Raw genomic sequence first — 115,343 nt, 5'->3', positions numbered from 1 at the left:
AATGTTATGATTTTTTTGAGGAATTGACGACACCCAAAGAACTGCAGGCACTGTCCCAACGGTTGGAAGTCGCCAAATTGCTGTTGAACGGCAACACGTATATGGAAATCGAAGCGGAGACTGGCGCAAGCACGGCCATTATTTCGCGCGTCAAGCGGATCCTGCACAATGGCAACGGAAGTTACCGGCTCATGCTTAGCAGACTTGAGCAGCAATCGTAATAAAATTCGGTGCTTACAGTGTTACGGGCTCGTCAAAGCCGACACATGTTAAGCGGGGGGAGTTAGCACATGTCGGCCTCTCTACCCGTCTTGCTTGACTTTTCGAGCCAAATTGGCCGAAGTGCGGTGCAACTGTCGCGCCCCGCATTTTGTTTTCAGCGTATGGGAGACAAATGCTGAATAAGCAGTATGCTTATTTTCCGCATCAGTCAGAGAACAACATTTCATTTGCAAGCAGCATTACGCTGCTTAATTTCCCTCTAAAAACCTGAACAACATATTCATTAGCTATACACTCGAAAATATCATCATGAAAAGTAAAAATATAGTGTTTTCTCGCGTCCCATAACTCTTGCTTAAAATTAGAGTGTACTGAATTGATTTTCTTTTGTTCATTTATCCAGGAAGAATTTTTGATTTCGTGCATCTCATAACCTTCAAGCCCATGCTCATAGAGCGGATGTCCATGCAATACTTCATCATTAACTCCACCGAATCTAATGCTGTAACACCTTTCAAATTGGATAAGTGCAACATAATCTTTCGATTGCGGATCAAGTACGTGAATGATGTTTGTACTTTCATCCCAATCGGGGTTACTAGTGCCTATATAGTATAATAAATAGGTTTTGTATCCATTTGAAACAACATGAGGAAGCGGAGCTCCAACATCCTGCGGAAATGTTGTTTTAATGGGTATAGCTGTTTCTTCACCCTTCAGTAAGGATACTTTCCTGTTCAATATTCTGCGCTCATCAATTAGGTCATACATTTCTTGATCTATTTTGTTTCTCTTTTTATTTAAAATGCTTTTTATTTGCGAAAGCCTTTGCTCGATCTCCATGATGCTCGCCATTAGTTCCTTCACGCCTCCTAATTTATCTAAATAAGAGATTTCGCCGCCCTCCCCCCTACAATCTTCCTTCGCTGCATGTCTCCCTGTCTCCCCGCACAAAATGAATCAGGGCTGCCTCTGCGTTATGAACACAACGCAGAGGCAGCCCCTCTCCTCACAGCAATTATACCTGCGGACCGGCAAGCTTGATTGATTCCGCTACATCGCTGAATTTCTCGAAATTGCGAGCAAAGATCTCCGCCAGTTGCTTCGCCTTACGATCATAAGCCGATTTATCCGCCCACATATTCCTCGGATCAAGCAGTTCATGGGGAATGAATGGTACTGCATCAGGGATAAGCATGCCGAATACAGGATGAGAAGTGAAGGCTGCCTTCTCGATACTTCCATTCATAATCGCCTTGACCATCGCTCTTGTGTACGACAGATTCATCCGCTCGCCAATCCCGTAAGGACCGCCGCTCCATCCTGTATTGACCAAATAAACCTTCACACCGTATTTCGTGATTTTGTCGCCGAGCATTTCTGCGTATACATCCGGTCTCAAGGGGAGGAATGGAGCTCCAAAGCATGCCGAGAATGTCGCTTCTGGTTCGACTACGCCGCGTTCCGTACCTACCATTTTGGATGTATAGCCGGACAGGAAGTGATACATCGCCTGCTCCTTCGTCAGCTTGGATACGGGAGGCAGGACGCCAAAGGCATCGGCGGTCAAAAAGATAATGACATTCGGATGGCCTGCGGTACCGGGAATGATCGAGTTATGAATATAATCAATCGGATAAGCGGCCCGCGTGTTCTCCGTTAGTGTATTACTATGGTAATCTGCCTCACCGGTTACGGTGTCAATCCACACATTTTCCAGGACAGAGCCGAACCGGATTGCATTCCAGATTTGCGGCTCTTTCTCCTGCGACAGCCCAATGCATTTGGCATAGCAGCCGCCTTCGAAATTGAATACGCCCGCATCGGACCAGCCATGCTCATCATCGCCGACTAAGCCGCGATCCGGATCAGCCGACAAAGTCGTCTTCCCTGTTCCCGATAATCCAAAAAACAATGCCGTGTCTCCATCCTCCCCGACATTCGCCGAGCAGTGCATCGGCATGACGCCACGGAAGGGAAGCAAATAGTTCAGCACGCTGAAAATCGATTTCTTTATCTCGCCTGCGTAATGGGTACCGCCGATGAGCACAGTCTTTCTTTCGAATGAGATCGCAATGAACGTCTCGGAATTCGTCCCGTCGACAGCGGGATCCGCCTTCATGCCAGGCATTGCAATCACAGTAAAATCAGGTTCATGAGTTAACAGCTCATTCGTTGTTGGACGTATAAACAATTGCTGAACGAATAAATTTTGCCACGCGTATTCATTAATAAAGCGGACAGGCAAACGATAAGCCAGGTCTGCCCCTGCATAACCGTCGAATACAAAGAGCTTGCGGTTCTTCATATAGTTGATCGTTTTGTTATACAACGAGTCGAATTGCTCAGAGGTGATAGCCTGATTCACCTCGCCCCAAGCGACATGGTCTGCTGTGTCCGACTCTCTGACGATGAACTTATCCTTCGGGGAACGTCCCGTATATTTGCCCGTTGTGACTTGCAAAGCGCCAGTCGAAGTCAGATGACCTTCTCCGTTGCAGAGAGCGGATTCCACCAGCTTGGCAACCGCCAGGTTCCTCTGAGATTCATCTACATACAGACCAGCCAATTGAGTGCTTTCCTTATTTTTCGCGATCACGGTTATCCTCCCTATTCCACTGTTACCGAGTTCTTGTTTCATCCCGTCTCCAACAACTAAGAAAATGTATATTTTATCCTTTTTCATTTAATGTATACTATAAATAAATAATACGCAATATATAAAAGCGAATTGGGTGAATCCAATTATTTATTACGTCATTTTGAAAATGTTTTCACAATAGACAAATAAAAAAGGTGTCAATGCTTCTCTAAGAGATGAACTCTCTTTTAAAAAAGCATAACACCTTTTTCCCCATTTCTGGCTTACTTCCCTCAGCTTCCTTGACGCTATCTCTTCTATATATAAGTCAGAAAATAGGATTAACTCCTACTTCGCCCAAACGGATCGCACAACAATTCCTTCATCACTCAACCGTTGCCGCAAGCTTTGGGCAAAGGCAAGCGCATGTGTGCCATCACCATGAATGCATACCGTATCGGCTTGAATCGCCACATCAACACCCTGGACAGCGTGGACAACCCCTTCTTTTACCATGCGAATGACCTGCTGTACCGCTTCTTCTGTAACCGTGATCAGCGCATTGGACTCCCGACGCGGCGTCAAAGAACCATCCGCTTGGTACGTCCGGTCTGCGAATACTTCATGCACACAGCGAAGTCCAACGACTTGTCCCGCCTTTACGAGCTCACTTCCCGATAGTCCGAATAACACCAGCTCTGGATTCATATCATGGACAGCTCGGGCAATCGCCTCAGCCAGCGCGCAGTTGCTTGCAGCCATGTTGTACAAAGCGCCATGCGGCTTCACATGCTGCATCTTGCCGCCAGCCGCTGTAACAAATCCGTATAGCGCCCCCACCTGATAGACGACCAAATCATAGGCTTCCTCAGGAGTGATGTCGAGGTTGCGCCGTCCGAATCCAGCTAGATCTGGTAGTCCGGGATGAGCCCCAATTGCTGCCCCACGCTCAAGTGCTGCTGCTACAGTCCGCTTCATGACGGATGGATCGCCAGCATGGAAACCACAAGCAATATTCACGGATGTTACGAACGGCAAAATTGCTTCATCCGAGCCAAGCCGATATGCGCCAAAGCTCTCTCCCATATCACAGTTTATATCGATTTGATGCATAGTACTTTCCCTCCTAACGAATCCGCAGGGATAGTCCCTGCCGGAATTGGGCAATTTCTTGTTCCCGCTTCACATACAAATCCTGTGCTTCTTCTTGTGTAACCTCTGCAAATCGAATATACCCGCCTGGTCTCACTTGGGCGATGAGCGGCAAATCCACACTAATTACATGAGCGATTCGCGGATATCCACCGACCGTTTGTCGATCCGCCAACAACACGATCGGATTACCTTCCAGCGGTACTTGAATCGTGCCTGTGCTAACGGCAGACGAGATCATGTCAACAGGTTCTGCCACTGTCAACGGCACATCTGCGAGCCGGTAGCCCATTCTGTCCGACTGCGTCGTGACGCGGAATGGCTCCGTCCATAATCGATGCTTGCTTTCTTCACTGAATGTATCGAATTCAGGACCACGGACGACGCGAAGCACCGGATTTTCTTTGTAAGCAGGACGAATCGCAAAGCTGGCCCCCCATGGCATGACAATCGTTTCAAGAGAACATAACTTGAACGGTTCAGTAGCTTCTCCCATCTCCAGTACATCTCCAGCTTCAAGCGCTCGACCATGCAATCCACCTATTCCTGCCCGTAAATAAGTGCTGCGACTACCCATCACTTCCGGGACGGATATCCCGCCGCTTATTGCCAGATAGGTTCTGCAGCCCGATACAGTTCTCCCGAATTGTAATGTGCTTCCTGCAGGAACATACACGGGACGCCATAGCGGAATGCTCATTCCATCAATGCTAGGAGACAAGTTGCCCCCCGCTAGAGCGATTACGGCGCCCTTTTCAAATATAAGCTGCGGCCCAAGCAACGTAATCTCTAAAGCTGCCGCGCCCTCTTCATTGCCTGCCAGCAGGTTTGCCAGCCTGAGTGCGACCCCATCCATTGCGCCACTTGTTAGTACACCGTACTTTTGCAACCCAAAGCGGCCGAGATCCTGAACCGTTGTCAGCATGCCCGCCGATTTTACCCGGATACACATGACCCGCGCTCCTCCCATTTCGTGTATTCCTCTTCTGTAATTGGCAAAAAACGTATTCTATCCCCTGCTCTTAGCAAGGTTGGAGGATTCATATCCGGACGAAATAACGGCACGGGTGTCCGACCGATCAACTGCCAGCCGCCGGGCGTGACGATTGGATACACTCCCGTTTGCATGCCGGCAATCCCTACTGTCCCTGATGGAATCGCAAGCCGTGGAGTGGAACGCCTTGGTGCGGCAATCCGCGTCGACATTCCTCCCAGAAACGGAAATCCTGGCGCAAACCCAAGCAAATAGACCACATATTCCCCGCTACTATGAATGTGAACAACTTCATCCGGTGACAGCTGGTTAATCGCGGCGACTTCATTCAAATCAGGACCGAAGCTCCCACCATAGCATACCGGTATGTCGACAGTTCGAACATTGCATTCAAGCTTCATATGTAATGATTGAGCAACAGCAATTTCCAGCCGCGCTTGTGCCTCATCATACCGCAGCAGACCCGGATTATAAAATACGGTTACAGTCGTATATGAAGGGATATATTCAATCATCCCTTGCATCGGATGTTCGTCAAGGTAGAGTGACAACAACCGAACTTGCTCATGTGCAGCCTGCCCGATGAGGGTACTAAATTCCACGACAACCGCCGAATCTCCGAGCGGAAAATATCTCATGCAGCTCCCCCTTACGATATTGTTGAGTTCATGATAGCATGATTTCAATTCCTCTATCCATGCCAGGTTCGCATTACGCAAAATGATAGGCGTTAACGTTATTTGATAAGATGTACACCCCCGTTATTTCTGATCATCCATAGGAAAATCTGCATGAAAAGGAAAAAGAGCAAGCTGCAAGGCATCCGCCTGCATCCTGCTCTCCACTGAACCTAAATTTATTCCGTTACGATATCATGAACAAGTACTGGTGCCTCTGCATGGTCGCTAATCCGAATGTTCTCATAAATCTTCGCAATGACGTCATCCACGTTCTCACGATTTGCATGAATCGTTACCAAGGACTCGCCTGCCTTAACCGCATCCCCAATCTTCTTGTTCAGCATCAAGCCTACAGCAAGATCGATCTCGGACTCCTTCGTTGCGCGGCCAGCGCCAAGCAGCATCGCTGCTGTACCAATCTCGTCAGCGACGATTTCTGCCACTACGCCGTCTTCCTTAGCAGGAACTTCGATCTTGTAAGCAGCCTGCGGCAGCTTGTTCGGATCGTCGACGACCTCTGGATTGCCGCCTTGGTTCGCGATGAATTCCTTGAACTTCTCCAACGCTTTGCCGTTCGTGATGACTTCCTTCAGCTTCTCTTCCGCCTCTTCCAAGGAGGACGCCTTGCCAGCAAGGAATACCATCTGTCTGCCAAGCGCGAAGCACAGCTCTTCCAGATCCTCAGGGCCATGTCCACGCAGTGTATCAATCGCTTCCTGTACTTCAAGCGAGTTGCCGATTGCACGTCCGAGCGGTTGGCTCATATCGGATATAACAGCCATCGTCTTGCGACCGACATTGTTGCCGATGCTGACCATTGCATGCGCCAATTCCTTCGCATCCTCAGCCGTCTTCATGAAGGCCCCTGCTCCAGTCTTCACATCGAGCACGATGGCATCGGAACCTGCTGCAATCTTCTTGCTCATAATGGAGCTTGCAATAAGCGGAATGGAATTGACAGTTGCTGTAACGTCACGCAGGGCATACAACTTCTTGTCCGCAGGCGTTAAGTTGCCTGTCTGACCGATTACCGCAATTTTATGGTTGTTGACTAGGTTTACGAACTCGTCCTTCGTAATTTCCACATGGAAGCCTTCGATTGCCTCGAGCTTATCAATCGTACCGCCTGTATGACCAAGCCCACGGCCTGACATCTTGGCTACTGGAATATCCAATGCCGCAACTAGAGGGGCGAGTACAAGCGTCGTCGTATCGCCAACACCGCCAGTTGAATGCTTATCGACCTTAACGCCCTCAATTGCTGAGAGATCAATCGTTTCACCGGAGTTGACCATGGCCATCGTCAAATCAGCCCGCTCCCGCTCCGTCATATCTTGAAAATAAATGGCCATCGCAAATGCACTGACTTGATAATCCGGGATATCACCTTTGGTATAGCCATCAATAACAAAGTTAATTTCCTCTGTCGTCAGTTCCTTGCCGTCACGCTTCTTCGCAATCAGATCCACCATTCTCATCGTTGATTCTCCTCGCTCTCCATTGGATATGTGCTTGAACGCAGGTTCGTTCATCATTCTTAACCAAAAACGAATTCACTATAATGCCAACCCTATAAACGCCTTTGCTTGTTGCTAATGACAAAACTCCTTACAGCGAAATAGCTGTCTCCAATGCCACTTCCATCATGTCATTGAACGTTGTTTGACGCTCTTGCGATGTCGTTTCCTCACCTGTCAGCAAGTGGTCGCTAACTGTTAAGATTGTCAATGCATTCACACCATATTTCGCGGCCAGTGTGTACAGAGCCGTTGTTTCCATTTCCACGGCCAATACGCCATAATCCATCAGCTTCTGAACAACAGACTTGTCATCGCGGTAGAACATGTCGGAAGTGAAGATGTTCCCGACATGAACGTTCATTCCCTTCGCAACCGCATTCTCATAAGCCCCCTTCAGCAAGGAGAAGCTGGCGATTGGAGAGTAGTCATATCCGCCGAAGACATGACGGTTCATGCTGGAATCTGTACAAGTTGCTTGAGCAAGCACGACATCACGCACATGAACGTCCTTCTGCATCGCACCGCAAGTACCTACACGGAACAAGTTCTTCACACCGTACTCATTGATCAGCTCATTTACATAAATGCTTGTTGTTGGAACCCCCATGCCCGTACCTTGTACGGAGATGCGCTTGCCTTTGTAAGTTCCCGTGAAGCCGAGCATCCCGCGAACCTCGTTATAGCAAGTAATATCCTCCAAGTACGTTTCTGCGATATATTTCGCACGCAATGGATCTCCTGGCAACAATATCGTTTCTGCAACGTCGCCTTGTTTCGCTCCAATGTGTACACTCATAGTTATGTTCCTCCAGTATGATGAATTATTTCAAATCCGAATTATTTCAAATCAGATAAAAAGCTCTTGCCATACGCTGGTGCCGCAACTGCAAAGTTCTCGGCAACCGTTGCCGCGATATCTGCAAATGTTCCACGAAGTGGAAGCTCCTTGCCTCCATCTACAAAGCGCGGTGAATATGCAATCAGTGGAACGTACTCCCTCGTATGGTCAGTGCCTTTGTACGTTGGATCATTGCCATGGTCTGCTGTAATGAGGAGCAGATCCTCATCCGTCATCTTCGCAAATACTTCAGGCAGCCGAGCATCATATTCCTCTAGCGCACGTCCGTAACCCGCTGGATCGCGGCGATGTCCGTACAATGCATCGAAGTCAACGAGATTTATGAAACTTAATCCCTTGAATGGCTCATCCAGTGTCGCGATAAATTTATCCATGCCGTCCATATTAGACTTTGTTCGAATTGCTTGTGTAATTCCTTCGCCATCATAAATATCTGAAATTTTGCCTAATGCGATCACATCGTAGCCTTGATCCTGCAGCTCATTCATTGTTGTGCGGCCAAATGGCTTCAAGGCATAATCATGTCTGTTCGACGTACGCGTGAAGTTCCCAGGCTCCCCTACAAATGGACGAGCAATAATTCGTCCAAGCATGTAAGGGTCATCACGAGTAATTTCGCGACAGAACTCACAAATCTCGTACAGCTCCTTCAATGGAACTACCTCTTCATGCGCTGCAATTTGTAGTACAGAATCCGCAGAAGTATAAATAATGAGAGCGCCTGTCTTCACATGCTCTTCACCGAGCTCATCGATAATTTCGGTTCCGCTTGCCGGCTTGTTGCCGATTACCTTGCGTCCCGTCTTCGCCTCAATGCGTTCAATCAGTTCCGCTGGGAATCCATCCGGAAACACGCGGAATGGAGTATCAATATACAGCCCCATGATCTCCCAATGTCCAGTCATTGTATCTTTGCCGCGGGAGGTTTCTTGCATTTTGCCATAATAGCCTAGGGGACGTTCGGCCACCTCTATGCCAGGAATCGAACGAATATTGGACAAGCCGAGTGCAGCCATATTAGGCATGTTCAGCCCTCCGCATTCCTGTGCGATATGCCCGAGTGTATCTGAGCCTACATCATCGAATTGTGCCGCATCAGGTGCTTCACCGATGCCTACCGAGTCCATAACGATAAGATGAATCCTTTTGAATGTTGTCATCATGTCGTTCCCCTTTCCCAAGCTGATTTAGATGCTTACAACGTCCACTTAACCAGAAGTGGACGTTGTGAATATAGTTATAGGAAAATACCTGCAACAATCGCAGACAATACGCTTACCATCGTAGCGCCGTACAGCAAGCGAAGACCGAAGCGTGCCACTACGTTGCCCTGCTTCTCATGAAGTCCCTTCACTGCACCAGAAATGATGCCGATCGAGGAGAAGTTCGCGAACGATACCAAGAATACAGATACGATACCTGTAGTACGCTCAGACAGAGCTAGCTTGCCAAGATCCAGCATCGCGACGAATTCGTTCGCTACCATCTTCGTTGCCATAATGCTTCCCGCATCGACCGCTTCCTTCCAAGGTACCCCCATCAGGAACGCGAATGGTGCGAACACATAGCCAAGCACTTCTTGGAATGAAATTCCGAAGATACTGCCGAAGATACCGTTGATAAGTGCAATCAAGGCAACGAAACCGATCAGCATCGCAGCAACAGTAATCGCGACCTTGAAGCCGTCCATAATGTATTCGCCCAGCATTTCGAAGAACGATTGCTTATGCTCTTCCTGCACTTCCAGAATATCTTCTTCCTTCGATACCTTATATGGATTCAAAATCGAAGCGATAATAAATCCGCCAAATAGGTTCAATACAAGCGCAGTTACTACATATTTAGGCTGAATCATTGTCATATACGCACCGACAATGGACATCGATACTGTCGACATCGCAGAAGCACAAAGTGTATATAAGCGGCGCTCCGGCAGCAATCCAATTTGCTTTTTCACCGAAATAAATACTTCGGACTGACCCAGAATTGCAGATGCTACTGCGTTGTATGATTCCAGCTTCCCCATACCGTTAACCTTGCTCAATCCAAGACCGATGTACTTGATAATGAACGGCAAGATTTTCGTGTATTGCAAAATACCAATCAAGGCGGAAATAAATACAATCGGCAGCAAAACGTTTAAGAAAAATTGAGTTCCTTGAATATCATTCACGATTCCGCCAAACACAAAGTTAATGCCTTCGGCTGCATAACCGAGCAATGATTCAAAAACTTTAGCAAATTTGCCGATTATCACTTCCCCGACACTTGTATTCAACAACACAAATGCCAGAATTGCCTGCAACACGACCATTATGGCCAATGGACGATAGCGAATGTTGCGTCGATCCTTACTTGCGATATATGTGAGTCCGAATACAGCCAGCAGACCAATGATCGCAATTACAAATTTCATGTAAAGTTCCCCCCATGCTAGAGCATGCATCGATTTCTTAAAAATGATTTAGAGCACCTTGTTACCGCTTTCAAATCGAACGTGATTGCTATCTTTGTTTTACTCGCTATCCTTTTCCATATCGGCACCTGAAAACGCGCCAGGAAGCAGTTGGGACATTGTCCATTCCTCTGTGTCACCCTTGAGATTCGTCAAGTAAATCTTCGTATCACCATCGCAGAACTCTGCCAACACTTGGCGACAAGCTCCACACGGAGATACAGGCCCTTCCGTATCCGCAACTACAGCAACAGCTTCTACCTTACGTTTGCCTTCCGATACAGCCTTGAATACAGCCGTTCGTTCCGCACAGTTCGTCAAGCCATAGGATGCATTCTCTACGTTGCAGCCACGATAAATGGTTCCATCCGCTAAAATAGCCGCCCCAACCTGGAAATGAGAATATGGTGCGTAAGCCTGCTTGCGCGCCTCCAGCGCTTCTTGAATCAACTGTTCTTTCATGGGCTGATCCTCCTCATTGGACAGTGAATCATCCCTTCCATAAGCGACTCGCCTACCGAAGGAATGATTCACGTCTCTATTTTAATAAGAAGATGTCGATGTAATGCCATTCATGATGCTGACGCCAGAGCTTGCTCCAATTCGAGTTGCTCCCGCTTCAATCATGTTGTTCACATCTTCCAAGCTGCGAACACCGCCAGAAGCCTTCACACCTGTCTGCTGGCCAACCGTCTTGCGCATAAGTGCTACATCTTCACGAGTCGCACCGCCTGTCGAGAAGCCTGTAGATGTCTTCACGAAGTCAGCTCCTGCCTTCACAGCCAGTTCACAAGCGCGAACCTTCTGCTCATCAGTAAGCAGGCAAGTCTCAATAATGACCTTAACGAGCGCTTTGCCTGAAGCCGCTTTCACAACCGCCTCGATGTCCTTCAGTACGAATTCATCGTTGCCGGCCTTCAGCTCTCCAATATTAATAACCATATCAACTTCGGTTGCACCATTGGCAATTGCATCTTGCGTCTCCAATGCCTTCACGGCAGATGTAGATGCACCGAGTGGGAATCCAATAACCGTACATACCTTAACTTCTGTACCAGCAAGCTGCTCTGCACAGTAAGCCACCCAAGTCGGGTTAACGCACACTGAAGCGAATTGATACTGCTTCGCTTCCTCAACCAGCTTGGCAATATCCGCTTGAACAGCGTCTGCCTTCAACATCGTATGGTCAATCATACGTGCTATGCTCATGCTGCACACCCCTTATATTCTTGTGTCATATCCATTTAACAAATGTAATATTGATTTCATGGGTATCATATCATGCGGTCTGAACAGATGTAAAGCTTGCTCAGAAATTTTGTTCATTACAATATTATGAACAGTTTTCTTACAATATTTTGAACAAAAAGCGCATAAAAAATCCCTCAGAATAGAATATGGGGCTTCGCCTCCACGTACCTACTCTAAGGGCTTTCATTGTCGCTGCAAAGCGGTAATTATTGCAATAATGCTTGCGCCGTAAATTGATCGGTTACGAGTATATTGGCATATTTACCAACAAGCGCTGCACGGATCGCATCAATCTTGCGCTGTCCCCCTGCTACAAGTATCGACTTGTCCTTCTCTCGCAGATCCGACAAATCAATTCCTACGGTTCGATCATTAATTCCTTCACTGCAAATGCGGCCCTCCGCATCGAAGAATCGCGAGCATATATCACCAACACCTCTGCTCTGCAGCAGCTTCTTCTCTTCACTGCTGAAGTAGCCAAGCTGGAACAACAATGCATCATCATTCACCGTACCCACGGTGAACACCGCAATATTGGCCTGCTTGCCAAGCTGAATGATTCGGCGAATATGCCGATCCTCCTCCACCATTTGCTTCAAGGCGACGCTGTCAAATATAACGGGCAGCGGCAAATAACGGGCAATCGTATGAAAGGCTGATGCAAAAAGATTCACCGTCTCCGCCGCATAAGTATTCACATGCGAGTGGCTAATGCCTCCCTTGAGCTGTACGACCTCAACGCCTCGAACCTGCTTCTGTTGAAGCTGCTGTGCAACTGCATGCATCGTACGTCCCCATGTTACACCGATAATATCTGTATCTTGAACCGTTTCGGCTAAATACTCAGCTGCTCGCTTGCTAATATGTTTCTGAATTTCCTTGTATTCGTTCGCCGGCGAATAGCAGACGAGTGCCGTATCCAGTCCATACCGATGTCTAAGTCGTGCTCCCAATGCGTCCAGATCCTCAAGCGGATCGACAATATCGATCCGTACGAACCCTTGCTCCTTCGCATATTGCAGCAGCCGGGATACAGTCGGACGGGATACCCCTAACTTGGCTGCAATGTCCATCTGGCTATAATCCGATAAATAATATAATCTTGCCGCTTCAATACTCAATCGCTGTTTGTCATGATCCATGTCTACAACCCACTTTTGTGAAATGATTCTATGAATATGCCGTCAACACGCATAGGCAAGACAGCCGCAACCTTACTTCATTGAACCTATACTATCATAATCTGCAGATATGTAAACGCTCACGAACGAATCAGAGACTTCTGCCCAATTGTGAACAATCGTGAAACATTAGCTCCAAATCCTATATTTCCTTCACTTTATGAAGCCTTATTCTATTATTCAATAATTCAGTAATTACCAATCACAAGCGGGGAAATTACTTGAACATGCGAACAATCATATCACAATCAGGCATGCTGAAATATTCACCCGCTTCAATCTTCATAAGCGCCAGACCTTGAATCATGGACCAATATAGCGTAGCCAGCCGCTTGGCATCCCCGCCGTGAATCTCACCCCTGCGCTGACCTTCCTCTATTATCCCTACCATATGCTTCATTGGACTGGTTAATTGCTGCATCTGTGACTTCACGGAATCCGGCATCGATTGATACGTAGAGGCTTGCAGCATAATGTGATGATAATACACGGCCTCTTCGCGCTCCGCGAACGCACTTAAAATTTGCTGCGTCATCCATGCAATCTGCTCCAAGCTATTCCCTTGACTCGACACCGTCATCAGCATCAATTGATCGGACGATTGCAGTGCCCGTTCCACTAAGGTTGCGAATATCTCATCCTTCGACTCAAAATAATGATAGACAAGACCATGACTCAAAGAAGCTTCCTTTGCAATGTCGCTAATCTTGGTAGCTACGAATCCTCGATTGGAAAATACCTTTAAAGCGCTGCTTAAAATCTGTTCCTTACGCTCGTCCCGAATCAACTTATTTTGATCCGCATTTCTAGGTGACATATACATACAGCTCTGCACGAACAGCAGCTAATGGAACTAGCAACCGCATGGCTGAGCCCCCTCCTTTACACAATGAATCATTCTACGAATGCCTATACAGATGTATGATCCGAATGCTTCGACTGTACAGCATTTGACGCATGAAACCGCTCATTCCCCATCAAGACACCCATCGGCAGAACCAGGGCGGCGGCTATAACCAACAGCCAGAAGCCGGAATGAATGGAAGCAACGAGTGACGCTCTTAATGCTGCGGCTGCATGGTCTGGTAACAGCGATGTCGACCCAATCAGCATTTGCGCATTCCTCAACTTATCCAGTACTGCCGAATCCAGCTGCAAAACCGAAGCCTGACGCTGAATTTCTGTTGCCAGATGCTGATTTACAATGGCCGCCATAATGGATGCTCCAAGCACGCCGCCAATCGTACGAAAGAAGGTAACCATCGAGGTAGCGACTCCTCTGTATCGTTCAGGTGCAGTAAGTGTTGCAGCCGTCTGCGCATTCGGCATAAGGATTCCAATCCCGACACCTATTAAGGCTGTATTTCCCCTAACATACCACATATTTACGTCAAGCGGCAGAGTCGTAAATAAGAATGCACTCATTCCCATAAGACTTGACGCGAGCAGCACCGATCCCCTCCAACTGAGCCGCTTCATCAGCATTGTTCCCAGTACAGTACCAACCATAACCGAGAACATCATTGGCGTTAGCGCATTCCCCGCATCCTTCACGTTTCCCCCAAGCCCCGCCTGAATGAAAAATGGAATGTAGAGCAAAGCACCATACATAATCATCCCTTGAACAAAGGAAGCTAGCGAAACGCCAGCAATCGTCCGATTGCGGAATAAGTGAAGAGGTATAATGGCCTCAGATGCCCGCAGCTCGATCCCGATAAATAAAACCAGTGCCAGTGCCCCACTTAGCAGCATTAGCTGCACTTCCCACGATCCCCAAGCATAGTCCTCACCCGCCAGCTTGAATGCCAACAAGAGAATAACAGTTGTCACAATAAGAAGTAGCGCACCGGCATAATCTACCTTCGGCTTGCCTGTATTAGCGCGTGATTCAACCAATGACCAGCACATGATAAAGATTGCTGCGATACCAAACGGAATATTCACGAAGAAGTTCCAATGCCAGTTGAACTGTTCCGTAATAAAAGCGCCGATTGTCGGCCCAACGACAGAAGAGAGTGCATATACCCCCATGAAGAGAGCTTGGAATTTGCCTGCACGTTCCTGCGGAATAATCGTAAAAATAAGCGTGAACGTAATCGGCATAAGGAAACCAGCTCCTAGTCCCTGAATTCCTCGAAAGACGATAAGCTGGGTCATTGAAGTTGCGAGCCCACATAGCAGGGAGCCACCTGTAAAGAGGGCCAATCCTGCTATATAAAATCGCTTGCGCCCGTACATATCGGACAGCTTCCCCACTATCGGCATAATCGCTGTTGATGCAAGCATGTAAATCGTGAATACCCATGACACCACATCGAGCCCACCAATCTTCTGAACAATGGAGGGCAGTGCGGTAGATACAATTGTTTGATCCAAGGACGACAGGAAAATACTTAACAGCAGGGCTGCTATCGTCCAATTTCGTTTGCTTCGGTTCATTTCCATACGAATGTTCCTTTCTGCAATGCGGTAATTTGCGGCGGGTTTTTATATTGACTAATTATTCAATCAAAAAATATTGTAGAACCACCCTCACAAATAATCAAGTTAATATTCGGAATTCACCCTCTCTTTTTTGTATATTCATGAACAAGATCATCAAATAACCGCCTCAAAGGTGGTTTTTTGTTTCTCGCGTTTCACGCTCTCAACTGGCTAAAGCCTAAATAACAAAAACGAGAACCCGCTCCAATTCGCTTTGGAGGGGATTCCCGTTTTTGTTATTTACTATTTATAAGTTACAAATAGCTTTCAGCAATTTTCATCAAGCTTTCTTTGCTGATTTTATCGCTGTTTCCATGGACATTATAGGCGTATCTTTTCTTTTTGTCCGGGCTCTCGTATACCCATGTCAGATCGTGCACATGCGCAGGACCAAATTCTGTATGCAGCATTTCTACCCCCTTCACTTGAACCTTTTCCTGTTCAAACTCACTTTGCTCGTCAATATACATTCCTCCATTCTTTTTGTTCAGATTAGTGATCGTAACCTGGATTGTATCCTCTCCATTTCGATAATTAACCCAAATATTGGAAAATTGATCTGTCATTTTAATTGGCATCATGGCATATCCCTTTTTGGACTTTTCTGCCTGCTTTCTCAGCTTTTCCGCCATCGCCTTTTTTTCTTCCGGAGAAGGCGGATTTACTTCCTGAGCATTTTTAAAGAGCACTTCCGCTTCTTTGAATTTATAATTACCATTGACACTGTCTGCAATCTTAACGGATTTATCCGTAATCTTATCGCGCAATTGAGAGAGATTTTGGAATGGAGCCAGCTTCATTCCAAGATTTGTTTGATGATCCGGGTTATTGGAAACCATATAGAACAGCCCAGCTTCCCCGTTCTTTAGCACCTTCTCCTTAAGTTCAAAAAATGCATTGAACCGCTTTCTTTCATCTTCCGATTCTGTTTTTCCGGCCTCTAGCGTCTTCGTCGATTTCGTCTCATATACGACTTCGCCATCCTTGTTCTTCAAAGAATGATACTGTACGGCCGCGTAACTCGTAGAGGCCATCAACATCATCCCTACAACCGCAGTCAAAGCAACTTTATATTTCATGAAAAATCTCTCCTTTTCTTTTGGCTCAGCACGTAATATTTGCATAACCTTTCATGTCAAGTCGGCATCGGGAATGCACGGATTCATCAAATTAGCCCGTTTCAATCTGCAAGTCGACCTCGAATTTTGCCGTATTCCATCCGGCACCTCTGCGATGATTGACTTAACTCCGCGTCATTCAAGCCCTCCCCCCCTTTCACTCTATACAACGAACAGCTGGGCTAAAAATGTGACAACATAAAAAAATCATTCCGGGAACCATCGGATCTGACGAAAAAAACCTGGATCCGATTTTGCTCTTGAGCGTAATTCCTATGCGGCTCATGATGATTTGATCCGCCGCAATATGGCCGGCCTTGTTCTTGAACCGATTCAATCATAAGGCGTGCAGCCCGATCTGACCACCCCACAAAGTGACGTGTAGCCTTTGAAGCTTATTCCGCTTACTTTGCCGGGACCCCGGAAGTTTTTGACATGTAAAAGAAAACGGGAATCCGCTCCAATCCGCTTTGGAGCAGCTCCCATTTTTTAGTCGTTTATTATTCCAAATAGTTTACAGCAATTTTCATCAAGGCTTCTTTACTTACCTTATTTATATCTCCATCTATCATATAGACGTATTTCACCTTTTTGTCAGGGCTCTCGTATACCCATCTCAGCTCATGCCACTTTGAACGACCCCAATCTGTATACAGCATTTCTACTCCCTTCACTTGAACCTTCTCCTGCTTAAACTCACCTTTCTCGTCAATATACAATCCAGCGTTCATGCCCTTTCCACTCAGATTAGTGACATTAACCCCGATTTTATCCTCTCCATTTTGATACGTAGCATTGAGAATGAAAAACTGATTTGTCATTTCAACCGGCATCATGGCATATCCCTGATTGGATTCTTCCGCCTGCTTTCTCAGTTTTTCCGCCAGCGCCTTTTGTTCTTCCGGAGAAGGTGGATTTACTTCCTGAGCATTTCTAAAGAGCACATCCGCTTCTTTGAATTTATAATTTCCATTGACACTGTCTGGAATCTTGATAGATTTATCCGTAATTTTATCGCGTAATTGAGAGAGATTTTGGAATGGCATCGCCTTCGTTCCAAGATTTGTTTGATGATCCGGGTTATTGGCAACAAGATAGAACAGTCCAGCTTCACCGTTCTTTAACATCTTCTCCTTAAGTTCATGAAATGCCTTGAAATGCTCTTGAACATCTTTCGTTTCTGCTGGTCCCATCTCTTTCGCCGATTTAGTCTCATATACGACTTCGCCATCCTTATTCGACAATGAATTATACTGAACGGCCGCGTAACCCGTGGAAGCCATTAACATCGTCCCTACAATCACAGTCAAAGAAACTTTATATTTCACAAAAAACCTCTCTTTTTTTTTGGGTTCGGCATGCAAAATACTCATGACCTTTCCTGTCAAGTCAGCGTCGGGAATGCGCGGGTCATTAAATAATTTTTTCAAATCCCGATCCTTGTCCATATTCATACACTCCCAGCCCCTTTACATGAGCATAATGCTCTCGGAATTTTGCAGCCGTACGTTCGTATTTTTTACGCAGGCTTGCGCTGCTTTTACCCAAAATCAAACCGATCTCCTGGTAGCTCTTATCCTCGACGCAACGTAAAATTAATAAGTTCCGCTCTTCGGCCGTTAATTTTGACAAGGCTTGATGAACGGATTCATCAAAATAGTTGGCTTCAATCTGCAAATCGACATCTTTATTTTCCTTCTCGTCCCGGTAAAAAAACGGCAAATATTTCACCAGCTTCCGCTTGCGGATCATATCAATGCATTGATGATAAGCAATCTTGTACAACCAGGCTCGAAAGGGGACCTCACTCTGATATTTCCGCAAATTGCGAAATGTCTTTAAAAATACTTCCTGTGCGTTATCCTCCGCTTCGGTATAATTGCCGAGCATGTGATAACAATAGAGAAAAATCGGTTTTTGGTATTTCTCCATAATCATCTCAAATTTTGCTGTGTTCCCATCCAGAACCTCTGCGATGATCTGACTTAACTCCGCGTCATCCAAGCCCTACTCCCCCTTCCACTCTGTACAACGAACAACTGGGCTAAGAATGTGACAACATGAAAAAAAATTTCGGTAACTATAGGATATGACGACAATAAAACGACCTGCAGATTAAGGTAAATTGAGGATAAAAGGGGACGCAACGATCAATTCGTTACCAGCACTTATGAGGGGATGTAAATGGGGACGTAATCTGTCCATATGTAGGGTTTAACCTTTCCTTGTTCTAAAAAGGAAACTGAAGAATGGGAGGCCGCCAGCATTTCGAAAAAAACTATGCTACGCAAATTTCGATAGAAAAAGAGGCCGGGTTTCTCGTAGCGTTGAAGCGGCCCCTTTCCGACATTATTTGATTTTTTCCAATATCATTTTCCCAGACGAAGTCGTTACATCCAGAACAGGCGACTCCGATGTGGCCTGATTGACACTTGCCTCGAAATTTCTCTTGCTTTCCTTATGCTCGAGCGTTACCGGAATTTTCAAATCGGCACGTTCCAGCTTCGTATCGCCTACAATTCGGAATACCGCGTCCGGCTGGACTCGAATGGTCGCATTGCCCGAACTTGTATGAACGCGAACCGATTCATGGAATGGATCAATAGCCACATCTACGTTGCCAGAGGAGGCCTCTATACTTCCTTTTCCCGCCATTCTTCCGAGTTCAATGTTGCCCGAACTAGCTTCCACCTTATATTCCTTCCCTGCATATCCTTCAACAGATATGTTTCCGGACGAAGCTTCGACAGACAATTGGCCAGCCTCAATCTCACCTGTCGTAATATTACCGCTCGAAGCTTCTATCTTCAATTCCTCATAGACCTTCGCAGGAACTTCAACCTCTAGCGATAGAGACATGTTGGAATATATCTTACCATTTACTGGACCCACCTTGATCGCTAGCTGATCTTGATCCATTTCCGTGGCCAGGAGTTGTTCTTTCTCTTCTTCGCTGCCATCGAACGTGCCTTTTAATTGAACTTGAATCTGATCGCTAGTTCCAATCTTGTATTGGATGTTGGAACTCTTTGTCTGAATCGAGATGCGAGATACATCCCCAGCGTCTAAAGATCGCTCTACATGAACAGGGATATCTTTCGTAGAAAGCACATTTGATATTCCTTGCTTACATGCGCTTAGGCCGAGTAGAATAGGGATCATCAACATAGCTGTTATCCATCTTTTGTTATTCAATTTGATTAATCTCCTTTATGAAATTACATGATAATTTCATGATATTGGTAATGGGTTATCCGTATGACGCTGATTAGGATCACCGCTACTTCAACTTGTGGTATCCTCGAGTCCTCACATTTCCTCATCAATGAATCATCATTTATACTGCATCTCATCTACAATAACTTTGCCTGTCAGATCGAAGACACAGCATGGGCTTGCAGATCAACATATCGTTGTAAAAATTCTGAGGCTTTACTAACGGCACAGGTCTCTGGCAGCCGCTTATACGCCGAGCAAGCAGTCATCTTATAATCAGGATGAACGGAATAAGACTTCCAATAATACGGGATGTCGCTAGGTGACGCTAATTGCCATGCAGCTTCGCCAGTCAGACTAGGGGTGAATGAACACAAGTCAATAGGCATGGATAACCCTTTGCCATCAGCCTTCACATAACTTTCCTTATAGGTCCACAGCTCAATAAAGCGCTCTATCCGTTCGTTCACCGGTACAGAGTCAAGCACCCGCTTCTCATCGATTGACAAAATGCTTGCAAAGCTCCCTAGCTCCATATCTTCATCAATCTGTTCTATATCAATCCCTACTGGGTGATCCTGATCGTTCGCAATGCCGACAACCCATGTTCCTGAATGCGAGATATTGAATTGAATGTGATTGTAAGGCCCACTCATATAAGGCTTGCCGAACTGATCCGCTTGAATCGCAATTTGATCAGATGAACAGCCTGTCATCTCTATTATTAAGCTCTTGGCAACGAGCTCACTTAGCACACAACGAATAGAGTCCATCTCTCGATAGAAATGGCCTACCCTCTCTCTTCGCTCTGGCGATAGAAAAGGCAGCCAGTCGTTCAGCCTGATCATGCTGTCAATTCGAACGGCAATTACTTTCATGATGCCTCCTTCTGCCATACATTCCTGATATATGACAAAAATTATACACCCGCCCCAATCATACTACAATATTTTCCTTTATTCCCTCTACATACGCCCGTAATGGTAAAACAAATAAACACCCAACCACACGAGTTGGGTGCCTCACTGCAACATTCTATTTAGTACGATGTTTACTGATTCCACATATACATCAACAACCAATTCCCCACCAGAACAATGAGAAAGATAGCAGCCCACACATGCTTTCCTACCACGTACAGCGATAATGCAGCCAGACCAAAAAAAGCGGCCTCGAACAGCGCTCGGATCCAGCCTTCAAGCGGTATCGTTGCCTTGGGAGAGCCAAATGTCCCCCATATCAACATCGCCACGATAACGGAACCACCACCGAGCAATCCCCTCATCAGGGGATTCTTGCCCGTCTGTATTCCCCAATACGCAAATGTCGCTAATGCACACAGTTCCAACAGAAAGCGCAATCCTAAATTACACATTTGCAACACGAAGATAAACGAACCCATATCCTCTTCCCCCTCCATACGACTCGATTACACTGTAAAACAATTGGTATTATTGATATAGCTAATAACATTAGTTATAATAGATCATGGTAGGGGGTATTTGTCTACTGGACGATGGAAGTTTACATTTAATCTTAACAATGCACTACGAAATAAATGAAAAGCGATTAACCAATGACTTAAAAACAGAGGAGAAATGAACATGTCACCAAGAGTTGGTTTGACTCCCGCAATGATACTAGAAGCAGCTACCCTAATTGCGGACAAACAGGGGATCGAAGCAGTTACGCTGGCTTCATTAGCACAGCAGCTGAAGGTACGCCCCCCGTCCCTATATAATCACGTTGACGGTTTGCAGGGAATACGACTTTTGTTGTCTATTCATGGCCTGGAGCAATTAAACCACGCCTTGACACGTGCAGCTATTGGACGTTCAGGCGATGAGGCTGTTCGCTCGATAGGCAAAGCATATGTTGCCTTCGTCCGCATTCACCCTGGACTCTATGATGCAACACTCCTAGCCCCTGATCCACAAAACGCGGATGTGCAGCGTGTCAGTACGGAAATTGTTGAACTGGTCGTTCAAGTCCTGCATGCATATGAACTTACTGGCGATGCTGCGATTCATGCTGCACGCGGTCTTCGAAGCTTACTGCACGGGTTCGCATCATTGGAGCAAAAGGGAGGCTTCGGCATTCCCCTCGACCTCGATGTCAGCCTAGAACTGCTAATCAATGCTTTTATTGCCGGCATTCACACGATCAAGGAATCTGCAGGGCCGCAATAGACAGCAATCCCACTCGACCAAAATCAAGAATTGGAACATCGTTTAGACTAGCAACTTATTATTCGATACCAGTAGGACGCGTAAATGCCGATCAAATGATCGGCATTTGTTCATCCGTGTATGCTGCTGACGAAATTTTGACCATTCCCCCTACGCACATATCCGTCTGTTCCATTCTAATCCGAGCAGCGGGTGATTCATGTGAATGAAGAAATTCAACGATTGGAACAGGATCAGCAATCGGTATCTAAGTACGCAGAACAGTATCAGCGCTTTCCCGAGCAGATGAATCAGTCTAGAAATTCCGTCTCCCAGATTGTCGAGGAGCATCGCTTGAAGCTCGTGCGTATCGATCCATACGGCAAGATTGAAGAAGCACAGCAGAGTAATGAGCAGATGCTTGATCGCCTGAAGCTTGGAGATATTCCTGCCACGGCACAGCATGCCGAGCGCGCAAGCCTACTGCTCGCGGAAGCTGTCCAGATCACGCAGCGTCTAGCGGACTTGAAGTTGAAGAACGCTCGCGATATCCAATCCATTGAAACGAAGCTGTCCCAATATGCAGCCCAGGATAAGGAACTGTCTGCATTGACTGCCCGTGCACAGACGCAATATCGAGGCAAGCACTGGGAACAGGCTTGGAGGCAGTATCGTGATGAGCTTCAGGCTGTAGATACCGTACAATCCGCACTTCGTCGAGTGACTCAATGGTGCGATGAGGACGTGCAGGAATATGAACAAGCTAGGAGCGAACTCGATCACATCCTTACGATCCTTCAAAAGCTTAATCAAGCGGCTGAACAGTACAACGACTTAATCCACAAGCTCGATCGCAAGTTGGAGGAAGCGAAGCAGATGCAAGCATCTGCTGAAGACAGCTTCGCTCAAGGCTTGCATACGATCGATCGCCATCGTATCTACTCCAATTGGCAGCAGCAGGAGAAGACCTTGGCAGCCATGCAATCCAGCATACGCCAGCTCCTGGCACAGCAGCCGTATGATATGGATTTGCTTACAGATACGGGAACACGGTTCTTGAATGAAGCCAATCAATTCTTGAGTGCAGTCGAACGAGCCGCGATTCAGAAACAAAATGTGGAACAGGAACTGGCTAGAATGGAGCAGCGATATCGTTCATCCAGCGCCAAATATGGCAGCAGGCTGAATGTTCACCAATATGGCTCACAGTTCTCATCCATTAGCACTGACGTTAATCGGTTAATGCATAATGGTGCTTATGACGAGGCCGCACGCAAGGCAGCTGCCTTATCAGGCATCCTTACAGCAATGGAGCAAGCTTACGAATCGATCATAAGACAAGAACGACAGCAAGAGGAAGCTGCCGCACGGCAAGCAGCTAATCGCAATACGAGCAGCAACTCATCAGGGGGATTAAGCTGGGGCAACAACAATAATTCTAATTCCTCAGGCGGATCAAGCTGGTAAGCAACATGTTGAAGGGTAACACAATTGGATAACACAACTGTAGGTAACTTTGCTCATCTAGTTACCTTAGGTTATCTTAGGTTATAAAAGGGTAACCATTGCTACCTCGCAAGTGCTGCATAGCAAGAAGAGAGCTATCCCAGTCACAGTATTCCTGTGTAAGGATAGCTCTCTTTCGATTGTAGAAGCATTACGTAAAGGACATGCACATATAGCTGAGTGTCCCCATCTCATAGCTGCGATGAATGACCTTCGGATCATAGGCAGCTCCTGCACTTCCAAGCGCAATAAAGAATGGGACAAAATGTTCTGCCCGCGGTACTGCTAATGCAGCATGCGGAGCATGCTCCCGATAAGCTGCCAGCTCACTCCATTGCTTCTTCTCCAGCTTCTCAATGAGCCAGTCATCGAACTGAACGGCCCAAGCTTCCGGCTCTGTCTGCTCCCACTTCAACATCCGCAAATTATGCACGGTCGCTCCGCTGCCTATGAGAAGAATATCCTCATCCAATTCACTTAGCGCCTCACCGATTAGCAGCTGCTGCTCTGCAGGAAGGAATGGGTTTACCGAGATTTGTACGACCGGAATATTCGCATTCGGGTACAAATGCTTCAACAACGACCATGAACCATGATCTAGACCGCGAGATTCATCACGGTTTACGGCAATCCCACGTGCGGACAAGCAGCGTTCTACTTCAGTGGCAATTTCGATGGAACCTGTAGCCGGATACTTCACCTGAAACAGTTCATCTGGAAAACCATAGAAATCATAGATCGTCTCATACGTTCCAGTTTGGAACGATATTGTAGTCTCTTCGGTTTCCCAATGGGCACTGAACAGAACAATCGCCTTCGGCTGCATGCTTGCTCCGAGCTCAGTTAGAAAACGAGTATATTCATTATCCAATATGGCAATCATCGGCGAACCGTGACTAAGAAAGATTGATTTTGGCATCTCGATTCTCCTTTATTGTTCAACTATACTGTATGCTGGAGCCTAGCCGCAGCTAGGCATCCATTCATACGTTCGAATTGTAAATCGCAACGATTAATATGCTGCTGTGAAGCGACGGCCTGTAAATTGCGGGTTCTCCACTTCATCCAAGATGGCCACGGAGAAATCTTCTGCTGAGATGCGGCTGTTGCCTTCTGCGTCTACAACCAATTGGTCAGTACCAGTACGATATTGTCCAGTACGCTCTCCTGGCTCGATCAAGGCAGCAGGACTTACATTCGTCCATGCCAATGTGGATTCATGACGATATACATCAAGTGCATCACGGTGTGCGAGTGCAATTGGTTTCCATGCATCTGGGAAGCCCGGAGTATCTACCACTTGAACGCCTGGAGCCACTTCAAGACTGCCCGCTCCGCCAACGGAAATCAAGCGCTCAACACCTGCCTGTTTCACCCCGTTAATCAAGGCGCGAGTAGCTTCGACAAGCGCAGATTCTTCACCCATCTTAGGACCGATGGAACTAATCACAACATCATGGCCTGCTGTACGCTCCGCAACACTTGCAGAATTCAGAATATCTCCGGTTACCACTGTCAAATTCGTATGCGACTGTGCAACACGTGAAGCATCACGAACAACTGCAGTTACCTCATGTCCTCTAGTCAAAGCCTCGTTCACAATACGTTGTCCAATTGTACCTGTAGCACCATATACTGCAATTTTCATAATCATCGATCTTCCCTTCTATATTCAATATTCGTTATTGCCTTCAAGTAAGTACCTTCAAGTAAGCAGTGCACGCTCACAACCACAATAAAACTTTAATGTAATAAAGGCAGTTACAACTAGCCCGCGAAAAACTCCATTAGTCACTGGAGTATTTCTAATTCGAATTGATAACCGCCTGCATCCTAGAACGATTTACTCATTCTCTTCCATTCGATCCTTCAGGTCAACTGCCAGATGATCCAAGGTCATTTCTGCCAGCACCTTCTCCATGGCAGATTGCGCACGCAGCATAACCAGTTGTAACACCGATTCTATATTGGCTCCGATTGGACACTTCGGATTCGGATGATCATGGAACCCGAACAACTCTCCCTCTTCAACAGCCTCTACAGCACGATATACATCAAGAAGCGTAATATCGCCCGCCGGCTTGTTTAACGTTGCCCCACCAGTTCCAGGCCGTACATCGACGAGCCCAGCCTTCTTCAATTGAGATGTTACCCGCCGGATAACAACAGGATTCGTGTTGACGCTGCCCGCCATCCACTCCGACGTATGATGGGCGTTCGGTTCAAGCGCCAGCAAAGATAGAATGTGGACGGCTACACTAAAGCGGCTGCTTATCTTCATGCTGCTCACCCTTTCGTGTAACCATTATAGTTACAACCAGTTTGAATTGTCAAGCTTCCTTTTTTTCCACCTGCAAATGAAAAGCGGCCACGCCGTTCGATATATTGGCGCACACCGCTATCTCACTTAGTGATAACACACTGTAATCCTCGCAATTCCCTATATGTCAAGCTGCCTATTTTGGATTTTGGCACAAATTACAGAAGCAAAGCGCTTATCTTTATTTGCAAATTGAAATGTAGGACATTTATTTGTACGTTTCCCTAGTAACTAAATTCGGATTCAACCAAATGATTCCACAAACAGGAGAGCTATCATCGGAACTTTTTTACACAAACATGCAGAATAAGGACAAATATTCTTATAGGAGGGGACACGTGATAATCCGCAAAACGCACCGTTGGAATCATCGAAATGCTTCTCACTCCATGTCTTATGATTCGCACAAGCTTTCATTAAAAATATTCAACGGTAATACGACCCTACGTTAAAGCACGGAAGCAAAAAAGCTGCAATGAGCCCTTGTAAATCAAAATTCATAGAGATTCATTTTCCCGAGACATGTACCTATGCAAATGTTCCAAAAGTGTTATGCATGCTCGATATTGCGAAGCGGAAGCACATCAGGCGAAGGTTCATATACTTGTTCAAAAAAACGACTGGCCCCTGTATGAAGCAAATCATAGTAGTTGTGGAACAATTGATCCGCTTCCTTGCCTAACCACACGTCTGGCAACAGCTCTTCAGGGAAGTCCGGATCAATGAATAAAAACTTCCGGTACCAGTGAACCAGTTTGCTCTTCTCTACGAAGCAGTAGCCGTCAGCTATGGTATCCCCCTGCTGCATCATCGTGAGCAATTTTTCATAACTTGGGCGGTATACCTCAATAAATTCAGCATAAGCCGCATTAATCTCATCGATGTTCCAGCACTTCTGCACCAACTGCCTAGATTTGCTCCAAGCGAGATGATCTGCCTTAAAAATTTCCACATATCCGGATATTCCGCGTGATTCCACGATGTCCCTCACCTTGTCGGTCAGATCGTTAGGACTGATCCAGGTGCTCGTCGTCAACATGCCGAAGCCGAGCCATGCCAGTTCCTTGCGCAATTGATCCCGTATGCCCCGATCCTTTTCGGGAATGTTGTAGCTCGCAATGCACCATTTGCCATCCCACACATCTGTCTCTTGCTTATAAATGCGGGCCGCCGCCTCATCCAAGCGCCGCTTGCCGCGCGGGGACATTGAATAATAGCTGCGATTTCCCACCTTGCGCGACTCCAGCCACCCTTGGCGAAGCATGCGTGAGATAGCGGCCCGTACGGCCTGGTCGGTCAAACCGAACTCCCCCATCAGGGCAGTCAGGCTCCCAACCCAGATTTCGCTACCATAATGACGTACATACTCGCCGTATATGGTAAACAGCATCGATTGCGGCCTCATGTTCACCACTCCTAGTCAATCACGTGATTTCCAAATGTTGTATCTCGTCAAATTGTATCACTTGATTCTCCATAGCTCAAGCAAAATGGAGGGCATATCGGAGTGGAGGAACCACCGCTCAGCTTGTCAAGATAGCTTCTGCTCTTCTTCCGCCTTGCGGCGCAAAGCCGTGAGCCGCTCTGCCATCGTATTTTTATAGAAAACCGCCTGCGTAAACGTTCCTTTGCCGACTAGATTGATTCGCGTCTCTGCTGTCACCTCGCACACCATGCGCTTCGCTCCCACCTCGACACATACAGCTCGAAACGTTACCTCCTGTCCGGCGACCGCAGGCCCTACATGCTTGATATCAAGAGCTAGCCCCGAAGCTTCTTCCTCTTCGTCCAAAAAAGAAACGATCATCTCTCGACCAGCCTTCTCCATATAGTAAATCATGGTGACGGTAGACATCACTTCGTGAATGGTCGTGCCGTCAAAAGCAGGATGCATATCCGGTGTAACAGTCACAGCAAAAGCTATTTCAGCGCCTGGAACCAATCCTTGCTTCACGTCGATTCCTCCTCGCCAAAAAAATCAACCATGCCCATTCAGGCTGCCGGCCTGGTCATATTCGCTCAATTATAGTGGCGATGCCTTGACCGACGCCGATGCACATCGCAGCCAAGCCGTAACGTACCTCTCGGCGCTCCATCTCATTGAGCAGTGTCGTTAATATCCGAGCCCCGCTGCACCCGAGCGGATGGCCAATCGCAATCGCCCCACCGTTCACATTCACCCGAACCGGGTCGATATTCAACTCCCGCATGCTGGCAATTGCCTGTGCAGCAAATGCTTCATTCAGCTCGAACAGATCAATGTCCTCAATACTCAGTCCAGCCTGCTGAAGTGCTTTGCGCGCGGCCGGCACGGGGCCGATTCCCATCACGGACGGATCGACGCCAGCAGATGCAGCAGCAACCACGCGGGCGCGTGGGCGAAGTCCGAGCGAATGTGCGGCCTCCTGTTCCATAATGAGCAGCGCCGCTGCCCCGTCGTTCAGTCCCGACGAGTTCCCGGCCGTCACAGTTCCGCCTTGCTTGAAGGCCGGCTTCAACTTCTGCAACTGCTCCAGCGTCGTCTCAGGACGAGGATGTTCATCCTGCTCGATCTTCATGATCTGGCCCTTGCGCCCGGTCACCTCCACCGGAACAAGCTCGGCTGCAAACTTCCCCGCTGCTTGGGCTTCAGCATACTTCCGTTGGCTGGAGAGTGCAAACTCATCCTGCTCCTCCCGGCTGACGCCGTATTGCTCCGCCACGTTCTCCGCTGTCTCCCCTAGACTGATGGGAGGATAGAGAGTGGCCAGCTTGTCATTGGTCATCCTCCAGCCCAAAGTCGTATCGTAGATCTGCTGGTGCCCACGCTGAAAAGCGGCCTCCGGCTTCATCATCACATAAGGTGCCCGCGTCATGCTCTCCGTCCCGGCCGCAATGTACATATGCCCCGCCCGTGCCATAATGGCATAGGCGCTTTGCAGAACGGCCTCCATACCAGATCCGCATAGGCGATTTACCGTCACGCCCGGCACCTCGACCGGCATTCCAGCCAGCAGCAGCGACATGCGCGCCACATTGCGGCAGTCCTCCCCCGCCTGATTCGCACAGCCGACAATAACGCCGTCTACCCGCTCCGGGGCGACCGGATTCCGCTCCAACAGGCTGCGAATAACGATCGCGCCAAGATCATCGGCGCGCACATCCTTGAGCGCTCCGCCGTAGCGTCCGATCGGCGTACGTATCGCATCAATAATTACGGGTGTTGCCATCTTGTTCCCCCCCAATATCATAGGAATAGAAGCCTTGGCCGCTGCGGGAGCCAAACCGGCCTGCCAACACGAGCTTGCGCAGAAGCGGAGCTGGGCGATACCGTTCTTCACCCAGATCGCGGTGGAGACCGCTCAGAACCGCCAGCACATCATCCAGCCCGATTCTGTCTGCCCATTCAAGTGGACCGTACGGATAACCGGTTCCCAGCTTCATAGCCGTATCGATATCCGTAGCGGAAGCCGTCCCTTCCATTAGAGTGAAGGCGGCTTCATTTACGATTAAGGCCAGAATGCGCGGGAAGACAAGTCCCGCCTCATCCTGCACAATGTCTACCTGTTTACTCAAAGAGTGGAACAGCTCCTCCACACTATGAAGGGTTTCCTTTGATGTCTGCAAGGCAGGAGCCACTTCAATCAACTCGCGTTCTTCCAGAGGTGCGAGCGTTCCGAAGCCGCATATTCGCTTCGGTTGAGATGCCCAGGATGCGATCTCAGTGGCAGAGAGAGCTAACGAGGTAGCCGCGATTGGTATTTCTGGCGGCAATAGCCGATCCATTTTCACGATATTCGCCTGTTTTTCAACCACATCATCATTGGTTACTTCCATACCGTATCGAACCGAGGAGAGGGCATCCCTGCACTCCTCCGACTCTGCCAAGGAAATAATCTGATATCCGCTTCGTTTCAGCAGCACATGAAGGCCTTCCCGCAGTGGGCCGTTCCCATCCAACAGGATTGTGTTATTGGTCATATGAATAAAACCCCTCTCCTGTCTTCCTGCCTAAGCTTCCTGCCTGGACCATGCGCTGCTGTATCCGGCTCGGCTTGAAGCGGCTCTCATGATTGAACCGGGTATAGACCGATTCCGTTGTCGCCAGATTCACGTCGAGACCAATTAGATCCTGCAGCTCGAACGGCCCCATTTTGAAACCGCCAGCCTGCTTCATAATGCGATCAATCTGCTCCGGTTTAGCCACTCGGTCGCTTATGATGCGCAGCGCTTCATTATAATAAGGTCGGGCGACGCGGTTGACGATAAATCCGGGCGAGTCCTCCGCCAACACAGGCACCTTGCCAAGTTCCTCCGCAAACCTGCGAGCTGTAGCGACGCAGGCATCTGCCGACTTGTGGCCGCGGATGACTTCTACGAGCGGCATAACCGGCGCAGGGTTGAAGAAATGAAAGCCTATGATGCGCTCCGGATGAGGCAAGCCTGCTGCAAGTTCCGTAATGGAAAGGGAAGACGTATTGCTCAGCAGCAGAGCATCACTGCTGCAAAGCTCTGTTAAGCGGGCGAACACAGAGCGCTTCAACTCCTGATTCTCGGGGATCGCCTCGATGACGATCGAGCATGAGCTTAATGCTGCCATGTCCTGCACTAACTCAATAAGATTATGTGTCGACCGTTTCTCTTCCGCCGAGATTTTCCCCTTCGCAACATCCTTCGACAGAACCGTACCAATATAGGTTTGCGCAGCTTCCAGCACCTCTGGCTTAATATCCTGCAATCGAACACGGCGACCCCGCCGAGCGCATACGAGCGCGATCCCCGCTCCCATCGTGCCAGCACCGATAATACCGACCATGCCGAGGCTTCCTCCGGAAACATAGTCTTCCATCGGCTATACCCCCTTGAACATAGGCGGCCGCTTCTCTAGAAAAGCCTGCATGCCTTCCCGGTGATCCTGCGTGCGTCCGGCAATCTCCTGGGCATATGCCTCCTGCTCCAGTGTCTCCGCCAGCCCCTTTTCCAGTCCCCGGTTCATTGTCTGCTTCATCAGCCAGATCGCCCGCGTCGGAAGCTGAGCTAGCTTGGCTGCAAGCTCAGCTGCTTCCTCGTCCAGCCGTTCGGCAGAGCATACGCGATTGACCAAGCCAATCCGATGCGCCTCCTTCGCCGTAACGCGATCCCGAATCGTGGCAATTTCTATCGCCTTGGCCAAGCCGACAAGGCGCGGCAGGAAGTAGCATCCCCCTGAGTCGGGAACAAGCCCTATATTAATGAATGCACTGACAAAATAAGCCCGCTCAGACATCACACGCATATCGCAAGCGAGGGCAAGGCTCATCCCGGCTCCTGCCGCTACGCCGTTCACAGCCGCGATAACCGGCAGCTCCGTGTTGCGAATTTGCATAATGAGCGGATTGTAGCGCGAACGCAGCATGTCGCCGTGGTTTGCAGCTCCGTCCTGCCCGGCTACCCCCTCACCGCCGACACCCGGCACATCGCCCAGATCCTGCCCTGCGTTGAATGCTTTACCCGCTCCGGTCAGGACGATACAGCGCGCCGCGGCATCTTTGCCAGCCTGACGGAACGCATCAATGATCTCGGCGATCATCTTCCCGGTGAAGGCGTTGTACTTATCCGGCCGATTCATCGTGATCCGGGCTACTCCTGCTGATACTTCGTACAGAATCGTCTCGTACACAGCCATGATTCCTCCTATCTGCCCTTGAATTGGGGACTTCGCTTCTCTTGAAAAGCAAGCATGCCTTCCTTCTGATCCTCGCTCGCGAACAACAGATGGAAACATTGCCGCTCAAAATCAAGCCCTTCGACCAGCGAAAGATCCTCCGCCTTGCGAACAGCCTGCTTAATAAGGGAAACAGCCAGTGGCGGCTGGTTGGCAATGCGCCGCGCAAGCTTCAGCGCTTCCTCCAAATAAAGCTCAACTGGAGTTACCTTGTTAATTAGGCCACAGCGAAGAGCCTCTTCCGCGAGCATCGTATCCCCGGTCAGCAGCAGTTCCATCGCCTTGCGCTGCCCCACTGCCCTGGTCAACCGCTGCGTTCCTCCAGCACCGGGCATAACACCAATGCGAATTTCCGGCTGCCCGAAGCGCGCCGTATCCGAGGCAACAATGAGATCACAGTTCATCATCAGCTCACAGCCTCCGCCGAGCACATATCCGCTCACAGCGGCGATGATCGGTTTAGTGATGCCGCCGATGCGATCCCAGACATCGAACTGTCGCTTCAACAGCAGCGAAACAGCGGATTCATCCGCCATTTCCCTAATATCCGCTCCTGCGGCGAAGGCCTGATCATTCCCTGTAATAACAAGCACCTTCACAGCATCGTCCCGATCCATTCGTTCCAGTTCAGCCACAAGCTCCTGCATCAGCTCGCGATTCAAAGCATTCAACACGTCAGGCCGATTCAGGGTAAGCACACCTACAGCGCCGTCCACCGACACGATCACATTCCTACTGCCCATCTTCGTCATCCCGCCCCCACTCCTTCACTTTCTTGAACGTCTGCCGCTCGCTTGCGGTTATCAACAATGCGTACTGCTTTTCCCTCGCTGCGCGCAATCGAATCCGGCTCATTCACATGCAGTAAAACAGAGACACCGAGCGAGCATTTGATCGCCTTGCCGATCTCCTTTACCAGTTCGGCAACCTCCTGGCTTTCCAGAACGCTGCCTACCCGATTCCAGAATTCCGGCGTAATCTCGCAATGAATCTCGAAGCGGTCAAGTGCATTGTCCCGCTCAATGACGACTTGATAATGGGGCGCAAGTTGGGAGAAGTTAAGCAGCACAGCCTCGAGCTCGGTTGGGTAAACGTTGACGCCGCGTATAATCAGCATGTCATCTACTCTTCCTTTAATCCGGGACATCCGCATCGTCGTGCGGCCGCATTTGCAGGTACCCGGGTGAAGCGAAGCGATATCGCCCGTCCTGTAGCGGATGACTGGGAATGCTTCCTTGGTCAGTGAAGTAAACACCAGCTCGCCTTCCTGCCCGTACGGCAGCGGTTCACCCGTCTGGCGATCGACCACTTCCGCCAGAAAATGATCTTCGGCAATATGCAGACCATCCTGCGCTTCCTGACACTCGATAGCGATACCTGGCCCAAGCACCTCACTCAATCCATAAATATCAATCGCCTTAATGCCAAGAGCATCCTCAAGATGGCGACGCATTTCCTCCGACCAAGGCTCCGCGCCAAAAATGCCGTACTCGATGCTCGTTGAACGCGTATCAATGCCCTGCTTGCGCATTTCCTCCACCAGATTCAAAATATAAGACGGTGTACCTGACAACCCGCGCGGCTTGAAATCCTGAATAAGCGTAATCTGGCGCGGTGTATTCCCTCCCGACACAGGCACAGCGACTGCGCCCAGACACTCGATGCCATAATGCAGGCCCAATCCGCCCGTGAACAAGCCATACCCATACGCGTTGTGGAAAATATCCCCGGGCCGACCGCCTGCGCAGCAAATGGCGCGCGCAACAATTTCCGCCCAAGCTTCAATATCCTGCTTCGTGTACCCCACAACGATCGGCTTGCCTCTCGTGCCGGATGAACCATGGATACGTACAACTTCGCTCATCTCGGTCGCGAACAATCCGAACGGATAATAATCGCGCAGATCTGATTTCTTCATGAACGGCAGGAGGCGGATATCATCCAAACTGCGAATGTCCTCCGGATCAAGGCCCGCCCGATCCAACGCGGCACGATGAAAAGGTACTCGGTCATATGCCCGCTTGACGGCGTGACGTAGTCTCTCCAGTTGAAGCGCTCGCATCCGTTCATGCGGCATCGTTTCCATTTCGACATTGAATATCACGCGCTACCCTCCTACTCCCCACGGAAGACAGGCTTTCGTTTGTCCGCAAAGGCTTCTAATGCCTCCGCCCGATCCTTCGTCGGGATAATCATCTCATAGGCTTGTGCCTCAACCTCTAGACCGGAATACAAACCAACATGGCTGCCCCGGTTTATGGCGTATTTGGCCTGATAGACCGCGAGCGGCGCATTAGATGCAATCTCATTCGCCAAATCAAGCGTCATTGCGTGGAGCTGCTCTGCGTCATCGGCTATTCCGTTCAGCAATCCGTATTGCAGCGCATCTTGGGCGTTCATTTTCCGCGCAGTCAGGATAAGCTCCTTCGCCCGCGTTGGCCCGATAAGCCGCGGCAGCCGCTGCGTTCCACCTGCACCGGGAATGATGCCCAGACTCACCTCGGTAAGTCCCATACGGGCATCCCGGACAGCTAAGCGCAAATCGCAGGCCAGCATTAATTCGAAACCGCCGCCGAACGCATATCCATTCACCGCTGCAATCGTCGGCTGCGGAAGCTCCTCCACGGCGGTGAATACATCCCGGATCGTACGCACGTTGCGTCTCACCTGTTGTTCATTCAGCGTGCGCCGTTCCTTTAGATCAGCCCCTGCGCTGAAGGCTCGGCCCGCGCCCGTCACGATGACGGCACGAATCTGATGACGATCCTCCCGGATTTCCACGACGATTTCTCCCAGGCGCACCAGCGTTTCATAATTGAGGGCATTTAAGTCGGCAGGCCGATTCAGCGTAATGACGGCAACATGACCGTGGCGATCCAGCTTCACTGACTGTACCGTCCCTTGCTCCTGGAGCGTACCCTGAACTTGTACCTGGTCTTTTACCTGGTCTTTTACCTGGTCTTTTACCTGGTCTTTTACCTGTTCATGTCCCTGTTTCAGATTTTTCTGATTCTGACCCTGTTCTTGATCCTGCACTGGTACCTCACTTTGCACCGACACCTTGCTCAGCCTCTGCTCCTGCATCTCCATCGATTCGTTCAGCCCCCTCTTTTCCGCTGATCCGTCTGCTCGACAACCTCCCACTGCTTTTACTCCATCGCCTTATTCCTGCTTCGTGGACGGCAATTCCGCGCCTTGTTCCCCTCGTTTTGGACTGACGCGCGCGTATGTCCCCAAAGCTACAGCGACAAGCTTCCCATCGCAGGTAATGCGCGCGTCCGTCACAATTAAATTGCGCCCCCGCTTCAGCACCCGAGACTCCGCAACGAGAAGTTCGCCGATGGCCGGAGACAAATAATTGATCTTGCTCTCCACGGTTACACACTGCTGCACCCCGTCAATCGGGGGTGCAGCCGCATGGCCCATGGCGGCGTCAGCCAACGTGTTCGTCACGCCGCCATGTACGAAGCCTTCGATGCTGTTATGAAGATCAGGATGGGTATGCAATTGCATAACACAGCCATCTTCATCCAGCCGAACGATCTCGATTCCAAGCAAATCATTAAACCGGTTGCGATGCGTCGGCTTGCTCACTCATGAACCTCCGCCATATGCATGGATACCACTTTGCCGGCAAATCCCATCAAATCCTTGCCGGACGCCTTGCCCTCAGCGGATGACAGGGCTGCCTTCAAGGCCTCTTTCGATTCAAAATACATCTCGCAAATCAGGTGCAGATCGCTATCCCCCATTGGCGTTCCATAAATCGTTCCCACTTCCATCTTCACGAGTCCAGGCATTTTTGCTGCCAATGGAGAATGGGTATTAAAATAATGCTCGTTGAACGCCTCGACATCCTCAGGCTTGCGGTAGATCGCGATTAATTTGACCATGAATAAATCCTCCCTTATCTCTCAATATTCATTCATTACATGTATCAAAACGATGATTACAACCCGAACGAAACAAATTTCGTTTCCAAAAATGCATCCATTCCGTAGCGTCCGCCCTCCAGGCCAAGTCCGCTTTCCTTCCAGCCTCCGAATGGCGCCTGAGTCTGTGTTGGTGAACCATCATTAATACCTACGATGCCGTATTCCAAAGCCTCCGCCAGACGGAAACAGCGGCTGCTGTCGCGCGTATAGGCATAGGCAGCCAAGCCATATGATGTGTCGTTCGCCATTTGGATAACATCCGTTTCATCCGTGAAGGTCATCATCGGCACAACTGGGCCGAATGTTTCCTCGGCAGCAATCTCCATTTCCTTAGTTACGCCCGTAATGACGGTCGGCTCGCAATAGAAGCCTTTGCCGTATTCCCCCTCCATCAAGCGCTTGCCGCCGAAAACAATTTTCCCGCCTTTGTCCTGTGCATCCTGAATATGGCGCAGCACTTTATCAAGCGCCCGTTGGTTGACGAGCGGGCCAATTTCCGTCTCTTTGCTGCGTCCGTCGCCGACCTTTGCCTTGCTCAGCCGCTCGATCAGCTTGGCGCTGAATTCCTCCGCCACAGACTCATGCACATACAGGCGGTTCGTACAGATGCACATTTGCCCCGAATTGCGGAACTTGCTCTCGAACAGCCCTGCAACCGCCGCGTCCAAGTCTGCATCCTCGAACACAATAAACGGCGCATGCCCACCCAATTCCAGACTGACCCGCTTCACGTGCTTGGCCGCCCCTTCCATCAACAGCTTGCCGACGCGCGTCGAGCCAGTGAAGGCAATTTTGCGAACCTTTGGATTGTCGAGAAGTTCCTGGCCCACCGTCTCCGGCTGGCCGATGACCAGATTAGCGACACCGGCTGGGAACCCGGCTTGTGCGATCAGCTCGAATAACTTAATTGCGCTTAGCGGCGTGCTCTCGGCTGGCTTCAAAACGACCGTGCACCCTGCGGCGAGTGCGGGCGCAATCTTCCGCGCGACCATATTAACCGGGAAGTTCCATGGTGTGATCGCTCCGACGACGCCGACCGGATGGCGGCTGACCATAATTCGCTTGTTCGGCACAGAGGACGGAACCGTCTCGCCATACACCCGCTTCGCTTCCTCTGCATACCACATGAAGTTGTCGGCAGCTCCCAGCACCTCGCCCTTGGCCTCCCGCAGCGGCTTGCCCATCTCGGCCGAGATAATGCTCGCCAATTCATCACGATGGCTGCGCACCAATTCATATAATTGGTACAAATATTTTGAGCGCTCACGGGCAGTCAAGCGGGACCAGCTTGGAAATGCCAGATGGGCCGCATCGATGGCCGCTCTGGCGTCCAAATGGTCACCGTAGCTTACCGTCCCTACCTCTTCACCGGTTGCCGGATTAACAACGCGGAGCGTACCGCCGCCTTGCGCTTGCGTCCATTCTCCGTTGATAAACATCGACTTCAATTCAACAGTTTGCATGCTTTTTTCCATCGTTATCGGATACCCTCCCTCTTCCTCTGCAGCTTATTCCGCTCCAAAGGCGGCGCAAATGTGCGCAATAGTGTTTCTTGCCTTTCATGACGTTGCCTTTAAAATAACTTGATCAACCCTTACAGAACCTTGTAATACCACACAAAAAACGCAGTGCAACAAACCAAACGTCTAACAACATCACATTCCCGCTAAACTACAGGCATCAATCCTTAAAATCTTAAAGCCTTAGAGCACTAGAGATTAAGCATTAAGCATTAAATACTAAGCACTAGAGCATTAAAGGCATTACGAACCATACAAGCCCAATCCCAGTCTCACAACACTTTCAAAGCTTCGAACGGATTTTTGCAGTGCCTGCAATATAAAATGCTGCGGCAAGCCGCCGGACCGAACATATTGTCCATGCGTGTGTACGGAGAATCGCAGTAGGGGCACCGCACCTTCCACTCTTCGCCCGGCGTACAACCGCGCGGCGGTGCAACAATGCCGAATGAACGCAGCTTCTCCCGGCCTTCGTCGCTAATCCGATCCGAGATCCAGGCTGGTTCCCGCAGGAAGTGGACGTTCGCCTCGCGCACTTCCTCGATGGAAAGCAGCTTCTCCTGAATTTCGCTCCTCATCAATTCCAGAGCAGGACAGCCAATGAAGGTCGGCAGTACCTCCACCTCAACCACGCTCTCGTCTACAACTACCCTGTGAATCATCCCCATCTCGATCATGCTGATGACGGGGATTTCTGGATCCTTGACCTCCTGCAGCAGTGCCCAAATTCGTTCCTCAAGCCCCGTTGGCATCTGTCGCATAATCTGTGTCACGATGAACCGCCTCCTTTACCAGCTGGCCGCCGGGTCAATCCGGTACACCTCCGACAAGATGCCGACGACTTGCGTCAAATCGTCGGTATGCTGCCCGTCGCGTCCAGTCCTGACAGGAGTATTCCAGTCTCCTGGCCATGCGAGCCCACTCGCTTCGAACAAGCTCTGCGCCGATGTCTTCCAGCGCCGTGCCAATTCATCGCCACCTATGCTCAGACCGAAGCGTACGATCGCCTCCTCCTCGCTGCCTAGCGGGAACAGGCTTCCAATATCGCTCCACGCCTGGGCTACAGCCGCAATCAATCGGGAACGCGCCTCGTTCGTGCCGCCCGCCAGCCGCGTGAACCAGGAGCGCCAATACCGGCTGTGATACTGATGCTCGCGCAGCATTTTGCTGGCCTCCTGCCTTAGCGGCACATACGAGGAATGGGTCAGCACTTCCAGCCGGATTTCCTTGAATAGGCCGTATAGGCTGCAGCGGGCAATCGCGAACGCCCAGTCGTAATGCGGCTCATTCGCATACTCGCCTGATCCGTTTGGTCGCTCGAGCAGTATGGCATTGCGGAACGCCTCAGGGCTGCGCAAATGCGCCAGGTCATCCGCCTTGCCAGCTCCCAATTCCTCCAGCATCTCGTATAGCATCGCTGCATGCCCCATCATGTCCTGCGCCATCGAGGAGAAAGCGACATCTTCTTCGATGTGAGGCGCCAGCCCAAGCCATTCCGATCCCCGGTATGCCAAAATATAGTCATCGTCTGCAATCTGCAGCAAAAGCTCCTGCAGCGCCCGAGTATAATCCGGGCGGCGCTTGGCCTCTTCCGCAGCCGCTACTTCGATATGCTCCGACATTTCACCCCTCCTTCTGTGCTGCGATATCCACCTTGCCCTCATACTCTTCCTTGTGGCGCCGCCACCTCGATTGGATGTCGCCATATCCCTTTGTTTCGCGGTAGCTTTTGTTGTCCAGCCGTTCGAGGCTCTCGCGTTCCTCCGGTGTCAGTCCGTGAATATCATTGCGGTTCACAACCCAGATGTTGATGCAGGGCTCGCGGCGCATGAAGTTCTCCCGCGCCATCAGGAGCGCGGCTTCCGGGTTAGGCGCCAACAAGCTGAACTGGTGCACGAAGCCGGCAGACGGGCTCTTTTGGCTGAATACCTCATAGACGGCAAATTTCTCTTTCCGTTCGCTGCTCATATCGCCCCTCCTCCAGCCGCATAGGATGTACGGGGCGGAGGCGCCACCATCGCTTCCCGCACCCATTCCGCCTCTTCGTAGGACGTTTTCCGCAGCCGCAGCCGCTGTACTGAGCAAGGCCCGTTTCCACGCACAATTTGTACAAAGAGATCCCAATCGGGCTGCTGGTAATGCCAGACGCCCTCCGCTTCGTCGTAACGAATCGTGTCGTCCGGAAGCGTCAAGCCCAAATGATAAATCCGGTTCACATATTTATGGAAAAAGGCCTGCCGCAGCTCCTCGTTCGTCTGCGTGCGAATCTTGTAACGTATGTTCATCTGCTGGTTACTGGACACGGTTCCGCCTTCTGGCGGGCCAAAGAACATCAGCAAGGAAGGCCACCAGCGGTTTACGGCCTCCTGCAGCATCCGGCGCTGCGCCGGCGTTCCTTCGGCTAGCCCCAATACAATGCTTTCACCGTGCTGGGCATGGAATTTCTCTTCCGCGCATATGCGCTGGAGCGCGCGGGCATATGGCGCGTAGGATGTCTCGAGCGACATAGACTGGGTAATGATCGCGGCGCCGTCGACGAGCCAGGCGATGACGCCTGCATCGGCCCATGTGGGCGCCTCCATATGGAACACGTTGTGGAATTTCAGCTTTCCCGAGAACAGATTGCGCAGCAGATCCTCGCGGGTCTGACCAAGCGGCGCCATTAAATCCTCCGCGACCCGCAGCAGCAGCTGTCCATGTCCCATCTCATCCTGCACCTTGGCCATAATCGCCAGTTTGCGGCGCAACGTCGGCGCTTTCGGAACCCATTCCTTCTCCGGCAGCGCCCCCATTATTTCACTAACGCCATGCATCGATATCAGCTTAATTAACTGGTTGCGGTAATCGTCTGGCATCCAATCGTCCGCTTCAATCTTGTCGCCCCGGTCAATTCGGTTCAGAAAATGCGCCAAACGCTCGTCGTCCAGCGATCCATCCTGGCCCTTCCGATTACTCATCTTCCAGCCTCCTCTCGTTCACAATGTGTATGGCATGCCCCAAAGCGGCGGCGGCGGCTTCCAGCCAGCCTTCACTGAGCGTCGGGTGCGGATGCACCGTCATAGCCACATCCTCCGCTCTCGCAGCCATTTCGAGGGCGAGGACGCCCTGACCAATCAAGCTCCCAGCATCTGCTCCCACCGCATGCATGCCCAGCAGCAAACTGGAATCCTCTTCGATGACTACTTCCGCAAAACCGTCTGTCTTCCCGGCCGCCAATGCGTATCCGTTGGCACGGAAAGGGAAGCGGCCCGTCTTCACCTTCATGCCCTGCCGCTCGGCTTCCGCCCGCGTCAATCCCACTCCAGCAATTTGCGGGTCAGAAAAAATAACGTACGGGACATACGGCGAGTCGAAAGCACTCGGCAATCCGCCGATCACCTCCGCGGCGACCGTACCCTGCCTCGCGGCGCGATGAGCAAGAGCAGGCCCTGGCGTAATATCACCGATGGCGAAAATGTGGCGCACATTGGTTCGACATTCCGCATCGACCGGAACATAGCCGCGCTCATCTATACGTACCCCAGCCTGACTGAGACCGAGTCCTTCTGTGTTCGGCATGCGTCCGACCGTCACAAGTACCTTGTCGCAGAGGACGCTCTCCTCCCCTTGCTGGCTCGATTCGAGTCGCAGCTCGACATCATCGTCATGCTCCATAATCGCGCGCACTTCCGTGCCCGTCTTGATAACCATCCCTAGCTTGCCGGCGCGCCGCTTCACTTCCGCAGCGAGGCTGCCTTCCACAAGCGGGAGAATTCGCTCCTCGCGCTCAATAAGTGTGACGCGGCTTCCAAGTTTGGCGAATGCCATGCCCAATTCGATGCCAATATAGCCGCTCCCGATAATGACTAAATGCTCCGGTATACTGTCCGATTCCAGTGCCCCCGTGGAAGTGAGGATGCGGGAACCACCTGCCGCAGCGAATGCTGGGAGATGCGGCCGCGATCCTGTCGCGATAACCGCCTGCTTGAACTTGTAGGTCTCGAAGCCGGATTCCGTCTCTACCCCGACGCGGTCATCGGACAGGAAGAGTGCGCTCCCTTTCACGACCGTAACCCCGTTAGCGGCGCAGAGCTGCGCCACTCCGCTTCCCAGCCTGCCGACAATTCCGGACTTCCACAACTGCCAATCGGACATATTGAAGGAAAGAGCCCCAGGCTCCATCCGCAGTCCCAGCTTGGAAGCCGATCTGGCTTCGTCATACAATCCGGCCGCATGAATCAGCGCCTTGGACGGAATGCAGCCCGAATGAAGACAAACACCGCCGAGCTCCTCTTTTTCCACCAACACGACCGATTTGCCCAACTGACCCAGCCGGATCGCTGATGTATAGCCGCCGGGCCCGCCGCCAATGACAACAACATCCGTTTCTACAGCAATTTCACCGACGACCATCTATACCATCTCCGCCCATAATAAGTCGGGCTGCTCTAGCAGCCGCTTGATCCGATTCGTGAATCGAATCGCCTCCGCCCCATCGATAAGCCGATGGTCGAAGGAAAGCGCCATATTCATCATGAGGCGTATGACACCTTCCCCATTGCGAACGACCATGCGCGGCTCCATTTTGTGCAGCGCCAGGATGGCCGCCTCCGGATGGTTAATGATCGGCGTTGCGAGCAGGCTGCCGATCGGGCCGACGTTGCTAATCGTGAAGGTACCGCCGGTAATGTCCGCAAGCTTCAGCTTTCCTTCCCGCGCCCGCTCCGACAACCGCCCAATTTCTTCTGCCAGCTCAAATATTGTCTTCCGATCGGCGTCTCGGATAACCGGAACGATTAGACCGTCTGGTGTATCGGTCGCAATCCCGATGTGATAATAGCGCTTCAACACAATTTCCTTCGTCTCGTCATCAAGCGAAGCGTTGAAGAATGGGAACTCCTTAAGCGCAATGACAATTGCCTTGATGAAAAACGGCAAGTATGTCAACTTCACCTTCCGTTCGGCCGCCAGCGGCCGAAGCCGCTCACGCAGCGCCTGCAGGGCATCGGCTTCCAGTTCATCCACCTGCGTGACATGCGGGATGATGGTCACTGCCTTAACCAGCCTTTCGGCGATCCTCAAGCGAACGCCGCGCAACGGAAGCCGCTCCTCGGCGCAAGAAGTCGATGCGGCCCCATGCAACCCGGCAGCGGCAGTCTGCGGCCGGACAGCGGAAGCCGTCCGCTCCAGCGCAGGCTGAAACGCATTTTCCCATATTAGGTCTGCCCCTGCCCTTTCCGCTTCCTTAGTCGTGCCCGCAACAGCATAGCGCCGTACGTCCTCTTCGGATATCCGTCCGGCGGCTCCGCTTCCCTTCACCTGCTCGATGTCGACATTCAACTGCCTCGCAAGCTGGCGAACATAGGGAGCTGCGCGCACTCTTCCCACAGGTAATTCAGCAGACACCGACGGCGATGTCGCTGCAGACAATGGCAAGGCCACTGCTGGTGATGGCGAAGGAGCGTTGACAACCGCTGCTACTGAAGCCGCCTGTTCCGCCTTGCCCGCTTCCATCGCAGGAATGCGCCCCTCCGCTTCGAGAAGGAACAATACCTCGCCTACTCGAACTCCAGCACCCTCGGCGAACATCAGCTTGCGCACTACGCCGGCCGCCGGAGCGGTCAGCTCGGCGTTCACTTTGTCCGTCTGCACCTCGACGATCGGCTGATCGCAGGCCACCCATTCCCCTTCCTTAATGAGCCATTTTCCGATCTCCCCTTCGTGGATGCCTTCTCCTACGTCGGGAAGCTTGAACTCTATCATTCGCGTTCCTCCTCCTGAACGGTCAGAACTGTATCGCTGCAGCGATTCCTTCTCTTACCCGCCCGACCGTCGGAACATAGACATCCTCGAGCGAGAACTGCGGAACTGGCACATCAAAGCCAGTAATTCGCTGAATCGGAGCCCGCAAATACATCAGCGCTTCGTCATTGATCAGCGAAACAATTTCTGCTCCGACGCCGGCCGTTTTCTGCGCCTCATGAACAATTATCGCGCGGCCTGTTTTCTTCACGGATGCGGCAATTGCATCCCGATCAAGCGGATACAACGAGCGGAGATCGATGACCTCACAAGACCAGCCCTTCTCCTGCTCCAGCTGCCGCGCCGCTTCAAGCGCCACCCGCATCATGGCCCCCCATGAAATCAGCGTCACATCTGTGCCTTCCCGGACAATGTTCGCCTTCCCTAGCGGAATGCGGTACATCTCTTCCGGCACTTCTGCCTTGAAGGCTCGGTAAATCCTTGCCGGTTCCAAAAATACGACCGGATCGGGATCCTCAATGGCGCTAACAAGCAAACCCTTGGCATCGTAAGGATTGCTCGGTACGACCACCTTAAGCCCGGGCGTATGAACGAAGAATGCTTCCACACTCTCCGAATGAAGCTCTGGCCCTCTAATTCCCGCGCCGTAAGGCGTGCGAATAACAAGAGGGACATTGTACTGTCCCCGCGTCCGATACCGCATGCGGGCCGCATGTGTGACGATCTGCTCGAAGCCGGGATAAATGAAGGCCAAAAACTGAATTTCAACGACTGGAAAGAAACCATTCAGCGCCAGCCCGATTGCCGAGCCAATAATGCCGGCTTCAGCCAGCGGCGTATCCACAACCCGCTCCTGGCCGTACTTCTCGAATAGTCCTTCCGTTGCTCGAAACACACCGCCGTTGACGCCAATGTCTTCCCCTGTCAGCATGACGCGCTGATCGTCCGCCAGCTTCTGATCAAGTGCTTCATTAATCGCTTGCAAGATCGTTACGTTCCGGCTCATGCTTCACCCTGCCTTTCCGCACACAGGCCGCTCTGTTCCCGCTGCTCAGCCACAGGCCACAGCATGTCAGCGTTTACGTGCATGAACATATCCTCAGGCTGGGAATTCGGATAGCTCTCCGCCTCTGCAACCGCGGCCTCGATAAGGCCGCTGATCCGATCCACAAGACGCTCCTCATGCTCCTGGCCCCAAATTCCCCTCTTCACGAGATACCGCTTCAAGCGCTCTATTGGATCGCGCTGCTCCCTCCACTCGGCAGAGAGCCGGGCTTGATCCCGATATTTGCGCGGATCGTCGCTGGTCGTATGCGGCCCGTAACGGAACGTGACTGCCTCGATAAGCGTCGGTCCGCCGCCGTTCAAGCCGCGTTCAATCGCTTCGCGTACGGTCAGCCAGACTGCGAACACATCGTTACCATCCACTCGAACACCCGGCATATCGTAAGCAGCCGCGCGCTGGGCGATCGTTCGGGAAGCGGACTGCGCATGGAACGGCACGCTGATGGCGTAGCCGTTATTCTGGCAGAAGAATACAGTAGCCGTCTGATATACCCCGGCAAAATTCAAGGCCTCATGGAAATCTCCCTCCGAGGTTGCCCCTTCGCCGAAGTACACGATGCTCGCCTGCTTCTCACCCTTCAGCTTAGCGGCCCACGATGTGCCTACGGCATGCGTCAAATGCGTGGCTATCGGCACGCATGGCGGCATAATATGGCGGCCTTCCGGACTGATCGAGCCTTCCATATGGCCCATCCAATAAAGCAGCACCCTGCTGAGCGCCTGCCCATGCGTAATTGCAGCAGCATGATCGCGATAGCTGGGAAACAACCAATCATTGGGGGACAGTGCCAGTGCACTCCCGACCTGCGAGGCTTCCTGCCCCTCATAAGGGGCGTACGTGCCCATTCGGCCCTGCCTTTGCAGGTTGACCGCCTTCCGATCGAACATTCTTGTCAGCATCATGTTCTCGTACATTTTTATTGCCAGATCCTCGTCAATGGCTCCCTCGGTAGGGTGGCGAAGCTCTCCGTCCGGCGCCAGCACCTGATAGGGTTCAAGCACTTGATACGGCTCAAGCAGCCCGCGCATATCTTCATGCCGCATTCTCTTTCCTGCCTTCTCTATAACTGGCGAGGCAGACGGATGCCCCTGACTTTGAATCATCAATACCGCTCCCTTTCCCTTTTTTGCTATCCCAACAGCAAGCGGTCATCCGCGACTCCCTTCAACTGGGAGAATTTTTTCAACAATACCTCAATCGTCAAATGCTTCTTTTCCTCCTCCGGCACATCCAAAATAATCTGGCCTGCGTCCATCATAATCAGGCGGTTGCCGAGCTCGATGGCTTGCTGCATATTGTGCGTCACCATCAGCGTCGTGAAGTTGGAACGCTCGACGACCTCCTTCGTTAGCGCTGTAATCAATTGCGCCCGTGCTGGGTCGAGCGCAGCCGTATGCTCATCCAGCAGCAGCACCTTCGGCTGCGTGAAGGTCGCCATCAGCAGGCTAAGCGCCTGCCGCTCTCCGCCTGACAGCAGTCCGGCCTTAGCTGACAGCCGATTCTCGAGCCCTAGGTGCAGCGAGGCAAGGCTCTCGCGGAACAGATCCTTTCGCTTCTTGTTCACACCCCGGTGCAGGGTGCGTCCTTTGTCACGCGAGTAAGCAACCGCGAGATTCTCCTCAATCGTCATCGTCGGCGCCGTGCCGGCCATCGGGTCTTGGAACACGCGTCCAATCTTGCGCGAGCGCTCGAATTCAGAGAGGCTGGTAACATTCTCGCCGTCAATTTCAATGATGCCGCTATCTGGAGTCATACCGCCCGAGATTATATTCATCAGCGTGGACTTGCCTGCCCCATTAGAGCCGATAATCGTTATGAATTCACCCTCGCGAAGCGTCAAATTTATATGTTGCAGAGCAATTTTCTCGCTCGCCGTCCTGCGGTTGAACACTTTTCGAATCCCCTCAAGTTTCAGCATGACTTTCCCCCCTTGCTCCGTGGTCGATGGACAGGTGTGGAGCATCTTCTTGAAAGGATCTCATCCGCCTTTCTTTCCATGTTGTTAGAACCCGTGACATGACAAGGGCGGCGACCACAATGACAGCGGTTAGCAGCTTCAGGTCATTCGGATTCAACCCGATGCGGAGTGCCAGCATAATAATGAGACGATAGACAATAGCTCCTCCGATTACGGCGAAGGTTGCCCGCCGAATGGAAGCATGACCGAACACGGCTTCCCCCATAATGACGGAGGCCAAACCGATGATGATAATGCCGATTCCCATTGAGACATCCGCAAACTCCTGATATTGGGCGATAAGCGCGCCGGATAGCGCTACCAAGCCATTAGACAGGCTCAGCCCGATAATTTTCATATTGTCGGTGTTCGCAGAGAGGCTGCGGATCATTTTCGTATTGTCGCCGGTGGCCCGAATCGCGAGGCCAATCTCTGTATCCAAAAACCAGTCAATGGCCCATTTGATGAGCAGAACGAATATCCCTACGGCTGCCAAAATCGCAAGCGGCTGCAGACTGGACAAGAAGGATTTGAGCTGTGTGAATAGAGTGCTTTCCCCCAGCAGCGGTGTATTCGCCTTGCCCATAATTCGCAAATTGATCGAATATAAAGCAATCATCGAAATAATACCGGACAGCAGCGTATTGATTTTCCCTTTCGTATGGAGCAGTCCGGTCACGGTTCCTGCCACACATCCTGCCAGCAGCGCCCCCAATGTAGCGAGCAGCGGGGAATAGCCGGATGTAATCATGACTGCTGCCACGGCTCCTCCAGTGGCAAAGCTGCCATCTACGGTCAAATCGGGAAAGTCGAGAATTCGAAACGTTACGTAAACGCCCAGAGCCATTAACGCGTAAATGACCCCTGCTTCCAAAGAACCTGTCAGCGCATATAGCACGATAGCATCCTCCTAATTTGGAACGACTTATTTCTCTATCAGGATTGCGCCTTGTGTCATCTCTTCCGTCAATTTGATTCCTTGCGCTTCCGCCGCCTTCGGGTTAATCATCAGATCCAACTTCTTGGAGACCTCAACGGGGATATCTGCCGGCGATGTGCCCTTCAGAACCTTCACAGCCATCTCACCTGTCGCGTAGCCGAGATCATAATATTTGAATCCGATTGATGCGAACGCGCCTTCCCCAACCGATTCACTGCTCTCGCAGAAGAGCGGGATGTCCTTGTCATTAGCGACCGAAACGACTGAGCTTAGCGCCGAAATGACCGTATTATCAGACGGGAGATAGATGATGTCCGAGCGGCCTACCAGCGAATCGGCAGCCTGCTTCACCTCCGAACTGTTCGTCACGGTGGCCTCGACCGTCTCCAATCCGCCTTCCTGCAGCACCTGCTTCACATTGGAGATGTTGACAACAGAGTTCTGCTCCCCGGAATTGTAGATAACGCCTACCTTGCGGGCCTCAGGGAAAAACTTCTTCATCGTCTCCATCGTCTTCTTGATCGAGTCTGGATTCGTGTCGCGCGTGCCTGTCACATTACCTCCTGGCTTTTCAAGACTGTTGACCAGCTTCGATGCAACCGGATCCGTCACAGCCGTGAACAGCACGGGAATGTCTTTCGTTGCCTTCACAACCGCCTGTGCGGTTGGTGTAGCGATTGCCAGAATCAGGTCATTTTTATCGCCCACCAGCTTTTGAGCGATCGTGAGATTGTTGTTCATATCGCCCTGCGCATTGTGGAAATCAACTTGCAAATTAACATTTTCCTCGTACCCAGCGTCCTTCAGCGCCTGCATAAAGCCTTCTCTCGCCCCATCCAGCGAAGGATGATCCGCGAACTGCGCAATGCCGATTTTGATCATCTTTTTGCCGTCGCCATCCTTACCCATTTCCTTCGGTTCGTCCGAGTTCCCACATGCTGTCAGCAACAGTGAGCAAACCATAAAAATCGGGAAAAACAGTTTCATCCAACCTCGCTCCTTTGCAACAATAATTGGTATTGATTGCGCTTTCAATATAATAATTAGATAAAAAGCGTATTGGCGAATTGTTTTAGATATAAGGCTTTCAAGGCTCTCTAGTGGTATCAAGACATGTTAGGGATTCGCTCTGCTGCTTCGGAGAAAATTCGTTCCTAGTCTGTTGCTGTGTTTCATCTGGAAGGATAAATGTGAATGCGCTTGCCCTCGTGGCTGAGCGCTGCTGCCTGATGGCTTAGATGTGGAGATGTCGCGTATGTATGCGTTGTAAAGATCGCGTAGATGCACAGGGCCGTGCTAAATGCTGGAGTTTTTTCAATTCGAAATCGTTGAGTTGCTCAACATAATTGAACATTTGTAATACGTTTTTTCTATGGTGCGTTATTTTAACGTTATATTATCACGCCGTCATAACGAATGTCAATATTTGGACAAATTTTTATATGAAATGTGTGATTTATGTTATATCCCATTCCATAAAAAACAAAAAACCTGAAAGGTACAGGGCCATTCAAGGTCGATTGAGCACTTATGCAAGCTTGTATAAATTTGTTGACTGGTCAAAAAATAAAGCGGTGACACCGCGATCATCAGATCATCAGCGTACACCGCTATCCCGTATTTAGAGCAATAATCCCTATTCCTGTTGCTCAAAAAAATTCCGTATGTATAGGCTTAAAAATCCGAAATCTCCGGTTTTTTGCACAGCATCGCTGATCCACCCACAATAAGGAGCGCTGCTAATGTAATCCCGATTAGGGAAGAACTTGCAAACGCGCTTAATGAAAAGACGGCAAAGAACAAAAGCGAAACACAGGTCAGAATACATATCGGAATCAAGAGCCATTTATTACGGTTCCCCATGATATAAAATTCAAATAATCCGAAGGCCACCGCAAGCGGAAATCCAGGCCAAACCGTACCGAATGCATCGAACAGCATCCCGATTTGACATACCACACCGCTAACGATCAAGATCCCGCCAGGTATAAGCAGCCCCGCTGCGCGCCTCTTGGTGACAAAGAAGAACATAAAATGAAAAAACAAACCGAGTGGGATGACAAACAATGTTGGCCAAAAATAACCGAATATGCTCCCCGCAGTTGCAAACTTCTCAGCGCCCCATCCGCTCCATGTAACCAGCATCAGCAAAATACCGAAGCCGATTAATGAGAGCGCCTTAATACTTCTACTATTCAAACTCCTCTACCTCCCTTTACTTCCCCATTGTTACCCCTATTTCGTATCCATACGCCGCCTCCTAAGACGACATTCCCCTTGTTAATCCCTTCATTACCTTTATGAAAAAATTTTATGTGATATGAATGACCTGCTCTCTCCGTTCAGCCTCCTTATAGGCGCTGGAAATCCCTGACTTGTGTATTTGCTCCTTGGCTACAACTTTATAAGATAACACCGCGGTAAACGGTTCCGTAAATGGAGTTGGAGTTACCCGAATCGTCCTGTCATCCAGCCACTCGGCTTGCAATTGCTCACCTGATTCCATATTAAAAGGCTCTGTGCGCTCGAAGCCGTCCTGGTACCAAGGGAACTCTTCTGCTTTTTGTACTCCTGGCTCATTCAAGCACACATACAGGGACAGATCATCGCAAAATTGAAGCATTCGAAAATGATTGGCTATCGTCGAATCCGACAATTCCACAACCTGTTCCCTAATTCGCTGCTGACGCTGCCGTTCATGCTGGAGAAATTCGATTACGTCCTGCTGCTCCTCTACATGAAAGAAAGAGGCGAAATGCTTGCTGCACAATAGGCTGGCATATGGGTTGGCTTTCTCGATATCGTCCAGCCCCTTTCGGTAGAACACAAGCTTTAAGGACATTGGATAATCCATGAATGTATACGGCTCCTGTTGTGCGTCATTCCAAATTGGTGTATCGTCAAGTCCGATCCAACTGCAATCATGCTCGTAGGCAGCATATACGGCATCCTCATATTTGTCACAGGTACCAAGCAATTCCGTGCGGAACTTCGAAGCGATTTCGCCGGATAAATATCCATGATCGTGCTGTGCAATGCATACGATTTCATCTTTCCTCGTCCGAATAATCATTTTCATACAACTCCTTTATCGTTGTACTACCCTTATAAAGAGAAAGAAGTGCCATCCTTGTTCCTTACTTAGGACTCACGGTTATTGATTTTTCCATTGGCAGCAGTTATGCTGTGTGAGATGAACATATAGGAGGGATACCATGAGCAAGACATCCAACAAGCGCCGCAAGTCAGAGCGCGCAGGACATTTAGACCCGAGCTTACTGCGGGGAAGCTGGACACGGAAGCCGTATACACAAGTCGTGCCGAATAAGAAAGCAGAGCAGCGCCGAAGCCTATGCCGGAAACGGGTAGATGACGGCGCTGTTGCTATTTAACGACATCTAATCTATTTGTATCTCCTCGAATTTGTTATCTTTTCGAAAAGTGCCATTGATCATTTGCAGCTTCTTCCCTGCTTCGATACAATATGAATAAGCAGATCCGATTGGACGGATCCCACAGAAAGGAAGGTGCCGCCGTATGGCTAACACTCACACCTATTCGCGCGGCGAAGAAATCGCTAACGCGATTACGCACGGCATTGGAGTCGTTATGAGCATAGCTGCCCTGACACTGCTTATCGTATTCGCCTCATTGTATGGACAACCCATCCATGTCGTCAGCTTCACGATTTATGGCATATCGATGCTTCTCTTGTATACCTCGTCGACATTGGTGCACAGCTTTCCTGAAGGAAAAGTAAAGGACTTGTTCGAGACCTTCGATCACGCATCCATCTATTTATTCATCGCAGGCACTTATACACCGCTTGTCTTAATCGCATTGCCTAAGCTTATCGGCTGGACACTGTTCGCCATCGTATGGTTCATTGCTATCGGAGGCGTCGTATTCAAAGCCTTCTTCACGAAGCGATTCCTCTTCATGTCCACGCTGCTCTATATTGCTATGGGGTGGTTGATCGTGTGGGCGTGGCATCCACTGACAGAGGCTATGCCATCCTTCGGACTGACGATGCTGATCATTGGCGGTATCCTATATACACTAGGCACTATATTCTACGTATGGAGAGGTTTCCCCTTCCATCATATGATATGGCATCTATTTGTGCTTGCAGGTTCCGTTGCTCACTTCTTCTCCGTACTGACCTTAGTCCAAATTCACGTATAGCTCTATGTAGAGGTTGTTCAAAAAGTCCGCGTTTGATCACGCACTATGTAGGATTTACCCGATTGATGAAGCCGCCAATCTCCTCTTGCCGCAGAGATTGGCGGTTTTGTGTAGGTTATTGCAGAAGTTATTGTTCGCTCTGGCATGGGCCAGTTGAACGTCTATTTACGAATTGAGGCTCGAGGATAACCTTATGGTACGCTTCCTTGCCGGCTTGCCCTTCCTGGTCGGAACGCTCCATAATATCCGCTAATATCGTAGCGGCACGGCGTCCAATCTGTGCTTCATTCTGATAAATATGACTAAAGAATGTCTCTCGCTCCTCCAAGTGCTCCGGATCATCAAACGTTACGATCGAGATATCCTCTGGCACTCTCAGTCCCGCCCGCTTCGCGATCTGATGCATGCGCATGCCAAGCTTGCCATGCAGCGCAATATACGCAGTTGCCATCTCACTCTTCATATACCGAGCAAGTACAGAATCATCAGCTTCTTCTCCGACAGGAAGCGTAAAATCCGTTAGAATGAGTGCTGGATTGATCATGGCCCCCCGTCTCTGATATTCATTCATATACCCTGCTATGCGATCCTGTACACTCACACAATCTCGGAAGGCATCTGTGCAGATCGCAATATTCCTGTGACCGAGTTCCCATAAATGAGCTACCGCCATCTCCGCGCCTTTGCGGTTGTCCGAACATACATAATGGGTGTCCACTCCAGGCAAATATCGATCGATAAGCACGAATGGGAAACCATTTACCTTCAATGACAATATTTCTTCATTGTAGATATCTTCATCCACAGGGAATAACAGCAAGCCTGATATGCCCATGTCCAGCATCTCCCGAATTTGCTGCTCTTCCCGCTCCTTCGAGCCTCCGCTAAAGGCCACGATTAGAGAGTATCCACGCTCGTTCAACGTCTGCTGGATCGAATTAATAAGCCGCATCGCAAAATAATCATCCAATGTCGGCATCATAAATCCGACTACATTTCGTCTTCGTTCCTGGCTTCCAGAGCCAGCTCCATTGACATCCAGTCCTTCTGTACCTCCAGCTTGCTCTTCACGTACCGAGCTGAAGCCAATTGATTTCTGCTCCGCTACGAAGCTGCCTCTTCCGGGGACTCGATAGATCAACCCTTCCTTCACGAGAGCTGCAAGCGCATTCACAACTGTAATGCGGCTAACTTGGAACTGCTCCATCAGTTCCTTCTCTGTCGGAATCCGATCATTCGTCTTCAATTGTTTCGTATGAATCATATCCTCAATATATCGCTGAACTTGCAAATATAGCGGCGATCGAGAATCATAGCTCATTTAGATCATCCTTAATTATTAATTTAATATATATAATATAGCATTTAGGTAGAAGAGACAATGATTAGGGAAAATTCGGAAGCAAAAAAGAGCGATGCACCACTCTCCACCGCTCTTTCCCAGATTCATATCTAAACGGACGACTATCGCTCATGCTTCGGGATATACGTAAAGATATCACCAGATTCAAACGCATCTATCAATTGATTAAGCCATCCATAATACGCTTCCGCCTGCTCCATCTTGGCGATATCCTTCGCAATGACTGCCGCAAGCTGTTCATCCTCCGAGCTGCCGCGCAGCAGCTCCAGCTCTTTGACTGAACGCCGAATCGCAGACAAGTTCATCTCTACAGCTTTTCTCCATTTCAGACCGAAGTAATCAGCAAATGTCTGATGCCAGTCCTGTTCTGCCTCATATAAATCCTTGCGCGTCCCCTTCTCCCACACTTTATGCACCATCTTCATGTCTACAAGTGTGCGCACGCCCGTACTCATGCTTGTCTTGCTCATCTCCATCTCCTGCTTCATGTCATCCAACGTCATCGGATGATCACTGAAGAACAGCAGGCCGTACAAATGCCCAGTAGAATGGGTCATGCCGTACAAGTCCATATTTTGTCCGATCGCTTCAATGACACGATTGCGAGCCTTCTCAACAGCGCTCTTCTGCTCCTGTGTCAACTGTGCGAACGTAGTCATGAGTCATTCCTCCTGTACCGAATCCTATCCCTGCAGCAATGGCAGACCGATTCGAAACCGCCCTATATATATTTGTCAAACATTGCTGTAAAAGCTCATTCTCTATGTTCCACGAACATTGTAAGAGAATAGGAACAAATTGTAAAGAATCAAATGGGATAGCAATATTTAGCATATTGGAGAATTCGAAAGAATAAGTTTATAAAGTTTTTTCTGAACGTATCTTACAAACTGTTTTCATGGTTGTTCTCTGTTTTTTCCAAGGGTTAAAATGGATATAGCGTATACAACGCTCAATTCCATACGCAAGAGAGGTGACAGGATTGTCCATGATCAAGGTCAACCAAGTGACTAAAATATTTGGACAGCACGAACAAAAAGCACTCACTCTACTGCAACAAGGGTGGTCAAGAGAGCTGCTCGCCACAGAAAAACAAGCGACCGTAGCTGTGAACCAGGTATCCTTTGCCGTGGAAAAAGGAGAAATCTTCGTTATTATGGGCTTGTCCGGCAGTGGCAAATCCACACTCGTGCGCATGCTAAACCGACTCATTGAGCCAACCTCAGGTGAAATCTGGCTGAAGGATCGCAATATTTCGAGGCTGAATGCAAGCGATTTGCGAGAGGTGAGGCGAAGGACAATTGGGATGGTATTTCAAAAATTCGCACTCTTCCCCCACCGTACTGTGCTTGACAATGCCGCATATGGCCTCGAAATACAAGGTCTCTCCAAGGAACATCGCTACCGCAAGGCGACTGAAGCGCTAGAGCTCGTCGGCCTAGGTGGCTGGGAAGACAAATACCCGGAAGAACTGAGCGGCGGCATGCAGCAGCGAGTTGGATTGGCACGCGCCTTAGCTAATAATCCAGATATCCTCCTTATGGATGAAGCATTCAGTGCACTAGATCCGTTAATCCGCCGCGACATGCAGGATGAACTGCTTGCCCTGCAGCAGAAAATGCACAAAACCATCATTTTCATTACCCATGACTTGGATGAAGCGCTGCGCATCGGCGATCGCATCGCCTTGCTGAAAGACGGCAAGCTTATTCAGATTGGAACCCCTGAGCAAATGTTGATGCAGCCAGCTGACGAATATGTAGAGCGATTCGTTGAAGGCGTAGACTTATCCAAAGTCCTTACCGCCTCGCATATTATGCGCAGGCCAGAGACGATATCCTTAGATCGCGGTCCGCGAGTGGCGCTGCAATTAATGAGGGATATCGGTATTTCCACACTGTTCGTCGTCGGAAAGGATAAGTCCCTTCAAGGAGTCGTTACAGCCGAACAGGCTAGCGAGGCAGCACGCAGAGGCCTATCCTTGCAACAAGTCATGCACATCGACGTTCCCATCGTACCTCCCTCTATTGTTCTTCATGAACTGCTCGCTCTATCCGGCGAAGCGAAGCTTCCTATTGCTGTTGTCGATCCGGATGGCAAGCTAATGGGCGCCATCGTACGCGGTGCCGTACTCGGAGCGCTGGCAGGCAATCTAATTGACTCAGCGGATGAGATGGATGATTCTACGAAATCTATGCCAACTGCCTCTTCAGGACTCGAACGCCTAGAACCCTTAGCTAACGCTGACAACAGCAGTCGCTCTACGGAAGGAGTGACAATCGATGCAGCTGAGAATCGGTGATTGGGTCGAGAACGCCGTCAATTGGCTAAGCACGAACGCAGATGGATGGTTCCGACTGCTCTCCAAATGGATTGAGCGAATCGTTGAGGGCATCTCGGATCTCTTTTTGCTGCCACCGTCTTATGTGTTCATCTTCATGGCCGCACTGCTTGCCTTTGTCATCGGCCGGTGGTCACTATCGCTGCTTACGCTTATCGGGCTCTTTATCATTGACTGGCTTGGATACTGGGAACCCACAATGAATACACTTGCACTCGTAATTGTCGCCACAATCCTATCAATCATCATCGGCGTCCCGCTAGGCATCGCTTGTGGGAAAATAGACCGATTGTCCCGAATTGTTAAGCCAATACTGGACTTCATGCAGACGATGCCGGCATTTGTCTACCTGCTTCCCGCCGTATTTCTATTCGGCCTAGGAATCGTTCCTGGCGTGATCGCCTCTATTATTTTTGCCGTTCCTCCTACCATTCGTCTAACGGAACTCGGCATACGTCAAGTGCCGCACGATATGATCGAAGCCGCTTCTGCGTTCGGCTCAACATCCATGCAGACCTTATGGAAGGTACAGCTTCCCGTAGCCATGCCTACACTAATGGCCGGCGTGAATCAGACCATCATGCTAACGCTATCCATGGTCGTGATCGCATCCATGATCGGGGCACAAGGGATTGGCACCGAAGTCTATCGGGCTGTCACAATGCTTAAAATCGGCAAGGGATTCGAGGCAGGACTGTCTGTTGTACTGTTAGCCATCATCTTAGATCGTTTCTCTCAACAATGGCTGAAAAAACGGAGAACGAATAAACAAGGAGCGTGATGGAAATGAAACAGCGTCGTACAAAGTATTGGGTGCTGGTTGGACTTGTTGTTATGTTAGGCTGGACTTTGGCCGGATGCACTGACTCATCAAGCAGCACGGCTGGCAATGATGGAACCGCGAGTTCAACAGGTGACAGCATCGGGAAGCAGGTTGATTATAAGATTATCGGAATTGATGCCGGTGCAGGCATTATGCAATCAACAGAAGCAGCTCTTAAGGAATATGAGCTGACCGATTGGAAGTTGATCGAAGGCTCCGGGGCGGCGATGACTGCCGCTCTGGATAAAGCAATCAAGAAGCAGGAGCCTATCATAATTACAGGCTGGACGCCGCACTGGATGTTCGCGAAGTATGAATTAAAATACTTAGAGGATCCGAAGGGAATCTACGGCGGCGACGAGCAAATTCATACGATTGCTCGCAAGGGATTGAAGGAAGATGAGCCAAGTGCGTACAAGACATTGGATCGATTCGAATGGATGGCTGAAGACATGGCGAAGGTAATGGTGGACATTCATGATGGTCAGGAGCCGAAGGATGCAGCTAAGGCTTGGATCGAAGCGAATACAGACAAAGTCCAGGCTTGGACGAGCGGAGTCGACAAGGTTGAGGGTAAGAAGCTCAAGCTTGGATATGTGGCTTGGGATTCCGAAATAGCGAGTACAAATATCATTGCATCCGTATTAGAAAATGAAGTCGGGTATAAGGTCGATCTGATTCAGGTAGAGGCTGGTCCAATGTGGACAGGTGTTGCCAATGGCGACGTTGACGCAATTGTAGCAGCTTGGCTGCCTACTACCCATAAGGACTATTATGAGCGCTTCCAAGATAATGTGGACGATCTTGGACCGAATTTGAAAGGTACCAAAATTGGTCTCGTCGTCCCTTCTTATGTTACTATTCAATCGATTGAGGATATGAAGAAATAGCTCCACATTATGGGCAGTCCTTGTCTGATAGATAGAGCGGAAGCATCGTACCGTGATATCCAAGCCATCACAGATGATTATGCGCATCGTAATGGCGAATACACGATACCATCATCCATTTAAAAAAAGCGCCTGTGGCAAGGATCGGATTCCCGATTCAATGTCACATGGCGCTTCTTCAATTGCGTACATATAAGTTGTTATCCGTTAGCTTCTTCCTTGGTTCCATGAATCAAGGAACGGTGTCACTGATCCAACTGCCAACAAGGCAAGGCGATGCATCGCTCGCGTACACACCGTGTAGAACAGTTTGCGATCTGCTTCATTCCCATAAGCCTGCTCTTGCGCGTCAAATACAATAACTCCATCGAATTCAAGACCCTTCGCCAAGTAGGACGGGACAACCCATAGTCCGGATACGAACTGCTTCGTATGCTTCGATACCCGCTTCAATTGCGGGAAGCTGTGCTGCAAGCGTTCGTGAACCTGCGCCGCTGTCGCTTCATCCTTCGTAATAATTGCAATGGAAGCAAGCTCCCCTGCCTCAGTCCATGACGATAGCTGCTTACTAGCTTGATCCAGCTGCTCCTCCTCGTCCTCGCAGCGAATGAGAATCGGCTCTACACCCTCTCTACTAAAAGGCTCTACCTTCTCGCCATTTGGCAGCACACTGCTCGCGAGCTCCATAATATTTCGGGTGGAGCGATAGCTCTTGCGAAGCGTAATAACATCGGACTTCTTCTCTGAGAATACAGCTTGCAGCGCGGACGCAGACCCCATACGATTCGATTCGTAGATCGCTTGATTCCAATCGCCCAATATCGTGAAGCGGCTGCGTGGGAATAATCGAGTCAGCAGCGCATATTGGAACGGCGAGTAGTCCTGCGCCTCATCGATCACCACATGTCGAATATGGTTAAAGGTGTCGAATCCTTCTACACTTTCAATTAAATACAGCAATGGGGAAGCATCCTCAAATGGAATCATCCCTGCTTCGAATTGATTTACTGCCCGCTGGCCAATTGCCCGTATCGTCTCCACGTCAATGGTTTCATTGCCGCTCGCGATACCATCTGTCTGACGTGCCCAATGCTCAAGCTTGCGCATGCAGTCACAATACATCTCTTCCCAATCGACGAAGCGAAGCTCCTTCGCCTGCTTGCGGAACCGCTTCAACCACTTGTTCACCTGCTTGCGGCTCAAGTCGCGAAGCTCTTCTTCCGTCCCTAAATAATTCGGCTGCTGCTGCAGCTTGCGATAGACACGCTTCTGTTCCTTCACTGCCCAAGCACGAAGCTGTTCCAGCAGCCAATCTCTCAGCTTGTCCATCCGAGCAGGCAATGACCAATCAGCAAGCTGGCCATAGAATTGCTCCGCAAGCTGTTCGGTGCTAATAATCGTTCGCTTCGGCGTTCCGAAGCGAATGAAGCGCATGCCTTCCCGCTGCAATGATTCAATATAGCGATCGAGGACCTGCTGATAACCCGCCGAAGCTTTCCATCTTGCCGCAGCCGCTTCGACTCTTGCCTCTCTAGAAGCTGTCCAGCGTTCCATGCCCTGCATGAGGCGTTCCGTCTGGTCATAAATGTCCTCAATATTACGCTCGGTGACGAGGCGATGCTCGATATAAGATTGGAACGTCGTCTGCGTCATATTCTCCTCGCCAAGCTCAGGCAATATGCTGGACACGTAATCGTTGAATAGATCATTCGGTGAGAATAAGATAATTTGCTCGGAGCGCATGCTGCTGCGATATTTGTACAGCAGGTACGCAATTCGCTGCATAGCTGCTGACGTCTTGCCGCTTCCTGCCGCTCCCTGCACAATAAGCACATCATGCAGGTCATCCCGGATAATCGCATTCTGCTCGCGCTGTATCGTGCTGACGATACTCTTCATCTTCGTGTCAGCGCTCCGCTTCAGCATCTCCTTCAGCATGTCGTCGCCGATTTGAATACCTGTATCGAAGACTGCCTCCAAGCGGCCATTTCGAATGAGGAACTGACGCTTGAGCGTCATCTCTCCTTCAATAACTCCTGCTGGAGTGCGATATTGCACCGGACCAGGCGCATAATCATAGAACAACCCAGCAATCGGCGTACGCCAATCGTAAACAAGATGTTCTCCGCTCTCTTCATCCGACACGGACATGAGCCCGATATAGACTGGTAGCGTCTCCATGTCTCCATCTTCTATAAAGTCAACGCGCCCGAAGTAAGGCGCCTGAATATGCTTGCGCAGCTTGTTCAGCCATTTGGCTGCATGCTTCTGTACGCGTTCGTGACTTGCCAAGTCCTTCGCCTGCTGCATGATGCTCACATACGTCTCGAACATCTCGTCACTATCGACCGATACCTCGTCCCAGAATTGGCGCTTCATCTCCACAATTTCTGCTTGACGTTCCTCAGCGGTCGCTTCTAATGCAGCGATCTGGCGATCCATTAAGCGAAGCACGCCTGTTAGATATAATTCTTCCTCATCCCTCATGGATGGTTGTTCGTTCACCTTGCAACTCCTTTCCGCCTGCTGGCCGATTCGAATCCTCTTAGGATCTGTATCGAAAAGTACTATTATATCCTAAACTTAGGCCCCATGTAACGTCCCTGCACTTTCATTTGCATTCTCCGCATCATCTAAGTGAAGAATGACCGTTTCAAGCGCCTTCACCACATCATCCTGCGACATACTCGGCATGTTGGAATAACGAGCTGCCTGTACGGGCAAAAAAGGGATATGAATAAATCCGCCACGCTTATAATTTGGATCTTGCTGCTCATTAAGAAGGTGCATCAGCTGGTAAAATATCGCATTACACACGAACGTTCCAGCTGTATAGGAAATCGAGCAAGGGATGCCCTCTTCTTGTACAGCCGCGCGAATTGCCTTCAAAGGCATACGGGCCCAATAGGCAACTGGCCCATTCTCGACAATGGCTCCATCGGTTGGCTGCGCCCCATCATTATCAGGTATGCGTGCATCCTTCAAATTAATGGCTACACGTTCCAGTGTAATATCCGATCTGCCTCCGGCTTGACCGACACAGATCACGGCTTCCGGTTTCACTTGCCCCAATGCTTCCGCCAGCACGGTTCCCGCCCGCTCGAACGAGGTTGGAAGCTGGATGGCATGAACGTCGTAACGTCCAATACTGCGACCATGAAGCAGCTTAACTGCCTCCCAAGAAGGATTAATCGTTTCATTGCCAAATGGGTCAAACCCTGTGATGATTACTGTGTTGCTCATCGATTCAGCACCCCGCTCTGTTTTATTTTCAATACGTAGGAAATATGCTATTCTTGTCAACGAATGTGAAAGGAGATACATACCATGTCACAACTAGATATTTCATCCCTCATCCTGCTCGGATTTGCAGGACTCGGCATTGTAAGCGGCAATTCTACCGTTACGATCGCAATGGTCGTTCTTCTGCTGCTCCGCGTGACGAACATGCAGAGCTTATTCCCTTGGATTGAGAAGTACGGACTAACCGTTGGCATCATTATCTTGACGATCGGAGTCATGGCACCGATTGCAAGCGGCAAGATGTCCATCGATACGATCGCGCAATCCTTTATGAATTGGAAGTCGCTGTTAGCTATCGCCGTCGGAATCCTCGTTGCGTATTTGGGAGGCCGCGGCGCCCAATTAATGACTCAATCTCCAACTGTGGTCGCTGGTCTGCTCGTAGGCACCGTTCTTGGCGTGGCCTTGTTCCGCGGTGTTCCGGTCGGCCCTCTCATTGCTGCAGGCATACTGTCTTTGCTGCTCGGGAAATCATAACGATGACCTCGAATCATCTTCATCATACGATGATTCCTGATATACGGCAAATCACCTATTAGGGCTATTTTTCTCGCATAGCAGCTGTTTTAGCTGCCGCATATTAGCAGTTAAGCAGCATATATGATCGATGGGATTAGGCACGTCAAATGTTAAATTTGTGCAACAAAACGATTGACAATATTTCATCCACAGTGCTAGAATCAACAAGCAGACAGGACGATAACAATGAATCGTCCAACTAAATTGATGCAGAAAGGCAGGTAAACTCCATGTTGACAGTACAATTGCTAAATCAACACATTGATAACGCAGCTCAAGCAATTTCATATCAGTGGAGCCCTGCTGAACCGAGCGATCTGACTGGTTTCTAACCATTAGATCGAACGGAAGAATGAATCCATTTCGATAGATCATGAGGTACTGATTGGGTAATCGCCAATCAAGTGCCATGATGGATTTCGGATCGTGGAATCAGGATTGGACAACGGGCGCTCACCGCTCGTACATATGACCTTATTCATCAAGGGATATCGTTTACGAACGGTATGCCCTTTTTTTATTGTCTTACGATCAATCTGCAACAAATGACAAAGGATGTGAATGTATGTTTTCCGTACTAGGAAAGCTCGGCTGGTTCTTTAAAGAACACAAAACGAGATACTTAATCGGGGTAACCCTGCTCATCGCAGTAGGCATACTTGAACTTCTGCCTCCCCGACTGCTTGGTAATGCTATCGATGAGATCGTAACAGGTGCGATCACGTGGCAATCTCTTACGAAGTACCTATTTTACATTCTCGGTTCCATGGTGATCATTTATGGAATTACGTATGTATGGATGTATCAAATCTTCGGCGGAGCCAACCTTGTGGAGCGCAAGCTGCGCTCCAAGCTGATGCGCCAGTTCTTGAAGATGACGCCTCCGTTCTTCGAGAAGAATCGTACAGGCGACTTAATGGCCCGATCAACGAATGACCTGCGTTCCGTTGCCATGACAACTGGCTTTGGCATGCTTACCTTGACCGACTCGACTGCATTTCTCGCGACCGTGCTAGTCGCAATGCTTATTATGCAGTGGAAGCTGACACTTGCGGTGCTGCTCCCGCTGCCCTTCATCGCCATCGCAATGAAGATATTCGGCAAGAAGATTCATGAGCGCTACACCATTGCACAGGATGCGTTCGGCAAAATGAATGATCAGGTGCTCGAATCAGTTGGCGGTGTGCGCGTGCTTCGCGCCTATGTACAAGAGAAATCAGATGAACAGCACTTCCGCAACATCGTACAGGACGTGTATGAGAAGAATGTCGCTGTTGCCAAAATTGACGCGTTGTTCGATCCGGTTATTCGCTTGTTTATCGGACTTAGCTATATGATCGGGCTTGGATTCGGTGCTTATCTGATTATTCATAATGAGATGACACTAGGTGAATTGCTGACATTCAATATGTACCTCGGATTTATGATCTGGCCAATGTTTGCCATAGGAGAACTTATCAATGTTATGCAGCGCGGGAATGCCGCAATGGATCGGGTAAACGAAGTTCTTCATTACACCCCAGATGTACAGGATGCAGCGCAACCGAAGGAAGTCGATGTTCCAGCGACTTTTACTTGGAAGCATTACAAATTCCAGTATCCATCGTCGACGGTGCCTAATCTGGAGGACATTTCACTTACGCTGCGCAAAGGTCAGACGTTGGGCATTGTCGGGCGTACCGGCAGCGGCAAGTCAACGTTCATTAAACAATTGCTGCGGGAATACCCGATTGGAAATGGTCAGTTCTTAATTAATGATGTGCCGCTCGATCAAATTCCAATGGATCAACTCCACAGCTGGATCGGTTATGTGCCGCAGGAGCAAATTCTATTCTCAAAGACCGTGAAAGAAAATATTCTACACGGTTCAGAACATGGTACGGAACAAGATGTGATGAATGCCATCGATACGGCCTCTTTCACACATGACCTTCCTACCCTGGTCAACGGTATCGACACGATCGTTGGTGAGAAAGGTGTGGCGCTGTCTGGCGGTCAGAAGCAGCGTGTATCTCTGGCACGTGCCTTCATTAAAGACCCAGAAGTGCTTATTTTGGATGATGCCCTCTCTGCGGTAGATGCACGGACAGAAGCGAATATTATTAAGAATATTCGTGAGCAGCGTGCCGGCAAGACGACACTCATTACCACACACCGTCTGTCTGCCATCGAGCATGCAGATATGATTATTGTCATGGATGACGGACGCATCGTCGAGCAAGGCACGCACGAGCAACTGCTCCAGCAAGGCGGCTGGTATAAGGAACAGTATGACCGCCAGCAATTGGAGTCTGGATTGTAAGAAGGGAGGAAATACACCGTGGAAATGGAACAACAAAAAGAAGCGCCTCGTCATGTAGGCAGACGATTATGGCGCTATGCGTTGAAATATAAAGGTACGTTCATACTTGCACTACTCATGTTGGCGCTGGCCGTGGCGGCAGAGCTGTCCGGCCCATTCATCGCCAAGACGATTATCGATAAGCATATCTTGGGGATTGAGAAGCCCTATTATGAAGTTAATGCGCTAGCAGAGGGTGCCATCACATACGAAGGACGTACCTTAAAGCGCGAGGATCGTTTTGAGCCTGGCGAGGAGAAAGGCGCCGAAGCACGCATTCTGCAAGTCGGCTCCCAATTCCTATTCGTGAATGGACACATTCCTGAACAAGCAACGGGTGATCGGATATTCAAGGATGGAACCTTGACGATCGGAACGGGCGATAAGGCTTATAGCTCCCCTGCTGTCGTCATGTCTCTGCAAGAGATATTGCATTTCTACGAGCCGGAGATTGCAAGCATCGTGAAGTTGATGGCTCTCTATTTTGGATTGCTTGTCGTGAGTATCTTCATGAGCTTCGGCAAGACACTTGGCTTACAGACGGCTGCGAACCGAGTTATTCGAACACTTCGCGGCGATGTCTATGCCCATGTGCAGCGTCTGCCAATCCCGTACTTCGATAACCTGCCCGCAGGGAAGGTTGTCTCACGTGTAACTAATGATACCGAAGCAGTGAAAGACTTGTTCGTCTCCGTACTGGCGAACTTCACATCCGGGATCATTACGATATCTGGTATTTATGTCGCACTGTTCATCTTGGATGTAAAGTTGGCGCTCGTCTGCATGTTCGTGCTGCCACTTATCGTATTGTGGGTTATTCTGTACCGTAAGTTCGCAACTCGCTACAACAAGATCATTCGTTCACGACTGAGCTCCATTAACGCCATGATCAACGAATCGATCCAAGGGATGCCTGTCATTCGTGCATTCCGCCGTCAGCGTCACACAATGGATGAATTCAATGCCATGAACGACGAGTACTTTACGTACCAGAATAAGATGTTGAACTTGAATGCATTCACCTCACACAACTTGGTTAATGTACTGCGCAACATCGCATTTGCGGTTGTGCTCTGGTATTTCGCTGGCGCTTCCTTAAGCGGTTCCGGGATCATCACGCTCGGTGTGCTGTATGCATTCACCGATCTGTTGAACCGCTTGTTCCATCCAATTATCGGAATGGTTAACCAACTAGCCAATCTCGACTCATCTATCGTCTCGGCTGGGCGCGTCTTCGAGCTCATGGATGAATATGGCGAAGAGCTCGACGAAGGCTCCATGCCGCGCTATAAGGGGCATGTTGAGTTTGACAGCGTCTCCTTCGCATATAAGGAAGATTACGTCTTGAAGAACATCAATTTCGAGGCGAAGCCAGGACAGACGGTAGCTCTCGTCGGCCATACCGGTTCCGGAAAGAGCTCGATAATGAACCTGCTCTTCCGTTTCTACGACCCGCAAAAAGGGGAAATCCGCATTGACGGTACGCCTATCACGAGCGTTCCGAAGCAATGGATTCGTGAGCATATGGGAATCGTGCTGCAAGATCCGTTCCTCTTCACCGGAACAATCGCCAGCAATGTCAGTCTCGGCGATCCGCGCATTTCACGCCAACAGGTGGAGGACGCCTTGAAGGCCGTCGGCGCAGATCGAATATTGAAGCAGCTTCCGAACGGGATTGATGAGCCCGTTATCGAGAAGGGAAGCACACTCTCAGCCGGACAGCGTCAGTTGATTTCCTTCGCCCGTGCTCTAGCGTTCCAGCCTTCCATCTTAATCTTGGATGAAGCAACTGCGAACATTGATACGGAGACAGAGGCTCTGATTCAAGAGGCACTCGATGTATTGAAGCGTGGACGCACCACATTCATCATCGCCCACCGCTTATCGACGATTCGCAGTGCGGATATAATTCTTGTCCTGCATCGTGGTGAGATTGTAGAACAAGGCTCCCATGATGAGCTTATGGAACTGCAAGGACGTTACTATAAGATGTACCAGCTCCAGCAAGGCTCAGTGGCTGCACCTACAGAGCATCCTGCTGCAGATTCATCCAGCACGAAGCTTGGCATGAGTTCGGCTTCGGCTGTCCCTACGACCTAATCGATCATAATCAATAAGAAGAGCGTTCACTACGTCTGCATAAGCAGACATGGTGAACGCTCTTTCTGAGCGATACAATCATTTAACGCAGGGAACACTTATTTTTAATAAAGTGGATTTGATTCTCTACTCGATTGAGTTCCTGCTCCAGATCATAAGACATGCCTCCAATCGCCTTTGAACGAAGCGATTCAAGTTCTGCCTTAAGCTGCGGCAAATCGGTACTTGCCTGAGAGCAGGAGTAGTCGCTCTCCAGATTCAGATGATCCATCGATTTGGCATCCTCCTTGAAAGGCGTTAGACAACAGGAACGGCAATACTTCATAACTGCAATATCGAGGATAAGCCAACATGATTCCTGTATACATGCTTAATTGTTATTGCAGTTACTTGTGTTTGCCTTTTGCATTATTGGCATCTGAAGTACGCGTCGTCGTATTTTGACGGGAATGTCCTTGTTGTTTATGTGCCATTTGTTTACACTCCTTTGTCTTGTGCTTTGTCGTCTGTCATCGATGAGTTGGGAAGGTCAGCATTGCACGCAAGTTTATTCCTTCTTCCGGAAGTACGAGGCATCAGGCATCATATAATGAATGAGTATCCGTCTAGCCTTGCTGCTTCGGAATCTGGTTCAAGCTTGCTGCCCGGTGGGCAATCTTGCCTAGCTTTGGAGTTACTTGCTCCTCCATGATGCTGGCCTGATTCTGTTGTTGATGAATTCGCTGCGCTTTGTTATGCGGCATATCACTCACCTCCACTTATAGACTTCCCGCTTACCTCACATTTATAACGTCTTAAGGCGATCTAATTCCTGTAGGATCTCTTCAAGTATCTTCAAACATAGCTTGGGACTATCCTCCGAGCACAACCCGATCATCCACGAATTTCTCCCCACGAACACGCTCGAACTCGCGAAGCAAGGAATCTACCGTTAATGTCTGCTTCGACTTCGATGGAATATCAAGCACGATTTTTCCCTTATCCATCATGATAAGGCGATTGCCTAGCCGAATGGCCTGCTCCATGTTGTGTGTCACCATGAGTGTAGTAAGCGCTGATGCTCGCACAATCTCTTCTGTTAGACGAGTAATAAGCTCTGCACGGCCAGGATCAAGGGCTGCCGTATGCTCATCAAGCAGCAAGATACTAGGCTGCGTGAACGTGGCCATCAATAAGCTTAAGGCTTGGCGCTCACCGCCAGATAATAATCCCACCTTAGCGTTCAAGCGATTCTCCAAACCAAGCTTAAGTCTGGACAATTCCTCTTTGAACAAGGTTCGGCGAGCGCGCGTAACACCGAATCCCAGCCCCCGTCTCGTTGCACGGCGCAGGGCAATGGACATATTTTCCTCAATCGTCATATCCGGTGCCGTTCCAGCCATCGGGTCTTGGAACACACGACCGATCCAGCGACTCCGGCGATGTTCTGACATGGATGTTACCTCATGACCATCTAACGAGACGCTGCCTACATCAGGCGCGATCACTCCGGAAATAATATTCATTAGGGTCGATTTGCCTGCACCATTGCTGCCAATAACCGTAACGAAGTCGCCAGGTTGTAAATGCAGTTGAATATGAGACAATGCCATCTTCTCATCAGCCGTATTCGCATTAAAAAACTTACTTACTTGATTGACATGCAGCATCTCTATTCACCACCCTTTTGAATCATCTGGATAGCACGCAGCTTGCTTGCACGACGTTGATTCCATGACTTGCGAATCATCGGTATCGTTAAGGCAATAATAACGATAATTGCTGTGAGCAGCTTCAAATCGGTTGCATTCATTTGCATTCGCAAAGCAATTGCGATAATGACCCGATACAGAACAGCACCTAGCACCACAGCTAGCGTAGCACGCATGATCGTGCGATGGCCAAATATCGCCTCACCGATAATGACAGAGGCCAGCCCCACAACAATCATGCCTACCCCGGATTGGATATCCGCGAACCCTTGGGATTGCGCAACAAGTGCGCCTGATAGAGCAACAAGTGCATTCGAGAGACTGACGCCAAGAATAATCGTATTGTCGGTATGCACACCGAAGCTGCGAATCATCCGCGGGTTGTTCCCCGTCGCGCGCAGTGACAAACCAATTTCCGTACGCAAAAACCAGTCCAGACCAAATTTAATAAGCAGCGCAAATGCTCCCATTACCAAAAGCAGCGTAAATCCATGCGATAGAGGCGTCAGCAGCGTTTCATTCTGCATCAGGCCAATATTGGCCTTACCCATAATCCGCAAATTAATGGAATGCAAAGCAATCATCATCAATATGCCAGATAGAAGTGCGTTGATTTTCCCCTTCGTATGAATAAGACCCGTAATCATGCCTGCAATCCCACCACCGAGAAATGCAAGCAGCGTACCAATCCAAGGCGATATGCCCGAAGTTATTGATAATGCAGCGATCGCTGCACCCGTCGTAAAGCTTCCGTCTACCGTTAAATCCGGGAAATCAAGTATGCGAAATGTTAAGTATACCCCTAACGCCATTACAGCATATAACACGCCTAACTCGGCCGATTTCAGCATCGCTAATCCAAATCCATCCACGAGCCATCGCTCCTTCCTCGATTCGTATAAATGAACGAACGGCCCGTATCGAAATCAACCCGAACGACCACTTATGATTGCGGTCGCCAAGCAGTTATCGTACAGGCCGTATGTAGTGCGGTAGTGCGGCTGCCTGCTTACACTTGATGCGCGATTAAAGCCTCATAGAACGGTTCGGTAAAGCATGATTCTGCTCTCTTTCGTCTTCCGCATGTGCAGCGAAGCAATGCCTTCCGTCTTTATTGGAACAAGTTCTCCGGCTTGACCTGCTGCTTCATCGCATCCGATACATCGAATCCTTGAGCAGCTGCAGCCTTCAGGTTCAACGCCAAATCGAGAGATTCAGGAATACGAGCAGAAACATCAGCCGGTTTCTTGCCGTCCTTAAGGATTTCAACAGCCATCTTGCCGGTCGTATAACCTAGATCGAAATATTCGAAGCCGAAGGAAGCAACACCGCCGTTCTTTACTGAGTCTTTCTCTGCAACGAACACCGGAATCTTATTGTCATTGCCCACACCAATAACCGAGTTCAACGCACTTACGACTGTATTATCAGAAGGAACATAAATGGCCTGCACCTTGCCAATAAGCGATTCCGCAGCTTGCTTCACTTCCGAGCTATTCGTTACAGGGGCTTTGACAACCGATAACCCGAGCTTTGTTAGAGCTTCCTCAGCTTTCTGGACATTGACTACGGTGTTTTGCTCGCCTTCATTCGCGATGATGCCTACTGATGCAATATTTTTGACATTGTCCTTAATGAACTCCATCAACTTGGAGATCGCTTCTGGATGCAGATCTGTCGTTCCCGTCACATTGCCGCCAGGGCTCTCCATGCTCTGCACAAGACCCGCTCCTACAGGATCCGTAACCGCCGTAAACAGCACAGGAATATCCTTCGTCTCCTTCGCTGCAGCTTGAGAAACCGATGTGCCAATCCCTAAAATGAGATCCACTCCGCCCGTCGCGAATTTCTGCGCGATCGTAGCTGCATTTGTCTGATCACCCTGAGCATTCTGATAATCCAGTACTAAGTTCTCTCCTTCGACATAACCATTATCCTTTAATGCTTGAACGAAGCCTTTATAGGCCTCATCGAGGGATGCATGATTGACAACCTGGGTAATGCCAATTTTGACTTTCTTGCCTTCAGCAGAGCCCTTAGCTTCTCCGCTCCCTTCACTAGTGGCATTATTGGCAGATCCACCATTCCCACATGCAGCTGCAAACAGCATCAGAAGCGACATAATTGCAGCCATAACAAGATGACGACGAGATTTCATCATGACCATTCTCCCTTTCACATCATAAATTCTTGTAAACTATCATTTTTTCTTGGTTCACCACAACACTAATATTGTTAGCAGTGGTCAATTTCAACAAAAAAAATGATTTATCGCGTAAAAGCATAAAACCACAAAAGCTTAAAAGCATGATCCAAGTAACGCGTTATAGGCATATTGTACCTACATATTCCAACTCGTCAATAATAACGTTTGATAAATATGGCATTTTCTAGTATTTTATTTCATTTTTTTGTGTTTTTCTCTACTTTTTAAATAATCGCTGTCCTACATATAAAACAGCCACCCCTTCAGACATCGTAGTTTGAAAGAGTGGCTGTCATGTATGATTGTTTTCAAATGTATTTCTAAGCATGAAACGCAAGCAGAACAAGGTGCATCAGGAAGCCTCGAGACTTATCCGCTTCCTACGATATTCAATTTCAGCAAGAAGCATATCGACAAATGTAGCCTCCAATTGCATACGAACAGCTTCCTGATAAGCTTCTTGTAGTGATTCGTCGGTCAATAACGTGTACATAACGTGTAGATTATACCCCTTTGTTCACGTCTCTGTAATCACGTCTGCGTGCCACGCCATCCGCATAGGCCGCATCTACGACCGCATCACGAACCTTCGGCACAACTTGTGCATTAAAGACGCTCGGAATGATATAAAGTTCATTCAGCTCATCGGCAGGTACAACTTCAGCAATTGCATGTGCCGCTGCCAGCTTCATACGTTCTGTCACCTTGGACGCACGGCAATCCAGCACGCCGCGGAACAGCCCTGGGAAACAGAGAACATTATTGATTTGGTTCGGGTAATCCGAACGGCCTGTTGCAATAATGCGAGCAATATCTTCGATTTCGTCCGGATCGATTTCTGGAGTCGGATTGGCCATAGCAAATACGATTGGGTCGGAAGCCATTGTCATGACATCCTCTCTCTTCAATACACCTGGCCCGGATACGCCGATAAATACATCCGCACCTCGGATAACATCACTCAGAGAACCGCTCTCCAAGTTCGGATTTGTCTTCGATGCGTACCGATTCCATGCTTCATTTTCATACACGGTATCCCGTACTAGCGCACCCTGACGATCGACACCAATGATATTCACAACTCCTGCTGTGAGCAGCATCTCCGTGCATGCCATTCCGGCTGCACCTACGCCGCACAGCACAATCTTGCAATCCTCGATCGACTTGCCAACGATGCGCAACGCATTGAGAATTCCCGCCAGCATGACTACAGATGTACCATGCTGATCATCGTGGAAAATAGGAATATCCAATTTCTCGCTTAATCTCTGCTCAATTTCAAAGCAGCGCGGTGCCGATATGTCTTCCAAGTTAATGCCGCCAAATGCCGGCGCAATCGCTTCAATCGTTCGTATGATTTCTTCCGTGTCCTGCGTATCCAGACAGATCGGGAAAGCATCTACATTGGCAAACTGCTTGAACAGCATTGCCTTCCCTTCCATAACTGGCATTGCTGCCAGTGCTCCAATATTGCCAAGCCCCAGCACTGCCGTTCCATCCGAGATGACGGCAACCGTATCCCGCTTAATCGTCAGCGTATAGGCGCGGTTAGGATCTTCGTGGATGGCCATACATACACGGGCAACACCTGGCGTATACACGCGTGACAGATCGTCACGGTTACGAATCGGTACTTTCGGGGTCATTTCAATCTTGCCGCCGAGGTGCATCAGGAATGTCTGATCCGAGACGTTCACGATCGTAACACCCTTCAGCTGCTTCAACCGCTGTACGATGCGATCACCTACACTGCCATCATACACATTGACCGTAACGTCTCGTACTGTAAATGCCGGTGTGCCGCGAATGACGTCTATCGCAACAATATCCCCGCCGCTCTCGCCGATTGCTGCTGCAATCTGAGCAAATGTACATACATGCTTGTCAATTTCCATTCGAATAATAATATTCGTGCTTGAACCTAGTGACTTGGCCATGGCTTGCACTCTCCCCTGAATCAACTGCTTCCTTAACGTTACAGACGTTCCAGTATACTAGCCAACAATGCAGTTCGACGCGGCAACTCATGCAGCCAAATAAATTCCGACGGTGAATGTGCGCCATCGCCGCGCACACCTAATCCATCGAGCGTTGGTGCTCCACATGCTGCTATGAAATTCCCGTCGCTTACACCGCCCGTGCTTGTCTCCTCCAACTCCAAGTTCAACTGTTCTTTCGCTGCTTCTCTAGCTATCTGATACAGCTTCGCAATCGAATCTGTCCGCTCCATAGGGGGACGATTCATGTCTCCAGTCAATCGGAGACGAACATCGGGATGAATTGAAGCAAGTCCATGAATCCTCTCTACAAATCGATTGAAATCTTCCATCGTCCGGACGCGCACATCAATGTCTGCTTCGGCATAATCGGCTACCACATTGGCTCCAATCCCACCGCTTATTTTACCAACGTTCACATGTATGCCGCGTTCTGGGTCCGACATACGGTGAAGTTGAATAATTTGATGTGCTAACTCTTCGACTGCAGATACGCCCGATTCGGGATTGACACCCGCATGTGCTGCTTGTCCCTCAACAGATAGATAGAATCGACCACTACCCTTGCGAGCTGTCTTCAATGCTCCAGTAGGCTCCATCGGCGGCTCTAGCACGAAGGCCGCCTCGCAGTCTCTCGCATAGAATTCAATCCATTGTCGCGAAGTTGGACTTCCAATTTCTTCATCACTATTAATTAATAACACAATTGATAGCTGTTCGGGAAGTCTGTTTGTAAATTGTAGAATTTTTATCGCAAATAATGCTTGAATCAAGCTCGCCTTCATATCATATACACCTGGCCCGTAAGCTCGTTTGCTGTCTACGCGGAATGGCCTTCTCTTCGTCTCTCCCGCAGGCCATACGGTATCCGCATGGCCTACGAGCAATATGCTCCTCGGACCGCTGCCTACGCGAACGACGAGTCTATCTCCATATCTATCATTCGGAACTCGTTCTACTACTGCTCCAAGCTCCTTCTTGAAGCAATCCTCATACCAATCTATCATCCGGTCGGTTAACTCTTTATTCGTTGATGGGGAATCCATATTCACACTCTGCTCAAGCAGGGCAAGCATTTCGGGCAGCCACCGTTCCAATTGCTCTATGAATTTCATATCTACTTTACCTGCCTTAATGGGATTGCGAATTGGAGCCGAACAATCGATCCAACCCGTACACCCGTTCTAAGATGAAGATAAATACGAGACTTAGCAATATCATGATGGAAGAAATAGACGCGACAAGCGGTGTTAACGATTCCTGCATATAATTGAAGATAGCCATCGGAAGTGTTGTCGTTGATGGAGATATTAAGAATAAGGATACCGTGACATTATCGAATGACGTCAGAAACGCAAACACCATTCCTGAGAAAATAGCAGGCCGAATAACTGGCAGAGTAATGTCCCAAAACGTGCGAATCGGATTCGCACCTAGAATAGCCGCAGCCCGCTCCAATGTATAATCGAAGGAACTGAGCCCGGTCAGCACAAGCCGTACGACGTATGGTACCGAGATCAAGATATGAGAGAGCAGCAACCCCGTAAAGGTACCAGCAAGTCCAATTCTCGTAAAAAATAGAAGTGCAGATATCCCTATAATCAAGGAAGGTACTGTCAATGGGGACAAGAGAAGCGCGTTGATCGCTCCACTTCCCTTGGGCTTATATTTGTGCAGTGCGAATGCAGCCAGTGTACCAATGATTGTCGCGATTACAGCTGTAATGGATGCCAGCTTCACACTTACCCAAAATGACTCAATGAACTCTGGACGGTCAAAAATTTTCACATACCACTGCAGCGAAAAGCCCTCTGGTGGAAAGCGAAGTACCCCCGTCGAAGTAAATGAGGTGGGCACGATAATAAGGAGCGGCGATATGACCATTAGAACGACGAGAAACGTAATGATGCCAAGCGGCGAAATTCGAAATCGTTTCGATTCGTTCATCATGACGAGAACACCTCCTTATATCGTTTCGTCTCAACCAATCGTGTAAATAGAGCCACGAGGCCAAGCGTCGAGCCAAGAAGCAAAAAGGCAAGCGCTGCGCCAAGCGACCAATCATAGGCAGCCATCATCTTCTCGTAGGCGATAACCGGCATTACCTTCACAGATGTCCCCCCCATAAGTGCAGGCGTGACAAAGGCACTCATCGCCAAGCTGAACACAAGCGTCGTGCCGGCAAATATGCCAGGCATGCTTAGCGGCAGCGTCACACTGAAGAACATCCGCGAACGGGAAGCACCTAGTATCCCTGCGGCCTTATACAGGGAAGCATCTACTGCATATAGGCTCGTTGCAATCGCAAGTACCATATAGACAATTAATGAATCTGCAAGACCGATAACGACGCCAAGTTCGTTGTACAACAGACGCAGCGGTTTCTCAATTACTCCTAGCGAGATAAGGGTGTTATTAATGAAGCCATTGTCGCCTAAGATGACCACCCAGCCGAAATTCCGGATGACGACGCTAATAAGATGAGGAGAAATAATGAGAAACGTAATGAATCCCCGCATTTTGGGCGTTGCCTGCGCCATATACATGGCTACGGGATAGCCAAGTAGCAGGCACACGATAACTGTGTACAGACTAAGCTTGATTGTCCGCCACAGCACCTCTACATAGTATGGATCTTGAAAAAATAATACATATTGCTCCATTGTAAATGCACCGGTTCCTCCATCTTCACGAATGCTAATTACGAACATGTACAGCATCGGCAGTACAAATACACCCAGTATCACGATCAGGCTGGGAACAAGCAGCAGTAGAGCTGCCCAAGACTTACTTCCTGCGGGCTTCGCCATATGCTAGCCCTCCTTCCGCGGGAAGACGATGACATCTTGCTCATCCCATGTAAGCTTCACCAGCTGTTCGTCTGACACATGCTGATGACGACGCTGGGAATGAGTTCGCACACTGATCAAACCATCGGCTGTTCGTACAACCATCTCTCCATACGAACCAAGGAAGGACACCAGCGAAACAGCTCCATGTGAGCAATTAGATTCATTCGAGGAATCTCCAGCTTCCGATCGTGCTGCTTCCATTCGAATATGTTCAGGCCGGACATAAGCGAGCACCTGCTCTCCTTCCTTGAACGAGTACCCATTCCGTTCAGCCTTTAGCCTTATTCCTCCTGCTGTACGCAGCTCCCCCCAATGATCGTTTACAGCAACGACAGTAGCTTCGAAGCGATTGGATTTGCCAATAAACTCATGCACGAACGCTGAGGCCGGCTCATGATAGATTTGCTCAGGAGTCCCAATCTGCTCTACAGCTCCGTGATCGAGCACGACAATTCGATCAGAGAGATACATTGCTTCTTCTTGATCATGTGTAACAAATATCGTCGTTACGCCGATTTCCTGCTGCAGACGCTTCATTTCCTCCCGCAATTCCTCTCTTAGCTTCGCATCGAGATTACTAAGCGGTTCATCCAGCAGCAGCAGTGACGGCTCCGTCACAAGTGCCCGTGCGATAGCGATCCGCTGCCGCTGTCCTCCTGACAATTGCTTCGGATATCGATCAATGACATGCGGAAGCTTCACGAGATCAAGCACCTTCTTCACGCGATCCGCCATCTCCGATTTCGATGTCTTTCTCAGCTTCAAGCCGTATGCAACATTTTCTCCGACTGTCATATGCGGAAATAACGAGTACGTCTGAAATACCATGCCGAGATCTCGTTTATTCGCAGGAACACCGCGCATGGATTTGCCTTTGATTCGCAGTTCTCCTCCATCCGGTTCTAAGAAGCCGGCGATCATATTCAACGTCGTCGTCTTCCCACAACCCGAGGGACCGAGGAAAGTAACACACTCTCCCCGTTCCACTCCCAAGTTGAAATTGTCAACGACGACCGTTCCACCGAAGCGCTTATGAACGCCCTGCAATTCTACGTCGTACGTGATCGTCATGAGCATATCCTCCATCCTGATTATCTATAAGTTATTTACCTACGAGAGGCGCTACTTCCTTATTGAACTGATCAAGCCATTGCTTCGTATTGTCACTAATGACACCATAGTCGAATTTCACAATTTTACTTTTATCAAAATCAAGCAGCTTCGCCGTATCCTCAGGCAGCTTCACATCAACAGCCGTGTTGTAATACAACTTCGTCGCGTACAGCGTCTGTACTTCGTCCGTCAGCAGGAAATCGATGAATGCTTTGGCCGCATTAGGATGCTTCGCACCCTTGATTAAGGAAGCGACATTTGGCACGATGTTGGCGCCTTCTTTCGGAATGACGAACTGCAAGTCCACGCCTTGATCCTTCTGTACGATACTTCTTGCCATCGTCCAAGCTGTATAGGCTGCCGTGTTATTTTGCAAATTCTGCTGCAGCTGAGCCGCAGTCTTGGCGAATGTCGGCATATAACCTGCGATTGTCTTCAGTTTATCGAAGCCTCCAGCCATGTCCTTCTCAGAACCGCCATTGGCATAAGCAAGCATAATAGTTGCTGAACGGCCGAAGTTGCTCGACATTTCAGTCAGCGTAATATTTCCCTTCATGGCAGGAAGAGCAAGATCATTCCAAGACTCCGGTACAGGCAGTCCCTTCTCCTTCACCAGCTTGACATTGTATGAGATGCCCATTGGGGTATAGTTGACCGTTACGCCGCTGTTTTCATTGATCTTCAGTTGTTCGTCAACTTTGGACATGTTCGGAATCTGTGCAGGATCGAGTGCTTCCCATAGTCCCTTCTCGCGGCCTGCCTCCTGCTCGCCACCTTCAATGACGGCTACATCAATTTGCGGAGATCCCTGCTGCGCCGTGACCTTGGCCACAATATCTGTCGATACGCCCGATACATAGGACAGCTTTACGTCTGGGTATTTTTCATTGAACTTTTTGAAAATTTCGTCCTTCATCAAGGTCTCCACCGTAGCTCCATTCCCGGCGATAACCAATTCACCTTCCACAGACGAACCATTGGAACCGCTTCCATCTTTGCTGCTGGAATTTGAAGATCCGCAAGCAGCCAACAAAGAGCCGATCAAGGTTAAAGTTAATATCAATGATGCCCAGCGACGTGCTTTCATTGTATTCCTCCCCCAAATTTGTTCACTATTAGTGAACAGTGTTTATAATTGGTGAATCTTGGTTTGATTTTAGCATAGGGGCATGGTATGTTCAATATAGAACCATGAAATTTGTCACATTTTAACACAAATTGTACCCAGCACTCGCACAATTACTTGAACAACGCCATATTTCCATTTGTCAGCATCATGCCACCAATTGAAAATATCGGCTAGTACGATCATAGGAGAGAGAATATGGAGCACTATCTGTCATCCGTTCAAAAATGTTGTACACTGCTGAAGCTGTTTCTTCACGGATCGAAGGAATGGGGAGTCACGGATTTAAGCCGCGAATTGCAGTGGTCTAAGGGGGCTGTCCATAAAATGCTGACCACCTTGGAGAGCGAAGGACTGATCAAGCAGCATCCACGGACGAAGCTGTATTCATTAGGGTATACACTGCTGGAATTAGGAAATAAGGTAAAAAACGATGATGATATGGTCAGCTTTGCAAGACCTTACTTGCAGCAGCTCGCAGACTTGACGAAGGAGTCGGTATGCTTATGTATTCGCGATCAGCAGGATGCGATCTATGTCGACAAGCTCGACTCCCCGCTGCCAATCCGCTTCATCATTGATGCCTATAGGCGGTTTCCGCTCTATGCGACAAGTGCCTCGCGCGTTATTCTGGCCTATAGTTCGGAGTCGTTGCAGCAGACCGTGCTTGAAGAACCAATGACCGCTTTTACCAACCACTCCATCACGGAGCGTGAGCAAATGAGCCAGCGTCTTGCCAATATCCGCGAACGGGGCTACGAGATGAGCTCGAACATGCGCAATATTGGCGTAACTGGCATTGCAGCACCGATCTTCCTTGGTGATGGCTCTGTCCATGCGGCTATAAGCTTAATCGGCCCTAGTGATCGAATGGAGCCTCATATCGACCGCTGGATCAGCATGCTGCTGCAGGTGACCCAAGAGATGTCGCGCCTGCATGGCTTTAGTTAGACGCGTATCTTTGTAATGAATGCACCACCCCCATCGTACATAAGGGAAGCTGGATTGAAGAGGAATCTCCCCCTCAACCCGCTTCCCTTATTGTTGTTCTTGCTATTGGATGAGCACAATTCGCACAGCTGAATCGTTATTCACGGTTCATTTCGAGCCACTGCGACCCATCATTTTTATTGATCGTAAATGTGAAGCCCAGTATTTGCGCCAGCGAGCGGAGCGGAACATATAATTGCCCATCCTTCACTTCTGGTGCTAACGGCATGTCAATCGTCTGTCCCCCAACCTTCGCCTGCTTGCTGTTTAATGTCAGCTCGGTTACGGTTCCCGTAATGTCATCCGTAATGGTCAGCTTCGTCTTGCCTTCCCACTTCAGCTTCGCATCGAATTCCTCCGTAATATCGCGCAGCGGAACCATCATCGTTCCACTCTTCGTATACGGCAGCGCCATATCATCATAGAACCAGTCGTCATAGTTCGTTGTTGAGACTGGGATTGTCGTCCACTTCTTCGTTACTCCCACTTGCTTCAGCCATTTGTGCGCTACAGATGAAGGGTCGAAGTGTCTGAGCCACTTGCCAGGCGTCATCTCTGGATCTGTTAGGGATACGGAAGAGGAGAAATCCACGTCATCCACCTTCACATTACCATTTAGGTTGCTGTATTCGGTTGATTGGTTAATGGTAACCTTCTTGAACGGAGCGCCAGCAGAAGCCGGAACAGCGATCGCCAGCGATGCATTCAGCTTGCGAATATTCGATTCCTGATCTGCATACAGATCCAAGACGAGCTTCGTATCTGGCCCGAGCAGAACGGCCGCGTCCGGATTGCTCTTCACCCAAGCCTCATAACCTTGATCGAGCTGTGAAATGATGGATGGCAGCTGTTCCTTGAACATTTTGTACGCCGATAATCCAAATGCCTCGCCATCCTTCAGCATATCTGGAACCTCTCCCTCCATCTCAGGAGCTGCTTGCGATAGCGCAGCCGTTAGCATCGGTACGTACCACTTGCCCATTTCCAGAAACCAAGCCTTCATGCCCTCTTCGTCCTTCAGAGCAGATTGAAGCAGTTGCTTCACCCATGGCACCAGTTCATTGCCTCCGAATTCAATATGGAGCTGCGATAATGGCAGCGATTGTCCCATTATTTGCTCTGTGACTTGCTTTACAGATGCATTTTGAGGATTCGGTGCATGCTTGCCAAATAGCGTTATCGTAGATTCAGTAAAAGCCTTCAATTGCTTTGAAGCAGGTTGAACCGTAGATAAAAGTTGAGTATTCATATCATTGCTCATTACAATAGGGGATTTAGCTCCCTCCAGCTTAAGCGCCATGCGATTGTCTTTCCAGCCAATTGTGAACGGAACCTCGTCGCTTGCCACCTTCAGCTTGCCACTCATCGAAAAACGCTGAGCATCCTGCGCCTTCACTTGAATTGTCAATTGCGCATCGTTGAACGCTTTTATCATTGCCGTATCATCATCTTGCAGCTTGCCAGATGCCGGCTCAAAATGAATGCTCATCGTCTGCTGTGCTTCATACGAGTTGATGTCCAGCTGCTTCTTCATGACCTTCGTCACATCAAGTCCGCCAATTGATTGACAGCCTGTTAGCAGCACAAGCACTGCCGCCATGCACATTGCTAACCACTTGCATGTTTTCATGTCCCGTTTCCCCTCTTTCCATTTCATATCGAATACCTGCCTTTACAATTCCGATCTGATACGTAAGCTGTATGTATCTCATGACCATTATGAAGGACATCGGAATACCGTGTAAAGAAATAATTCCAACAATATATCGGAGATCCCCTGTTGGCTGCAGTTACTCCTGCAATTTCTCTAGTGGTTGTTCTTGTAGTTGTTTTTGTAGTTGTTCTTGTAGTTCATCTGCATCTATATCAGCAGTCCTCCAACCGTCTCACTGTCTGAATAGCAAAAGCGCTGCCAGCTATATTCCAAGAATACAGCGAACAGCGCCAATTGTAGCAATGCCTATTCAATCATTCATATGGAAGTACTAGACATCTAATTAGCTACTCGTTCATTGTGAAAAATCACTGAACTCCGCTTCATTCCACATTGCAAATTACAGAACCTTGATTGGAGCCAAGCTCCACACTTCCTGATGGGTTGCTACAGCTTCTGGTTCCAAGGTAACAAGCGGCCCGAGTGTCTCTAGTTCCAATATATGCTCGTTCGTATACAATTCAAAGGAGCAGCCCCCGTCCGGATAACTCGCACCAGAAATCGGTTCACAGCGCTTCTCAAAAACGATTCCATTTCTTGTATAAGACGCCTTGCCCTCCTCTTGAAGCATACCGAACTTGAACGCTTGCTTCAGGTGAGCAACTTGCTTCACTTCGATGTGTCGTTCTCCCCATGTCACCCGCTCATCATTCATAGCAGCATATGGCCACAGCGAAATGGAGCGGTTCGGGAGCAGGCCGGTATCTCTTGTAATCTGCGGAACAACAGCTGTACCACCCGGTGCCATAACCGTGATCGCCCACGGTGCCAGCTGAATCGGCCATGCTCCCTTATTGGCAATACGGTGGATGACAACGACGTCGTCTTGCTGAAAAATCAGCTCGATTTCCTTGGCGCATTGCGTCCATGGTTCTACCGGAGCAATCAATCTCACGCCTGACGCTGTTCGTACGTATTCAATAGGCCGATCATCCGGCGTGTACGTCCGTGGATAAGCTTCTGGACTTGCCCATAACCGATGCCCGCCGCGAAGCAGCCAACCGTCGCTGCCTAAGGCATGGAACGCTTCTCCCTCCTGGCGGATTGCCCCTTCACGATCCTCGAACAGCATATTTTCTTGACCGCATAAGCTGAAATGCATAATTCGGATGCCAAATGTTAGCGGCACAATTACCTCATAGGTTCCATTCTCTAGGTGCAAACTCTCGCCCCAGCGTTCATGCTGAATGGTATTCATCTGTAAAGCAGCCACAGCCGCTCCCCCTTCCGTCCTCATTCCCTTTTGATCTTCTCTCTATACTGCTTTAATGGCACTATTACGTACTCTACTATCTATACGATTCAATCGTTTATACTAACACTCAGCAACACTCGTTAATCCTTATGTTCCACTATCACTTACATCTCAGTATTAATAGAATTCAGCATCACTTATATTTAAGTATCAATAGGATTCAATTGTTAATATTACGATGTCTTCCAAAATTCGCTCATGGCTTTACTTGCTCATACCCACATGCCATGGCGAAGCGGCAGAAGGCCTCGCGTCCCAACTCATCATGCTTGAATACGCCCGCTTGACCCAGTATGGTCACAAACTTATTGCCGATCTCATGCAAAATGACCTGTCTAGCCTTATCAACTGCCATAATCCCGTATTGATCCAGTAATTGATCCACCCAAACACGATGAGGATATAGGCTATCGGTTTCTTTCAGTTGATCCCTTGCCTCCATCCATTGTCCTTGTTCGGACAACAGAGTCGTAATCCGCTCAATATCTTGCTTCAGACGCCCTGGGAGAATCGCAAGCCCCATCACTTCAATTAAGCCAATATTTTCTCTCTTAATATGGTGATGCTCTCGGTGTGGATGGAATATGCCCTCAGGGTGAACCTCATCTGTGCGATTGTTGCGAAGCACCAAGTCCATCTCGAATAACGAACCCCGGCGCCTTACAATTGGCGTAATCGTATTGTGACGAATCGATTCCCCGTCACGAGTCGTACTCGCTGCAATCCCTACGCTGTCATCACTGTACAGCTTCCACTGCTCATAGATTTCATCCGCACATTGAAGCAGGACATCCGGCTGCTCACCTTGCAGGCGCAGCACTGACATCGGCCAGCGAACAATCCCTGCGGTTACGCCAGGGTATGCCGAATGCGTGAACCGAGTCTCGATCGGCGCTCGTTCAATTGGGAACGTATGTCTGCCCGCTTGGAAATGATCATGACTGAGGATCGATCCGCCTACAATGGGTAGGTCAGCATTAGAACCAATGAAATAATGCGGGAATTGCTCCGTAAAGTGCAGCAAACGTGCAAACGTATTACGCGTTAGCTTCATCGGAATATGCTCACTTTTGAAAATAATGCTGTGCTCGTTATAATACACATACGGCGAGTATTGGAAATACCAGGATTCTCCGTTCAACTCCACAGGGAGAATGCGCAAATTTTGCCGGGCAGGATGATCCAGTCTTCCTGCATACCCTACATTATCCGCGCAGAGCAGACATTCGGGATAGTGAGATGCGGACAACTGTGCAGCAAGCGCAATTTCCTGCGGACTCTTCTCCGGCTTCGACAAGTTGATCGTCATTTCCATTTCACCGAACTCACTCATATGGAGCCAGTATTCATTGTTGCGGACACGATCAGTCCGAATATAATTGCACTTTTGATTGAGACGATAGAAATCATCGGTTGCCCGCTCCATTCCATCCGTCATCCGTATCCGTTGGAAACGGTCCTGCATCTCAGAAGGACGCGCCATGAGCAGCCCCATAATCCGCGCATCAAGTAGATCGCGCTGCGTCATAGTGTTATCTGGAAGAATGCCGCTCTTATAGGCATAATCCAGCAGCTCATCGAGTATAGAATGCGGTTCATCCGGAATTGCTTCCCATTGCTCATCTCGGAAACTTGAACAAGGCTCTGGCAATTGGAATAAAGCTAGTAGCTGATTGCGAACATAGGGCATATCAAGCCGATTCATCAGATCATGATGTACTGCATATCGAATCAAGGTCTCAATCGCGAAGCTTGCCCGCTGGGCAGATTCTCGCGACAGAGCTAATCCTTCCACACCTTGTGTCATCTCGCATTCCTCCTCAGCTATCGTATCCGTGTGGACGTGCTTGATGCCATTTCCAAGCACTCTCGATCAACACATTCAGATCATCCCGCTTCGGATTCCAGCCCAGAACAGACTTCGCTTTGTTAGCGGATGCGATAAGCACAGCAGGGTCTCCGGCTCGGCGCTCTTCCACCACAGTTGGTACACTTCTTCCCGTAACCAGTTCTGCAGTCTGGATCACTTCCAGAACCGAAAACCCGTTGCCGCTGCCCAGATTGAACACATCGCTCTGACCGCCGCCGCGCAAGTATTCAACTGCCAGCACATGGGCATCAGCCAAGTCGCTGACATGGATATAATCACGAATGCATGTGCCGTCAGCTGTAGGATAGTCGTTGCCGAACACCTTCATTTCCTTCCGCTGGCCAAGTGCTGTCTGCAATACAAGTGGAATGAGGTGCGTCTCAGGTCTATGATCTTCGCCGATCTTGCCATTCTCATGAGCGCCAGCCGCATTGAAGTAACGCAGCGAAACGTAGCGAATATCATGTGCTTGATCGAACCAGCGCATCATCCGCTCCATCGTCAGCTTCGTCTCCCCGTATACATTCGTCGGGTTCGTCGCTTCTGTCTCTTCGATCGGTGTGCGCTCCGGCTCCCCATAAGTTGCTGCAGTTGATGAGAATACAATCCGGGACACTTGATGCTTGCGCATCGCTTCAAGCAGAACAAGCGTGCCGTGGACATTGTTATCGTAATATTTCGCAGGATTGCTCATGCTCTCTCCTACAAGTGAGTAGGCAGCAAAATGAATGACTGCATCAATAGAATGTTGCGCAAATACAGAATCGAGAAATGCACTATCGCGAATATCACCAATATGAAGCGTACCGCCAAGAACCGCATCTTTATGTCCAGTCTCTAACGAATCTACAATCACGACCTCTTCACCGCGTGCCAACAATTCTGCAACCGTATGCGAACCAATATACCCTGCTCCACCTGTAACTAATACTGCCATGCTATTACCACTCCTCACCAATTGTTGCTGTCTGTATAGAAGGCTTGATCTCTCTTACCCCATCTCCTACGCGACAGATATAAAATTCCGGATGTAATCCGGTCTGCTGTTCATATGCGGAACCTACTTGCGCGACAAATTGTTCAGCATCCCCTTCACGTACGAGCGATACCGTGCAGCCGCCAAATCCTGCTCCCGTCATTCGAGAACCAAGTGTCCCTTCGATATGTCGTGCTTCCTCTACCATAATATCCAACTCGTTGCAGCTGACTTCATACAAATCACGCAAGGAGTCATGCGATGCATTCATCAATTCGCCGAAACGAATCAGGTCATTGTTCTTCAGCGCCTCAACCGACTGCTTCACGCGATCATGCTCTGCAATGACATGCGCCGCACGTGCACGCACGATATCATCTGCAATCGTATCGGCCGCAGCTTCGAATTGCTCCGCGCTAAGCTGCGCCAGCAGCGTCATATGCGGATATGTAGCTTGCAGCGCCCGTACCGCCTCATCACACTGTGCTCTGCGCTCATTATACTTCGAATCGACTAGCCCGCGGCGCTTATTCGTATTGCCGATAATAAGACAGTACCCCTCTGTCTGGAAAGGTACATGCGTATATTCCAACGTATCGCACATTAATAGAATGGCATGATCCAGCTTGCCTTGCGATACTGCGAATTGATCCATGATGCCACAGTTCACGCCGACGAATTGATTCTCTGCTCGCTGGGACAATACAGCGATGTCTGTTCGATCGATGCTGTGCCCTTCCATCGTGAGCAGCGCATAAGCGGTTACCACTTCCAGTGATGCAGAAGAAGACAATCCTGCCCCATTCGGAATATCTCCGTGGAATAGCAGCTCATATCCTCTAGTCAAGCCACGAGCCGATTGCTCGAGCTGATTCATGACTCCGATTGGATAATCTGTCCATTGATCCTGCTTCGCTTCTGCAAGTGCATCCAGTTCAATATCCAGCTGATATTCAAAATTCGTCGACGCCAGTCGTATGCATTGATCCTCACGTTCACGAATTAATAGAGTCGTCCCGAATTCCAATGCGGCAGGGAGCACATATCCTCCATTATAGTCAATATGCTCTCCAATCAAATTCACTCGTCCTGGAGCATGGAAAAAACGAACCGGTGCAGAACTCGTTCCATATCGTTGTTCAAAACCTGCCAGTAGTTTGCTTGCATCCATTACAATGACCTCCCGTTGTTTCACGTGAATACGATACCGTTACATCAATCATACGAATATCCGCTGGATTTCGTAATATATCGATGTGCGCTACATATGGACTTATGTGACTCTACCATCATTTTCATGCTACAATACTATTATTGTACACGCAAGGAGGATCTCATTATGACTGACTCCCTTAATTATGAAGCGGCAGAGGCAGCAACTGCAACTAGCGATGCAGAGGCTAGTGTCGTCAGCGCTCTAGAAACCTATACGGTTGCATCAAATCCAACCTACGTCGAACAAGAAGGATTACGCGTCCTATTTGCAGGGGAAAGCCAGACCGTCCCCTCTCATAAGGTCGGCCCTAAACTTTACGACTACTATTTGCTCCATCATATTATGGATGGACAAGGGAAATTTTCAACGGAAACGAAAACTTACGAGCTTCAGGCGGGGGATGCGTTCCTCATCGCACCCGGACGCCTCGTCAGCTATGAATCCGATGCAGCGCAGCCATGGAAATACTGCTGGATTGCCTTTCAAGGCAGTTCTGCTGATGACCTCGTAGGCCGTGCTGGGTTCTCGGAACAAACCCCCATTATTCGTGCAGACGATCACATGGATGTTCCCTATCAGATGAAGCACATTACTGCAGCATTTCAAGAGCGAAGTGTAGCAGCAGATCTGATTGCACACGGCTGTCTCCATCTCATTATGGCGAAATATGCAGGCATGCAGCGGCAATTGGATGACACGAATCGACTGCGTCCCGAGTCTGAAATGCAGCAAACCGTACGGCAGGCTATCCAGATGATGTCTACTCAATATGCGCACCCATTATCCATCGAGCATATCGCGGAGAGTTTAGGGTACAGCAGGGCCTATTTTTCTCGCATATTTAAGCGGATAACGGACATGACACCTGTTACCTTCCTGTTGAAGCTGCGAATCGATAAGGGCCGCCAATTGCTTCGAGAACGTCCTGATCTAACGGTTGAGCATATAGCCGCCTCGGTCGGCATCCCTGATGCGCTCTATTTTTCGAGACAATTCCGGCGGTTCTATGGGCAGCCTCCTACAACCTATCGCAATCAAGTTATGCAACCCGACAGCACTTATCAGCGTAAATCTTAGTATGGATGTACACCAAGAATTAGGAGGGAACACTATGAAAAGACTGAGCATCAAGGAAGAGTGGAAGCAGCAGGCGCGATTAGCGGAATCCAGTCGTAAGGAAGCTGCATCCAAATCCATTTCAGAGCTTATTCAAGACCTTACGAATACTGGTGGAGTCTACGTACAGGATCACAAGCAGACTAGCGCAGTTGGCGAGCTGTTCCGCCGCGCGGTAGATAAGCTGAATCCATTTCACAAATCCTAATTTAGCTAAATGAAAAGGAGCGTTGCCCTGATAAACAGAAAAAAGCAACGCTCCTTATTATGTGAATGACATATCCACTCTAATGCTGTAGTTGTTTCAAGGCTTTTGATATGGACTCTTATCGTTATTGCTTCCAAGTTATGTTATGAATCCAGCTCTCTCGTTCCACGCCGATGGAACTTTCATTTCTCTTAATGGATCGCTACATCCCGCACAACGCTTCTGCAACAGGCATATAGCGTGAGTCGTATACCTGTTGATAACGAAGGTGACGCTCTGCATGAGGATGATAGGTGTCTACGCCTCGACTTTGCATCGCCTGACGCACTTCCTCTGCATGGGCATAATACCCGCCCCCAAGTGCAGCTGCGCATGCAGCGCCAAGCATCGTCGCCTCCTCAATAGGCGGCACGACGAGCGTTGCATTCGATATATCCGCCTTCATTTGCAACCATGCAGGAAGCCTTGTTCCGCCTCCAACTGCGCACATATTGCGAATCTCATGCTCCGAATTGCGTTCCGCACTTTGACGAATCATCTCCAGCTGATAAGCCGTACCTTCAAATACTGCCCGCAATAGCTCCTTCTTGCCGTGCGACTTGGACAGACCGATAAAGGCAGCACGCGTCTTCGAATTCGGATAAGGGGCGCCGCTTCCCGACAAATACGGGAAGAACAGAGCTTCCCCTGGGCCATCGTTCACATCGTTCATGAGCTGCTTAATCTCTTCGTAGGACAATGTCTCATCGGCAAGCTGTCTTCGAATCCATTCCACTGCACCGCCTGAAGAAGCATTGCCACCCATCCAGAAGTGATAACCCGGCACAACATGATAGCCATAGGATAATCCGGTATCAAACTCTGCTTGTCCGAGTGGACGCTTCGCGATTGTGCCAACGAGCGTCTCTGCTGTTCCCATAGAAACATATACGTCACCCGGCTGCACAGCCCCAACTGCAAGTGCTGCACAGACATGATCATGCCCGCCAATTGCAACTCGTGTATGGGTAGACAGACCAAGGGCTCCCGCTACCTCTGGCGCTACAGTTCCTAGGGGTATGCCGCTTGGCAGAACTTCCGGGAAAATCTGCTCATCCAATCCGAAATGCCGAATCCACGGGACATCCCAGCTGTCCGTCTCCATACTGTATGCAAATGTTCGCGTCGCAAGCGATGGGTCGAAGGCCATTGCACCAGTTAATCGGTATGCAATATATCCCGATACGGACAGCCACACAGCCTGCTTGAACATACTCGCCTCTCGATCCTTCAGCCAGAGCAGCTTTGGCAATCCATGCTTGAACGACAGGTGCAGGCCTGTACGCTGGAACAGCTCCAACGGCGTTCCTTCTTGACGAACCCGCTCCGCTTGCTCGGAAGAGCATGTGTCGAACCACGGCAGGAGCGGAGATTGCACCTTGCCTGTGTGACGGTTCACGAGCAGTCCACTCTCCGCCATGCTCGTAATCCCGATATAATCAACAGGAACTTCACCGTGAGCATCCATTAGCTCGCGAACCATTTCGGATACGTCATTCCACATCGCATCTGGATCATATACAACGTAGCCTTCATTCGTATCTACGGTAACGGTTGGACGACTCGCTTGTCCTAGAAGTCTGCCTGACTCATCGAATAGTCCGACCTTGCGATTGGTCGTCCCGAGGTCAACCCCGATCATGCGCATAGGGCTATACCTCTTTCCCTGTCATCTTGTAATATGCGAGTGCGAACAATTCCCCCATCGGTTCACGATATACCGCATCCGCATGTCCATCCATGCTCGTCGCCGTCCGATTCATCAGCACCAGCTTCGCCTTCGTTGCTAATCGAACAAAGCTGGCCGCTGGCTGCACAGTAAGCGAAGTACCGCCCACGATTAACAGATCCGATTCCCGTATCCGTTCAATCGCTCTTGAAATAACCGCATCATTCAATTGCTCTTCATACAGTACAACATCAGGCTTCAATGTCCCTCCGCATTGCTTGCAGGAAGGGATAACCTGTTCACTGTTCAACACTGCATCCAGTCCATATTCCGCTCCGCAAGCGGTGCAGCGGTTCCGGTGCACCGAGCCATGAAGCTCCCATACTTCCTTGCTGCCTGCTGCTTGGTGCAGTCCATCAATATTTTGTGTGACGACTGCCGACACGATACCATCCTCTTCTAGCCGGGCCAATGCACGATGTGCTCCATTCGGCTTCGCAGAGGGATGCAGCATCTTCGCGCGATAGAAACGATAGAACGTCGCCGGATCACGATCATAGAAGGAGCGGCTCAGCATGACTTCCGGAGGATATCGGAATGCCTCATCATCCGCAAATACTCCATTGTCCGATCGGAAATCGGGAATCCCGCTCTCTGTCGATGTTCCTGCTCCGCCAAAAAAAACAACATGCCTGCTGCTGCGCAATAAATCTGCCAGCTCCTCTGCATGAGCATGAAGAATAGGATTCATTTGTTCTGTCATCGTCGTCGCTTCCTCCCTTTTCCACCTAAATAGTTCAATTTTAAGTATACCGTACCTATTCATCTAGGGAAAGATTTCAAGGGCGGCATGCGCGATCCCACACTGACAAGCTATTCTTCTGCTCCTACGAAGAAGGCCTGAGAAGGCATCAAGTACAGATGCGTTCTCAGGCCTATATGGATTGAGTAAAATATATTAACCTAGCCTATTATAGATACGGGTTCTCGCTCTTCGCCTTGAGCACATTCCAGCGCCGCTCTACTTCTTGCTCGAACGACTGCAGCGCCTCCGCATTCTCCGGCTTGCTCATATGCTTCGTCTTGCCCATCATAACCAGCCATTCGAGTAACGGAACTTTCTTATTCTTATCCTCCGGATTGTACGTAATTGTTGTAACCCCTTGTTCCACTTCATACAACGGGAAGAAGCAGGAATCTACGGCTGCATTGACAATCTGTGTGCCCAGCTTGTCTTCGGACAGCCAGTTAAGAGGACAGGTAATTAAAATTTTTCCGTATACAAGCCCCTCATTCTGAGCATACCATTGTGCTTTAGCCGCCTTCTTAAGCAAATCCTGTGGGAATGCTTCACTGCCTGTGAAGACATATGGAATGTTCGTTGCCGCCATAATTTGCGCGGTATCCTTATGATGGAACATCTTGCCCGCCTGCACCTTGCCTACGTTAGAGGTGGAAGTGCGGTGGCCAAGCGGAGTCGAATATGACAATTGCGCCCCCGTATTCATGTAGCCTTCATTATCGTATTCCAAAATAATCATCTTATGATTGCGCAGAGCCGCTCCAATCGCCGGCCCCATACCGATATCCATCCCGCCATCGCCTGTAATCATCACAAACGTGAAATCATCTGGCAGGTTCAGGTGATCCAGCTCACCGCGCCGCTTCCGTTCCCAGAACATTTCAACGACTCCGGACAGCGTTGCTGCCCCATTCTGGAACAGGTTGTGAATATATGTCGCCTTGTGGGCAGAGTAAGGATACCCGGTTGTGACAACCATTGCGCAGCCCGTATGGAACAGTGCTACAATATCCCCCTCGATCCCCTTGAAGAACAGCTCAAGACCGGAAAAGATGCCGCAGCCTGGACACGCGCCGTGGCCTGGAGCAATTCGCTTCGGCTTCTTCGTCAATTGGCGCAGCGGCGGAACGCGAACGCTTAGCTTGCCGGACTCCTCATCCTGCTTCACCGTAATTAGCCCTGTCTTCAAATCTTCATATTTCATCGGTTCAATGACACGCTGCGGGGCCTTGGCTGGGTCCCCAGGCGTATGTCCATGGTAATCGAATGGCTTCTCGACATACCCCTTCTGTGCTGCTTCAATGGCACACTCGAACAGTGCATGACCATCCTCAGCATAGAAATCCTTACCGCCAAGCCCGTAAATACGGCTGATTATCATCGTATCACGGTTACCATGCGTGAACAGTGCTGACTTCACCTCATTGACCATATTGCCGCCGTGACCGCCATAAGAATCAGCACGGTCTCCCACTGTCACGACTTTAATATGAGCCAGCGCATCCGCTATCTCCTTCGCTGGGAATGGGCGAATGATGTTCGGCGATATGGAACCGGCTTTAATTCCCTGCTCCCGAAGCTGATCGACGACATCCTTAATAATTTCCGCCGCGGAATTAAGCAGGAATACAGCTACTTCTGCATCCTCCATCCGATATAAATCCAGAATCGGATAATCTCGTCCCGTCAGTGCAGCATATTCGGTGCGGATGCGGTCGAACACCTCTTCTGCCTTATACATAGCCATGGACTGCTGATAACAGTTATTAATATAATCCGGCTCGTTCATATAAGGCCCTACCGTGATTGGATTATTGCGATCCAGTGTATCAGCGAATCCGCGCACAGGCTGTTCGCCAACGAAGCGATGTACGTCTTCTCGCTTGGCGAAGGTCTGAACACGCCGCTTCTGGTGCGAGGTGAAGTAGCCATCGAATGCAACTAGCACTGGAAGCCGAACCTCTGGATCCTCTGCAAGCTTAAGCGCCATAATGTTCATATCGTACACCGCTTGTGGATCTCGGCAGAGCAGAATCGGCCAGCCTGTATTCAGTGCGAAGTACAAATCCGAATGATCCCCATGGATGTTCAACGGACCCGATACGGAGCGGCACACTAAATTCATGACCATCGGGAATCGCGTACCTGATTGGACAGGCATTTGTTCAAGCATATACATGTATCCGTTCGCACTCGTCGCATTGAATACCCGTCCACCTGCAGTCGAGGCTCCATAGCATATTCCTGCCGATCCATGCTCACCGTCTGCTGGAATTAGCTTAATGTCATGCTGTCCGTTTGCCTTCATCAGATCAAGGAATTGTGCCACTTCTGTTGATGGCGATATCGGAAAATAGCCCATAACATGATAATTAATTTGATGTGCGGCATATGCAGCCATTTCATTGCCTGACTCATACACCATCCGCTGCTCAACCGTACCGCCGGTCACTTCTTTTTCATACTCAATTGCCATAGCTACTCATCCTCCTTACCTTCTATCTATCAATGGCGTTCAGCCAGCTCGAACATATGCGGAACACGATGTTCATCCGCATATCCGTCCTCTTCCCGCTCATCGGTCAATGCTTCTGTAGGACATGCATATACACATTTCAAGCAGCCTTTGCAATATTGATAATCAATGCCTTGGAGGAACATTTGCGGTCGACCCTTCTTGTCCGGCTGTTCTTCCCACACAAAGCAAAAATCAGGGCACACATTATCACAGGCCGCGCAATGAATACATTTATCTGAGGCAAAGTGCGGCATCATACCGGCACGAGAGATGCTTAGATCCTTCAAGATGGAGTTGCCTGGATTCACGACGGTACCGCCGATAGGCTGTGTCTCATAGCCAAGCGCTGGCGTATCCCAACGAATTGGGTTCGGCAGCAGAACTCCCTCCGGGAAGGAAAATGACTGGAATTTCACTTCATCATATCCACGTTGGAACGTATTCAGCGCTGGCTGAACCGCCCCCGGATATTTTTTCTCCAGTGATTTGCGAATAACGCTCTTCATTTGCTCCGCATCCAAGAAGTCGCATAAGCGGAACAGCGCACCGAGCATCGCCATATTCACGCGATTTTTCTCTTCCAATGCAATTCCGATTGCATCGACCACCGCGATGGTTCCACCCGGCAGCTTCAGCTTCTCCTTCAGTTCCTCAGGAGATTTGGCAGAGTTGACGAGTATGAGGCTGTCCTCATATATGCCGCTCGTTACATTGACTGTCTTGTATAAAGACTCATGAAAAACACCCACGATATGAGGACGTTCCACTGGTGTCGTATCCCTGATTAGCGTTTCTGGCATACAGAACCGGATGTGCGCCTTAACGGGAGAACCCTTTTTCTCTGATCCATATGAGGAAAAGCTGACGCCGTTCAAATCGCTGCCGGTAACTCCAGCTTCCGCCAGCATTTTGCCGGCCAAATTCGCTCCAAGTCCCCCGATTGACTCCAATCGGATTTCAAAAAAACCTAGATCATTTACTTTAGGCAGTGTAACCATGTAGGCACTCCTTTCCTAACTGCTCCTCCCCTACGGCGCTTACAACGCTGGGAGCAGAACCTTTGTCGTTATGTGCAGCTGTCTCCTAGACAGATAGAACCGAAAATGGTGGAGGTTGTTCGCATCGTCCGCATTGATTTGCAGGATACAGGTTAACTCAGACTGAATTCGGGCAGCAAAATACACCACTTTACCCGCACTAAATGTGACGAACCAGTTCTAAGTGATCTGCGCTGCACCACGAATGCACCACAAATGAAACATTGGGAACTCGCACTTGTTACGGTATGACAAAATGGTAAGTCTGATGGAATGGTACAAAGTATGATTTATGTCACTAATGACTAAGGGTAAATTGACCAATCGATGAAATGTGAATAATGAATGACTGCAATCTAATAGAAAGAAAAGACTAGACAGCCCAGATGCGTGGTAATGTGAGAATGAGAATCCAATAGATCCTTGAAGGTTGAGGTGAAATGTCGAGCAATGACATGCATGATCATGCGCATACGGATTAGATACCGTGTGCCGAAGTAAGATTTGATTTCAAAAAGTTATAATCTGTCTCAAATAAAGGCATGTGTCATAGTTCGTAACATATATGCTAGAGGTCTATTATGTTATGACTGTCAGGGCTCAATCATGCCTAATTGAATCCATTGCAAGCGCGCGAGCCGATGATAAGCAGCTCTCTCAATGATGGGGAAATGCTATGTTTCTATCCATAAAAGGAATATACCAATGCTAGCAAATATCCGCAGCCCCAGATTCAGAAGGAGTACGGTTGTCACGGTTATTACGAATCAAATTACGCACCACAAAATGGTAGCGGTTGCAATTGTCATCTCCCTTCTTTTCTTGTAGAAATGTGCTCTATTACGGCTTATCATACCCCTATATTTGCCAACTAGTCAACTGAATTAAGCAGTCTTAACTAGCTGCAAACAATGGGCACAATTGAAAGCGTTATTTGTGATTAACATCACAATGTATGCTTACCTTCTATGTTACTTTGAATCTATAAATGACAGCTAATGAGCTCGCCGGCTTACGGTGCCACATTCAAATAGAGATCCGTAAACCGACTACACCTAGGTAAGGAGGGAATCATCATGCGGGAGCACCTTAGTATCCCCACTGCCCCCGGATGCGGGCCGTCAACGTTAACGAAAAGTGGAGAGACGTTCGGCTTAAATTTGCGATTTCTACTAATTGTATGCGTCTTTGTCGGCAATGCGATTGAACCACTCATCATGCGCATGCCTGAGATGAAAGCTATTTTCCTTTGGATTTTTACATTCCACATGCCTTTATTCGTGTTCATCACAGGATATTTTGCACGCAGCAATCTAAACGGTGCGGTAGGTATTCGTATCCTGAAGCAAATCGCACTTCAATATATTATTTTTCAAACGATCTACTCGCTGCTTGATTATCTTGTGTTTCGCGTACCAGGCATCAGTCATTCCTTTTTCATTCCATATTTGCTGCTCTGGTTCTTAGTCGGCCATCTATTCTGGAGACTTATGATGAAAATGTTCACGCGTTTTTCGATAAGTCATCCACTGCTTATCTCCATTGTATTAGGATTTCTAGTCGGCTTTCTGCCGCTCCAGGGCGCGTGGCTCGGCATTTCTCGTTCGGTCGTCTATTTGCCGTTCTTCGTTATTGGGTACACATTCTCTTATGAGCGATTTCGGGCATGGCTGACACCGTTCGTGCGGTATATAGGGGTTGCCATATCCATGGCGCTGCTTGTCGTGCTCTATATGATGTCTGAGCCTATCAATCCTATCTGGTTCATGAATCATATGACCTTCCATGAGCTTGGATGGACACAGTCCGGATGGCTTGCCCTATTCAACCGTACCGTTATCTACTTGACGCAAATAGTTGCTTCCGCTGCCTTCTTGGCTTGGGTGCCAATACGGCAAACTCATTTAACGAACTTAGGCAAGCGAACTTTATACGTGTTTCTCCTCCATGGGCTAATTATTCGCTTCGTCGTGCTGACAGGTGTATATGCCCATATTACGTCAGGCTGGAGCGCAGCACTGCTGATCACGGCGTCTATTGCCGGTGCTGTTCTGCTGGCGCAGCCACAGGTTACGGCATGGCTCCATCCGATTATTGAGCCGAAGTGGGATGCGATTGCTGGATGGATACGCCATAAGCTGTTCCGCGCGAAAATCAAGCACAGCTAATCGATTATTCTTGTTGTCACATACGAGCTGGTTTCGGCTCACAATCATTGTCCAAACACCGCGAGAATCTGCATTTTTGCATGCTGTTTTCTTGCGGTGTTTTTGTGTGTGCAACAGCGTGTTCGCCTAGAATGGATTGGTAGATAAACCCCAACAGTTGTGATAGACTACTAAGAAACCCATTGGCAAGCACTAGAAAAAGCCATTCAAAAGTTCGATTTTATGTAAGAAGTAGAAAAATAGGACTCGTCCCGCGCGACGGGAAGGACATGAGATGGAGGTTTACCATATGACAGCCAAAAAGATGCGCTCAGACATGATTAAAAAGGGCTTTGATCGCGCGCCTCACCGCAGCTTGCTGCGTGCCGCAGGCGTTAAGGAAGAAGATTTCGACAAGCCGTTCATTGCAGTATGCAACTCGTATATCGATATCGTTCCCGGTCATGTACATTTGCAGGAATTCGGTAAAATTGTAAAGGAAGCCATTCGCGAAGCCGGCGGCGTTCCATTTGAATTCAATACCATTGGCGTCGATGATGGGATTGCCATGGGCCATATCGGCATGCGCTACTCGCTACCAAGCCGTGAGATTATCGCGGATTCCCTTGAAACCGTTGTATCCGCACACTGGTTCGACGGTATGGTATGTATTCCGAACTGTGACAAGATTACACCAGGTATGATTATGGGAGCATTGCGCGTCAACATCCCGACTGTATTCGTCAGCGGCGGGCCAATGAAGGCTGGTAAGGATTCCAACGGCCGCTCCATCTCCCTCTCCAGCGTGTTCGAAGGTGTTGGTGCTTATCAAGCCGGCAAGATTGACGATAAAGGACTTCAAGAATTGGAGCAGTATGGTTGTCCAACATGCGGATCATGTTCCGGCATGTTCACAGCCAACTCCATGAACTGCTTGGCAGAAGCACTCGGAATTGCACTTCCGGGCAACGGAACGATACTTGCTGTAGCGCCTGAGCGCCGTGAATTCGTCAAGAAATCCGCGAAGCAGCTGATGAGTCTCATTGAGAAGGACATTAAGCCGCGCGACATCGTAACAATGGAAGCTATCGACAATGCCTTTGCCGTTGATATGGCCATGGGCGGCTCCACGAATACGGTGCTTCATACGCTTGCTATCGCAAGAGAAGCTGGCTTTGAATATCCAATTGAACGTATTAACGAAGTAGCAGCGCGTGTGCCTCACTTGGCCAAGATTGCGCCTGCTTCCGATTATCATATTGAAGATGTGCACAACGCTGGTGGAGTCAGCGCGGTTCTGAACGAACTGTTCAAGAAGGAAGGCGCCCTCCACGGCGAGTGCATTACCGTAACAGGCAATACATTGCGTGAGAATGTGTCGGACAGCCCAATTCTCGATACCGATGTGATTCACACCTTGGATAACCCGCACAGCGAACGCGGCGGCTTGGCCGTTCTGTTCGGCAATCTGGCTCCGGAAGGCGCGATTGTTAAGGTCGGCGCGGTTGATCCGTCCGTTGGCGGACATCACATGGGCCCTGCAATCTGCTTCGACTCCCAGGACGAAGCATTGGCTGGTATAGCGAACGGCAAAGTCAAGGAAGGCCATGTAGTAGTCATCCGCTATGAAGGTCCTAAGGGCGGTCCAGGCATGCCTGAGATGCTTGCTCCAACCTCGCAAATTGTCGGCATGGGCTTGGGCGCTAAGGTAGGTCTGATTACAGACGGACGCTTCTCTGGCGCTTCCCGCGGCATCAGCATTGGTCACATCTCGCCTGAAGCAGCAGAAGGCGGCCCAATCGCCTTCGTTGAAGATGGGGATATTATTGAACTCGACCTTAACAACCGCAAGATCGAGCTCCAAGTATCCGATGAAGAGCTTGAACGACGTCGTGCTGGTTGGAAAGGCTTCGAGCCGAAGGTGAAGTCCGGATATCTCGCCCGCTACTCCAAGCTCGTTACGAATGCAAGCCAAGGCGGTATTTTAAAGATCTAATTCTATTTTTAATACGTATTGTTGCAATAAGGAAGCCCGCTCTGCTATACCGAGCGGGCTTCTTGTTCTGCAAAAATAAATTGTAGGCTAAACAATGCTCGATCCAATCCCGATCTTCATGATGATAGTTTTGATTATTGACATGCAATATTATGTTCTATAGATTAGTTGTACAACGCCAGAGGAGAATGTTCTTGTATGAACCAACTTTACATTCAACATCTGTTTTATATCCATAAACAATGGTTTCCCTTCACCCAAAATAACAGGGTGAACTGATAATCTGAATTCATCAACAAGACCTAAACGGATAAAAGTTGTGATAAGACTTGCTCCACCATACAGCCAGATGTCTTTACCAGGCTTATTCTTTAATGCCTTTACTTCTTCAAGGATATTGTCATTTATGAATATCGCTTGATTATCAGTTCCTTTTTGCGTCTTGGAGAACACATACTTCTCTTTACTGTGAACGAGTTCCCACATTTCTTTTTCAGCTTCCGTACTTTCGCTTTCCGGCGTAAATTGTCCCCATAAATCATAACTTTTTCTTCCATACAAAATCGTATCAATTTGATGTAAGAAATGAGTAAATCCCATCTCAGCGTCCATCATGCACCAATCTACTTCCCCATTCTTCCCTTCAATAAAACCATCTATCGTAACGGCTAAATCAAGAATTATTTTTCGCGCCATAAATGGCCTCCCCTTTCATTGATTTGTTTCCCTCATTATAGACCTTAATGATGTCATCCTCTGTCATATTAATAAAGGAAAGTTCTCTCTGCCACCGTACGCAAAACAGGCTGCCTCATCTTGGATGAGACAGCCTGCAAATAACGAGAATTATTCAAATTAGACCAAATGGCAAGCAACCTGATGTCCGCCGCCCATATCACGATACTCCGGAACCGCCTGCTTACAGATGTCTGTCGCAAACGGACAGCGCGTATGGAACTTACAGCCGGATGGCGGATTCGCCGGGCTTGGAATATCCCCTTGCAATACGATCCGATCAGGCTTGCGTGTTGGATCTGGTACAGGCACCGCAGACAGCAATGCCTTCGTGTACGGATGAAGCGGATTTCTGAACAGCTCATCACGAGGAGCCATCTCAACGAGCGAGCCCAAGTACATAACCCCGATACGGTTGCACAAATGCTCAACGACCGACAAGTCGTGAGAAATGAACAAGTACGTCAGGTTCTTCTGCTCTTGCAGATCACTCAGCAAATTGATGATCTGTGCTTGAATCGATACGTCGAGCGCCGATACCGGCTCATCCGCTACGATAAATTCAGGGTTCAGCACCAAGGCGCGCGCAATCCCAATACGCTGGCGTTGACCACCAGAGAATTCATGAGGATAGCGATCGATATGGTAAGGAGCCAGACCGCAAATCGTCAAAATTTCTTTGACCCGATCACGCACTTCGTTCTTCGAAGAAATGCCGTGGTCAATTAAGGCTTCACCGATTGCATCGCCAATCTTGATACGCGGGTTCAAGGAGCTGTACGGATCCTGGAACACAAGCTGCATCTTGGGACGCATACTGCGCAATTCCTTTTTCGACAAGTCATGAATCTCTACGCCGTTGAACAATACTTGTCCATCCGTCTTGTCGAGCAGGCGAAGAATGGTACGACCTGTAGTTGACTTACCGCATCCAGATTCCCCTACGAGACCAAGCGCTTCCCCTTTATTCAAGCTGAAGGACACACCGTCAACCGCACGAACATGGCCTACCGTTTTAGATAAAATACCGCCTTGGATGGGGAAGTATTTTTTCAAATTGTCTACTTGTAGCAACGGTTGTTGACTCATTGTACGTCCCCTCCCTTTTCATACAGCCAGCATGCTGTCTTATGTTTGTTGTCATACACCTTAAGCTGAGGCTGCTTATCCGTACAGATGGACATGCAATGCTCGCAACGATCATTGAAATAACAGTTTTCTCCGAGTTCAACAGGGTTCGGAACCTGTCCCGGAATCGTATATAGACGCTCCATACGCTCATTGATGACCGGCTTTGCCTTCAAGAGACCTTGTGTATATGGATGCTTCGGATTTTTGAAGAGCTCAAGCACAGGAGCTTCTTCAATCACTTTACCTGCATACATAACGACAACATGGTCAGCCATTTCCGCTACGACACCAAGGTCATGCGTGATCATCATAATCGCCGTATTGAATTCCTTTTTAATGTTGCGCATCAAGTCCAAGATCTGTGCTTGAATCGTTACGTCGAGCGCTGTTGTCGGCTCATCCGCAATGAGAAGCTTCGGATCACAGCTAAGCGCAATCGCAATCATAATCCGCTGACGCATACCACCGCTAAGCTCATGCGGGTATGCATCGAAAATTTGTGCCGCGCGTGGAATGCCGACCAGTTCAATCAGATCAATCGCGCGTTTTTTGGCTTCCTTCTTCGTAACGCCTTTATGCAGCAGGATCGGTTCTGTCAGCTGTTCCCCAATTGTAAATACCGGGTTCAGAGACGTCATCGGCTCCTGGAAGATCATCGCGATTTCGTTACCGCGAATCTGGCGCATTTCACGTTCCTTAATTCCAAGCAAGTCTTTGCCATTATATAAGATTTGCCCGCCCTCCACTTTACCTGGAGGAGAGACAAGACGCATAAGAGACATCGCTGTTACGCTTTTTCCGCATCCGGATTCACCAACGACGCACAGCGTTTCTCCTTCTTTAATTGAGAAGCTGACATCATTGACCGCTCTTACGACGCCACTGCTAGTATAGAAATTCGTCCGCAAATTGCGAAATTCGATCAAGTTATTTGACATAACGTATCCCTACCTCTTCATTTTCGGATCGAGGACGTCCCGCAAGCCGTCACCAATGATGTTAATCGAAATTACAGTCAAGAAAATACATACACCCGGCGGAATCCACAACCATGGACGCTTCTGGAAATCAATCAAGTTGTTCGCGGCCGTAATCATGTTCCCCCATGATGGTGTCGGCGGTACTACCCCTAGACCCAAGTAACTCAATACCGACTCTTGCAGAATTGCACCTGCAACCGTCAATGTCGCTACGACGATAATGATCGGAATCGTGTTCGGCAACAAGTGGCGGAAGATTTTGCGGCGGTCACGCAGACCAAGCACTTCTGCCGCTTGCATGAACTCCTGTTCACGCAGCATTAAGATCTGTCCGCGCACGAGACGGGACAAGCTCGGCCAGCTCATGAATCCAAGCAAGAACATAACCACGTAAATCCGCTTATCCGGCGGAACCTTCATATCCGATAGAACCGCACCAAGAATAATCAGGAGCGGCAAACTAGGAATCGACATCATAATATCTGCTAGACGCATGATGATGGAATCAACCCATCCGCGATAGTAACCTGCAATCGCGCCAAGCGTACTACCGATTGTGACAGAGATAATCATCGCCACGAGTCCGACGATCAAGGAAACGCGGCCTGCGAGCATAACCCGCAGCAGGATGTCGCGTCCCAGGTTGTCCGTACCAAGCCAGTGCGTAGCGGAAGGACCTTTATTTTTCATTGGGCCCATCGTATCCAATGAATACGGCGAGAATAGCGGGCCAATAAAGCAAATGATGAACATCAAAAGTACAACGACAATTCCGCCCATTGCGAATTTGTTCTTGCTAAGTTGCTTAAATGCCAACCTCCACGGGGAAGCAGGCTTCGTCTTCGAAGCAGCTGTTGCAGCTGCAGAGTTAGTAGCAGTTTGAGACACGAGCTTTTTCCCCTTTCTATTTCATGCGTACACGTGGATCGGCCACGCGGTACAGCACGTCAGCTAAGAAGTTACCGACTACAGTGAGCAATGCCAAGAACATCGTGAAGCCCATCAACAGGAAGTAGTCACGCGACGTGATTGCTTCCAGGTTGATGCGGCCGATACCCGGCCAGTTGAAGATTTTCTCTGTAATCATTGCGCCACCGAACAATCCCGGAAGCTCGATACCCAGCAATGTAATTGCAGGCAGCATTGCATTGCGAAGCGCATGTTTGAAAATAACCGTTCTTTCTTTCAAGCCTTTTGCACGTGCAGTACGGATATAATCCTGACGGATAACTTCCAGCATGCTCGTACGGAAATAACGAGTAAGTGAACCTACACTCAGTGCAGTCAGTACGATGACTGGCAGCATTAAATGATGAACCAAATCCCAGAAGTGCGCCAATCCGGTAGCTTCACTTCCGGAGGTGTACATTCCGCCAACAGGGAATATTTTGAAGTCGACAGCTAACGCTTTAATTGCATATAAGCCAACAAAGAACGATGGCAATGACATTAAGGCAAATACGAGAAACGTAACTACCCCATCAAAAAATGAATATTGCCTGATAGCAGAAAATACACCGACAAGAATTGCTATTGCCCATGATAAAACTAATACGATTGCAGCGATCATAAAGGAATTCCACATATAGCGATTAAGTACTGTTGTAACCGGTTGCTTATGCTGTATCGACATCCCCAGATCTCCCTTGAGTGTGTTGCTCGCCCAAGTGAAGTAACGCTCAGTAAGCGGCTTGTCCAAACCATGAATCGCTTTAAGTTCAGCAGCGCGCTCTTTGGAGATAGTCGGGTTCGAATCGATAAAGTTACCCGGTGCCAATGCAAACACGGCGAACAGGATAACGGATACCCCTATTATCGTAGGAACCAATTGTAACAGCCGCCGAATGGCGTATTGCTTCATAATTATTCCTCCTAGCTTTATATAAGCCTAAATGCCCAGCCCGGAGGCTGAGCATTTTGCAGGCATAATTCATTTGCCTTGCGGCTATTGAATTTGCAATTGTGGCAAGCTGTAAGTGAAGTTGCGGTATGGCGACATATCGAAGCCTTGCAAGCGAGCGTTGTTCGCCCACATATCACGACGTTGGTACAAGAAGATGTAAGGAAGATCCTCATTCAACTCTTTGTACAACTCTTTAAAGATTTCTTTGCGCTTTTCTGTGTCGACCATTGCTCCAGCTTTCGTGAACAACTCATCAACCTTCGGATTGGCATATCCAACATCGTTCTGGGAACCGCCAGACTTGAACACATTTTCTCCGGATTGCGGGTCTGGTGTTAAGCTCCAAGCCATGAACATCATGTCGAAATCGCCTTTTTTACGCTTATCAACCGCTGCATTGAAGTCCATTTGCTCTGCAGTGAATTCAATGCCAAGCTCTTTGTAGCTAGCTTGCGCAAGCGGAATAATCGCATCATTTACAGGGTTTGGTGTCATAGCTGTGAATGTAATCTTGAATTTCTTACCGTCTTTTTCACGAATGCCGTCTGTGCCGACTTTCCAGCCTGCTTCATCCAGCAATTGCTTCGCTTTTTCCAAATCGAAATCGTACTTATTCACATCATCTGTGTACGCCCAAGATACTTTGGATTGCGGAACGTTCAGAACGTCTGCATAGCCTTGATATACGGCATCAACGATTTCCTTACGGTTCAGACCGTATGTCAATGCTTGGCGAACACGCTTGTCCTTGAATTGGTCATGCTTGTGGTTGAACGCAATGTAACCATAGCTGTTCGCTGGGAACAGGTTAATATCCAAGTAGCCGAATTCTTTCAACTGCTCGATTGTATCTTTGTTCACAGTAATGAAGTCCATATCTGTCTCGCCTGCTTGCAGCAATTGAATATTGGTTTCTTCTGTCGTAAACTTGTAGATCAATTTTTCGATCTTCGGCTTGCCTTGGTAGTACAACTCGTTCGCTACCAAAATAGCTTCTTGACCCGGCACGAACTTCTCAAGCTTGTACGGACCGTTGCCGACTGGTTGCGTAAACGTATCTTTCATGTAGCCCAAGCTGCCTTGCTTGTAGTCTTTTCCGTAAATTGCTTTTGGAAGTACCCCTACAGAACCGATTGCAGAAAAGGCCAATGCATTCACTTCTGTCGTTGTTACTTGAATTGTACGTGGATCCAATACTTTAATGCCTTCGATGGATGTTGCTTTGCCTTCTTTATACTCTTTGCCGCCCTTGATATGAGCGTCCTTAATAATGTCGGTAGGACCGTCATAGGACTTGTCGTGCAATACAGTCAAGCTGAATGCTACGTCGTCCGCAGTCAATGAAGTACCATCGCTGAATTTCAAACCATCGCGCAATGTGAACGTGTATACAAGGTTGTCAGAAGAAATTTCCCATTTCTCTGCAATACCTTCCTTATAAGTACCATCTTTGTTCACTTCAATCATGCTGCTGAATACCGAAGTATTGACAAAGTTATCGTACGTAGAGTCTGCAAACAATGGGTTGAAAATACCACTTGGTGCCGTCATACCAATAATCATGGTGTCCTTGCGGTTCTTCGCAAGCTCTGGTGATAAGGATGCATCCGAAGCTTTAATCAAGCCATCGGTTACCAATTCTTCAGCCGGTTGTTCTGTATTTTGGCCAGTAGTCTTGTCTGTACCCTCAGAGGAATTCCCGCCTCCGCAAGCAGACAGAATAAGTGTCAATGACAACAATAAGCAAATCATAGTGCTAAGACTTTTCTTCACAACATTCTCCCCTTATTTCTTAGATGACATTTATAATTAGTATAAAAGTTGTATACATATTACCTAGTTAGCTTCGAATGTTCGGCTATATACTCTTTTATAGAACATTGGTCAATAAAATAAGAAAGAATGACCAATTCCTCAGCAAGAGACGAATATTTTTTCATAATACTACTTGATAATTTCGTATTTGTAAATGCTTATGTCAGCTTTACCTTAAAAGATTTTAATTTTCGTTCGATAACTTTTTTTTATCAATCATAGGAAAATCGTCTCAAAAAATCAAACTATTTTTATACTAAAAACGGAAATCTGATCCTATTTCACTATATTGTATCCCCTCAGTGGATAACTGTCTACTTATTCCTCTCAGAATGTGCATTTCTGCATTTTTATTTTCTTGCATAAAAGTTGCATAAATACTCATTCCGTTAAGGAGTACAAAAAAAGCTCTGAAAAATGAACAATGTCATTTTTCAGAGCTTTTAAATCAAATGTTATTATTTGGTAAATATATCGAATTATAACGGATGCGCCACATTCTCTACTTTCTTATCGACGAGCACAAGCCGCTCAGAAGCGTTCGCATCATATGCATAATTTCTATCTCTTCCATAACGCGATAACAAGGTTTCTGTCGACATAATAATCAACTTCGGAATCATCTGTTCCGCTTGCTGCCTCAATCGATTTTGTCCCTGTGGATGAATAATGCTCATCAGCAGCCGCAAGTATCTCCGAGACACCCAGGAGAATAATCCTCTTGGCAAATCTCGTACCGTAAATCCGAATTGCTCGGGTCCCCGGTGCATCATGCTTACTCCGTACAATGCTTTCACATTCGCCCGTAAATTCTGATCACTTAGCAAGTAATCAGCAAGCTCTGGCAGCGTACGTTCTACGGAACGTATCATCTGAATTGCAATTTGCATCGCACTCCTCGACCGATGACCAATATCATATAATAGTCGATTGTCGAAATGCAGTTCCAGCACCAGGTCATTATGCTTCAATTCTACTCCGTCATCTAAGACTACGGCCTTGCCATGATACGGACGAACACGGAAATGAAACACAGGCTGTTCATGGTTCGTTGTCTTCAACGCAAAGACGGAGTGGAAGGCTTTCTCATAGAGAAACCAGAGACGTACGACCATGCGTCTAAGCAAGCTTGGATTCTTCATCCGGGCTTGATCGGTCAATCGAATGAGCTCATCGATACGGACACAGCGCAGCTCGCGCTTCTCCGCTTCGTCTAGAAACCGTTCCAATGCCGCCAGCATATTCGCTGGCGCTTCCCGATCTGCCCCAAGTGTAAGGCCGCAATCATGCAGCAGCAGAACTTCCCCACCCCGACATCGCTTCATCATACGCCGATACAAGCGTTCAGAGCCGAGCTTCTTCCGCCAATCCCCGAATAGAACAGACCACAATATAATTTGCAAGTGACCCAATCTGCCATAATCGAATAGATTGACAATCCCCCAAGGCGGTCGATAGTAATTCGATCGTTTGCCAGTTACTGATTCAATAATGTCTGACGTTTTACGGATTTGTCGTTTCACCGTTTTTGGACGCATCAGCCAGTTGGACTTATGAACATAATTGTGAATACCGATAAGATGACCCTCATCGTGCATTCGCTTCAGCACGTCTGGATGCTGCTCTGCGTGGATGCCAACCACAAAGAATGTTGCCTTGGCATTATATTTCTTCAATAGGTCTAACAGCTGAGGTGTATAGATCGGATCTGGACCATCGTCGAATGTCAATGCCAGTTCCCGTTCTGCACGTCCCTTCTGGAAGACACGAAATCCAAACAGGCGGCTGATTAAGCCAGGGAGAAACGCATAAAACGTCAGGATGTAAAACCCCCATAATAAAATGAATTCTACCATCCCAGTTCCCCGTTTCTTATTTACATAATAAAATGCAACGTTCTCAAGCTCTTCAGACTTGAACATATACGTATACTTACTCTACGTATGAACTGTTATTATTGTAACATAATGAACAAAGAATAGGCACGGGAAATCGTTTCGTGTACAATGATTATCATATTGTTATTTGGTGAAAAGGAGTCTGTTCTATGATTGCATTTTACCGTAAGTATTGGCGGACAGCATTTGATATCGCCTTGTTGATTTTGACTGCATATTTAATCATGTACACGTTTAGCTACTTGTACTCGATAGCCGCCCCTATTTTTCTAGCCTTCATCGTGTTCATGTTCATCGAACCGCTGGCGGCATTTCTTCACCGGCGGGGTATGCGGAAAGCTATCGCTTCGGCCATCTCCGTCTTATTGTTCGTACTTGTCATTCTAGGAGCTATGTTTGGACTCGGTTTTATTCTCGTGCATCAAGCAATCGAGCTGCAAGACAAGCTGCCTACCTATATTAAGGCAGTTCAGAGTGAATTGGTGAACATCGCCACATACTTGCAGAACCGGTATGAATCACTGCCGCCTGATGTATCTGGCCGCATCAATGAATATGCCGGCAATGCGGCCCAGCATATTTCCGAATTTATCGTCGGATTGCTCAGCCTGCTCATTAAGCAAATAACGTCCTTCTCGACGTTTACGCTGAACTTTGCCATCGCGATCATCCTTGGCTATTTCCTCAGCATCGAGATTGATACTTGGCGCAGAGTTGCCCGCAATAAAACGCCGCGCACGTTTCTTAAAGCCTACATATTTCTAAAGGAAAATGTTCTGAAGGGGTTATCTGCTTACTTAAAGGCTCAACTGAAGCTGATTTCCGTTACCTTTGTCATTGTGTTTATCGGTCTGCTTGTACTTGGCGTGAGCAATTCCTTCTTAGTCGCTTTATTGTCGGCAATTTTTGATTTACTGCCGCTCTTAGGGATTCCATTTATCTTTATCCCTTGGATCGCTTACCTGTTCATTATCGGGAATACATCGCTAGCCATTGGACTTGCTGTCGTTATGGGCGTCACCCTTCTAATCCGGCAAATTCTTGACCCTAAGATTACGGGAACATCGCTTGGGGTATCCGCATTTACGATGCTGTCCTTCATGATCGTGTCCATGTCCTTGTTCGGGGTTATCGGCATCGTCATGTCCACCGTCCTCTTGATCTTAATAAAAGCTCTTTACGATCAAGGTTATTTAAAACGTTGGATTCGTATGCCAAAAGAAGAATTTGTATCTGGACATCCATTTGACAATACTTCTCCAGATCAAAATGAGGACAATAAAGATAACGGAGAACCAAAGAACAAGTAGAAACCATGATACCTTGTTGATATGAAATAGCAGGCCAATCTTCCTTGATAAGATTGGCCTGCTATTTATGTGGAGGCTGTGCAGCCAGCACATCCATTACAGCTCGGAATACCTCTGTTGCCTTATGCGAAGTGCCAGATTCGTCATCTTCGCTGACGACACTCACTGCATACTGCGGCTTCTCAACTGGGCCGTACCCTACAAACCATGTATGTACGTAAGCCGTCCCAAATGCCTCAGCTTGGGCAGTACCACTCTTGCCTGCAACGTTCCAGGAAGTCTGTTTAAGCGATTGCCCCGTACCGTACTGGACGACATCCACCATCATTTTCATTACGTTACGGGCTGTCTCCAGCTTCATCACTCGCTCCTTTTTGACTTGTACAGGGAATCGAACGATCGGCATTCCTGTGGCATACTGCACTTCCTGAATTAATCGTGGTGATCCGAAGTTTCCATTCTGAAGCAGCGTTACAACGAAGTTGGCTGCAGCCAAAGGTGTCAATCGAACATTCCGCTGCCCGATACCAGATTGAGCTCGTTCTCCTCCCGACACATTCCCCGGCTGTACATTGTCAGGAAATATCCGACTCTCTTCCTCCCCTTCGAAGTGCCGCAAACTCCGGTGGCCCATCCCATCATCCGAAGCCATACCAATAAGCCCGCTTAGCCCCATTGTCTTGGCATAGTTCAATAGCTGCTTCCCTGTCAATCGTTCTCCCAACTCAGCAAACACTTCATTGCACGACTCTGCCAATGCCTCGCGCAATGTCAACGTACCATGCCCTTCTGGCAGCCAGCACGCTAGACCGTACTTCCCATAATGCCCATCGCAGGAAAAGCGTTCATTCAGTTGCGTCAGTCCCGCTTCCATTGCGGCAGCCGCAATGAACAGCTTATAGACAGACCCCGGCGGGAGGGCCTTAGTCGCCCGATTATTCCACGCTGCCTTCTCCGGCTCAATATGATAAGGATCTGCGGCAGGGCGGGACACCATCGCCACCACATCCCTTGTTGCTGCATCAAGGACGACTACCGATCCCTTCTCAATATGATACCGATCAAGTACTTGCTCAATAGTAGCTTCGATTGTCTGATCCGTTGTCGTAATAAGCTTTAATGGATAATATGGATTATCAGGACGCCGCAAGCGCACATCGAGTCCATGCAGCGGCAGTTGACTTGCATCTGTATAATGGACGACAGTCGTGGCGCCCAATCCCTTGAGCAATGGTTCAAACGTTCGTTCCAAACCCGATACACCAACAATACTTGAATCAGCATTGTTGCCACTCTTCTTGAGATGCTCATTGTTCGATATATCCGTCATATCCGCGATAGCCCCTACCCATTGCGGAGTGTGCTGACGAAGCGGATATCGAACTGTATATGGAAGTACTCGAATCCCTTCCCAATCAGATAATTGAACTCGATCGGCCTGCTCCGCGCTCAGCTCGAAGGGCAATTTTTTATCCTTCTCATTCGGCCAAATGTAAGGTTCGACAAGCTCCTCCCATCGACGCCGGACTTCTTGTTCTGACTCGTGCAGCCAGAGCGCCATGCTCCGAACTGCATCCGTACGAATAGCATTTTTATTCACTGGGAAGAGGACAAGGGCCTTCACGACCTGACCCGTATACGGGCGCCCAGCCCGATCTACGATCGAGCCGCGTCCATCATCCAGTACTGCACCACGTGCCCGTTGAATGACGGTGCGCTGCAGAACAGTATGGACTCCATCATCCACCTTGCTGTGCACGAACAACAGCTGGAGCCAGCCTAATCTAACAATATAGATTCCGATCATTACGGTAATGGCACATGCGAGCAGAACAAGCCGATTGTACATGAGCTTCTGCCGCTTCGAACGTTGGCGCGACAACACTTCATCCACCTCCTTCTCCACAAACGATGTCCGTTTCTTCTTATTAGTACCATTACTGCCCACTTCTCCTTATGCATAACCACAAGCGCTAGTTCATGCGCCAACCTATCCTTTTGATCACACCTACTCGGCATTATTTCTGCACAAAAAAAAGCCCCTACCATTCCGGTAAGGGCTCACTTATTCCGTTATTCTAAATCATTTACGCTTTGGCATTCTTCTTACGCATCATATCGAAATACGTAACTGGCTGTTCGACCTTCATACGCACGAGTTGCAGCGGATGGCGAGCTGCATCCAGCTCATTGCCTTCTGTATCCCACAGCTTCTCTACCTTTTGCTTGAAGAACGTATTGTTCGGGCCGAAGAACTCAACCTCGGCTCCAACCTTGAAGTGATTGCGCTGTTGAACCGTCGCTATGCCTGTCTCAGCATCGTAGTCCATAACCAATCCAGCGAAATCATAAGGTGCCGGCTTGTCTTCCGGCTCGTAAATATGATCCTCATGATCCGGCTCTTCGTAGAAGAAACCTGTATTGACAGGACGGTTAGCCGCCTTGTAAATCTCATCCAGCCATTCCTGCTTCAGCTCATAATTGTCCGGATCGGCCATATACGCATCAATGACTTTCCGATACACATTAACGACCGTAGCCACATAGTGAATCGACTTCATCCGGCCTTCAATCTTGAAGCTGTCCACCCCAACGTCGATCAGATCCGGCAGATGCTCAATCATGCACAAGTCCTTCGCGCTCATGGCGAACGCATTGTCATTCTCATCGAACAACGCCTTTTGATTGACGCCCAGACGGAACTGCTCCAATACAGAAGAACCGGAAGCTTCCTCTTCGCTGATCATATCCATGGCATCTGCACGGTCATCCTCGAACAGATCGTATTTCCAACGGCATGATTGGCAGCAGCCGCCACGGTTGGAATCACGGTTTGTGAAGTGGTTGGACAACACGCAGCGTCCAGAATAAGAAGAACACATCGCACCATGAATAAAGGCCTCAATTTCGATGTCAACGTGATTTTTCATTTCCTGAATCTCATCCATGCTCGTCTCCCGAGCTAAGACGACGCGAGGCATGCCTTCATCTTTCCAGTATTGAATCGTCTGCCAGTTCGCGATGGACTGCTGTGTACTTACGTGAACCTCCAGCTTCGGCGCCACGCGCATGGCAGTATCAATGATAAATGGATCTGCAGCAATAATGGCACTAATGCCCGCATTCTCCAGATTGCGAAGATACTCTTCCAAGCCTTCGACATCTTCATTATGCGCATAAATATTCGTCGCTACGAACACCTTCGCCCCATATTTTTTAGCAAACTCCACACCTTCACGCATTTCTTCAAAGCTGAAATTGTCCGCATTGGAACGCAGACCGTATTTTTGCCCGCCAATATATACGGCATCCGCACCGTAGTGAATGGCGAACTTCAACTTCTCCAAATTACCGGCGGGAGCAAGTAATTCCGGCTTATCCAAGCGATATCGCTTGCCGTTATATTTACGTTTCGTTTGTGTACTCATCGTTGTACGCCCCCTCCTTAATACATTTGTTCTTTATAGAAAAATCCGAATGAGAGCTCTCGCTCTGGATCTTGAACTGCACGAATGCGTTCCAGCCATTCTTCCTTCATGGAATACCCTTCAGGATCGACAATATAGCTATCAATCGCCTCGCGATACACGCGAACAATGGTTTCATTATAATGAATAGACTTTAAAATTCCTTCGATCTTAAAGCTGTCGATGTGCGCATCGAGCAGCAACTTCAAATCTTCGATGATGCACATATCGTCTGAACTCATGATATGTGTTCCATTCGCATCTTCATACATCGGGAACTTCTCATCCTGACGTTCACGCTCTACGAGGAACAGCTTCTGCTCCATCCCTACCTCATATGTGCCTTCTTCTTTGCCAAGATGACGCATGTAATGATGGACTAAATGGCGCTTGGAATGATAAATATTCGTCATCCCATGGATTTGAACTTGAACTTCCATATCCGGAAGCTCGCGCTTCATCTCTACCACTTGCTCCAGATTCAGCTCGCGGGCAGCAACGATACGGCTTGCGCCACGCTTCTGCCAGTACTGAGCTGTCCGGTAGTTCGTCGATGTCATCTCCGCATTCCACTGCAGACGAAGGGTTGGCGCTGCTGTTCGTGCAACCATAATTACAGCTGGATCGCCATAGGCAATCGCATCAACGCCCAGTTCCTCAAGTTGCTTCAAGTAAGACGACAGATCTCTCAGATGCTCATTATGCATAATATTATTTACTGCAACATACAGCTTGGCGTTATGGCTGCGGACGATCGGTAGGCTTGCCTCGATATCTGCAATGGTCATTTCGCCTGGCATGCGCATGCTATATTTTTCTTCCCCGACGAGGACTGCATTCGCGCCTGCTTGAAGCAAGCGTTCCAATTCCTCAACACTGCCTGCGGTAACAAGCAATTCAGGTTGATAAGTCATGTTCATTTCACCGCTTTCTATTGTGCTGCCGTTTTCTTGCTCTGTTCGATATTACGCTGATGCTCTGGGAATGTCTTGGCGAACAGATGCGTGTGGGTGCCGTCTTTTTTCGTCACATAATACAAATATTCTGAAGCCTCCGGCTTCAATACTGCTTGAATGGAGGCCGTACTTGGACTGGAAATAGGCCCTGGCGGCAATTTATCTATTTTATACGTGTTGTAAGGACTGTCGATTTCCAAGTCCTTATAATACAAACGTTCCTTCGGCTTGTCCAGTGCATATTGAACGGTGGCATCAATTTGCAGACGCATCCCCTTCGCAATTCGATTATCGATGACGCCCGCAATCAATGGACGCTCAGCATCCACAACCGCTTCTCGCTCAACAAGCGAAGCCAAGGTCAGCATATCGTGCAGCGTCAGCCCACGCGTCTTCAAATCGGATTCCCAAGTTGTGGAAGCCTCCGACAATCGCTTCTCTGTCTCTTGCACCATCCGTGCAATGATCTCTTCCTCAGAACTCCCCTTCTTCAACTCATAGGTCTCAGGGAACAAGTATCCTTCAAGTCGATGCTTCAACTTGGCGTCAGTCGGAATATGCGCAGCGATCGGGGCCTGTCCCTTAAGCCAAGCCGTATCATTTGCCAGCTTCAAGAAGCGATTCTTATCCACAACGCCATCATTGCTTAGTTTGTCCGCAATTTGTTCTACGGTATAACCTTCTGGAATTGTGAAGCGAACCATTTCTTCCGGAACGACTTCCCCGCTGTTGAGCTTCGCGATAATGTCGTCATAGGTAACACCGGGACGGAACGTGTATTTCCCCGCTTGGAAGCGGCTTCCCTCCCCGTTCCATTTCAAATACACTTTAAAAATGAGTGCATTGCGAATAATTCCCTGCTCCTCCAGCTGTGATGCGATTGCTGCTGTTCCAGAGCCCTGTTGGATCGAAACGGGAATCTCCCGTTCTTCTTGCGCGAGCGGACGCATTCCGCTCCATATATAACCAACACCAGCGCCAGCTACGAGTAGAAGCACAAGGCTGATCGTGAGCAGCACCTTCGAGCCTTTCTTCATCCACACACTCTCCTACATGGAAAAAGAGCGGAAATCCGCCCTTTTTCCGTAAAATATCAGTTAGCCGATGCCATCCATCGACTCTACAAACGACAAATTAAAATTCGTCTCGGTACGTTAATTCATCATACAGCTCAGCTACTTCTTCCCACTCGTCATCATCTTCGATCGTTTCGAGCTCCCAGCCTTCTGCTTCGTTCCCGATAATGCGATACAGTTCCTGCTCCGGTTCTTGAGCACCTTCTGGAAGAAGTACTGCATACGCTCGATCATCAAGCCGGAATTCAGCGATTAACGATAGGACACGACTGTGACCGGCCTCATCCGTCATCTCAACGAATTGACCGAAGGCATTCTTTAGCTGTTCTGTCAATTGAAGTTCAAGTCGTTCGGTCACCCTTCATTCTCCTCATCCGCTGTAAATAACGTATTGAACGTTTCCTCGACAATATTCCATTCTTCTTCGTCCGTAATGGTAAACAGCTTCAAATCGTCGTCCTCTTCTTCATAACGGAACGCATACACTTCATCCGCATCTTCATCATCAGAATCGACAGGTACGACCATCATATATTTTTTGTCCGTGCCATCTACATCGAACTTCATAATGACTTCGAATTCTTCCTCGTTGCCCTCGTCGTCCGGAATATAAATGATCTCCGGTTCTTCTTGCAAATGTTCATCTCGTGTCATAGTAACCCCTCACCTTCTTGATTGATAGTCAAGATATGTTTGTAATATAATGGTTGCCGCCATCTTATCGATGACTTGTCGACGCTTCTTGCGACTGACGTCAGCTTCCAGCAATGCGCGTTCTGCCGACACCGTACTCAAGCGTTCATCCCACAGGTGAACGGGCAATCCGAACGACTGCTTCAACTGTTCTGCAAATGACATGCTTAGCTCGCCCCGAGGTCCGACTGTGCCATTCATGTTCTTCGGCAGTCCAAGGACGAAGGCTTCCACGCCGTGCTCCTTCACAATGTCACCAAGTCGCTTCAGATCATTCTCTGGTTTGCGGCGCTCAATGACTTCAAGTCCTTGTGCCGTCCAACCAAAAGCATCGCTTATCGCGACACCGATCCGTCGATCTCCGTAATCCAAGCCAAGAATCTTCATTCAGTCTCTCCCAGTATTCATCCAGTGATGCTTACTTCTCTATCCGTGCTGCATTCATCCTCGCGACTTATCGGTGATGATTCAAGTAGAAGCGAACTAATTCTTCAATCAGTTCGTCCCGCTCTTTCTTCCTCACGATACTTCGAGCGTTGTTATGCCGCGGGATATAAGCGGGATCCCCGGATAGAAGATAACCAACGATTTGGTTAATAGGATTATATTCCTTCTCGAGAAGCGCATCATAGACAGACAACAGGATATCTTCGTTGGAAGCTTGCTGTTCCTCCGCTTTTACATTGAACTTCATCGTCTTATCCATGGAATTCATCGCTAACACCTCGCTTTACTCTTATCATAACACATACCCGAACAAACTAGAAAATATTCCGATCCAAAGCTTGGCATTGTTCACAAATTTGACGACAATAACCTCCCTCTGGAATCGGATCAGGGAGCCCCTACTGCAGGGCTCCCCTCTCTTATATTATACGCCAAGCTGCTTCCCAACAAGCTCATCCACGAGAGCCAATGCCTCTGGCAGCTTGGAAGCGTCTTTGCCTCCAGCTTGCGCCATGTCAGGACGGCCGCCACCGCCACCGCCGCACACAGAAGCGAGCTCTTTAATCAACTTGCCGGCATGAAGCCCCTTCTTTACAAGCTCTGGAGCAACAGCAACAACGAAGTTCACTTTATCTTCATTTACTGCACCGAGTGCGATAATCGCTTCTGGAAGCTTCGCCTTCAGTTCGTCTGCCGTCGTACGAAGTGCATCCATACCGCCTGCATCGACTTGTGCAGCCAGCACTTGAACACCAGCAACGGTTCTAACTTGGTCTGTCAATTGTCCTGCTTCAATGCTGCTCAGCTTGCTCTTAAGCGATTCATTCTCGCGGGACAGCTCTTTCTCGCGGGAGAACATAGCTTCAATACGCTTCGGTACATCCGCTACATTCGATTTAAGCAAGGAACCTGCTTGCTTCAACAGTTCCAATTGCGCCTCCATATACTGATACGCATGACGGCCCGTTACAGCCTCAATACGGCGTACACCAGAGCCGATGCCGCTCTCGCTTACGATCTTGAAGAGACCGATTTCCGAGGTGCTGCTAACATGGCAGCCACCGCATAGCTCAATGCTGTAATCGCCAACTTGTACGACACGTACAACATCGCCGTACTTTTCGCCGAACAACGCCATTGCGCCCATTTCTTTGGCCTCATCAATCGATTTCGATTCGATAACAAGCTGTGTGCCTTTCCAGATTTGCTCGTTGACACGATGCTCGATGTCCACAAGCTCCTCTTCGCTAATGCTGCCCAAATGTGTGAAGTCGAAGCGAAGACGGTCAGGCTGCACGAGAGATCCTGCTTGGTTCGCATGCTCACCCAATACAATCTTGAGCGCCTTATGAAGCAAATGTGTCGCAGTATGATTCTTAATAATATCCTCACGAATCGCGCGAGCTACTGCAGCTTGTACTTGCATGCCGACACGCAGTGTTCCTTCTTCCACGCGCACTACTGCGATATGCTGACCATGAGGAGCTTTCCATACATCTTCAACTGCTCCTTTGAATCCAGCTGCTGTAAGGACACCGCTGTCGCTTACTTGACCGCCGCTCTCCGCATAGAATGGCGTGCGATCAAGCACTACTTGGCAATTCGATCCTACTTGTGCTTCTTCTGCCATTTCGTTATCCACGATCAGTGCCAGTACACTGGATTCAGTTACCAACTCATTATATCCAACGAACTCGCTTTTAGTCGTGTAATCAGCAAGTGGCCCGCCTTGTACCTTCATGCTTCCCGTATCTTGACGAGCTGCACGGGCACGATCACGCTGTTCTTGCATCGCCTGGTCGAAACCTTCACGATCAACCGTCAATCCATGTTCAGAAGCATAATCTTCTGTCAAATCGAATGGGAATCCATACGTGTCATACAATTTGAACGCTTCTTGTCCGCCAATTTGCGTGCGTCCTTCCTGCTTCGCAGCAGATGCCAAGCTTTCCAGAATCGCCAAGCCTTCTACAAGCGTCTCATGGAATCGCTCTTCCTCGTTTTTGATTACCTTCTCAATGAACTCGCGTTTTTCAACGATTTCGTTGTAATGTGAGCCCATTACTTCACATACCGTCTGTACCAGCTCTACCATGAATGGACGGTCGATACCGAGGATCTTGCCGTAACGGACTGCACGACGCAGCAAGCGGCGGATTACATAACCACGGCCTTCATTCGATGGCAGAACGCCATCGCCTACAGCGAATGTTACGGTACGAACATGGTCTGCGATTACTTTCAAGGCAACGTCGAACTCTGGACGCTCATTATACTTCACGCCTGCAATGCGGCATGTTGCTTGAATGATCGGCTGGAACAAGTCTGTATCGAAGTTGGAGTCGACATCCTGCAAGATTGAAGCGAAGCGCTCCAAGCCGGCGCCTGTATCAATATTTTTGTTCGGAAGCGGCGTGTAGCTGCCGTCCTTGTTATGGTTGTATTGTGAGAATACATTGTTCCATACTTCCAAGTAGCGCTCGTTCTCTCCGCTTGGATAGCATTCTGGATCCTCTTCCAATGTTCCGTACTTCTCTCCGCGATCGTAGAAGATCTCTGTACAAGGACCGCAAGGGCCTTCCCCGATATCCCAGAAGTTGTCGTCGCCTGTCTTCACAATGTGGTCAGCAGGAAGGCCGATCTTCTCATTCCACAGCTTGTACGCTTCTTCATCATCGTTATGGACAGTAACATAGAGACGATTCGGATCGAAGCCAATCCATTCTTTGCTTGTCAAGAACTCCCAAGCCCATGTAATAGCTTCCTCTTTGAAATAATCGCCGATGGAGAAGTTCCCCAGCATTTCGAAGAACGTATGGTGACGGCGAGTCTTGCCGACATTCTCGATATCGTTCGTACGAATACATTTTTGCGAGTTTGCGATACGCGGGTTCTCAGGCTTCACGCGTCCGTCAAAATAAGGCTTGAGCGGTGCCATACCCGCATTAATCCAGAGCAAGGATGGGTCATTGTGTGGTACAAGCGATGCGCTTGGCTCAATGTGATGCCCTTTGCTTTCAAAGAATTTCAACCATTTTTCGCGAATTTCACTAGCTTTCATGAGTAAACGCCCCCAATAGTTTGTTATATAAAAATAAAAAAATCGCCCCTGAAAATCAGGGACGATTCATATATCGCGGTACCACCCTGGTTATCGCATACATCATCCCCCATTTTATCAAGCCTGCGTATCATGCAAGCAAGGGCAAGAAAAGCGTCTGCGATCGCCTCGACGTTGATAACGGGTACGTCCCGGTGAAGTTCCATTCACACTCAGAAATTAGCGTTCAGCTGTTCTTCAAGGTGAAGATTCTTGCAGCCAGCCGGCATATGCCGATCCGGAATCTTCTCTCTGTTCCTAGGGCTTCAGCTTACTCGTTTTCGTCTTCGTTTTGTTCCATATACCTATCCAATAATTTAGTATAAGCAGCAGGCAGACGGTTGTCAAACTTCTTTCGTTTGATCCCATCTGCCTGCTCAACGGATTTTCGCTGAAATGCGATTATCCTAAATATTCAATTTGCTCGAGCATGCGTTTCAGCATAACTGCTGCCTGCGCACGTGTCGCGGTAGCCTTAGGCTGGAATGTATTCGCGGTCATCCCTTGCACGATCCCTGCGGATACTGCCTTGCCTACGCCGTCGCGAGCGTAGCCGCTCACTTGTCCGCGATCATTGAACTTGTTGAGTGCGCTTGGGTTCGAAGCCACATTGCGTCCTGTATATTCCATAGCTCGAACGAGCATAATTGCCATTTGTTCACGGTTGATCGACTCGTTCGGACGGAACGTGCCATTTTCATAACCGCCAATAATTCCTGCCTTGGTCGCAGCCCCAATATAGGGAGCCATCATGCTGGTCTGATTCACATCACGATAAGCGGAAGCACCGGATGCATCAGCTTGAAGCCCCAGCGAGCGTGCCAGCAAAATCGCGAATTGCCCGCGCGTAATGTTGGCGTTTGGTGCAAATGCATTATT

107 protein-coding genes (2 of these 107 cut by a window edge) are annotated in these 115,343 nt (G+C 49.0%); 17 read left to right on the top strand and 90 right to left on the bottom strand.

The features are described from left to right. Window positions 1-221, top strand: the 3' portion of a protein-coding gene (locus ABN764_RS17280) for a YerC/YecD family TrpR-related protein (RefSeq protein ID WP_021256900.1). The gene continues 76 nt to the left of window position 1, outside the view; the window shows 221 of its 297 coding nt (coding positions 77-297); the start codon falls outside the window, past its left edge; the stop codon is at window positions 219-221. 205 nt (window positions 222-426) lie between these two features. Here ABN764_RS17280 and ABN764_RS17275 read toward each other — a convergent pair whose 3' ends face one another. From ABN764_RS17275 to ABN764_RS17180, 20 genes are all read right to left on the bottom strand, one after another. Further along, window positions 427-1,077, bottom strand: coding sequence for a hypothetical protein (locus ABN764_RS17275; protein ID WP_268625885.1), 651 nt, complete (start codon window positions 1,075-1,077; stop codon window positions 427-429). Window positions 1,078-1,240: 163 nt separating this feature from the next. Beyond that, a complete protein-coding gene (gene pckA, locus ABN764_RS17270) occupies window positions 1,241-2,863 on the bottom strand; it encodes a phosphoenolpyruvate carboxykinase (ATP) (protein WP_446672616.1) in 1,623 nt (540 codons plus the stop codon). A gap of 288 nt (window positions 2,864-3,151) precedes the next feature. Further along, a complete protein-coding gene (locus ABN764_RS17265; protein WP_446672615.1) occupies window positions 3,152-3,916 on the bottom strand; it encodes a LamB/YcsF family protein in 765 nt (254 codons plus the stop codon). Between the two features lie 13 nt (window positions 3,917-3,929). Further along, a complete protein-coding gene (locus tag ABN764_RS17260; protein WP_446672614.1) occupies window positions 3,930-4,907 on the bottom strand; it encodes a 5-oxoprolinase subunit C family protein in 978 nt (325 codons plus the stop codon). Beyond that, on the bottom strand, window positions 4,892-5,587 hold the full coding sequence (gene pxpB, locus ABN764_RS17255) for a 5-oxoprolinase subunit PxpB (RefSeq protein WP_446672613.1): 696 nt from the start codon (window positions 5,585-5,587) through the stop codon (window positions 4,892-4,894). Before pxpB ends, ABN764_RS17260 begins: the two co-directional genes overlap by 16 nt. A 218-nt stretch (window positions 5,588-5,805) precedes the next feature. Then, window positions 5,806-7,107: a pyrimidine-nucleoside phosphorylase gene (locus tag ABN764_RS17250; RefSeq protein ID WP_028531337.1), complete on the bottom strand. Its 1,302-nt coding sequence runs from the start codon at window positions 7,105-7,107 to the stop codon at window positions 5,806-5,808. A 130-nt stretch (window positions 7,108-7,237) separates the two neighbouring features. After that, the gene (gene deoD / locus ABN764_RS17245; protein ID WP_028531338.1) at window positions 7,238-7,945 is read right to left on the bottom strand and encodes a purine-nucleoside phosphorylase; all 708 of its coding nucleotides are present in this window, start codon (window positions 7,943-7,945) and stop codon (window positions 7,238-7,240) included. Between the two features lie 41 nt (window positions 7,946-7,986). Next, entirely contained in the window at window positions 7,987-9,168 is a 1,182-nt protein-coding gene (deoB, locus tag ABN764_RS17240; RefSeq protein ID WP_072730430.1) for a phosphopentomutase, read from the bottom strand. A gap of 77 nt (window positions 9,169-9,245) precedes the next feature. Beyond that, the gene (locus ABN764_RS17235; protein ID WP_021256909.1) at window positions 9,246-10,424 is read right to left on the bottom strand and encodes a NupC/NupG family nucleoside CNT transporter; all 1,179 of its coding nucleotides are present in this window, start codon (window positions 10,422-10,424) and stop codon (window positions 9,246-9,248) included. Between the two features lie 99 nt (window positions 10,425-10,523). Beyond that, window positions 10,524-10,925: a cytidine deaminase gene (locus tag ABN764_RS17230; protein WP_021256910.1), complete on the bottom strand. Its 402-nt coding sequence runs from the start codon at window positions 10,923-10,925 to the stop codon at window positions 10,524-10,526. Window positions 10,926-11,006: 81 nt separating this feature from the next. Then, window positions 11,007-11,672: a deoxyribose-phosphate aldolase gene (gene deoC / locus ABN764_RS17225; RefSeq protein WP_072730429.1), complete on the bottom strand. Its 666-nt coding sequence runs from the start codon at window positions 11,670-11,672 to the stop codon at window positions 11,007-11,009. 248 nt (window positions 11,673-11,920) lie between these two features. Continuing rightward, window positions 11,921-12,856 carry a DNA-binding transcriptional repressor DeoR gene (gene deoR / locus ABN764_RS17220; protein WP_021256912.1) on the bottom strand — a complete coding sequence of 312 codons (936 nt, stop codon included), beginning with the start codon at window positions 12,854-12,856 and terminating at the stop codon, window positions 11,921-11,923. Window positions 12,857-13,112: 256 nt separating this feature from the next. Beyond that, window positions 13,113-13,712, bottom strand: a complete 600-nt coding sequence (locus tag ABN764_RS17215; protein WP_446672612.1) for a TetR/AcrR family transcriptional regulator — start codon at window positions 13,710-13,712, stop codon at window positions 13,113-13,115. A 92-nt stretch (window positions 13,713-13,804) separates the two neighbouring features. After that, window positions 13,805-15,340, bottom strand: a complete 1,536-nt coding sequence (locus tag ABN764_RS17210) for an MDR family MFS transporter (protein ID WP_446672611.1) — start codon at window positions 15,338-15,340, stop codon at window positions 13,805-13,807. Between the two features lie 293 nt (window positions 15,341-15,633). Further along, window positions 15,634-16,458 carry a DUF4367 domain-containing protein gene (locus ABN764_RS17205; RefSeq protein ID WP_446672610.1) on the bottom strand — a complete coding sequence of 275 codons (825 nt, stop codon included), beginning with the start codon at window positions 16,456-16,458 and terminating at the stop codon, window positions 15,634-15,636. 539 nt (window positions 16,459-16,997) lie between these two features. Further along, window positions 16,998-17,951, bottom strand: a complete 954-nt coding sequence (locus tag ABN764_RS17200) for a hypothetical protein (protein ID WP_446672609.1) — start codon at window positions 17,949-17,951, stop codon at window positions 16,998-17,000. Further along, entirely contained in the window at window positions 17,911-18,501 is a 591-nt protein-coding gene (locus tag ABN764_RS17195) for an RNA polymerase sigma factor (RefSeq protein ID WP_268625894.1), read from the bottom strand. The genes ABN764_RS17200 and ABN764_RS17195 overlap by 41 nt, the downstream gene beginning before the upstream one ends. Window positions 18,502-18,846: 345 nt before the next feature. After that, complete coding sequence (locus tag ABN764_RS17190) at window positions 18,847-19,692, bottom strand: DUF4097 family beta strand repeat-containing protein (RefSeq protein WP_268625895.1); 846 nt, start codon at window positions 19,690-19,692, stop codon at window positions 18,847-18,849. 176 nt (window positions 19,693-19,868) lie between these two features. After that, window positions 19,869-20,591, bottom strand: a complete 723-nt coding sequence (locus ABN764_RS17185; protein ID WP_446672608.1) for a 4'-phosphopantetheinyl transferase family protein — start codon at window positions 20,589-20,591, stop codon at window positions 19,869-19,871. Between the two features lie 173 nt (window positions 20,592-20,764). Next, on the bottom strand, window positions 20,765-21,115 hold the full coding sequence (locus ABN764_RS17180) for a YrdB family protein (RefSeq protein ID WP_446672607.1): 351 nt from the start codon (window positions 21,113-21,115) through the stop codon (window positions 20,765-20,767). Between the two features lie 202 nt (window positions 21,116-21,317). Between ABN764_RS17180 and ABN764_RS17175 the strand changes: the two genes are divergently transcribed. Together ABN764_RS17175 and ABN764_RS17170 are read left to right on the top strand one after the other, a co-directional pair. Next, window positions 21,318-21,902, top strand: a complete 585-nt coding sequence (locus tag ABN764_RS17175; protein WP_446672606.1) for a TetR/AcrR family transcriptional regulator — start codon at window positions 21,318-21,320, stop codon at window positions 21,900-21,902. Between the two features lie 201 nt (window positions 21,903-22,103). Then, window positions 22,104-23,348 carry a hypothetical protein gene (locus ABN764_RS17170; protein ID WP_446672605.1) on the top strand — a complete coding sequence of 415 codons (1,245 nt, stop codon included), beginning with the start codon at window positions 22,104-22,106 and terminating at the stop codon, window positions 23,346-23,348. Window positions 23,349-23,538: 190 nt separating this feature from the next. On the opposite strand, the gene ABN764_RS17165 is transcribed toward ABN764_RS17170, so the two are convergent. From ABN764_RS17165 to ABN764_RS17030, 28 genes are all read right to left on the bottom strand, one after another. Further along, window positions 23,539-24,306 (bottom strand): DODA-type extradiol aromatic ring-opening family dioxygenase, encoded by a 768-nt coding sequence (locus ABN764_RS17165; protein ID WP_021256923.1) that lies wholly within the window; start codon window positions 24,304-24,306, stop codon window positions 23,539-23,541. A gap of 93 nt (window positions 24,307-24,399) precedes the next feature. After that, on the bottom strand, window positions 24,400-25,035 hold the full coding sequence (locus tag ABN764_RS17160) for an NAD(P)-dependent oxidoreductase (protein ID WP_446672725.1): 636 nt from the start codon (window positions 25,033-25,035) through the stop codon (window positions 24,400-24,402). A gap of 195 nt (window positions 25,036-25,230) precedes the next feature. After that, a complete protein-coding gene (locus ABN764_RS17155) occupies window positions 25,231-25,668 on the bottom strand; it encodes an Rrf2 family transcriptional regulator (RefSeq protein ID WP_446672604.1) in 438 nt (145 codons plus the stop codon). Between the two features lie 589 nt (window positions 25,669-26,257). After that, window positions 26,258-27,112, bottom strand: a complete 855-nt coding sequence (paaX, locus tag ABN764_RS17150; protein WP_174809160.1) for a phenylacetic acid degradation operon negative regulatory protein PaaX — start codon at window positions 27,110-27,112, stop codon at window positions 26,258-26,260. Between the two features lie 126 nt (window positions 27,113-27,238). Beyond that, window positions 27,239-27,661, bottom strand: a complete 423-nt coding sequence (locus ABN764_RS17145; protein ID WP_174809161.1) for a thioesterase family protein — start codon at window positions 27,659-27,661, stop codon at window positions 27,239-27,241. A 55-nt stretch (window positions 27,662-27,716) separates the two neighbouring features. Beyond that, complete coding sequence (locus tag ABN764_RS17140; protein ID WP_446672603.1) at window positions 27,717-28,916, bottom strand: thiolase family protein; 1,200 nt, start codon at window positions 28,914-28,916, stop codon at window positions 27,717-27,719. Further along, window positions 28,894-29,667, bottom strand: a complete 774-nt coding sequence (locus ABN764_RS17135) for a 3-hydroxyacyl-CoA dehydrogenase family protein (protein WP_174810975.1) — start codon at window positions 29,665-29,667, stop codon at window positions 28,894-28,896. The genes ABN764_RS17140 and ABN764_RS17135 overlap by 23 nt, the downstream gene beginning before the upstream one ends. After that, complete coding sequence (locus tag ABN764_RS17130) at window positions 29,657-30,535, bottom strand: 3-hydroxyacyl-CoA dehydrogenase family protein (protein WP_174810974.1); 879 nt, start codon at window positions 30,533-30,535, stop codon at window positions 29,657-29,659. Before ABN764_RS17130 ends, ABN764_RS17135 begins: the two co-directional genes overlap by 11 nt. Before the next feature lie 3 nt (window positions 30,536-30,538). Beyond that, the gene (locus tag ABN764_RS17125) at window positions 30,539-31,345 is read right to left on the bottom strand and encodes an enoyl-CoA hydratase-related protein (protein WP_072730487.1); all 807 of its coding nucleotides are present in this window, start codon (window positions 31,343-31,345) and stop codon (window positions 30,539-30,541) included. A gap of 14 nt (window positions 31,346-31,359) precedes the next feature. Then, complete coding sequence (locus ABN764_RS17120) at window positions 31,360-32,142, bottom strand: enoyl-CoA hydratase-related protein (protein WP_174810973.1); 783 nt, start codon at window positions 32,140-32,142, stop codon at window positions 31,360-31,362. Beyond that, window positions 32,139-33,494: a phenylacetate--CoA ligase family protein gene (locus ABN764_RS17115; RefSeq protein ID WP_446672602.1), complete on the bottom strand. Its 1,356-nt coding sequence runs from the start codon at window positions 33,492-33,494 to the stop codon at window positions 32,139-32,141. The genes ABN764_RS17120 and ABN764_RS17115 overlap by 4 nt, the downstream gene beginning before the upstream one ends. An 11-nt stretch (window positions 33,495-33,505) precedes the next feature. Continuing rightward, window positions 33,506-34,480 carry an enoyl-CoA hydratase-related protein gene (locus ABN764_RS17110; RefSeq protein WP_446672724.1) on the bottom strand — a complete coding sequence of 325 codons (975 nt, stop codon included), beginning with the start codon at window positions 34,478-34,480 and terminating at the stop codon, window positions 33,506-33,508. Between the two features lie 72 nt (window positions 34,481-34,552). After that, window positions 34,553-34,984 (bottom strand): PaaI family thioesterase, encoded by a 432-nt coding sequence (locus ABN764_RS17105; RefSeq protein WP_021256935.1) that lies wholly within the window; start codon window positions 34,982-34,984, stop codon window positions 34,553-34,555. Next, window positions 34,981-35,283 carry an EthD family reductase gene (locus tag ABN764_RS17100; protein ID WP_021256936.1) on the bottom strand — a complete coding sequence of 101 codons (303 nt, stop codon included), beginning with the start codon at window positions 35,281-35,283 and terminating at the stop codon, window positions 34,981-34,983. Before ABN764_RS17100 ends, ABN764_RS17105 begins: the two co-directional genes overlap by 4 nt. 56 nt (window positions 35,284-35,339) lie before the next feature. Further along, on the bottom strand, window positions 35,340-36,800 hold the full coding sequence (locus ABN764_RS17095; protein ID WP_021256937.1) for an NAD-dependent succinate-semialdehyde dehydrogenase: 1,461 nt from the start codon (window positions 36,798-36,800) through the stop codon (window positions 35,340-35,342). Window positions 36,801-37,117: 317 nt separating this feature from the next. Beyond that, window positions 37,118-37,618: a 1,2-phenylacetyl-CoA epoxidase subunit PaaD gene (paaD, locus tag ABN764_RS17090; RefSeq protein ID WP_394358388.1), complete on the bottom strand. Its 501-nt coding sequence runs from the start codon at window positions 37,616-37,618 to the stop codon at window positions 37,118-37,120. A gap of 15 nt (window positions 37,619-37,633) precedes the next feature. After that, window positions 37,634-38,467 carry a 1,2-phenylacetyl-CoA epoxidase subunit PaaC gene (paaC, locus tag ABN764_RS17085; RefSeq protein WP_446672601.1) on the bottom strand — a complete coding sequence of 278 codons (834 nt, stop codon included), beginning with the start codon at window positions 38,465-38,467 and terminating at the stop codon, window positions 37,634-37,636. Between the two features lies 1 nt (window position 38,468). Continuing rightward, window positions 38,469-38,813, bottom strand: a complete 345-nt coding sequence (paaB, locus tag ABN764_RS17080) for a 1,2-phenylacetyl-CoA epoxidase subunit PaaB (RefSeq protein ID WP_268625906.1) — start codon at window positions 38,811-38,813, stop codon at window positions 38,469-38,471. Continuing rightward, window positions 38,810-39,802 (bottom strand): 1,2-phenylacetyl-CoA epoxidase subunit PaaA, encoded by a 993-nt coding sequence (gene paaA, locus ABN764_RS17075; RefSeq protein WP_446672600.1) that lies wholly within the window; start codon window positions 39,800-39,802, stop codon window positions 38,810-38,812. The genes paaB and paaA overlap by 4 nt, the downstream gene beginning before the upstream one ends. Then, window positions 39,795-41,237, bottom strand: a complete 1,443-nt coding sequence (gene lpdA / locus ABN764_RS17070) for a dihydrolipoyl dehydrogenase (protein ID WP_446672599.1) — start codon at window positions 41,235-41,237, stop codon at window positions 39,795-39,797. The genes paaA and lpdA overlap by 8 nt, the downstream gene beginning before the upstream one ends. Continuing rightward, window positions 41,238-42,587, bottom strand: coding sequence for a dihydrolipoamide acetyltransferase family protein (locus ABN764_RS17065; protein WP_446672598.1), 1,350 nt, complete (start codon window positions 42,585-42,587; stop codon window positions 41,238-41,240). It abuts the gene before it with no gap. Window positions 42,588-42,609: 22 nt separating this feature from the next. Next, entirely contained in the window at window positions 42,610-43,593 is a 984-nt protein-coding gene (locus ABN764_RS17060; RefSeq protein ID WP_446672597.1) for an alpha-ketoacid dehydrogenase subunit beta, read from the bottom strand. After that, on the bottom strand, window positions 43,590-44,696 hold the full coding sequence (pdhA, locus tag ABN764_RS17055; protein WP_394358396.1) for a pyruvate dehydrogenase (acetyl-transferring) E1 component subunit alpha: 1,107 nt from the start codon (window positions 44,694-44,696) through the stop codon (window positions 43,590-43,592). Before pdhA ends, ABN764_RS17060 begins: the two co-directional genes overlap by 4 nt. Window positions 44,697-44,782: 86 nt before the next feature. Continuing rightward, a complete protein-coding gene (locus ABN764_RS17050; RefSeq protein ID WP_446672596.1) occupies window positions 44,783-45,571 on the bottom strand; it encodes an ABC transporter ATP-binding protein in 789 nt (262 codons plus the stop codon). After that, window positions 45,558-46,508, bottom strand: coding sequence for an ABC transporter permease (locus tag ABN764_RS17045; RefSeq protein WP_446672595.1), 951 nt, complete (start codon window positions 46,506-46,508; stop codon window positions 45,558-45,560). The genes ABN764_RS17050 and ABN764_RS17045 overlap by 14 nt, the downstream gene beginning before the upstream one ends. Window positions 46,509-46,535: 27 nt before the next feature. Then, window positions 46,536-47,537 carry an ABC transporter substrate-binding protein gene (locus tag ABN764_RS17040; RefSeq protein ID WP_446672594.1) on the bottom strand — a complete coding sequence of 334 codons (1,002 nt, stop codon included), beginning with the start codon at window positions 47,535-47,537 and terminating at the stop codon, window positions 46,536-46,538. A 687-nt stretch (window positions 47,538-48,224) separates the two neighbouring features. Further along, window positions 48,225-48,749 (bottom strand): hypothetical protein, encoded by a 525-nt coding sequence (locus tag ABN764_RS17035; RefSeq protein ID WP_021260601.1) that lies wholly within the window; start codon window positions 48,747-48,749, stop codon window positions 48,225-48,227. 112 nt (window positions 48,750-48,861) lie between these two features. Then, window positions 48,862-49,623 (bottom strand): DUF3891 family protein, encoded by a 762-nt coding sequence (locus ABN764_RS17030; protein ID WP_446672593.1) that lies wholly within the window; start codon window positions 49,621-49,623, stop codon window positions 48,862-48,864. Between the two features lie 142 nt (window positions 49,624-49,765). On the opposite strand from ABN764_RS17030, the gene brfA reads away from it, so the two are divergent. Next, window positions 49,766-49,942, top strand: a complete 177-nt coding sequence (gene brfA, locus ABN764_RS17025; RefSeq protein WP_021256951.1) for a ribosome rescue factor BrfA — start codon at window positions 49,766-49,768, stop codon at window positions 49,940-49,942. 145 nt (window positions 49,943-50,087) lie between these two features. Further along, on the top strand, window positions 50,088-50,735 hold the full coding sequence (trhA, locus tag ABN764_RS17020; protein WP_021260604.1) for a PAQR family membrane homeostasis protein TrhA: 648 nt from the start codon (window positions 50,088-50,090) through the stop codon (window positions 50,733-50,735). Window positions 50,736-50,862: 127 nt separating this feature from the next. On the opposite strand, the gene ABN764_RS17015 is transcribed toward trhA, so the two are convergent. Beyond that, the gene (locus ABN764_RS17015) at window positions 50,863-52,056 is read right to left on the bottom strand and encodes a GntR family transcriptional regulator (RefSeq protein ID WP_446672592.1); all 1,194 of its coding nucleotides are present in this window, start codon (window positions 52,054-52,056) and stop codon (window positions 50,863-50,865) included. A 143-nt stretch (window positions 52,057-52,199) separates the two neighbouring features. Then, complete coding sequence (locus tag ABN764_RS17010; protein WP_021256954.1) at window positions 52,200-52,757, bottom strand: GbsR/MarR family transcriptional regulator; 558 nt, start codon at window positions 52,755-52,757, stop codon at window positions 52,200-52,202. Window positions 52,758-53,080: 323 nt separating this feature from the next. On the opposite strand from ABN764_RS17010, the gene ABN764_RS17005 reads away from it, so the two are divergent. The 3 genes from ABN764_RS17005 to ABN764_RS16995 are packed head-to-tail and all read left to right on the top strand — an operon-like array spanning window position 53,081 to window position 56,152. Further along, window positions 53,081-54,400, top strand: coding sequence for a quaternary amine ABC transporter ATP-binding protein (locus ABN764_RS17005; protein ID WP_446672591.1), 1,320 nt, complete (start codon window positions 53,081-53,083; stop codon window positions 54,398-54,400). Continuing rightward, window positions 54,381-55,220, top strand: coding sequence for an ABC transporter permease (locus tag ABN764_RS17000; RefSeq protein ID WP_446672590.1), 840 nt, complete (start codon window positions 54,381-54,383; stop codon window positions 55,218-55,220). Before ABN764_RS17005 ends, ABN764_RS17000 begins: the two co-directional genes overlap by 20 nt. A 5-nt stretch (window positions 55,221-55,225) precedes the next feature. Continuing rightward, on the top strand, window positions 55,226-56,152 hold the full coding sequence (locus tag ABN764_RS16995) for a glycine betaine ABC transporter substrate-binding protein (protein WP_268625916.1): 927 nt from the start codon (window positions 55,226-55,228) through the stop codon (window positions 56,150-56,152). Window positions 56,153-56,359: 207 nt separating this feature from the next. Here the strand turns inward: ABN764_RS16995 and helD are convergent, their stop codons facing one another. Beyond that, on the bottom strand, window positions 56,360-58,657 hold the full coding sequence (helD, locus tag ABN764_RS16990) for an RNA polymerase recycling motor HelD (RefSeq protein ID WP_268625917.1): 2,298 nt from the start codon (window positions 58,655-58,657) through the stop codon (window positions 56,360-56,362). Window positions 58,658-58,735: 78 nt separating this feature from the next. Next, window positions 58,736-59,395, bottom strand: a complete 660-nt coding sequence (gene pcp / locus ABN764_RS16985) for a pyroglutamyl-peptidase I (RefSeq protein WP_446672589.1) — start codon at window positions 59,393-59,395, stop codon at window positions 58,736-58,738. 84 nt (window positions 59,396-59,479) lie between these two features. On the opposite strand from pcp, the gene ABN764_RS16980 reads away from it, so the two are divergent. From ABN764_RS16980 to ABN764_RS16970, 3 genes are all read left to right on the top strand, one after another. Then, on the top strand, window positions 59,480-59,932 hold the full coding sequence (locus ABN764_RS16980) for a DUF441 domain-containing protein (protein ID WP_021260612.1): 453 nt from the start codon (window positions 59,480-59,482) through the stop codon (window positions 59,930-59,932). A 607-nt stretch (window positions 59,933-60,539) separates the two neighbouring features. Continuing rightward, window positions 60,540-62,276, top strand: a complete 1,737-nt coding sequence (locus ABN764_RS16975) for an ABC transporter ATP-binding protein (protein WP_028531369.1) — start codon at window positions 60,540-60,542, stop codon at window positions 62,274-62,276. A gap of 24 nt (window positions 62,277-62,300) precedes the next feature. Continuing rightward, the gene (locus ABN764_RS16970; RefSeq protein ID WP_446672723.1) at window positions 62,301-64,415 is read left to right on the top strand and encodes an ABC transporter ATP-binding protein; all 2,115 of its coding nucleotides are present in this window, start codon (window positions 62,301-62,303) and stop codon (window positions 64,413-64,415) included. Between the two features lie 82 nt (window positions 64,416-64,497). Here the strand turns inward: ABN764_RS16970 and ABN764_RS16965 are convergent, their stop codons facing one another. The 12 genes from ABN764_RS16965 to ABN764_RS16910 all read right to left on the bottom strand — a co-directional run bounded on the left by ABN764_RS16965 (window position 64,498) and on the right by ABN764_RS16910 (window position 75,361). Next, window positions 64,498-64,686 (bottom strand): hypothetical protein, encoded by a 189-nt coding sequence (locus ABN764_RS16965; protein ID WP_021256963.1) that lies wholly within the window; start codon window positions 64,684-64,686, stop codon window positions 64,498-64,500. Window positions 64,687-65,020: 334 nt separating this feature from the next. Continuing rightward, window positions 65,021-65,158: a hypothetical protein gene (locus ABN764_RS16960; RefSeq protein ID WP_175400525.1), complete on the bottom strand. Its 138-nt coding sequence runs from the start codon at window positions 65,156-65,158 to the stop codon at window positions 65,021-65,023. A gap of 108 nt (window positions 65,159-65,266) precedes the next feature. Continuing rightward, a complete protein-coding gene (locus ABN764_RS16955; protein ID WP_065291970.1) occupies window positions 65,267-66,064 on the bottom strand; it encodes an ABC transporter ATP-binding protein in 798 nt (265 codons plus the stop codon). Window positions 66,065-66,066: 2 nt separating this feature from the next. Next, entirely contained in the window at window positions 66,067-66,978 is a 912-nt protein-coding gene (locus ABN764_RS16950; RefSeq protein ID WP_315745709.1) for an ABC transporter permease, read from the bottom strand. A 239-nt stretch (window positions 66,979-67,217) separates the two neighbouring features. Continuing rightward, the gene (locus ABN764_RS16945) at window positions 67,218-68,264 is read right to left on the bottom strand and encodes an ABC transporter substrate-binding protein (protein ID WP_446672722.1); all 1,047 of its coding nucleotides are present in this window, start codon (window positions 68,262-68,264) and stop codon (window positions 67,218-67,220) included. A gap of 400 nt (window positions 68,265-68,664) precedes the next feature. Further along, complete coding sequence (sda, locus tag ABN764_RS16940; protein ID WP_081677094.1) at window positions 68,665-68,805, bottom strand: sporulation histidine kinase inhibitor Sda; 141 nt, start codon at window positions 68,803-68,805, stop codon at window positions 68,665-68,667. A gap of 10 nt (window positions 68,806-68,815) precedes the next feature. Next, complete coding sequence (locus ABN764_RS16935) at window positions 68,816-70,249, bottom strand: NAD-dependent malic enzyme (protein ID WP_021256967.1); 1,434 nt, start codon at window positions 70,247-70,249, stop codon at window positions 68,816-68,818. Window positions 70,250-70,287: 38 nt separating this feature from the next. Continuing rightward, window positions 70,288-71,424, bottom strand: coding sequence for a M20 family metallopeptidase (locus tag ABN764_RS16930; protein WP_446672588.1), 1,137 nt, complete (start codon window positions 71,422-71,424; stop codon window positions 70,288-70,290). Window positions 71,425-71,440: 16 nt separating this feature from the next. Beyond that, window positions 71,441-72,259, bottom strand: coding sequence for an ABC transporter permease (locus ABN764_RS16925; protein WP_021256969.1), 819 nt, complete (start codon window positions 72,257-72,259; stop codon window positions 71,441-71,443). Beyond that, window positions 72,256-73,119: an ABC transporter permease gene (locus ABN764_RS16920; protein ID WP_446672587.1), complete on the bottom strand. Its 864-nt coding sequence runs from the start codon at window positions 73,117-73,119 to the stop codon at window positions 72,256-72,258. The genes ABN764_RS16925 and ABN764_RS16920 overlap by 4 nt, the downstream gene beginning before the upstream one ends. 3 nt (window positions 73,120-73,122) lie before the next feature. Beyond that, the gene (locus ABN764_RS16915) at window positions 73,123-74,232 is read right to left on the bottom strand and encodes an ABC transporter ATP-binding protein (RefSeq protein WP_072730392.1); all 1,110 of its coding nucleotides are present in this window, start codon (window positions 74,230-74,232) and stop codon (window positions 73,123-73,125) included. Window positions 74,233-74,263: 31 nt separating this feature from the next. Then, window positions 74,264-75,361, bottom strand: a complete 1,098-nt coding sequence (locus ABN764_RS16910) for an extracellular solute-binding protein (RefSeq protein ID WP_268625925.1) — start codon at window positions 75,359-75,361, stop codon at window positions 74,264-74,266. Between the two features lie 237 nt (window positions 75,362-75,598). On the opposite strand from ABN764_RS16910, the gene ABN764_RS16905 reads away from it, so the two are divergent. Next, window positions 75,599-76,351 carry an IclR family transcriptional regulator gene (locus tag ABN764_RS16905; protein ID WP_446672586.1) on the top strand — a complete coding sequence of 251 codons (753 nt, stop codon included), beginning with the start codon at window positions 75,599-75,601 and terminating at the stop codon, window positions 76,349-76,351. Window positions 76,352-76,487: 136 nt separating this feature from the next. On the opposite strand, the gene ABN764_RS16900 is transcribed toward ABN764_RS16905, so the two are convergent. From ABN764_RS16900 to ABN764_RS16880, 5 genes are all read right to left on the bottom strand, one after another. After that, on the bottom strand, window positions 76,488-78,020 hold the full coding sequence (locus tag ABN764_RS16900) for a copper amine oxidase N-terminal domain-containing protein (protein ID WP_446672585.1): 1,533 nt from the start codon (window positions 78,018-78,020) through the stop codon (window positions 76,488-76,490). A 424-nt stretch (window positions 78,021-78,444) separates the two neighbouring features. After that, on the bottom strand, window positions 78,445-79,317 hold the full coding sequence (locus tag ABN764_RS16895; RefSeq protein ID WP_446672584.1) for a hypothetical protein: 873 nt from the start codon (window positions 79,315-79,317) through the stop codon (window positions 78,445-78,447). 238 nt (window positions 79,318-79,555) lie between these two features. Continuing rightward, window positions 79,556-81,166, bottom strand: a complete 1,611-nt coding sequence (locus tag ABN764_RS16890) for a UDP-glucose--hexose-1-phosphate uridylyltransferase (RefSeq protein ID WP_446672583.1) — start codon at window positions 81,164-81,166, stop codon at window positions 79,556-79,558. Window positions 81,167-81,179: 13 nt separating this feature from the next. Next, on the bottom strand, window positions 81,180-82,166 hold the full coding sequence (galE, locus tag ABN764_RS16885) for a UDP-glucose 4-epimerase GalE (protein WP_446672582.1): 987 nt from the start codon (window positions 82,164-82,166) through the stop codon (window positions 81,180-81,182). 4 nt (window positions 82,167-82,170) lie between these two features. Beyond that, a complete protein-coding gene (locus tag ABN764_RS16880; protein ID WP_446672581.1) occupies window positions 82,171-83,376 on the bottom strand; it encodes a galactokinase in 1,206 nt (401 codons plus the stop codon). A 168-nt stretch (window positions 83,377-83,544) separates the two neighbouring features. On the opposite strand from ABN764_RS16880, the gene ABN764_RS16875 reads away from it, so the two are divergent. Further along, a complete protein-coding gene (locus ABN764_RS16875) occupies window positions 83,545-84,498 on the top strand; it encodes an AraC family transcriptional regulator (RefSeq protein ID WP_446672580.1) in 954 nt (317 codons plus the stop codon). A 34-nt stretch (window positions 84,499-84,532) separates the two neighbouring features. Next, on the top strand, window positions 84,533-84,745 hold the full coding sequence (locus ABN764_RS16870; protein WP_446672579.1) for a hypothetical protein: 213 nt from the start codon (window positions 84,533-84,535) through the stop codon (window positions 84,743-84,745). 202 nt (window positions 84,746-84,947) lie between these two features. On the opposite strand, the gene ABN764_RS16865 is transcribed toward ABN764_RS16870, so the two are convergent. From ABN764_RS16865 to ABN764_RS16850, 4 genes are all read right to left on the bottom strand, one after another. Continuing rightward, window positions 84,948-86,432, bottom strand: coding sequence for an FGGY-family carbohydrate kinase (locus tag ABN764_RS16865; protein ID WP_446672578.1), 1,485 nt, complete (start codon window positions 86,430-86,432; stop codon window positions 84,948-84,950). Between the two features lie 4 nt (window positions 86,433-86,436). After that, window positions 86,437-87,216, bottom strand: a complete 780-nt coding sequence (locus tag ABN764_RS16860) for an NAD-dependent protein deacylase (RefSeq protein ID WP_251482243.1) — start codon at window positions 87,214-87,216, stop codon at window positions 86,437-86,439. Between the two features lie 208 nt (window positions 87,217-87,424). Continuing rightward, complete coding sequence (locus ABN764_RS16855; protein WP_021256983.1) at window positions 87,425-89,731, bottom strand: thiamine pyrophosphate-dependent enzyme; 2,307 nt, start codon at window positions 89,729-89,731, stop codon at window positions 87,425-87,427. 29 nt (window positions 89,732-89,760) lie between these two features. Beyond that, window positions 89,761-90,771 carry a 2-oxoacid:acceptor oxidoreductase family protein gene (locus tag ABN764_RS16850; protein WP_174811571.1) on the bottom strand — a complete coding sequence of 337 codons (1,011 nt, stop codon included), beginning with the start codon at window positions 90,769-90,771 and terminating at the stop codon, window positions 89,761-89,763. Between the two features lie 1,115 nt (window positions 90,772-91,886). Here ABN764_RS16850 and ABN764_RS16845 point away from each other — a divergent pair. Next, entirely contained in the window at window positions 91,887-92,978 is a 1,092-nt protein-coding gene (locus tag ABN764_RS16845) for an acyltransferase family protein (RefSeq protein ID WP_268625930.1), read from the top strand. Between the two features lie 289 nt (window positions 92,979-93,267). After that, on the top strand, window positions 93,268-94,953 hold the full coding sequence (gene ilvD, locus ABN764_RS16840) for a dihydroxy-acid dehydratase (protein ID WP_142543393.1): 1,686 nt from the start codon (window positions 93,268-93,270) through the stop codon (window positions 94,951-94,953). Between the two features lie 150 nt (window positions 94,954-95,103). On the opposite strand, the gene ABN764_RS16835 is transcribed toward ilvD, so the two are convergent. The 7 genes from ABN764_RS16835 to ABN764_RS16805 all read right to left on the bottom strand — a co-directional run bounded on the left by ABN764_RS16835 (window position 95,104) and on the right by ABN764_RS16805 (window position 103,373). Continuing rightward, window positions 95,104-95,649, bottom strand: coding sequence for a dihydrofolate reductase family protein (locus ABN764_RS16835; RefSeq protein ID WP_446672577.1), 546 nt, complete (start codon window positions 95,647-95,649; stop codon window positions 95,104-95,106). A gap of 159 nt (window positions 95,650-95,808) precedes the next feature. Further along, entirely contained in the window at window positions 95,809-96,777 is a 969-nt protein-coding gene (locus tag ABN764_RS16830; RefSeq protein ID WP_072730376.1) for an ABC transporter ATP-binding protein, read from the bottom strand. Further along, window positions 96,774-97,757 carry an ABC transporter ATP-binding protein gene (locus ABN764_RS16825; RefSeq protein WP_021256989.1) on the bottom strand — a complete coding sequence of 328 codons (984 nt, stop codon included), beginning with the start codon at window positions 97,755-97,757 and terminating at the stop codon, window positions 96,774-96,776. Before ABN764_RS16825 ends, ABN764_RS16830 begins: the two co-directional genes overlap by 4 nt. 9 nt (window positions 97,758-97,766) lie before the next feature. Beyond that, window positions 97,767-98,687 carry an oligopeptide ABC transporter permease gene (gene opp4C / locus ABN764_RS16820; protein WP_072730375.1) on the bottom strand — a complete coding sequence of 307 codons (921 nt, stop codon included), beginning with the start codon at window positions 98,685-98,687 and terminating at the stop codon, window positions 97,767-97,769. Window positions 98,688-98,703: 16 nt separating this feature from the next. After that, window positions 98,704-99,660 carry an ABC transporter permease gene (locus tag ABN764_RS16815; RefSeq protein ID WP_044353996.1) on the bottom strand — a complete coding sequence of 319 codons (957 nt, stop codon included), beginning with the start codon at window positions 99,658-99,660 and terminating at the stop codon, window positions 98,704-98,706. An 84-nt stretch (window positions 99,661-99,744) separates the two neighbouring features. Continuing rightward, the gene (locus ABN764_RS16810) at window positions 99,745-101,475 is read right to left on the bottom strand and encodes an ABC transporter substrate-binding protein (protein ID WP_446672576.1); all 1,731 of its coding nucleotides are present in this window, start codon (window positions 101,473-101,475) and stop codon (window positions 99,745-99,747) included. Between the two features lie 521 nt (window positions 101,476-101,996). Further along, complete coding sequence (locus ABN764_RS16805; RefSeq protein ID WP_268625933.1) at window positions 101,997-103,373, bottom strand: polysaccharide deacetylase family protein; 1,377 nt, start codon at window positions 103,371-103,373, stop codon at window positions 101,997-101,999. A 191-nt stretch (window positions 103,374-103,564) separates the two neighbouring features. Here ABN764_RS16805 and ytvI point away from each other — a divergent pair, with 191 nt between their 5' ends. Continuing rightward, entirely contained in the window at window positions 103,565-104,725 is a 1,161-nt protein-coding gene (gene ytvI, locus ABN764_RS16800) for a sporulation integral membrane protein YtvI (protein WP_174809474.1), read from the top strand. A 61-nt stretch (window positions 104,726-104,786) separates the two neighbouring features. Here ytvI and ABN764_RS16795 read toward each other — a convergent pair whose 3' ends face one another. From ABN764_RS16795 to ABN764_RS16750, 10 genes are all read right to left on the bottom strand, one after another. Continuing rightward, a complete protein-coding gene (locus ABN764_RS16795; protein ID WP_446672575.1) occupies window positions 104,787-106,673 on the bottom strand; it encodes a peptidoglycan D,D-transpeptidase FtsI family protein in 1,887 nt (628 codons plus the stop codon). Between the two features lie 139 nt (window positions 106,674-106,812). Further along, window positions 106,813-108,153: a peptidase U32 family protein gene (locus tag ABN764_RS16790; protein WP_174811197.1), complete on the bottom strand. Its 1,341-nt coding sequence runs from the start codon at window positions 108,151-108,153 to the stop codon at window positions 106,813-106,815. A 17-nt stretch (window positions 108,154-108,170) separates the two neighbouring features. After that, on the bottom strand, window positions 108,171-109,106 hold the full coding sequence (locus ABN764_RS16785) for a peptidase U32 family protein (RefSeq protein ID WP_446672574.1): 936 nt from the start codon (window positions 109,104-109,106) through the stop codon (window positions 108,171-108,173). Between the two features lie 17 nt (window positions 109,107-109,123). Continuing rightward, the gene (gene mltG, locus ABN764_RS16780) at window positions 109,124-110,185 is read right to left on the bottom strand and encodes an endolytic transglycosylase MltG (RefSeq protein WP_446672573.1); all 1,062 of its coding nucleotides are present in this window, start codon (window positions 110,183-110,185) and stop codon (window positions 109,124-109,126) included. Window positions 110,186-110,282: 97 nt separating this feature from the next. Further along, entirely contained in the window at window positions 110,283-110,582 is a 300-nt protein-coding gene (locus ABN764_RS16775; protein ID WP_028531388.1) for a DUF1292 domain-containing protein, read from the bottom strand. Beyond that, entirely contained in the window at window positions 110,579-110,878 is a 300-nt protein-coding gene (locus ABN764_RS16770) for a DUF1292 domain-containing protein (protein WP_021257000.1), read from the bottom strand. The genes ABN764_RS16775 and ABN764_RS16770 overlap by 4 nt, the downstream gene beginning before the upstream one ends. Window positions 110,879-110,887: 9 nt before the next feature. Beyond that, window positions 110,888-111,304, bottom strand: a complete 417-nt coding sequence (ruvX, locus tag ABN764_RS16765; protein ID WP_021257001.1) for a Holliday junction resolvase RuvX — start codon at window positions 111,302-111,304, stop codon at window positions 110,888-110,890. A 67-nt stretch (window positions 111,305-111,371) separates the two neighbouring features. Then, a complete protein-coding gene (locus ABN764_RS16760; protein WP_005547503.1) occupies window positions 111,372-111,632 on the bottom strand; it encodes an IreB family regulatory phosphoprotein in 261 nt (86 codons plus the stop codon). Window positions 111,633-111,788: 156 nt separating this feature from the next. Beyond that, window positions 111,789-114,425, bottom strand: a complete 2,637-nt coding sequence (gene alaS / locus ABN764_RS16755; RefSeq protein ID WP_446672572.1) for an alanine--tRNA ligase — start codon at window positions 114,423-114,425, stop codon at window positions 111,789-111,791. 441 nt (window positions 114,426-114,866) lie between these two features. Continuing rightward, window positions 114,867-115,343: the 3' portion of a SwmB domain-containing protein gene (locus tag ABN764_RS16750; RefSeq protein ID WP_446672571.1), read on the bottom strand. The gene runs 2,868 nt beyond the window's last position; only the last 477 of its 3,345 coding nucleotides appear in the window; the start codon falls outside the window, past its right edge — the gene reads right to left on this strand; its stop codon occupies window positions 114,867-114,869.

Source organism: Paenibacillus wuxiensis (assembly GCF_040195695.1).
GTDB lineage: Bacteria > Bacillota > Bacilli > Paenibacillales > Paenibacillaceae > Paenibacillus_B > Paenibacillus_B suaedae.
Note: the sequence above shows the minus strand (reverse complement) of the source record. Positions and strands in the feature narration are given on the sequence as shown.

What these genes read in the sequence shown, in the direction of transcription:
- pcp (WP_446672589.1), bottom strand. Translation starts at nt 59,395, where the DNA reads ATGAGCAACACAGTAATCATCACAGGGTTTGACCCATTTGGCAATGAA.
- ABN764_RS16760 (WP_005547503.1), bottom strand. Translation starts at nt 111,632, where the DNA reads ATGAATTCCATGGATAAGACGATGAAGTTCAATGTAAAAGCGGAGGAA.
- ABN764_RS17065 (WP_446672598.1), bottom strand. Translation starts at nt 42,587, where the DNA reads ATGATAGAGTTCAAGCTTCCCGACGTAGGAGAAGGCATCCACGAAGGG.
- ABN764_RS16835 (WP_446672577.1), bottom strand. Translation starts at nt 95,649, where the DNA reads ATGGCGCGAAAAATAATTCTTGATTTAGCCGTTACGATAGATGGTTTT.
- ruvX (WP_021257001.1), bottom strand. Translation starts at nt 111,304, where the DNA reads ATGAAGATTCTTGGCTTGGATTACGGAGATCGACGGATCGGTGTCGCG.
- ABN764_RS16845 (WP_268625930.1), top strand. Translation starts at nt 91,887, where the DNA reads ATGCGGGAGCACCTTAGTATCCCCACTGCCCCCGGATGCGGGCCGTCA.
- ABN764_RS17000 (WP_446672590.1), top strand. Translation starts at nt 54,381, where the DNA reads ATGCAGCTGAGAATCGGTGATTGGGTCGAGAACGCCGTCAATTGGCTA.
- ABN764_RS16830 (WP_072730376.1), bottom strand. Translation starts at nt 96,777, where the DNA reads ATGAGTCAACAACCGTTGCTACAAGTAGACAATTTGAAAAAATACTTC.
- ABN764_RS16905 (WP_446672586.1), top strand. Translation starts at nt 75,599, where the DNA reads ATGGAGCACTATCTGTCATCCGTTCAAAAATGTTGTACACTGCTGAAG.
- ABN764_RS17160 (WP_446672725.1), bottom strand. Translation starts at nt 25,035, where the DNA reads ATGAAAATTGCAGTATATGGTGCTACAGGTACAATTGGACAACGTATT.
- ABN764_RS17050 (WP_446672596.1), bottom strand. Translation starts at nt 45,571, where the DNA reads ATGCTGAAACTTGAGGGGATTCGAAAAGTGTTCAACCGCAGGACGGCG.
- ABN764_RS16945 (WP_446672722.1), bottom strand. Translation starts at nt 68,264, where the DNA reads ATGAAATCTCGTCGTCATCTTGTTATGGCTGCAATTATGTCGCTTCTG.
- deoD (WP_028531338.1), bottom strand. Translation starts at nt 7,945, where the DNA reads ATGAGTGTACACATTGGAGCGAAACAAGGCGACGTTGCAGAAACGATA.
- ABN764_RS17205 (WP_446672610.1), bottom strand. Translation starts at nt 16,458, where the DNA reads ATGAAATATAAAGTTGCTTTGACTGCGGTTGTAGGGATGATGTTGATG.
- ABN764_RS17120 (WP_174810973.1), bottom strand. Translation starts at nt 32,142, where the DNA reads ATGACGAAGATGGGCAGTAGGAATGTGATCGTGTCGGTGGACGGCGCT.
- ABN764_RS17155 (WP_446672604.1), bottom strand. Translation starts at nt 25,668, where the DNA reads ATGAAGATAAGCAGCCGCTTTAGTGTAGCCGTCCACATTCTATCTTTG.
- ABN764_RS16955 (WP_065291970.1), bottom strand. Translation starts at nt 66,064, where the DNA reads ATGCTGCATGTCAATCAAGTAAGTAAGTTTTTTAATGCGAATACGGCT.
- ilvD (WP_142543393.1), top strand. Translation starts at nt 93,268, where the DNA reads ATGACAGCCAAAAAGATGCGCTCAGACATGATTAAAAAGGGCTTTGAT.
- ABN764_RS16870 (WP_446672579.1), top strand. Translation starts at nt 84,533, where the DNA reads ATGAAAAGACTGAGCATCAAGGAAGAGTGGAAGCAGCAGGCGCGATTA.
- paaA (WP_446672600.1), bottom strand. Translation starts at nt 39,802, where the DNA reads ATGAGTAATCGGAAGGGCCAGGATGGATCGCTGGACGACGAGCGTTTG.
- ABN764_RS16995 (WP_268625916.1), top strand. Translation starts at nt 55,226, where the DNA reads ATGAAACAGCGTCGTACAAAGTATTGGGTGCTGGTTGGACTTGTTGTT.
- pxpB (WP_446672613.1), bottom strand. Translation starts at nt 5,587, where the DNA reads ATGAGATATTTTCCGCTCGGAGATTCGGCGGTTGTCGTGGAATTTAGT.
- ABN764_RS17235 (WP_021256909.1), bottom strand. Translation starts at nt 10,424, where the DNA reads ATGAAATTTGTAATTGCGATCATTGGTCTGCTGGCTGTATTCGGACTC.
- trhA (WP_021260604.1), top strand. Translation starts at nt 50,088, where the DNA reads ATGGCTAACACTCACACCTATTCGCGCGGCGAAGAAATCGCTAACGCG.
- ABN764_RS17110 (WP_446672724.1), bottom strand. Translation starts at nt 34,480, where the DNA reads ATGGAGATGCAGGAGCAGAGGCTGAGCAAGGTGTCGGTGCAAAGTGAG.
- ABN764_RS16935 (WP_021256967.1), bottom strand. Translation starts at nt 70,249, where the DNA reads ATGGCCAAGTCACTAGGTTCAAGCACGAATATTATTATTCGAATGGAA.
- ABN764_RS16875 (WP_446672580.1), top strand. Translation starts at nt 83,545, where the DNA reads ATGACTGACTCCCTTAATTATGAAGCGGCAGAGGCAGCAACTGCAACT.
- galE (WP_446672582.1), bottom strand. Translation starts at nt 82,166, where the DNA reads ATGGCAGTATTAGTTACAGGTGGAGCAGGGTATATTGGTTCGCATACG.
- ABN764_RS17260 (WP_446672614.1), bottom strand. Translation starts at nt 4,907, where the DNA reads ATGTGTATCCGGGTAAAATCGGCGGGCATGCTGACAACGGTTCAGGAT.
- ABN764_RS16790 (WP_174811197.1), bottom strand. Translation starts at nt 108,153, where the DNA reads ATGAGTACACAAACGAAACGTAAATATAACGGCAAGCGATATCGCTTG.
- ABN764_RS17130 (WP_174810974.1), bottom strand. Translation starts at nt 30,535, where the DNA reads ATGGAAGACTATGTTTCCGGAGGAAGCCTCGGCATGGTCGGTATTATC.
- ABN764_RS17265 (WP_446672615.1), bottom strand. Translation starts at nt 3,916, where the DNA reads ATGCATCAAATCGATATAAACTGTGATATGGGAGAGAGCTTTGGCGCA.
- ABN764_RS17095 (WP_021256937.1), bottom strand. Translation starts at nt 36,800, where the DNA reads ATGGAAAAAAGCATGCAAACTGTTGAATTGAAGTCGATGTTTATCAAC.
- ABN764_RS17165 (WP_021256923.1), bottom strand. Translation starts at nt 24,306, where the DNA reads ATGCCAAAATCAATCTTTCTTAGTCACGGTTCGCCGATGATTGCCATA.
- ABN764_RS17200 (WP_446672609.1), bottom strand. Translation starts at nt 17,951, where the DNA reads ATGAATATGGACAAGGATCGGGATTTGAAAAAATTATTTAATGACCCG.
- ABN764_RS17060 (WP_446672597.1), bottom strand. Translation starts at nt 43,593, where the DNA reads ATGAGCCGGAACGTAACGATCTTGCAAGCGATTAATGAAGCACTTGAT.
- ABN764_RS17185 (WP_446672608.1), bottom strand. Translation starts at nt 20,591, where the DNA reads ATGAAAGTAATTGCCGTTCGAATTGACAGCATGATCAGGCTGAACGAC.
- ABN764_RS16970 (WP_446672723.1), top strand. Translation starts at nt 62,301, where the DNA reads ATGGAACAACAAAAAGAAGCGCCTCGTCATGTAGGCAGACGATTATGG.
- lpdA (WP_446672599.1), bottom strand. Translation starts at nt 41,237, where the DNA reads ATGGTCGTCGGTGAAATTGCTGTAGAAACGGATGTTGTTGTCATTGGC.
- ABN764_RS17030 (WP_446672593.1), bottom strand. Translation starts at nt 49,623, where the DNA reads ATGATTATTCGGACGAGGAAAGATGAAATCGTATGCATTGCACAGCAC.
- ABN764_RS16900 (WP_446672585.1), bottom strand. Translation starts at nt 78,020, where the DNA reads ATGAAAACATGCAAGTGGTTAGCAATGTGCATGGCGGCAGTGCTTGTG.
- ABN764_RS16920 (WP_446672587.1), bottom strand. Translation starts at nt 73,119, where the DNA reads ATGGCGAAGCCCGCAGGAAGTAAGTCTTGGGCAGCTCTACTGCTGCTT.
- ABN764_RS16770 (WP_021257000.1), bottom strand. Translation starts at nt 110,878, where the DNA reads ATGACACGAGATGAACATTTGCAAGAAGAACCGGAGATCATTTATATT.
- ABN764_RS16915 (WP_072730392.1), bottom strand. Translation starts at nt 74,232, where the DNA reads ATGACGATCACGTACGACGTAGAATTGCAGGGCGTTCATAAGCGCTTC.
- ABN764_RS16960 (WP_175400525.1), bottom strand. Translation starts at nt 65,158, where the DNA reads ATGCCGCATAACAAAGCGCAGCGAATTCATCAACAACAGAATCAGGCC.
- ABN764_RS17250 (WP_028531337.1), bottom strand. Translation starts at nt 7,107, where the DNA reads ATGAGAATGGTGGATCTGATTGCGAAGAAGCGTGACGGCAAGGAACTG.
- ABN764_RS17215 (WP_446672612.1), bottom strand. Translation starts at nt 13,712, where the DNA reads ATGTCACCTAGAAATGCGGATCAAAATAAGTTGATTCGGGACGAGCGT.
- ABN764_RS16805 (WP_268625933.1), bottom strand. Translation starts at nt 103,373, where the DNA reads ATGGTAGAATTCATTTTATTATGGGGGTTTTACATCCTGACGTTTTAT.
- ABN764_RS17135 (WP_174810975.1), bottom strand. Translation starts at nt 29,667, where the DNA reads ATGACCAATAACACAATCCTGTTGGATGGGAACGGCCCACTGCGGGAA.
- deoC (WP_072730429.1), bottom strand. Translation starts at nt 11,672, where the DNA reads ATGAGCATAGCACGTATGATTGACCATACGATGTTGAAGGCAGACGCT.
- ABN764_RS16815 (WP_044353996.1), bottom strand. Translation starts at nt 99,660, where the DNA reads ATGAAGCAATACGCCATTCGGCGGCTGTTACAATTGGTTCCTACGATA.
- sda (WP_081677094.1), bottom strand. Translation starts at nt 68,805, where the DNA reads ATGTACACGTTATTGACCGACGAATCACTACAAGAAGCTTATCAGGAA.
- ABN764_RS17275 (WP_268625885.1), bottom strand. Translation starts at nt 1,077, where the DNA reads ATGGCGAGCATCATGGAGATCGAGCAAAGGCTTTCGCAAATAAAAAGC.
- paaX (WP_174809160.1), bottom strand. Translation starts at nt 27,112, where the DNA reads ATGAGGCCGCAATCGATGCTGTTTACCATATACGGCGAGTATGTACGT.
- ABN764_RS16980 (WP_021260612.1), top strand. Translation starts at nt 59,480, where the DNA reads ATGTCACAACTAGATATTTCATCCCTCATCCTGCTCGGATTTGCAGGA.
- ABN764_RS17015 (WP_446672592.1), bottom strand. Translation starts at nt 52,056, where the DNA reads ATGAGCTATGATTCTCGATCGCCGCTATATTTGCAAGTTCAGCGATAT.
- ABN764_RS16860 (WP_251482243.1), bottom strand. Translation starts at nt 87,216, where the DNA reads ATGACAGAACAAATGAATCCTATTCTTCATGCTCATGCAGAGGAGCTG.
- ABN764_RS16975 (WP_028531369.1), top strand. Translation starts at nt 60,540, where the DNA reads ATGTTTTCCGTACTAGGAAAGCTCGGCTGGTTCTTTAAAGAACACAAA.
- ABN764_RS17040 (WP_446672594.1), bottom strand. Translation starts at nt 47,537, where the DNA reads ATGAAACTGTTTTTCCCGATTTTTATGGTTTGCTCACTGTTGCTGACA.
- mltG (WP_446672573.1), bottom strand. Translation starts at nt 110,185, where the DNA reads ATGAAGAAAGGCTCGAAGGTGCTGCTCACGATCAGCCTTGTGCTTCTA.
- ytvI (WP_174809474.1), top strand. Translation starts at nt 103,565, where the DNA reads ATGATTGCATTTTACCGTAAGTATTGGCGGACAGCATTTGATATCGCC.
- ABN764_RS17230 (WP_021256910.1), bottom strand. Translation starts at nt 10,925, where the DNA reads ATGAAAGAACAGTTGATTCAAGAAGCGCTGGAGGCGCGCAAGCAGGCT.
- ABN764_RS16930 (WP_446672588.1), bottom strand. Translation starts at nt 71,424, where the DNA reads ATGAAATTCATAGAGCAATTGGAACGGTGGCTGCCCGAAATGCTTGCC.
- paaB (WP_268625906.1), bottom strand. Translation starts at nt 38,813, where the DNA reads ATGAGCAGCGAACGGAAAGAGAAATTTGCCGTCTATGAGGTATTCAGC.
- deoR (WP_021256912.1), bottom strand. Translation starts at nt 12,856, where the DNA reads ATGGATCATGACAAACAGCGATTGAGTATTGAAGCGGCAAGATTATAT.
- pdhA (WP_394358396.1), bottom strand. Translation starts at nt 44,696, where the DNA reads ATGCGGCATGAAGATATGCGCGGGCTGCTTGAGCCGTATCAAGTGCTT.
- ABN764_RS16890 (WP_446672583.1), bottom strand. Translation starts at nt 81,166, where the DNA reads ATGACACAAGGTGTGGAAGGATTAGCTCTGTCGCGAGAATCTGCCCAG.
- ABN764_RS16855 (WP_021256983.1), bottom strand. Translation starts at nt 89,731, where the DNA reads ATGGCAATTGAGTATGAAAAAGAAGTGACCGGCGGTACGGTTGAGCAG.
- ABN764_RS17175 (WP_446672606.1), top strand. Translation starts at nt 21,318, where the DNA reads ATGTCACCAAGAGTTGGTTTGACTCCCGCAATGATACTAGAAGCAGCT.
- ABN764_RS16880 (WP_446672581.1), bottom strand. Translation starts at nt 83,376, where the DNA reads ATGGATGCAAGCAAACTACTGGCAGGTTTTGAACAACGATATGGAACG.
- brfA (WP_021256951.1), top strand. Translation starts at nt 49,766, where the DNA reads ATGAGCAAGACATCCAACAAGCGCCGCAAGTCAGAGCGCGCAGGACAT.
- deoB (WP_072730430.1), bottom strand. Translation starts at nt 9,168, where the DNA reads ATGACAACATTCAAAAGGATTCATCTTATCGTTATGGACTCGGTAGGC.
- ABN764_RS17180 (WP_446672607.1), bottom strand. Translation starts at nt 21,115, where the DNA reads ATGGGTTCGTTTATCTTCGTGTTGCAAATGTGTAATTTAGGATTGCGC.
- ABN764_RS16785 (WP_446672574.1), bottom strand. Translation starts at nt 109,106, where the DNA reads ATGACTTATCAACCTGAATTGCTTGTTACCGCAGGCAGTGTTGAGGAA.
- ABN764_RS17210 (WP_446672611.1), bottom strand. Translation starts at nt 15,340, where the DNA reads ATGGAAATGAACCGAAGCAAACGAAATTGGACGATAGCAGCCCTGCTG.
- ABN764_RS16965 (WP_021256963.1), bottom strand. Translation starts at nt 64,686, where the DNA reads ATGGATCATCTGAATCTGGAGAGCGACTACTCCTGCTCTCAGGCAAGT.
- ABN764_RS17140 (WP_446672603.1), bottom strand. Translation starts at nt 28,916, where the DNA reads ATGGCAACACCCGTAATTATTGATGCGATACGTACGCCGATCGGACGC.
- paaC (WP_446672601.1), bottom strand. Translation starts at nt 38,467, where the DNA reads ATGTCGGAGCATATCGAAGTAGCGGCTGCGGAAGAGGCCAAGCGCCGC.
- ABN764_RS16925 (WP_021256969.1), bottom strand. Translation starts at nt 72,259, where the DNA reads ATGATGAACGAATCGAAACGATTTCGAATTTCGCCGCTTGGCATCATT.
- ABN764_RS16825 (WP_021256989.1), bottom strand. Translation starts at nt 97,757, where the DNA reads ATGTCAAATAACTTGATCGAATTTCGCAATTTGCGGACGAATTTCTAT.
- ABN764_RS17010 (WP_021256954.1), bottom strand. Translation starts at nt 52,757, where the DNA reads ATGACTACGTTCGCACAGTTGACACAGGAGCAGAAGAGCGCTGTTGAG.
- pckA (WP_446672616.1), bottom strand. Translation starts at nt 2,863, where the DNA reads ATGAAACAAGAACTCGGTAACAGTGGAATAGGGAGGATAACCGTGATC.
- alaS (WP_446672572.1), bottom strand. Translation starts at nt 114,425, where the DNA reads ATGAAAGCTAGTGAAATTCGCGAAAAATGGTTGAAATTCTTTGAAAGC.
- ABN764_RS17100 (WP_021256936.1), bottom strand. Translation starts at nt 35,283, where the DNA reads ATGGTCAAATTAATCGCGATCTACCGCAAGCCTGAGGATGTCGAGGCG.
- ABN764_RS16850 (WP_174811571.1), bottom strand. Translation starts at nt 90,771, where the DNA reads ATGGTTACACTGCCTAAAGTAAATGATCTAGGTTTTTTTGAAATCCGA.
- ABN764_RS16865 (WP_446672578.1), bottom strand. Translation starts at nt 86,432, where the DNA reads ATGCGCATGATCGGGGTTGACCTCGGGACGACCAATCGCAAGGTCGGA.
- ABN764_RS16910 (WP_268625925.1), bottom strand. Translation starts at nt 75,361, where the DNA reads ATGAAAGCACGTCGCTGGGCATCATTGATATTAACTTTAACCTTGATC.